The sequence below is a fragment of the Lacihabitans soyangensis genome (assembly GCF_024343775.1).
GTDB classification, from domain to species: domain Bacteria; phylum Bacteroidota; class Bacteroidia; order Cytophagales; family Spirosomataceae; genus Leadbetterella; species Leadbetterella soyangensis.
Genome location: NZ_RJUF01000012.1, coordinates 1 through 90914, shown reverse-complemented (window position 1 = coordinate 90914; position 90914 = coordinate 1). Strand labels below are relative to the sequence as shown.

Below are 90914 nucleotides of genomic sequence, written 5' to 3'. Positions count from 1 at the left end.
GGCAATTATGCCGCTTACGGTTTTAAAGCCGGAAGCAATTATTTGACACCGGGAAAAGGTTACGCCGGGAATCACTTGTTTAGTGGCATAATTCAGCAAGAAAACGAGGTAAGAGCGGATTTTTTGAACATTACGCCGTATGATCTCGTAGCTACCATAACAAGCGGCGTTGCGAACTATCAGAAGATTAATCCATTTGATCGCCCGGGCTACACAAACCCCGGAACAGATCAAGAGATAGAGGCACAATTAAACAATGCGTTCATATTTGCGGCCAATAATCCACGGGTACCATTTTTAAACAAATACGCCGGTAGTGAAAACGTAGAATGTGCAAAACCATTTATGCCGATACGCTTACCAAATGGAAGCATTGATAATAGTCAAGTATTGTTGCATCGTAAAGTAATTTTAGGGCTATGACAAAGAAAACATTAATATTCCTATCCAAAGCATTTGACAAAATCGGGAACATCAAACCCATTTTTGCAATATTGGCTTTTATTCTTTTCATGGTAGGGCGTGACATAGCCAAACAAGTATTTAGGCCAATAACCATTAACTCGGCAAACATCAGCAAGCGAGAAACCCAAAACCAAATATTAATTGAGAATGAAAACATTAAAAAAGCATTTCAGAGAATCGAGGTCTATAATTATAATCTTGATTCTTGCAAATATGAACTTGTTTCTATTCAGTACCGCAAACGGTCAAACCTCGATACCTTACAGTCGTTCTTCAATAACTATTGATAGTGCCAAAGCCGAAAGGATACAAACCGACCTTTTGCAGTTAAGAGTATATAAGGAAATCGCCCGGTTTCAGGATAGCATTATAGTAGAAACAAAAACATTATATCTTTCAGAGCGTAACAAAAACGCCACCACCACCAAACGCAATGAAACCCTAGAGCGAGAAAAGAAAGTTTTAAAGCGGCGTTTGGTTCTTCAGACATTAGAAATTTGGGCTTACCGGGTGGGCATAGTTGCGGGAACTTATTTTATTTTAAAGAATTAGGGTTTTAACATTTTTCAGAGTATCACTAAAAAGCCCCGCTATTGGCGGGGCTTTTTGTTTTAAGGTTCCTCTATAAATTCGTTTAGTTCCTCCGTTTGGGTTTGAATGTAATCTTTGTACATCAATATTTGCTCGGCGGCGGCGGGGTCGGTTTCTTTTTCGTCATCGCTGATATTTTCCAAAGTGGCACAAATATTTTCTAATTGACTATGTATTTTTTGCAGTTTTTTTAAGTTTCTAATATCCATCACTTAGGCCATTTTTTAGGTTTAAAAATTAAAGAAAGGTTTTCGAGTAACAATCTAAGAGGAAAACAGATCATCCAAAATAAAGTAAAGAACAATCTTGGTTCTTTGTTGACTTTTTGGCACCTCAGGTAATAAATATGAATAGCCAACAACGACCACCACGCACAAAGCCCCAAATAAATTATTAGGTGCCATATTATTATTTCTTGTATTGCGATCATTTTTTTAATTGTTGTTGTTTAAGTTTTTCTAACATTTGATCGAAACAGATTAAAAGCTTTTCGGATTCTGTTCTTAGTTCCGGTTCCCAACCGTGCCGCTCATTTATATGATTCACAAATTGTTCTCTAGTTTCTTTACAATATTTGATAAAATCGGGTTTTACACAACTCATGTTATTAATCTTTAGCGTTGAAAAATTCCTTTGAACTAAGTTTAAACCTTATAAATAGATCATCTTTCATGTAATCTATTTGGTAAACGAAACTAGAGCCGGGCTTTTTGATATTCCAAAATTGATATATACCATTTGCGTTATCGCCGGATTTTAAGTAGCCCGTTGTTGTATCAAGTAGAACACGGAGCGGCCAAATTTTCTTTATATCGGCAATCAAAGCCGCTTTGAGTTCCGCAATTGGGGCGGGGTGGGTGTTTGATAGTGTTTGCATTTTCTTAATCTTGTTTAGTTTTAAAATATTGATTGTCTTTAAGTTCGATTAGTCCGTGTTCTAGGTACTTTTTGAGTTGTTCCCTTACGTACTTACTTAGGGTTTTGGAATCTACACCGTCCTTTTTTATAGTATTGTCGTAGTTTTTAATTCCATCATAAACCCCAGGTTTATCTAGGTAGGTATTGACGGCAAATATTTGGTTTACGGCATCCCGCCATTTATTGATTTTATCCTCAAGGGTTTTCTGTTTTAGTGCTAATTTTTCGTCATCACCTAATACTCGAAAATCCTCTTCGAAATTATCCCATTTGTACGCTATCTCTTCAAAGTCAGAATCCTCACGGGCATAGCTACATTCTAGCGTATGTGTTCCGTCGGTTCTATCCTTTTTGTTATTGGCGGCACCCACGGCTTTTTTGTCGAAAAACGCCCCAATATGCCCCATGGACTCGCCGCCCGGTTTGGAGTGCATCACGGCCACCGTGCTAACGGTTTCGGGTATGATCTGAGAATACAAATCGTAAAATTCTTTTGCTTCGACCTCGTCATTCATAGACTTTACAAAGTCCACCAAACCGTCTAACATTATGAGATAGATTTTATTAGCTATTGGCATAATCTCCTCTTTTAGAAATTGTACCCGTTCTTTGGCGGTTAATCGCTTAAGATTGTAGAACAGTAGGTTTTTTGGCGGTTCGATTAGTTCGGCCTTTTTCATTACCCTATAAAAAAACTTTTGGGTTCTAGCCCGGCTTTGTTCGTTGTCTAGGTAGATCACATATTTATCGGGCGGGCATTTGACCGTGTTAATATGAAGAAACCGGGCGGGGTTTAGATTTACTTTATCGTCATCTACAAAAGCCGTTGCAAGTACATTGTTTAGTACAATAGACTTTCCGGTTTTCTTCATTCCGGTCATCATAAAAATTCCGTCCTCACAACACATAATAGAACCGTTAATGTACAAAGTGGGTACCATTGGCGGAATATCGGTTGTATTGTCTATTTTAAAATCAGACCATCTAACGGCGGGCTTTTCGGGCGTGGGTTCGGTCAAGGTTTGGCCGTCTAGGAGTGCATCAGTTAGATTTTTTTTGCTCATTTTTTAATCGTCTATAAACGTTTAGGAGTTTCATAAATTCAGCGAAAAGGTTTTGTTTCAATTGCTCAAACTCAAAGCCTTGTTTTTCGCTTGCGGTTAGGTTTTGAAAGCGTTCTATGTAGTAATCCATCTCTTTACATAGCCGGTCTAGTATGTTATCCCGGAAGTCCACGGGTTCGGTTAGAATCTTAAGGACGGAATCAGAATTGCGGAACGCTTCAAATTTCCTTTCTAGAGCCTTTTTGGTTTTGGTTTCAAATTCCGCTTCCATTTGGTCAATTTTGGCGTTCCAATCGCCCACCTTTTGAGCCTTTGCCGGGCTTGCATCTATGCTAAGGGCTTGATAGGTTTTGAGTTCCGAAATCAAGTAATTGAAGAATCGTATTTCTTGCATACCCTCTAGTATTTTGGTTTCTTCCCATTTCTTCAAAAAACCTTTTTCCGCCCGTGCTTTTTTCTCAAAACTTTGCAGATCAATAAATTTCAATTGCAAATGTTTATCAATAGCGGCCATTTGTTCGGCGTGGGTTTTCATACTCAGATATTAATTGTTTTATCTTTAAAAGACTTAAAGCCAAAGAACAAACCACCTATTAAGTAAAAAAAGCCCATCGTTATAATGAGGGTGACGGCAGAGATTAGGACAAACGGGGCTATTATTACGCCCACTAGGATATAAAAGGCTTTCATAATGTTACGGCAGTTTTGGCGGTTTCTTGAATGAGTTCTTTGAGTTCGGCCACCCGGTTTTTTAATAGGGTTCTTTCAATCTTGATAGCGGTCAACTCACTTTTAAAAGTGTCGTTTTCGGAGGTCAATTTTTTAATAGTGTCTTGAAATGCTTGACGTTCTGAGGTTTGCATAATTTTGTAGGGTTAGAGATTATAAGTTTCTTCAATTTGGTTAATGTAGCTTTGGGGTAATTGGAACACCCTAACGGCCTTAAGTTTGGCCGAAAATTCATGCTCATATTCTCTAATTATTTTGTCAGGGAATACAAGTTCATCGCATACGATTTGCCAAAGGACTAGATCAATTATTTGCGGTTTACGCAAACGGGCGTAAAACTGAGGGCGGGTAAGTCCGAAAAACTTAAACCATTCTACACGGAAGTGTTTTTGCTTTTCTTCGATACTTTCAAAATAGTACTTTTCGAGTGGTGAAAAAGGTAGGGCTTTAATTGGTTCGCTCATTACTTGTATTGTTTTTGTTAACACTTTGTATTAAATTTCTTTACAAATGTATGTAAGATTATTCGGACTATGCAAGCATATTGTGTAATATTTTTAAGACAATGCAAAAATTAAAAGACATCATCGACCAGCGTATTGCCGCTAAGGGCTATACTAAAGATTTAATTATCAATGCAATAGGTATGAGCCGGGCGGGTTGGTATTCGGCCTTAGAAAAAGAAAGTTTTAGTCTGAAAAATTTCAAAAAATTGTCTGATTTATTAGACATTGAACCAAACAAATACTTTGAGTATGGAAGCGAAATTGATATATATCAATTGAAAGAGCCTGAAATTCCTTACCGTAAAGTAAAAAACTATACTAATGAAGTGTTAAAAAGTGAGGGTTCAGAGAGTGAAACGGTAAAGGAGTTATTGAAACAAAACGCAGAACTGATAGCCATAATAAAGAATCTTACGAAATGAAACTAAGAACAAAATTAGTAACATCATACATAACAATCTTATTATCAATTATTTATAACATTCCCGTAGGGTCACAACATGTGAAGTGAAAAAGCGAAAGCCTTGGTAGAAATACCGAGGCTTTTTCTTTTGTGTAAAATCTAAAAATACTCTCCACTTTCACGAAACACAATTGTCTGGCTGAGCTTGTCGAAGCCACTCTTTCGCCTTGAACACCATAAATTCCTCAGAAAATATTATTGTACTTTAAAATACATTAATTACTCAAGATTCCCACAAATCACAAAAATCCTCCAAACCATTTTAAGCACCCAAGAGCCGTCTGATAATAAACTATTGATGACCCTCATTCAGAAAAAAATATCTCTTATATTTGAGCTATAAAAAATAAGTTCGCACGCTGGAATGCAATATTTTCTTGATTACATGCAAAAAAAATTAACAACTACTCTCATTTGTATTCAAATTTATTACATAACTGAAGCAAATACTATGCATATTAAGTAGGAATTCTAAGATATAACGGAAACCAGTGACAGTACCGCAGGAATCGAGAATAGCTTAATAAAAAATCTCTCAATTCGTTATTTGTACCTGGGATAAACATCTTTAATTACGTTTCCATAAGAAAAGCTTCTCTTGAAATGAAAAAAGAAATAACAATAAAAGGTCTCAGCTTGAATATTGATAGAGCGATCAAAAGGGTAAAGCTTGACCTGAAAGACGATTGGTTTCAAGACCCTTTGAAATACGATGACCTTCTAAATCTTGAGTTTGTTCTTAAAAAATTAGCAAAGTATGATGGTAAGATGGAGGATTACAAAGCAGGTAGAGCTACACATGTTGACATTCCAAAACCTGGCTTTACCATTCGTTATTCATCCGAGACTGATATTATTGACCGAGTAGTTTTCCAAGCATTAGTAGATGTGATTGCTGACGATTTAGACCAACTGCATAGCAACCATATATACTCGCACAGAGTGAATACGAAACGAGAAGATGAAAAATATTTCTTTCGCTATGCAGTAGAAGAATGGAGAAAATTCATTACCGACACTTCCTTAGAGTTAGGTTCTGAAAATAATGTTTTGTTACTTACTGACTTGACAAATTTTTATGAGAACATTGGAATAAAGGATTTAATGGATGTCCTTGACTTATTTATTCCGACAGGTGCAAAAGAAAATGATTACAAAGTTTGCATTGACATGCTCAAATCAATTCTTGAAAGTTGGAGTGAACGCAATACCAAAAGAGGTATCCCTCAAAACAGAGATGCTTCTTCTTTCATTGCAAATATATTTCTTCACCCCGTTGACGATGCAATGCAGAAAGCAGGATACAAATATTTTCGCTACATGGATGATATTCGTATTGTTTGCAAAACAAAATTTGAAGCGAAACGAGCATTAAAATGTTTGATATTAGAATTGAGAAGAAAAGGGTTGAATGTAAATTCTAAAAAGACAATAATTCTTGATTATGATAATGCAAAGGATAGAGAGGGAATAGAAAAGAGTTTCCAGAACCCAGACAAAAAAATTGAACAAATTGAAGCGTTCTTAAAATCAAGGAACGCAAGAGATATTCAAATCGCTGTTCCAATGCTAAGAACAAAGGTTCTTAGTTTAATTGATAATGACAACACATTAGATAGAGAGTTTCGCTATTGCATAAACCGACTTGAAAGAATTGCAAGAAATGAAAAGTTAGCAGAGAAAATTGACTTCAATCCAATCACCAAAAGAATCCTTAGTGAACTAGTTGACCAACCTTGGAGCACCGATACTTTCGCTAGATATCTAAACAGTGTGAAGTTATCCGATGAGGATATTCAAGTGATAAAAGGTTTGCTTTTAGACAAAGAAAAAAATATTTATGAATGGCAGAGTTTCTATTTATGGTGCTTACTCACACGGCATGAGTATAAAGAAGCCGAATTAATTAAAGCAGCGAGAAGCAACATTGAATCTCTAAACGATATTCCTACAACCGCTGCATCATGTTTATACCTTGGTGCAAACGGAGACCCGAATGACAAAAAGTTTATTGCAGAAAATTTCAAGCGTTTTGGTGACCATTTAACGCAAAGATTTGCTTTAATAGCAGTAAAAGACTTGTCTTATACCGCTATTATAAAACCTCATGTTCAAGATCATATCCTTGACAGTTATAAAGAATCCTATAAGCCCCTTTCTGAAAAATATAAAAACCAATATTTATTGCCAATTGAAAAGCTCCAAGAAGATGACATTTATGAAGATCTTCCAGACGACATATCCTAACTATGAAATATTTTCTAATCTATACGACAGACATCTCAGACAAAGGAACGCAACCAATATTTATTGGTTGTGAAGAAGGTTCGCAACCTCAAATTGTTTCTTTAGATAAAATTAATTTCAAAGTAACAGAACTAATCGTTTTTAATGCTTCACCATTAATTGACTACTTTAGACAGAATAGAATTGACTTACCTAAAGGTTTCATCGATGTTTTCCAGATCTACAAACTGATCAAAGGGAAACCAACAAGGTATCACAGACATTCTGAACCACAAGTTTTATGGAGTATTTTCAATGAGTTCATAGAAGATAAAGAAGAACTAAAAAAGGTTATTGACACCTTAAACTCTTCTTCGAAAAAAATCATTGAGACGAAAGCCGAAAATAATTTGGTTATATTCGCCTCCTACTTGATACAGGTTTACTCATTATTACTTATTGAATTAACAAGCAGTAGCGAAAGTGAAAGATACGAAAACATTGAAAAACCTTTCAACAATATTCTTGCTTCACGACAACATCAAGGAATATTTTTAAATCAAATTAAATTAAATGAAAAAATTGAAATAATCAGCAAGGAATTAAACGAATTAAATAAACGAATCCGATACGAATACAACATATTTAACCCGCAGAATACATCGGAGGTAAAATCTGCATTGCAAAGAAACAATTTTGCCTATCTATCTAAAATAATAAAAGCCGTAGATAAAAAATCGTTTTGGAATTTTATCAAGACAGGTTCAGAGCAAAATGAATTTCTTAAACTTCTTTATGATGCTTATAGAATTTCCTTTGACAAAAAGAGTTTAATTAAAATCATTGTAGAAGATGACGGAAAAGTTTATCCTGTTTTTGATTGTTGCGGAACAGTAACATCAAGAACCCAAGTAAGGATGCCACATATTCAACAATTAAAAAAAACATCAAGAGATATTTTTTCCGCAAAAGAAAATTACACTTTGCTTTACGCAGACTATTCGCAATTTGAGCCAGGAATCTTGGCTAACTTGGCAGAAGATGAAAAATTAATTGAGTGCTATAATCAAGAGGATCTTTACACTTCTCTAAGTGTTGAACTTTTTGGCAATAAGGACTTGAGACCTTTTTGCAAAATAATATTTCTCTCCTTCATGTATGGAATGTCAAGCACAGGTTTAGAAAGCTTAGTAAAAGATTTCTTTCACGAACAAGGGATCGGTAAAAAAGAGGAACTCCAAAACTTTTTTGGGAAGTTCACTAGCCTTATTCCTTATAAGACGCAACTACAAGAAATTGCTTTCAGAGAAAAAAGGATTTGTAGCAGTTTAGGAAACTTCAGAAACTTTGAAATCCCTAATTCCAAGAATCATTTACCCAACAAGGTAAAGCGATGGATTTTAAGTCAAAAAGTACAAGGTACAGCTTCCTTAATCTTGAAGACCGCAATAATGAATTGTTGTAGAGATACCGAAATTGAATTTTTAATACCAATGCACGATGCTGCCTTATTTCAAGTGCCCATCGAAGTTGTTGATCAAAAGAAAGTAATAATTAAAGATGAATTTGAAAAAGCAATGCTCCTATATTGTCCTAAACTTAAGCCAAAGGTAATATTTAAAGAATTTACTGAATAAAAGCTTGCATATAAAAAAACTATTGGATAGAATTTAGGTAATTAAAATGGAATTATATCACACCAAATCAAAAAATGAATGGCTTACTAAAAAAGCAAAAGACTATGGAAGCTTAGTAGAAAAGCGGGGAATTTACATCAATTTGGTTTTGAATTTCAAATTAACCGTTCGAATGTTTGACAGTTCTGTGTTTCGAAGTCCTATAACATACAAAACCGTGAACTATTCTTAAAACCTAACTTCTTCAAAACATGCACCCCCACCTAAAACCCCTCTTCAGCAAAATCTTTGACCTAAACTGGAAATTTGGTACATTTCTGATATTGTTGGTTTGTGTGCCGAGGTTTGTGTTGGTACTTCAGGCCAATGCTTCGGGTAATTATGGGGCTATCGGGCTTATCATGACGGTTTCGGCTTTGGCTCCGTTTATTTTTTTGAGTAAAGCGGGTCGTATGGCCATCGGTATACAAAAAGCTCAGGGTTTTAAATGGCTATTTCTGGCCTTTTTGGCTGGGCTGGCGGCCAGTGTTATGCTGTTTTTTTTGGGTAAAATCTTATATGATACTTCTTACCAAAACTGGTATCAATACATCGGCAAGTCATATAAAATTCCGGCTGAAATCACTGCAGCAGATAAGCAGGTCATGTTCGGCATTATGGCCATCACAGGCATGCTTTTTAGCCCCATCGGTGAGGAATTGTTTTTCAGGGGCATCGTACACAAGAGTTTTGAAAACTCTATAGGCGAGAAAAAAGCCTCCATCGTGGATGGCTCTGCCTTTGCCCTCACGCATATTTCTCATTTCGGCTTGGTGTTCGTGAATGAGCAATGGGCTTTTTACCCCTTTCCCACCCTACTGTGGGTATTGAGTATGTTTTTGGTGAGTATAATGTTTTTCTATTTCCGCAAAAAAACCGATAGCCTCTTGGGTGCCATCGCCTGCCATGCAGCCTTTAACTTGGGGATGATTTATTGTATTTTTTATGGGATGTGAGGCTTTTCCAAAACATTTAAGCCGACTTTCAAAACAAAAACTGGGCAGCTAAACCCATTGCTTTTTGTTTTTATATTGCCCGTTGTACTTTCGTCCATACATTCATTTCTTTTATTCTCAAATATCAGCCAAAGTGCATTTGGCTTGGCTTTTTAGGAGGGTATCAGACTAAAAAAACGAACAAATTATGAAATTAAAATTAACCGCGTTGAAATTGTTCATTGCTCTTCTGTGTGCCAAAAGCCTTAGTGCTCAAGATATTCATAACTCAAAAAAAACACTTGACAGCGTTATAATGGCGAAAATGAAAGAAAGCGGAATTGTAGGCCTCGGTGCATCGGTGATTGTTGACAAGAAATTGGTTTTGAGCACCGGCTATGGCTTTGCGGATTTCGAAAACAAAGTACCTTTTAAGTCCTCGACCATTATGAACATTGCCTCTGTAAGCAAAACTTTTACGGGGGTATGCATCATGAAAGCAGTGGAAGAAGGACTAGTTTCGCTTGATGAAGACATCAACAAGTATTTGCCGTTTAGGGTAATAAATCCAAATAGCCCAAATGGCAAAATCACCCTACGACATTTGGCTACGCATACGTCAGGGTTGATTGATCGAAGTCCGTTTTATGGTGATAGCACCTATCACTATGGCAACAGAAAACCAGAGCCTTTAGGGGAGTTTTTGAAAAATTATTTTGTAAAAGGCGGCACACATTATGACTATGGGAATTTTCTAAATGCCAAGCCTGGTGATAAAAGAGAATATTCGAATATCGGTGCCGGATTGGCCGGATACATTGTGGAAGTGCAAACAGGGAAAAGTCTGAAATCTTACGCCAAAGAGCATATTTTTAAGCCCTTAGAAATGAAGAATTCGGGCTGGGCTTTAGCCGAAATTGATACATTGCAACACGCCAAACTTTACAGAAAAGAAGATGGAAAAACTGTACCAGTTCAATGGTATGAAGTGAATACCTACCCCGATGGTGGCGTAAGGACCTCGGTAGAAGAACTGTCGCGTTTTTTCATAGCTCTGCTGAATGGTGGCCAATACAATGGAACCAGAATTTTGAAAGAAGAAACCGTGAAAGAAATGTTACGTTTTCAGTACACAGAATCAAACAAACCTGATAATGTGAACATAACAAAGACCAATCAAGGTATTTTTTGGGCAACCAAGTTGGGGGCAACCAGAATAGGACACAACGGATCGGACCCGGGTGTAAGGACTTTTATGCTTTCGGATTTAGAGAAAGAGGTTGCGATCATACTGTTTTTCAATACCTCATTGGGCGAAAATGAAGAAGGCAAGTTCTTCGATATTTATGAGGAGTTCTATGCTTTTGCCAAAAGGTTAAAAACGGAAAAGCCAAGCGGCCGCTAGAAGGCTTGGGTAGAATCCTTCTTGGCTTTCTTTGAAATTTAGATGTGACTGATTTTCGTTGAGATGGTGGGGCTTCGACAAACTAGGCTTCGACAGGCTCAGCCCGACAATTCACTGCGGTCGCTTCTTCATTCGTTTTGCAAACGAAATCAAATTGCTCGAACTGGTTCTCGAGACCTGCGGTCGCTTCTTCATTCGTTTTGCAAACGAAATCGAAGTGCTCGAACTGACAACATGGGGGTTGAACTGACAGTTTGGGCGGTCGAACTTATATAAGAGGCTCCATAAGAACTATGATAAAATGATTATTTAAGAACCAAACTTTTGCCTTATGCCTAATGCCTTTTGCCTTACCACTTTTCACTCCTTAATACCCTTTTCATAGAGTATAACACCTTTTTCGGGCTCTCTAAGGAGTAAACTGTTTTCGTCTAGCAGGGTTTTGATTTGCTCGTACGGTAGGCTTTCTAGGCTTTCATTTTTTAGTTGAAAAGACTGCTCGCTGCCATCGGGCTGGGTTAGTTTGATGATTTTGCACCTGCAAAGAGCGTTTTCTGGTTCGTTGAATATTTCTCTCACTTTCAAGTCTTTACCGAGTTTGATGTACACTTCTCTGATGCCGATAATGCGGTTACGTTCACCGATATCGAAATTCCAAGATGCTGATATCACACTAGAATGGGCTTTCCCTTTCTCTAGTTTTAATAGGGAATGTTTCGGCGAAGGGTTGGTGGTGACGTTTTTTACCCGAGAATGTATAGAAACCAGCCAAGGTGATTCAAACTGCATAAAACCGCTGTGATTGAAGTTGGAGCCATACCGCACAAAGGTAAAGTAACCGTTTTTGTATGTCACATCTACGATATTTGACACCACCATTCGGTAACGATCAGGGTCAAAACTCCGGGCCTGCGGCGAACCCGTGTAAGACAACCAAGTGCCCTCCAAGCTATCTATCTCTGCTTTTGTGGGTGAGTAAGGCAGAATATTTAAATCGGTTTTTAGGTTAACCAGCTCCTTTTTTTGCTTTTGCCATAAATAGATCATCGTCGCCAAACTGACAAGAAGTAAGGCCAGTAAAGCTTTTAGAAAATTGGCAATATGAGTGGTAGACCGGAATTCTTTGGTGGTACTTTTTTTAGAATTGGAGTCTGAAATTTGCACTTCTTCGTCTTCCAAAAGTTCGGGGTCGGTTGGATTTACTTCAAAACCTTTTCGGCCTTTCCCAAAAAGATAAATGTAAGAGGCGTCAACCAAAAAGGCTCTTGGATGGGTAACAATCTGATTATAAAAGGCATCTTTGATTTGGTTGCCGGTGATGTCATACTTACGAAACGGATACTCGGATTGTCGGTGCGTGGTTTCTGGCGGATAAGCTTCATGCTGCAACTCTGCCGATGTATAAGGAAGTCGATTGCTGATTTCGCTCAAAACCTTAGCCACCTCCTCATAGTTTTTGCGGTTTGAGTTACGGATTACTTTCTGTCCAGTTTCGTTTTCAAATTTCTCAATTACCTTACCTAATAAATAAGCTATCTCTTCTCTACCAGATTTTAATTTCATTTCTTAGGCTGAATAGTTTTCGGTTGTCAAGAATATTCCTTGGCATAACTTATTAAATAACAAACACTTAAGCGTTTCCAGAATTTACACCTAAATTTCTGGAATGCATTCCATAGGCCAAAATCAATTCTAAACTTCGATATTTTGATACTTTTGAGATAGACATGCCAAGGGCATTTTCTGAGTCTCTGAAGTGTAAGCAATCGCTTGATTTTAACCGAAAATAAAACTACTTAAAATCAAAGGAACCACAAAGAGAAAATGATGCTTTTGTCTGTTTGTTGCCAAGCATTGGTTATTTTAAAACTATTTACCTTAATAAAATGAAAAAAAACTTCCTGATCTGTTCATGCTTCGCCTTGCTGATGAGTTTACAAGCCTTGGCCAAAACCGATACCTTGGAGATAGCCTCCACCAAAATGAACAAGACCTACAAGGCGGCCGTGACCCTTCCAAAATCTTATGAAAGCAGCCAGAAGAATTTCCCAGTGTTGTATCTTTTACATGGAGGCATAGGTCATTTTGGCGATTGGCTCAACAAATCTCCCGACAAAAATCTTATCCAAAATCTGGCCGACCAATACAATTTGGTGGTGGTCATGCCTGAGGGAGAGGTTTTTAGTTATTATATTGATAGCCCAATAGATAAAAACAGTCAGTTTGAATCCTACATTGTAAAAGACGTGATTGGAAAAATTGACAAAACTTACCGAACCATAGCCTCTAAAAATGGCCGAGTGATAACGGGCCTTTCCATGGGTGGATACGGTGCCTTGTATTTATCGGGCAAGCATCCTGAGCTTTTTGTGGCAGCAGGCAGCATGAGTGGAGCCCTTAATCCTGATTTATTGGGTTGGAAATTACCCAAAGAAGCCACTGGAAACTTGAGAAAAGCTTTTGACGCCATCATCGGCTCATATAACGACAATCCGAGCGTATATGAACCTTACTCAGTTATAGCAATGGCGGATAAAATGAAAACCAATGGTGTGAGTTTGATTTTTGACTGCGGCACCGATGATTTCCTGATAGAACCCAATCGTGAACTTCACAGGAGATTGGTATTCAATAACACCCCACACGATTACTCCGAAAGACCGGGTGGACATTCATGGCCTTATTGGGAAAATTCGCTATATTACCATGTCCTTTATTTTTCAAAAGTTCTTAAATCAGCCAACCCGGGCGTCTATTAAAAAACCAAAACTATGAAAAACAGCCTATTTCTTTTTCTTGCATTCACTTCTGCAATAATCGGTCATGGAGCATCCGCAGCTGGGATAGATACCTTGGAAATCAACAGCCAAGCCATGAATAAGGTACTCAAGGCGGTGGTGATAACACCCAAAAGCTACAAAAAATCAAAAAAGAACTACCCCGTAGTCTATCTATTGCATGGTGGAAGTGGAAATTACAAGAACTGGACACAACTAACGCCAGATAAAACCTTGGTATCCAGATTGGCGGATACTTACGATGTAATTATCGTGACGCCCGACGGAGGCACGTCAAGTTATTATTTCGACAGTCCATTGCTAAAAGAAAGTCAATATGAGACCTTTATTTCCAAAGAACTAAGAGAAAAAGTAGAAGGAAACTACCGAACCATTCAGGCTCGAGAAGGCCGAGTGATAACAGGTTTGTCAATGGGTGGTCATGGAGCGGTTTATATTGCCACCAAGCATCCTGAGCTTTATTGTGCGGCTGGGAGCATGAGTGGGGTTCTGAACATGGACCCGAGTACATGGAAAGTAACACCCGACTTTGCCAAAATCAGGATAGAGAATTTCAAAAAAATGATTGGTGAGCGTGAAGAATCGGGTCCTTTTTATCCTGGATTTAATCTCATAACCATGACGGAGCAAATCAAAGCTGCCAAACTCGCACTGATAATAGACTGCGGTGTAGACGATTTTTTGATAGAACCCAACAGAGAAATGCACCGTTTGCTGACTGCAAATGGCACACCGCATGATTATACAGAAAGACCCGGAAAACATGAATGGTTATATTGGGAAAACGCCCTACCCTACCACATGATGTTTTTTCAGAAGGTATTGCAAGCACATAAACAATAGAAGACTATGCTGGCCATATTAGGATTTCTGACCATATCTCTGTTTCTCACTTTGGTGATTTCGAAAAAACTCTCAGTTTTATTGGCACTGATTATTATTCCCGTTTTTTTCGCCATCATAGGAGGATTTGAGCCGCAAGCCATTGGCGAAATGATCGTCACAGGCATCAAACAAGTAGCTCCAACGGGTATTTTGCTCATATTTGCTGTTTTGTACTTTGCATTGATGATAGACGCTGGACTTTTTGACCCCATCATTTCGGGTATCATACATTTGGCCAAAGGCGACCCTTTAAAAATAACCTTGGGTACGGCGTTTCTGACCATGATAGTACATTTGGATGGAGACGGCACAGCCACTTTTATGATTACGATTTCGGCTTTGTTGCCCATTTATAAAAGACTGGGAATAAACAAACTCATACTTCCCTGCATAGTGGCCTTGAGTGCGGGTGTGATGCATTTGGTACCTTGGTCTGGCACCATGGCTAGAGCTTTACAAGTCATGCAAACAGATGCTGCAGGCCTGCTGGTGCCGGTACTCCCCTCCATGGCGGTAGGTATTTTGTGGGTATTGGGAGTATCGTGGTGGCTAGGCAAAAACGAACGGAAAAGACTGGGCATCATTGCCTTGGATTATAAACACGCCGATGAACTGACAGACGCACAAAAACTAACAAGAAGGCCGAAGTTAATAGTTCTGAATGCCATTTTGACGATTTCGCTAATTGGTTGTTTGGTTATGGCCTTATTGCCACCGTCTGCTTTGTTCATCATCGGATTTTCGGTGGCTATGTTGATTAACTATCCGTCTCAGGCAGAGCAGAAAAAAAGATTGCAAGAGCATGCCTCCAATGTATTCTTTGTGTCGGTGATGATTTTTGCAGCTGGTGTTTTTTCGGGTATTTTGACAGGTACCAAAATGATTGACGCCATGGCTCAGGCTTTGGTGACGCTCATTCCAGCAGAGCATGCGGGTTATTTACCTGCTTTGGTGGGCGTTACAAGTATGCCACTGAGCTTTGTGTTTACGCCCGATGCCTATTATTTTGGCGTTTTACCGGTTCTCAAGGAGGCGGCTATTCATTATAGCATAAATCCAATTGAAATAGGTAGAGCGGCCATTTTGGGCCAAATGACTGTGGGTTTTCCCTTGAGTCCATTAACGGCGTCTACTTTTGTGCTGGTTGGTCTCTCTGAAGTAGAACTATCAGAGCATCAGAAGTTTACCTTTAAATGGGCCTTTATGACGACATTTTTAATGACCTTGACGGCCATCATTACAGGGGCTATCCAACTACTATGAGCAACCTAAAAAAAATAAGAATTGGAGCAGGAGCAGGTTTTTCTGGTGACAGACTTGAGCCTGCGGAGATTTTGGCCAGCCAAGGCGAAATAGACTATTTGATATTGGAATGTTTGGCCGAAAGAACGATTGCATTGGCACAAAAAAGGAAATTGTCAGACCCAAACAAAGGATATGACCCCTTGCTAGAACGGCGGATGAAAAAACTTTTACCCATTATAGCAGAAAAAGGTATTAAGGTAATCAGCAATATGGGAGCTGCAAATGCCCCAGCTGCTGCGGCAAAAATTATAGAAATAGCGATCAGAAAAAACCTGAAAATAAAAGTAGCTGCAGTTACTGGAGATGATGTACTTTCCTTAATTACAGGAGAAGAAATTACATTAGAATCCGGTAAACCCTTGAGCAGCTTTGGTAAGATTGTTTCGGCGAATGCTTACCTCGGAGCAGACAGCATTTTGCCTGCCCTAAACGCTGGTGCCGAAGTAATTATCACGGGAAGAGTGGCTGATCCGTCGTTGGTAGTTGCTCCTCTGATGCACTCCTATGGCTGGACATATTCCGATACTGAACTAATTGGAAAAGCCACGGTGATTGGGCATTTGTTGGAATGTGCGGGACAGGTGACTGGCGGATATTTTGCAGATGGCGTAAAAAAAATAGTCCCGAATTTAGAAATTTTGGGCCACCCTTATGCAGATATTTTTCCTGATGGAACAGCCGTTATTGGTAAAGTGGAAGGTACAGGCGGAATAATTAGTTTAGCTACAGTGAAAGAACAATTGCTCTACGAAGTTCTCAATCCGTTTGCTTATCTTACCCCTGATGTTTCGGCAGATTTCACGACTGTTTCACTCAAACAAATTGGTCATGAAAAGGTCCAAGTCACAGGTGGAAATGGCTCCACAAAACCTGAAAAGCTAAAGGTAAGCGTGGGTTATCAGGGTGGTTTTATGGGTGAGGGAGAAATATTATATGCAGGAGCTTTTGCTTTGGAGAGAGCAAAAATGGCGGGCGAAATCGTTGAGAAAAGGTTACAAGAACATTTCACTGAACCACTTAGAATTGACTATATAGGCTCCAACGCCGCACACGCTGGTCTGGGTGATGGAAATTCGTCTTACGAAATTCGACTCCGGGTATCGGGACTGGCCAAAACAGCAGAAATAGCCGCATGGATTGGTGAAGAAGTGGAAGCTTTGTACACCAATGGGCCTTCGGGTGGTGGTGGCGTAAGAAAGTCTGTGACCGAAATCATAGGCATACAGTCCATTCTCATAGATCGTGAAAGTATTCATTCATCTTTTTCTATTTTTGAATCATGAAAACCAAACTGCACGACCTAGCACACAGCCGAGCTGGAGATAAAGGCAATACCCTCATGCTATCGCTGATTCCTTACGAAGAAAAAGACTATGCAAGTTTGGTAGAACAAGTAAGTGCCGAAAAAGTAAAAGAACATCTCCAATCTATTGTGAAAGGAAAAGTCATTCGTTATGAATTACCCAGAATCTCCTCGTTACTTTTTGTTTGTGAGGAAGCACTTTGTGGTGGAGTAACTACCTCATTGGCATTGGACCCACACGGTAAAACCTTGAGCTTCTCACTGTTAGAAATGGAGATTGATTCATAACTAAAGAAGTTGAAATTTATCATTATTGAAAAAAGACTTTTCCCTGAATAATGTTAGAAATCAAAAAAAATATATTCGTTTCTAGTTTGCATTGGAGATTACCTAAAGGAATTAATTCAAAATTTAACTTATTGAAAATAAACAAAATATAGGATAAATAACACTAAAATACTGTATAAATGTAAAGGGGATTCGAATTTAAAAAATCAAATAGAAAGACCTATGGATGAAGCCCCATCGGGGCGATATTTTGGTAGGTAAAATAAAAATAAAAGCATAAAAGCCCCATCGGGGCGACATTACCTTTTTTGCATTCAAGAATAAATATAAGATTAATCAAATTTACTCTTAAATGCGAATTCACTGATTCAAGCGTAGTTTTAGTATTCAAAAACCACAGCCTCGTAATTGGCAAGTTTATCCACGGTAAAACTTATTTCATCTTGCCTTATCGAAAACGAAATGGGCTTTTTATTACTTAAATAAAATGCTTTTTTGGGTGTTTTCTCGGTCTTCAAGGAAACTTGAATCTGCTGAACTGGCAATGGCTCAAAAAAGGTATTTCCACTAAAACCTGTCAGGTTTATGAAGTGCAAGATTTTTCCGTCTGTAGCTTTTTTGTTGTTTTTGGTGTTGTATTTAAATTCCTTCAAAATCATTTCTACCCGAGGATGTGCATTAGTTTTGAACTCCTCAAAAACCTGACTATCTAAGCTTTGCAAAACATCTAAAAACAAATTCTTATTTTGCTCATAACCATTCAAATAATACAATTTGCCTAGATTCAATGGTAATATAACATTTTTAGAAGTTCCGAAATCTTTCACAGACATTCCAAAATACCCCATTGGATCGTGTCCTCCGATTAATTCTGGAGGTCCGGGTCTCCCTTTTGCCAATACGGGTAGATGGTTGGTATTTGTTTTTTCAAAATCATACTGAGCCAAATTAAACTTCCAATGAATCATCGACTGACCTTTGAGCCTTCCAAATAATTTCTGGTTATCGATTTTGAGATAATTGCCTGTTCCATCCCATTCCTTTTTGATGATTTCAGCTCCGAAAAGACTTTTGAGGGCTTGGGCGTTGTCAGAAAAGCTGTTGTTGGTGGCAATGAGGTTTACGCCATCTCTTGATACGTTTTGAAGTAATTTTATGGCATTTTCACTCAAATAAGTTATGTCAGGGAAAATAACAATTTTGTATTTTTTGAGACGTTCGGCATGCCGTTCAATTTGCGAATCCTCAATGATATCAAACTGCAAATGAGCCTCTTTGAGCATGAGCATTAGTCCACGGTATTCTTGCATTTTATTTCCAGAAGGCCATGCCCCTGGTGCAATGAGGGCTATTTTGGCCAGACTTTGGTATTTACCATAAAACTTCTCGTTGGCTTTATGGAAGCCATACACTTTTTTGTAAACCTCAAAATTACGCTCATCTTCATAACCCCTCATATCGCCCATCATGCTCATATCGAGTCCAGAACCGTTGGCTATGTTTTCCCAAAGTCTGATTTCGACTTCCTCAGGTTCCACAGCATTGTATCTACCTTGAAACGAAATCTGCTGAATGCTGGAATTGCTGATGATGTGGTCGGGATACGAATTTCCCGCATTTCCCACATTGTCAGAGGCGGAATATGGCCAATAAGGCAAACTATTCGACTGCGATTCGTGCCTGATGATATCCACAAACTTTTCGGCATAGGTACAGATGGCGATGTTTTTGTTTTTGGCCTTTACCAAATGATACAGTTTTTCTTGCCATGCCTCCGAGGTGTGCTTTTTAAATTCCTCGTATTTTCTGAAAACTGAATCCTCCTTGTTTTCCACCAAAGGCAAGCTCAAGCCAGAATAAGCATAAAAAGCTTTCTTATCATATTCATTTTGGTCGATTCCTTGGTACAAATTCTCATAAGGATTGCGGGTCTGATAACCTGGCATGTTCTGAAATATCCCGTCAATCGGAAACATCTCGATAACTTCCATAATGATTTTGAAAGCCTCCTCCTGCATATATGGAGCATTGATAGATACCACATATTTGTCGGTATTGATCATTCGTTCGCCCTTTGGGGAGATGTAAAACCAGTCGGGGTGCTTATCAAAAATAGTCTTATCAGCCCGACTAAAATCAAACCTCACCATTACTTTTATATTGTTTTGGTGGCACTTCTCAACAATTTCACCCAATACGCCAGGACGCATGTAAGGATTAATGAAATGGTTCTCCAATTTAGAAGGATAAAAAGCCATGATACCGCCCGCATTGATTATCAGCGTATTGGCCGAATATTTCAACAAATCCTCTACTATCTCATTAGGTTGAATGGTTTTGGCTTCATAGTCTGGCAGATTCAGTTGAATCACTCGAAGATTGTTTCGTTTCCACCATTCGTCTTGAGCAAAAGTGTTTGAAAGGAATAGAAAGCTAAATACAACCAACACGGAAATTTTGATAGGCATGAGTTTTTATTGAATAAATGATGGGTAAAAATAGGGATTTGGATTTTAGAAAAGGAGCATTTGGATCAAAGAAAATAAGATAGATTGGAAGCCCTTAGGTGATGTTTTTATTTTTTGGTGATCAAAATATAATTTTTTAGAAAATCTAAAACCAAAAATTTTCATAAAACATAATCTGACAAATATAATGCGACCCCGCTGGGGTCGAAATGCATATTTATCATAACCATCTACCATAATCTGACCTCTCTGAGGTCAAATTGTAAAAAAAATGACCGCAGGGCGGTCAAATTATGTTTACAAAATATTGTTATCTAGATTCTTAGACCTCAGAGAAGTCGAATTATGTTTGCACTATTTTCTCACAGTTTTTGATTAAAAACTTCATAAATCTACCATTCTATCTATTTGTCAAAAAATAATCTGACCTCGCTTAGGTCAGATTGTAAAAAAAATGACCGCAGAGCGGTCAAATTATGTTTGTACAATATTTTTAATTGATTTTTCGACCTTGGAGAGGTCGGATTAAGTATTAGCAGTTTTTCTTACAAAACCTTCAATGCCCTATTTATTCTTGCAACAGACTTTTCTTTGCCCAATATCTCTATGGTCAACATCAAATCAGGTCCTTTGCCCTCTCCAGTTATGGCCAAACGCAAGGCTTGCATGATTTTGCCTGGTTTTATGCCTTCAGCCTCTAAACCTGCAAAAAGTGCATCATGAATAGCAATTGAATTAAAATCAGCCACGCCTTCAAGAATTTTGGCCACGACCGGCATAGCTGTTTTTGCCATATCATCCCATTTTTTCTGAGCTATTTCTTGGTCGTATTCACTGATTTCATTGAACAAAAATGGCACTTCGGCTATCATTTCTTTGGTGAAAGTCACACGCTCTTTCATCAATTTCACGATTTTTTCTGATAGCGAAGAATCGTTTAAAGTAGTGTTCAACTCTCCCGCCAACAAAGCGTCGTCTTTCTGACGAAGGTACATTTGATTATACCATTTGGCTTTGTTTACATCAAACCTTGCTCCTCCTTTATGGATGTTATTGATATCAAAAGCTGCAATGAGTTCGTCTAAAGTCATGATTTCTTGTTCCGTTCCAGGGTTCCAGCCCAAAAATGCCAAGAAATTCACCACAGCGTCGGCATAATATCCGTCTTCTCTAAATCCTCTTGAAATATCACCCGTGGTTTTGTCTTTCCACTCCAATGGAAACACTGGAAAATCTCCCAAAACGCCATCTCTTTTACTCAATTTACCATTTCCTTCCGGCTTCAGCAACAAAGGCAAGTGTGCAAATTCTGGGGGAGTCCAACCAAATGCTTTATAAAGCAATACATGCAATGGAGCAGATGGCAACCACTCCTCGCCACGAATGACGTGCGTAATTTCCATCAAATGATCGTCCACGATGTTCGCCAAATGGTAGGTGGGCATACCGTCAGATTTCATCAAAATCTTGTCGTCAATGGTTGAAGAATGCACCACCACCCAGTCTCTCACGATGTCTTTAAACCTGATTTCTTCTTTCAAAGGCACTTTCAGACGGATGACATGAGGCTCTCCATTTTGTAATTTGGCAGCAACTTCATCCGCAGACAAGGTCAATGAATTTTTCATTTGCATCCTCGTAACGGCATTGTAGGAAATATTATCCACTTTGGCTTCTTCCAAAGTTTTTCTCAACTCATCCAATTCTTCCGAAGTATCAAAGGCATAGTAGGCTTTGCCTGAATCTACCAATTGTTGAGCATATTTACCATAAATCTCTTTTCTTTCTGATTGTTTGTAAGGTCCAAATGCTCCGCCCTGTTGAACGCCTTCATCTATGTTTATACCTACCCATGCCAAAGCCTCTTGGATATACTCTTCAGCACCTTCTACAAAACGCGTTTGGTCGGTATCTTCTATTCTCAAAATCATGGTTCCACCCATTTTTTTGGCAAAAAGATAGTTGTAAAGGGCAGTACGAACACCACCAATATGTAAAGGTCCTGTGGGACTTGGAGCAAATCTTACTCTAACACTCATAAATAAAAATTAAATTGGGATGCAAAAATAGGAAGCTATGTGCTAAAATCACCCGAAAATCGTCATTTTTCTTTTTTTATAACCAAAAATAAGGAACTTCCGAAAGGTGAATTCTTCAGGATATTACGCTCGAATTTACAGATATTGTAAAACAGATTATTAATAAACTCAGATGGCATTTCTACATCTGATTTTATGTTTTGTAAATCGACCAAATTGAGTTTCAATTGAAGTTTTTGAATTAATCGAACCACTAAAATCAATGGTGAAAGAAATAGCGACCAATAATGGTGCTTTGAAATTGAAACAGCTTCTATTTTGGACAAATAGGCCTTGAAATCTTTCAAAACAAAACGTTTTTTACTTCCAACTGCTATATCATGCGTACCTCTAAAAATCTCAAAAGCATTGTTATTGGTGATAAAAATGCCGTTAGGCTTTAAAATATCAACAATAGAAGAAATGGTTTTTTCAATAACTTCATCCTCAAATTGATAAAGCACATCATCGGAAACAACCACATCAAAGCATTCTTTTTCAAAAACTCCTTGAAGATGGGTAATATCAATTTTTTGAGCGTTCAGACCACGGCTTTTTGAAAATGCTACAGCATCGTCATTAAAATCAAAACCTTGAATGTTTAGAAAACCAGCTTTTCGGAGTTTCACCAAAAGCCCACCGGTACCGCAACCTGCGTCTAGTATTTTGATTTGTTTATTACCTTTTGAGAAGGAATTAATCTCAGCTATAACCTTTTCGTGCAGAATTATATACCACCAAAGTTTTTCCTCGACCTCAAACATTGCACGGTATTCCTCGCTATTGATGAGCATATTTATACCGCTTCGTTCTCTACAACTTTGATTTCTGGCTTGTGGTAAACCGTAGAATTGGCAGGCACGGATTTGGTTAACCAAACGTTACCACCGATAATGCTATTCTCGCCAATTATGGTATTTCCTCCTAGAATAGTCGCTCCAGAATATATCACCACATTATCGTTTACAGTTGGATGACGTTTGGTATTAGCCAGTGCTTTATCGACGCTCAAGGCCCCTAAAGTAACTCCTTGATATATTTTGACGTGGTTTCCTATTATGCAGGTCTCGCCGATTACAACACCCGTACCGTGGTCAATGAAGAAGTATTCACCAATTTCAGCACCAGGATGTATGTCAATACCAGTTCGAGAATGAGCAAATTCTGTAAGGATTCTTGGTATAAGATTTACCTCCAATTTATGAAGTAAATTTGCCAAACGATAGATTGAAATAGCATAAAAACCAGGATAAGCTCTTACTATTTCGAACTTACTTTTGGCGGCTGGGTCACCTTCCAAGATTGCATCTACATCGGTATTTAACAGCCTAAAAAGCTCGGGAATGGATTCGTTAAATACATTTACTTTTTTACTTATATCACAATCTTTGCATTGATCAGTGGTTTCCAAAAGATGCTTTAACTCGTTTCCGAGGTTCCAAAACTCACCTTCTATTTCGTCAACACTTCTAAAAAACTCCTTGGCTTGCTCGGGATATAGCAATCGAATCACTTTTATCGCCCAAGAAGAAATATCTTTGGTAGAAGGCACCGCCTCAGTGTTCTGGTGTTTCTCGTAAATGTGTTTTAAAAAAGACTGATCCATGAAAATTTGTTTTTTATGCTAACAAGCAACAGGCTTGGCTGGTTCAAATCTAATAACGCAAAAAGCTTACCATTAGGTCAATCTACGCTGAATTAATGTCTGAATCAATGAAAAAAGCTGATCTGGCTTGAGTGTTCGCCAATTTTCTATCTGTAAAGTACCTCCATAGTTGATGTAATAGTCGAGGTGAAATCTTGAGAACTCTGTCAGAATAAAATCTCGGAAATTAAGGGCCACTATCCAGCCATCTTCCACATCCTCAAACCATTCCTCATAATAATCGTCTTCGCCGCCATGAAACTGAAAAAGATTTTCTCCAATCAAGACAAAATACTTGATGCCCTGCTTCAGAAAAACATCTACAATATTCCGTTTGAGATACATCACATCGTTATGCAAAGTATCGTTCCATTCGCCAATGAGCTCAATCACCGCATATTTCAAAGAGTAATTGACCATCAAAACTTTCAAATACAGTGTTTCTGAACCTATTTCGTCCCAGTCTGGATGTAGATAATAACTGTAAACGGTGTTTCTGTATTGGTTGATTTCAGGTTTCTCAAAAAACGGACTTTTTGTATCCTCGTAAGGCAAATAATATTTTTGCCAATTATAAAAAGGTTCGATTTCGTGCATTTTAAACTTGAATCTAGATTTTTGTTTTTATTTTTGAACCAGAAAAAATTTCGATGCAAAAAATTCAATACAAATATAGAAGGGAAAACCTTAGTGAATCTGAACCGACAAAATTTAATTATGAAAATCTTGCATCGGAAGAAATGCTCATCAATCTCGGTCCACAACACCCTTCTACGCACGGTGTACTGAGAATTGAGGTAGTTACAGACGGTGAACTCATCAAAGAAGTGGTGCCGCATTTGGGCTATTTGCATCGTTGTTTTGAGAAACACGCAGAATCTTTGCCTTTCAACCAAATCATCCCATTTGTAGATAGATTGGATTATGTAGCTGCCATGAACTCCGAGCATGCTTATGTTATGGGCGTGGAGAAAATGCTTGGCATCGAAAATACCCTTCCTAAAAGAATAGAATATATCAGAGTTTTAGTGGCTGAACTCAATAGAATTGCCTCACATTTTATAGCTATTGGTACTTATGCATTAGATATTGGTGCCCAAACACCTTTTTTATGGCTGATACGCGACAGAGAATCAATCCAAAGACTTCTAGAATGGGTTTCTGGAGCACGAATGTTATACAATTATATCTGGGTGGGAGGTTTGTTCTATGATTTACCGCTTGGATTTGAAGAAAAATGCCTTGAGTTTGTGAATTATGTAAAGCCAAAACTCGAAGAACTCAAACAAATTATTATAGACAACCACATATTTATCAATCGTACCGCCAATGTAGGTGTTTTACCAATGGATTTGGCCATCAATTATGGTTGTACTGGCCCTGTTTTAAGAGGTTCGGGTTTAAAATATGACCTTAGAAGGGTGGATGCCTATTCTGTTTATCCCGAGATTGAGTTTGATATTCCGATCGGTGAAGGTAAAATGGGTAAAACGGGTGATTGTTGGGATAGAAACTATGTGCGATTGATGGAATGTTGGGAATCTATCCGAATAATAGAGCAATGTTTGGACAAACTTACCAAAGACCACAAACGCACCAGAGACTTTGATCCTCAGGCTTTTGTACCAAAAAAAATCAGGCCAGTGGAAATGGATTTCTATGCCCGAGCCGAAAATCCGAAAGGTGAATTGGGCTTTTTCTTTAGAACAAATGGAAAAACCGATGTACCAACCAGGGTAAAATGTAGGGCGTGTTCCTTCCACAACCTCTCGGTTTTACCTGAAATATCGAAAGGCTGGATGATTGCTGACCTCGTGGCGATTATCGGTTCTCTGGATTTTGTGATGGGTGAAGTAGATCGTTAAATCTCCCAAATGCTTGAGCTATTGCTTCTTCTAACTTGATTTTTAATTTCCATCCAAAAAGCCAACACCAAGTAGATAATCACTGGTGAGCCAAGGGTAAAAAACGATGCGTAAATAAAGTACATTCTTATACTTTTAGCGGAAAAATTCAACTTTTCACCTATCTTACTACAGACCCCAAAAAGATTGTTTTCCAGTATATATTTAAACTTATTCATTGGGTTTTATTTTATGTTAATGAGGCTATTGTGTCAAATATCAAAAAAAAAATTGAAACCTGCTAATTTTTTGGTCTAAAAAAGCGTTTAACCCCTTGAAATTACGGTATTCTGTGGTTCTCCACCCAAATGATACGGGTAATCGGTATTATAATGAAGTCCACGAGATTCCTTGCGTTTTTGTGCCGAATGAATCACCATTTGGGCACACAAAATTAAGTTTCGAAGCTCGCAAAGTTTCACTGAAAGTTTGGTTTTTCTATAAAATTCCTCTGTTTCCTCTTTGAGCATATTTAAGCGAGTCAGAGCACGCTCAAGCCTGAAATCAGTCCGTACAATACCCACATAATCCGACATCATTCGTTGTAATTCTCTGGTATTGTGCGTTACCAAAATCTCCTCATTGGATTGCACCGTTCCGAATTCGTTCCAGTCAGGTACTTTTTCATTATACTCTACACCATCCAACTCATTTACAGCCACTTGCGATATTCTATGCCCAAAAACAGCGGCTTCTAGCAATGAATTTGAAGCCAAGCGATTAGCACCATGCAAACCCGTAGAAGAGCACTCTCCACAGGCAAAAAGATTGCTGATGTTTGTTCTACCGTTTTCGTCAACCAATATTCCACCGCACAAATAATGTGCAGCCGGAGTTACCGGAATCATATTTTTAGAAATATCGATACCCAGACTCAAACATTTCTCATAGATATTCGGAAAATGTTCTAAAATCAACTCCTTCGGCTTGTGAGTAATGTCCAGATAAACAAATTCCTCTCCAGTTTTCTTCATTTCGGCATCAATAGACCTCGCCACAATGTCTCTAGGAGCCAAAGATCCGCGTTCGTCATATTCATACATAAACTCTTTACCCGATTTGTTCCTTAAAACGCCACCTTCTCCCCTGACAGCCTCGGTAATTAAGAAACTCGGGAAAGAACCTGGATTGTGTAGCGACGTTGGGTGAAACTGCATCATCTCCATGTCTCTCACCTTCCCTCCTGCCCTATAGACCATGGCTATGCCATCACCAGTGGCGATAACCGGATTGGTAGTAGCTGCGTATATATGACCTGCACCGCCAGTGGCCATGAGCGTATTCTTGGCTAAAATAGTTTCGACATTACCTGAGTTTACGTTTAGGGCATATACACCATAACATTCTATGTGATCACCGGTTGACTCACCCAAGTGGTGCTGGGTGATTATTTCCACCGCAAAATAGTGCGTAAGAATTTCTATATTTGGATTAGCCTTGGCCTGCTCAAGCAGAGCACGTTCGATTTCCCAACCCGTTATATCTTTATAATGAAGAATCCTTTTCTCCGAGTGCCCGCCCTCACGCGTTAAATTATACTCACCTGAATCCTCCTTGTCAAAATTGGCTCCGTACTCTATAAGTTCGTTTATTCTATCAGGCCCTTCGGTTACCACTATCTCCACGATCTTTTTATCACAAAGACCATCACCAGCTATTAAGGTGTCTGAAATATGCTTTTCAAATGAATCTGTATTTGGATCAAAAACGGTAGCGATACCTCCTTGAGCATATTTTGTATTGGTTTCATCCGCATTAACCTTAGTAAGAATCAGCACTTTACCTTTTCTCGAGGCCTTCAATGCAAAGCTCAAACCCGCTATACCCGAACCAATCACTAAAAAATCTACTTTTCTCATTCTTATTGTCAATATTTTTATAAGCCTTAAATAAGCCCTTCTTTTAATAAATCGTGTAAATGTACAAAACCTAGTACATTTTTCCCTTCCGAAACAACCAACTGCGTAATATTCAGATCCTGCATCTTCAATAAGGCATTCACCGCAAATTCGTCAGGTTGAATGGTTTTGGGTGAGGTACCCATTATGTCCCTAGCTTTTAGTTTTGAAAACTCTGCCCCATTCTTTAACATTCTTCTTAGGTCACCGTCGGTAATTATTCCCACCAACTCGTCCATTTGATTGACTACTGCTGTTGAGCCCAGTCTTTTAGTGGTCATTTCTAATATAACACTCTGAATTTCATCCATTTCGGATACCTTGGGCAAAGCGTTATTGGGGTAAATATCAGAAACCCTCAAGTAAAGTTTTTTACCCAAACTACCGCCTGGGTGAAATCTAGCAAACTCCTTTTTAGAAAAATCTCTCCCTTCTAGCAGACAAACCGCTAAAGCATCGCCCAAAGCCAAAGCCACAGTAGTGGACGTTGTTGGTGCCAAATTCAGCGGACAGGCTTCCGATTCTACATGTGCGTTGATGATAAAGTCTGCATTTTTGGCCAGATATGACTCAATATTTGAAACCAAGGCGATTATTTTATTACCCAATCGTTTCAAAAGAGGCATCAAAACCTTGATTTCTGGTGTATTGCCGCTTTTAGATAAAAAGATTATGATGTCTTCACTGTCAATTATACCCAAATCGCCATGCATGGCATCTGTGGCGTGCATAAACACGGCTTTCTGTCCAGTGGAGTTCAGAGTGGCGGATATTTTCTGGGCAATTATGGCACTTTTACCTATTCCGGTCAGTACAATTTTACCTTTTGAGGCCAAAATAGCATAAACTATTTGTTCAAAGCCAACATCTATTGTACTAATCAAAGATTTAATTGCCTCCGATTCATCAGTTAGTACTTTTTTGGCAATTTCAATTATATTTTTTTCTATTTTCGTCTCCACTTTAAAAAAAGCGTTATTTCTGCTGCAAATGTACGGCTTGTATTCCGTTTTTTTTTAGTGAAACAAAATATTTGAGTTTAACAAAATCACAAAACATTTTTTGTATATTGGCATTAAGAATTTAATTCACCACGTCAAAAAAAGCGGCGTGCTTTAATTTTTAATGCTTTATAGAACTAGCTATGATTGATGTATCAATTGAAAACAGCCTAAAGAAAAACCTAAAGGAAATATTTGGGTTTGATAATTTTAGAGGAGAGCAGGAAAAAATAATAAAAAGTATTGTTTCTGGCAAAAACACTTTTGTAATTATGCCAACTGGAGCGGGCAAATCGCTTTGCTACCAGCTTCCAGCTACCGTATTAGAAGGAACTGCCATAGTGATTTCTCCATTGATTGCTTTGATGAAGAATCAGGTAGATCAGATGATGGCTTTTGGTATAAACGCTCAGTTTCTAAACAGTACGCTGAATAAATCAGAGATGAATCGCGTCAAAAATGACGTGGTAAGCGGAGCCTGTAAATTGTTATACATTGCACCTGAGTCTCTTACCAAGGTAGACAATCTAGAATTTCTAAAGAAAGCCAAAATATCTTTTGTGGCTGTGGACGAAGCCCACTGTATATCAGAATGGGGACATGATTTCAGACCAGAATACAGGAAAATTAAAGAAATTATTGAGTCCATTGACGATAACCTTCCAATCATTGCTTTGACTGCCACTGCGACACCTAAAGTGCAACTGGACATCAAGAAGAGCTTGGATATGGATGATTCGGTGATCTATAAGACATCGTTTAACCGAGCCAACCTTTATTATGAGGTTAGACCAAAACTTAATGCAAAAAAACAACTGATTAACTTTTTGGCTCAGTACAAAGGAAAATCAGGAATAGTGTACTGCTTGAGTAGAAAAAAAGTTGAGGAAATAGCTGAGCTTTTGGTAGTTAATGGCTTCAAAGCTCTTCCATATCACGCAGGTTTAGACTCTGACGTGAGGATGAAAAACCAAGATGCGTTTTTGAACGAAAACTGTGACGTGGTGGTAGCAACTATTGCCTTCGGCATGGGAATAGATAAGCCAGACGTAAGATTTGTGGTTCATTATGACGCTCCGAAATCGCTCGAAGGTTACTATCAGGAAACTGGTAGAGGCGGACGAGACGGATTAGATGGTTCATGTTTGATGTTCTATGCATTAGACGACATCACCAAACTTGAGAAGTTCAACAAAGATAAAAACGTAACGGAAAGAGATAACGCCAAGGCCCTTTTAATGGAAATGGTGGCGTATTCATCCCTCGGGGTTTGTAGAAGAAGACAGTTGTTAAGTTATTTTGGAGAGCAGACAGAGAAAAACTGTGGTTTTTGTGACAACTGTAACAAGCCAACCAAAACCTTCAGAGGTGAGGAAGAAGTCATCTTGGCCCTTAACACGATTCTTAAAACCGAACAGCGTTTCTCAGCCAATCACATTGCGGATATCCTAACAGCCAATACCAAAGATAACCCAGCCATAGCAAGCTATGAGCACGACAAACTCGAAATGTTTGGCAAAGGCTTGAAATACTTTAACCTTTCAGAGAAGTTTGAGGAAGAAGAAGAGGAAGATGAGGATGAAATAGTTGTAAACAAAAAACCGAAAGCCGATATTAATGCAGATGGTAAAATATCAGCTGCTGACAAATGGGTGTCTATCATCAGACAATTGATGGTTTTTGGATATCTTGAAAAAGACATCGATAATTATGGCGTAGTTAAATTATCCGAAAAAGGCCAAAAATATCTACAAGATCCTTACTCTATTACTTTCTCAGAGGATCACGATTTGAACGAAACAGAAGGCAGTGGAGAAGATGAGTTGCAGCAAACTGCTGGACCTTCTGGCGGAAGCGGTGCTTCTGACCAAGCTTTGTTGGAACTCTTGAAAGCTCTTCGTAAAAAAATAGCTAAAGAGAAAAATGTTCCGCCTTATGTGGTTTTTCAAGATCCTTCTTTGGAAGAAATGGCGACCACGTACCCTTCAAATGTGCAAGAATTGGCACAAGTCAATGGTGTGGGAATGGGTAAGGTGCAGAAATTCGGTATGCCGTTCTTGGATCTAATTATAAAATATGTAAAGGACAATGAAATAGAAACTTCGGCAGATTTGATGGTAAAAACCACCGTGAACAAATCGAAAACGAAGATATTTATTATTCAGCAAATAGATAGAAAGATTGACCTTGAAGAGATAGCTGAAGCCAAAGAAATGAACAGCGAAGAACTTCTAAACGAAATAGAAAGTATTTGTTTTTCAGGCACCAAGCTAAACCTTGATTACTACATCAATCAAATAATTGACAAAGACAAACAGAGAGATATCTACGAATATTTCATGACTTCAGCCTCGGACGAAATCAAAGTAGCCATGAAGGAATTCGACGATTATGACGATGAAATAACCGAAGAGGAGCTAAGACTTATGAGAATCAAGTTTTTATCCGAAATGGCAAACTAATAAAAAAGGCTTTCAATTATTTGAAAGCCTTTTTTATAATATCTTTTTGTTCGCAAACCATTATAACACAGCTTAGTTATATCTTCTTTTCAAAATATCAAAAAACTCCTCGGCCTCCGGGCTATTCAAATCCCATTTGTATTTCGGCAAATATTTCTTAATCATTTGTTCTTTGGCTTCTGAGAAACTGTTACAACTTTCTAGCTCCTCTATGGCTCCATTAAAAACACTGGAATCAGAACCGAACAAGTTGTTAATGAATAGAAACTTTTGGTTCAATGAAATATTACCTTTTATAGAATCAATTTTTCGTTTTTGGTGAAAATCAGAGAGCGAACTATTCTCTGAAGTCATTTGCATAGACTCATGCAATGTCACTGTGGTTTCCTTCTCTATGGTTCTGGTTACAGGATTTTCTGTAATCACTGTTTCTATTTTCTCCTGCACTTGCGTCAGTCTCATTTCGGTAATTGGCTCGTCTTTCTCTTCTACCACAACTGTTGGAGTAATCACCTCAGGTTCTTTGGCTATCATTTGAGGCTTAGCCATTTTGTACTCTTCTATGCTATCAAAAAAAGACTGATAAGGATTGGTTGCCGGAGCCGCAGGTTGATTTTCACCCGCAATTTTAGAGATATCAGCCAATTCCTTACTATGATCCTCTATCCTATTATCATCAAAAAACTGATTTATAAAATCTATGGCTTCGTTGGCATAAATAAAGCTCACGCCGTTCAGTTTACTCAACAATTCACGCAAAACCCAATTGTAATCTTTGAAAAACTTACCATTTTTAGTTAACCAATCAGCCGTAAGTTTAAAATCCGTCAGATTTCTCATTTCCTCTACAAAAAAGGCTTTAGGATCAGAAAACAAACTTATGGTTTTCTTTACCGATGTTTCCAGAATACCTTTAAAATTCTCACCATTAACCTGAATATGCCTCGATAGTATATTCATAAAATCATCCAAAGCTTTTTGTACCTCGGGTTCGGCATAATTAAAATATGGACTCTTTAGTCTAGAAATTTCCATCTGCCATTTTTCAAACAGTTCTTTGAGTATAAAAAGATTGAGTTGTTTTACTTCTGTTAGGCCTATTATTTCGCTTCCGTTAATATTTTCTTTTGTCTTAAAGTACTCTTCACAAACTACTTCGGCAAATGCCTGAGAAGTATTTTTTATTTCGGCCACATTCCATTTGTTGGTCATCGGATAATTCTGTTTTTTTGTAATCTATTTGAAATGGTACAAGAAGCCTAATGCAAATGCTTTGCCATTTTAGATATAAACGTAAAATTAATGAAAATATGTTCATAGAACCCAAAAGAGGCAAGGCGAAAGATACCAAAAGTGGCTGGATTGAAGTCATAACGGGTTCTATGTTTTCTGGTAAAACAGAGGAGTTAATCAGGCGTCTAAAACGGGCTCAGATAGCAAAACTGAATGTGGAAATATTCAAACCCAAAATAGATGTGAGATATGACGAAAACGATATTGTTTCACACAATCAAAATGCTATACGCTCCACGCCAGTAAACACAGCTGAAGAAATATTGCTTTTGAGCGGAAACTGCGACGTGGTGGGTATCGATGAGGCACAGTTTCTTGATCAGTCTATTGTTGAAGTCTGTAATAAATTATCATTTCAAGGCAAAAGAGTCATCGTGGCGGGTTTGGACATGGACTCTAAAGGATTGCCGTTTGGTTCAATGCCCCAACTCCTTGCAGTGGCGGAGTATGTAACAAAAGTGCACGCTATATGTGTGAAGTGTGGCGACATTGCACATTTTTCTTACAGAAAATCAAATGCCGAAAATTTGATTCTTCTTGGAGAGCACGACATCTATGAAGCTAGATGCCGTACTTGTTTCCAAGAAAATTGATTACTTATTCTTGTAGTTTCTGTTTCTGAGAGATTGCTCTTTTGGTAACACCAACTGATACGCCTCCACAGTATCCATCTTAGCCGGCTGCTTGTAATTTCTAGCAACCCTAAGTGTAGCCTTTTTCATGGTCAAATTTAAACTTTTAACCTTTACTTTTCCAGTTTTATAGTTTCTGTCGTCTTCCAATGGACTGACACTTTGACCAAACGCCGAAACCGAGATAAACATCACGAATAATAATTCGATAAAAATCTTGATTAAAAATGGTGAATTCATATTAATACTCGTAGTTTTTTTGTTGATACAATTCGTTATCCTCGTTGAACTTATAGCCAAACAATGCTCTGTAAGTAGGTAGCATGTACAAGTACTCTTCCAGTTTCTTTTGTGCTGGCGTATATACATTGTAATTCTCAGTGGCCAGATTTCTAAACATTGAGATCAAATACTTCAATGCGTCAGAATTGGAGGCGAAATCAACAAATTTGTAGTGTAGAAATTTATTCTCTTCAGCATCTGGATTATACATCACTAAGTCTAAATCCATGCCTAACTGACTTACTACTGAAAAAGTTTTTTGAACTGGTTTAGGCAGAAGGTTATTATCTACCAAAAAATCGATTATCTCAACGGTGTCGTTGTTTACGTACAAATTAGCTCCTATGTGTCTCATTTTCTTATTATATTTTGTTGTACAGTCAAATTGACTTAGACAAAACAAGAAAAGATTTTTTACTCTACCAAATGCTCAAAATTGGGCTAATCGGTGCAAAATGAGCTAAAAAAGAGGTTATTTTTTTATTTTTTACGAAAAATAGATTTGATTTTTTGGACGATTTGAAAGAAAAATGAATTTATTCTATTTTCTACTTAAAGTATAAATTGATTTATCAAAAAAAAATATTTTCATTTTTTTGATAATTTCTTTAAATATTGGCAGAATTAACACTTCAGTAACAATTACGGGCCTGAAAAATGAAATTTTACAAAATAAACTGGACCCAAAAAGCAGTTGTATCAGACCGAAAAGAGGACATGAATCAAAATATCGAGAAGACAAAATGAAATCGAAAACTAAGAAGCGAGTGTGGAATTTAGACTTCTCAAACCTCAACAGATAACTCAAATTATACAATTACCAATACCCCTAAAACAGAAAAAACCTCCGAAAAAACGGAGGCCTTTCTCAACTTTATAGCCATGAAAACTAATTCTTACTTAGGATAGTGCCAGTTTCAATTCGTTAAGTTTCTTTTTAACAGAGGTGTCAATTTGCGTATCACCTACTCTCAAAACATAACCACCAATCAAACTCTCATCTACACTTTCTTCAATCAGCACTTGCTTGCTTATAGCATTAGAAACCAACTTGGCAAATTCTGCCTTTTGTGCTTCTGTCAATGCCACTGATGATGAAATCTGCACTATTTGAACACCAGTCTGCAAATTATACAATTTTTGAAATTCTTTCGCAATTGGATAAATGAGTTTCTCTCTGTTCTTTTTAGTTAAGACGCTAAAAATTGAGTAGGTCACATTATTTACATTATTTTCGAATATTTTTTTCAAAATACTCAATTTCTTGTCGTGCCTTACAATTGGATTGGCCATTACAGCCACGAAATTAGCGTTCTCGTCACATATCGCCTCAAAAAACGACATGTCCTTATTTACTTCATCCACTACGCCTTGCTGATTTGCCAAGTCAATTAAGGCTTTGGCATAACGATAGGCAACTATTGATTCTGACATAGTTTTATTAAAAAATTTTCAATCAAATAACTGATTGAGGTATTAATTCAATTTTGCGTCTGCTACAAGTTCACTAACAAATGATTGTTGAGTGGCTTTATCAGAAAGTTCTTTTCGGATTACTTTTTCAGCAATCTCTATCGAAAGTGTAGCCACATCTTTCTTGATTTGGCTCATCATTTTCACTCTTTCTTGGTTCATCACCTCACGAGCATCTTCCATAATCTTGTTGCCTTGTTCGATAGCTCTGTCTTTAGCTTCAGCAATCATTTTATCAGATGCTTCTTTGGCCTCTTTGATTATAAAATCTCTTTCCTTTTTAGCTTCTGCTACAAGTTTGTCATTGTCCGACTTCAACTTGGCCATTTCTGCCCTTGTTTCCTCAGCCATACGCAAAGCACCCTCAATTTCGCCTTCTCTCTCTTTCAAAGCCGAAAGGATACCTTTCCAAGCAAACTTCCATAGGATAAATACCAATGAACCAAAAACTACTAGCTGCCAAAAAATAAGACCTGGACTAGGGTTCAACAATGCGTTATCTAATAAAATCATTTTTGTACAATTATAAATAATAAATTTAAATTCAAAATATTCCCAACATTAACACCTAATGTGAATAATGCTGGGAATGTAGATTCCTAAAATAGCTTAAGCCATTTTGAAAGAAATCAAAAGACAAATTACAGCAGCAAAAAGAGCTACGGCCTCGATCAAGGCAGCGATGATGATCATCATAGACTGGATTTTACCAGCTGCCTCCGGTTGACGAGCAACACCTTCCATTGCACTTCCACCGATTCTACCGATACCCAGACCTGCACCAATAGCTGCAAGACCTGCACCAATACCTGCTCCCATTACAGCAAGACCTTTACCGTCTGCTGCTGCTTGTAAAATAATGTTCAATAAAGACATAATTTTATTTTTTTATTTTCTCCCCCCCTCCGAAGATGATTTGTAATTAACCTCTTTATAGGGGAATAAAGAGGAATGCTTTTAATATCTTAGTGATGCTCCTCGGCGTGGTGCTCTTCAATAGCACTACCGATATACATCGATGTTAGTAACGTAAATATGAACGCTTGCAAAAATGCCACAAGTAATTCAATAGCACTCATGAACAATGCAAATACGCCAATAGCCGGAGCCACTGCCCAACTTTTGAATATAAATATCAAACCAAACAAACTCAACATAATGATGTGACCTGCGGTGATGTTTGCGAAAAGACGAATCATCAACGAGAGTGGTTTCATCAAAACACCCACAACTTCTACAGGAATCATAATTACCCACATCCATTTTGGTGTATTCGGCAACAATATGTGCTTCCAATAGTATTTGTTGGCACTAAGGTTTGTAATTAAGAATGTGATCAAGGCCAGAACCAATGTAATGGCAATGTTACCTGTTAAGTTAGCTCCACCCGGCAATAATCCTAATAGGTTATTGATAAAAATAAAGAAGAACAAAGTAAGTAGATATGGGAAGTACTTTCCGTAGTTTTTGCCGATTGAAGGTTTAACTACTTCGTCTCTCATGTAAACGATCAATGGCTCAAGGAATGACTGAATGCCTTTAGGGGCTTTTCCTTTGTTTTGCACGTAGCCTTTTGAAACTGAAGTAAATATCAAAATCAATAACAACGCACCTAACATTAGAGTGGCTACGTTTTTAGTAATCGAGAAATCCATAGGATGAATAGCCTCGTTTACGGTTCCGTCAGCGTTAACTCTTACAATATGCTCATGCTCGTTTTTGTAGTCATTGTAAACTTGACCGTGGTCTAATCTGCTAGAAGAAAAAACCTCAATACCTCTGTCAGCGGTGTAAAGTATGATTGGAAGTGGGAGTTTAACACCGTGTGTAAATTCCCAACCGTGTTCATCAGCGATGTGGTGCATAATCATGCCGCCGATGTCAAATTTCTCTTCTTCGTGACCAGCAGTAGTTGCCGCGGCGTGTTCTTCAGTATGTTGAGAAAAAGAAGGTGAAATACCTAAAATAATGCAAAAAACTAAGGAATAAACGTATTTAAACATAAGTAGTACTTTTATAAACTCTTTGTTAAAAGATGCCATTTTCAAAAACGACGCAATTTACTAAGTAAAGTTGAAATTTCAAAAATTGTAAAAAATAAATATAATACAAAAACATTCAGCACGAACAGATTCTGATTTTCTTTATACATAAACAAACCGAATCCAATAAAAACCAAAAGAAGTATAAACCTCAAAACCACCGATGCAAGGTAAAATTGAACAAAATTTTCTCTTTTGTTAGTCATTCCTTGCTCCACCAACATTTTAACGAGAAAATCTAAGGCTACAAAAAATGCAAAAATCACCCAAATTTTAGAATGCAAAAAATGTTGCCAAGGAGAAAGTTTAACTAAAAATAGTACAATAAATAAAATGAAACTCAAAGCATATTTTTTTAAAACCATTTGTGCTTATTTTTAAAATTAGTAAACAGAAAAATACCCGAAGAATATCTTGTTTTTCAAAACAAATGCAAAACTAATCATGCTTTATTGCCGAATACTTTATTTTCAAATTTAATTTTTTAAAGACGCCAATTAGATTTTGAGGCAGCATTCTTCAATTGATTTGTACTAAATCAAGATACCTCCATTTTAATAAAAAAAAATCCACTTGTCGTGCTTTTTTTTTCTACATTTGTAGCCCCAAAAATAAGACGAAAATAAATTAACAAAAGAGAAATTGGAAACCAAAGTTCAAAATGATGTATCACAAGTTTGGCGTGACTGCCTTGCGGTTATCCGTGAGAATGTGACCGAACAAAGCTATAAAACATGGTTTGAACCGATCATTCCCTACAAGTTAATTAACAAACGTCTTATTATTCAGGTACCTAGTCAGTTTTTTTACGAATGGCTTGAAGACAATTACGTAAAAATCCTGAGAAAAGCTTTGGATTACGCCATCGGTAAAGATGGGCAGTTGGAATACACAATAATAATTGACAGAGGTGCTGCTAAACCGACAACGAATCCGCCTGTAGGAACTCCAAATAAAGCTCAACCCGCGGCACCAATAGTGCCTCCTACTCAAAAAAACCCGTTCGATCTTAAGGCATTTAATGAAAAACAGATAGAGTCTTTTTTAAATAAGAGCTATGGTTTTGAGAATTTTGTGGAAGGCGACTGTAATCGTTTGGCTAGAGCGGCCAGTTTTGCTGTTGCTCAAAAACCCAGCACAACCTCATTTAATCCTTTGATGATCTATGGTGGTGTAGGTTTGGGCAAAACTCACTTGGTGCAAGCTATTGGCAATTACATAGAGAAGCAGTCAGAAAACAGTAAGATTGTACTGTATGTATCTTCTGAGAAATTCACTAGCCAGTTTATTAATGCCATCAGGGAAAACAGCTTGCAGGATTTCATGGCATTCTATATGCGAGTGGACGTTTTGATATTAGACGATGTACAGTTTTTGTCAGGAAAAGAGAAAACGCAAGAGACTTTTTTCCATATATTTAATCACTTACACCAAACTGGCAAACAAATAGTAATGACCTCTGACCGCCCTCCAAGGGAATTGTCGGGTATGGAAGACCGTTTACTGTCGAGATTTAAGTGGGGATTAACTGCTGATATTCAAGCTCCTGATTTAGAAACCAGAATAGCCATTATCCAAAATAAGGTAGAAGAAGAAAAGGCTATAATGGATGAAGAAGTTATTGAGTATTTAGCTCACTGCATAGATTCCAACGTAAGGGAACTTGAAGGTGTGGTTATCTCGCTAATTGCTGATTCGGCATTGACAAGAAGAAAGATAAACTTGGATATGGCCAAGTTTAGGGTGAAAAGTATTGTGGAGGAAAATCAAAAAGTGATTTCTATAGACAAAATAATCGAAGTGGTTACGGATTATTTCAGGATAAAAGTAAGCGACATAAAAGGTAAAACCAGATTACGAGAGGTGGTTTTGCCGAGACAAATAGCCATGTATTTGGCCAAGGAATTCACAACACTTTCATTAAAAGCCATTGGTTATCATTTTGGTGGAAGAGACCACAGCACGGTCATACACGCCATTCAGACGGTTAATGATTTAATAGACTTTGACAGAGACGTAGCGGGCCATGTGAAGGAACTCAAAGATGGCTTTAAGAAATAAGTTTCTTATAAATTTCTAAAACCTGAGGAATCAAAAGCGATTTTTCATCATTATTTATTACAAAGTCGGCCATTTCCAGAAATTCCTCGGGAGATTTCTGGTTAGCAAGAATGTTTTCTATTTCTGTTAGGTTTCGATGGGTATCTCTTATCAAAAGCCGTTTTATCTTTAATTCTTTCGGGCTGTCCACCACAATTATCTTGTCGAGACCTGCATTTCGATTCATAATGGCCGCCTCCTTAATAACAAATGGAGCATTTTGAACAATTAACCAGTCTTCAAAATCCTGCCCTACTCTTGGGTGAACAATCTGATTGAGTTTTTTTAATAAATCTTTATTTTGAAATACTGCCTTGGAAACGAATTCTTTGTTGTACTTGCCTTCTTTGTTATAAGCTTCGTCACCTAGAAGTTCTTTAATTTCAGAGATAATAGTTTCGTGATGCTCAATAAGCCATTTAGCTCTTTGGTCGGACTCGTAAATAGGCACTTCTAGCAGTGAAAAAAGCTTGGCCACCAAACTTTTTCCTGAACCAATACCACCAGTCAAACCTACTTTGAGCATATTTCAGTATACGTTTTTTGTTTTTTCACAAAATATCTCCAAACCACCGAAAAATTACTGAGCTTTCGATAAGCTTGGTAAGAACCGCCACGTTTTTTGGTTAAATAAGGTATCATGGCATAAAAACCAAAATGTGCTTTGGCCACCGCAAAAAAATCTTTGACATTACCATCTTTCAAAAACTTTAAAGATGAAATACCATCTAAAATCAACCTTGTGAAAATTACTGGAAAAAGTTTATTAGTTGGCAAATTTTTGTACAGCATGGCCAAGTTATTCCTGAAATTCAAATAGGTTTTAAATGGATTGGTTTTATTCAGTGTGCCCCCACCAACGTGATAAACCACTGAGCTTGATTCATATTGAATAGTGAAACCTGCATTATGAATACGCCAACACAAGTCAATCTCTTCCATGTGTGCGAAAAAACGCTCGTCAAATCCCCCTAAGTCTTTAAAAACCTTGGCTTTAATGAAAAAACTAGCACCTGTAGCCCAGAAAATATCCGTAGGAGTTTGATATTGACCAAGATCTTTTTCTAAGGAATCAAAAATACGGCCTTTGCAAAAGGCATAACCGAATTTATCCAAAAAGCCACCAGCTGCACCAGCATATTCGAAATGGTCTCTTTTGTTAAAATCCAAGAGTTTCGGTTGAATTGCAGCGATACTCGGATTTTCGGCTGCTCTTTTTAAGATTGGAGTTAACCAATTGGGAGTGACCTCCACATCGGAATTGAGTAGAACTAAATTTTCATGTTGAATATGAGCCAACCCGTGGTTGTAACCTCCCGCAAAACCATAATTGACCTCATTACAAATGACTTGTGTTTGCGGAAAGTTTTCCTTCAAAAAGGAGAGTGAATGGTCTGTGGAACAGTTGTCTATGATTATTACATCCGCCTCGGGACTGTTTTCTATAACATTAGGCAAGAATTGTTTTAGGAATCCAAGCCCGTTATAATTCAGAATAACAACTGCGGTATCTTTCAAAACTACTTATTGAAAATATTTCCTAAATCAAATCCTGGAATCTTTGGCATCATACCTTCAGTCACTTTGCTCATTTCGTTTTTTACTTTTCCGTCAATATCGGCCAAAGCTTTATTTGCAGCGGCTACGATTAAGTCCTGTACCATTTTGGCATCTGAAGGATTGAGTAATTCCGGCTCAATTTCGATACTCAACAACTCTTTCTTTCCATTGACAGTGACTTTGACCATTCCCCCACCAGACTCGGCTTCAGTTACAATATCACCTAATTTTTCTTGGGCTTCAAGCATTTTAGCTTGCATATCCTTTACTTTGCCCATCATTCCCATCATATCTAACATCGACATACGCTTTTTCTTTTTTGCAAAATTAAGATATATACTAAATAAATTCTTGGATTTCCTTAAATTTAACCTTTCAAACAAAAAATATGTTTAACCAAACATAAGCTTCATCATTTATGAAATATTTAGTATTCCTACTTTTCGTTGCTTTTCAAATAAATGCCCAGACCAAAAATCTCAAAAAACATATCAACTATTTGGCCTCAGATCAGCTAGAGGGAAGAGGGACAGGTACCGCTGCCGAATCCAAGGCCGGAGATTATATCATCGATCAATTCAAAAAAATAGGATTGAAACCCTTGGGAGAAAACGGAAACTATAGGCAGCTTTTTGCGGCAAAAAAAGGAGTTCCGCCCAACATAAGCCAAGTAAACGCAAACAATATTTTAGGTTGGATTGACAACGGCAAAACGGAATCGATCATCATCGGAGCTCATTATGACCACCTTGGAATGGGCGATCAGGGAAGTTCTTTGCTGGCAAATTCGAATGGACAGGTGCACAATGGAGCTGACGATAATGCATCAGGTGTAGCTGGAATGATAGAATTAGCTAGATATTATGCTAAAAATAAGATTACTGAAAATTATAATTTTATATTTCTAGCCTTCTCGGGAGAAGAACTCGGCCTAATGGGTTCAAAATACCTTTTGGACAATCCGACTTTTGACCTCAAAAATATCAATTGTATGGTAAATCTGGACATGATTGGCAGATATAGAGAAGACAAAGGTGTGAGTATTGGGGGAATTGGCACAAGTAAGTTTTGGGAGGCTAACGCCTCAAAACTGGCCACGGAAATGAATATAAAACATACGCTGGACTCTGCCGGAATAGGACCTTCGGATCATACTTCTTTCTATTTGAAAGACATCCCTGTTTTATTTTTGTTTACCGGAGCTCATCAAGAATATCATAAACCAACTGATGACGCCAATTTGATCAATTACGAAGGTGAGGCCCTGCTTTTGGATTATATCAAAAACATCATTGAGAGACTGAATGCCAGTCCAAAAATTGATTTCAAAAAGACTTCTAACCCACATTCGACAGCCACTAAAAGCAGTTTCAAAGTAACCATGGGCGTAATTCCTGATTATTCTTTTGATGGAAAAGGCTTGAAAATAGACGGAGCTTCAGAAGGAAGACCTGGAGAAAAGGCGGGTTTAAAGGCAGGAGACATTATTACGAAAATTGGTGAACACGAAATAAAAGATGTATATGGCTATATGGCCGCTTTGGGCAAATTTGAAAAAGACCAAACAGTGCCAGTTATAGTAAATCGTAAAGGAGAAATATTAACTTTAAATTTAACTTTTTAAAAAAATGCACAACAAAAAAACCTTGGTGCTCGGGGCAAGCACAAAGCCAGGCAGATATGCCTTAATGGCTGCTGAAAGATTGCTACAAAAAGGTCATACAATAGAGCTTTTGGGCAAGAATATAGGTAATGTTGGCGGTGTAGATATCAAAACCAACACCGATGAGATTGAAAAAGATATAGACACCGTAACCGTTTACTTGAGTGAGCCTAATCAACAAGAATACGAAGATTTTCTACTAAAAATGAAACCTAAAAGGGTAATATTCAACCCTGGTGCTGAAAATCTCGATCTTGAAGCAAAGCTAGAAGCACAAGGTACAGAGGTGATTGAAGCTTGTACACTTGTGATGCTAGGAACTGGGCAGTATTAAAAAAACTGACTATTTTATTTTCACATCGCCGAAATTAGAGATAATCAATATCTTGGTATCGGTGTTGGTAGTTGTACCTATCTTCCCTTGGTAAGAATTTGATACTTTCGGTTTATATCCTGATTTCTTACCATCAGTTTCTGAATTCTTGAAGAAATGAACCATCAGTGCTGGATCTACCCAAAAACTTCCGTGTGAGGTTTTTATATCGAAAACACCGTTGAACTTTTCGCTAATCGGTAAATCGATGTTGGAATAGTTTGAAAAAATTTCTAATTTTTTGACTTTTTCGTCTATGTTTTCGATTCTAAAGTTCTTGGAGTAATTGACATTCAACTTTACTGCTTCTTTGATGTTTCCAAAAACACCACCTGAGTAATTCATCACCCCTTCAATGTCTTCTAAATACTTGGCCTTCAGGCTTCCATGATTATTTTTCATGTTTACATTCCGCATTTCACCCATATTTACAGCAGTGAAATTTGAGTTAATGTCGCCACCGAGCAAAGCTTTTATGTTGGCCACTCCATAATTCATGCTTATTTTGGAGTCTGGATTTGAGATTTTAGCCGCGTGTAGCGTACAATAGTTTAGATTTAGGGTCAAAGGAGCCGTAAAATCTGGCAAGGTTACTTCTCCAAAACTATTAGAAATAACCAATTCCAAGTTTTTAGGAATGTAGACACTGTAATCAATCTTGAAACTTGAATTTTTGTCTTTATTCCAAGACTTCATATTATAGTTTTCCTTTCTGATAGAGGTATAGACCTTCACCTCGTCACCATTCTTTTGGCCATTTACACTTATCGATTCTATAAATTCATCTAACTGGCCAGGTGAAGGAGCATTGGCGGTAACTTGCACGTTTACGGTAATATTTTTTTGTGTTGTAAAATATACTTTAACATCACCAAATTGATTGGCAATTTCAAGCTTTTCCACGCCTCCAGAGCTGTAATTAAAATTAAATTCCTTTCTCTTTTCGATTAGAGGACTCTCATGAGCTTGGGCCAAAGACACACCCAAAACAAAGATTATCAAATAATTAATATATGTTTTCATATTAAAGTATTTCGTGTTTGTTAACATCTACTGCTATAGCAGTTTGTTGGTTGAGAAGCTCAATTTGCCATTTAAGATTCTGTACCATAGCCTCAAACAATTGGTCATGGTTCGGATTGTGAGGCAACTGCGACTTCAGGTATTCGAAATTTTTCTGCAAGTCAGATAAATCACTCAAAAAAGCCTTTTGCAGTTCAGGATTTTTCTCAATTAAATCCTCCAAGTTTTTCTTTTTCTCACTTACAGCCTCGGTGTAGGTAACCAAAGTAGGCTCAGAGCTGATCATTTTGTCTTGTTTGGATGCAAAAACCTCCTCTTTGGAATACTTTCCAAACCAAAAACCAACACCCAAACAAATAATTATACCAGCGGCAATCCTCCAAATTTTACTATTTACCCAAATTGTTGGTTTAGGTTTTGGGGGCAATTGCTTTTCTAATTTTGTCCATAAATCAGGAGAAACTTCCTCCTCAAATTTTACTCTGTTCTTACTTATAAACTCTTCTAATTTCATTGTTTAACCCTTAAAATTTCTAATAGTTTTGATTTCCCTCGTATATATTGACTCCTTGAAGTCACCTCGCTAATTCCTAAAATGGCACCTATCTCTTGGTGGTCGTAGCCCTCGAACAAATACAGATTCAGAACCACTCTAAAGCCATTGGGCAAGCTGGTTATACCTTTTTTAATTCGCTCAATAGTCTCCATCTTCTCCTCTAGATCGTCGTCGTCATCGCTCACAAAAGTTGACTCCATTTTGTCGTCAATTTCTTCTAAAACTACTTTTCTGCTTCGAAGTTTAGCAATAGACTTATTTACAACTATTGACTTCAACCAGGCACCAAAAGTAGACTCTCCTCTAAACATTCCTATTTTCATGAATCCATCCAAAAATGACTCCTGAATCACATCCTCGGCCTCTTCCCTATCTCCAACAATCCTCAGTGCCGTGTTAAACATCGCCTTGATATACAAATTATAAATCTCTCGCTGGGCCACAGGGTTACCCACCTTGCAAAGCTCTACTAGCTCACTTGTCTTGTCTTTTGTATATTCGTAACTCAAACTAGGATTGTTTCGTTTAAAGATGAACGACAGAAAAAAAAGTTGCAAGTTTTTTCAAAAATAAAATAAAAAAGAGAGATAAGCCTGACTTACCTCTCTCTCAAAAATCTTAGAATCTTGCAAAATTAGTTTCTACCACTGCTTCCAACGCCAGCAGCATCATTCTTTTTGGCTTCCTGCATCGGGTTTAGGCCTTGTGGTCCAAACGAACGCTGCTTCATCAACTGAAACTTCGTTGGAGCTTCTGGCTCTTTTGGAAAACTATTGTTTGCGGTATCAATATCTGCTATTTCCATGTAAGGATCAAGCTTGAACTTCTCCACTTTTTTCTTAGTTGGAATAGTCTTGGTAATTTCAACGTCATTTAGTCTCCATATTTCGGCTGGATATCTAAAATCCTCAGTGGTTCCATCTTCATAAACGGCTTGAACTATTACAGGCATTACCAATCCGCCTTTATTCTTAATTTTCAAAACGTAATAGTTCATTCCAGACTCTAAAAGTTTCTGATCATCAGGAGACAACGAGGATTTATAGGCCTCATATTTTTTCTTGTCAGCTTCAGTAACAGCATATCTATCATATGAATTATAGAAATCTTTCATAGAAGGATCAGCCTCCACAACTGACTGTGGAATGTCTTTTTTATCACGCATTTTGCTCATGGTTTTGGCTTTAGCCTCATCCATTTTCTTGATTTCAGCTTTGCTTAACTCGGGATTCTGGGTATCCAGTGAATACCATTGTACCTCCGCCAGATCTTGATCTACAGGCTCCACAGTGTAGAACCATCCTTTCCAGAACCAATCCAAATCAACACCCGAAGCATCTTCCATAGTACGGAAGAAATCTGCTGGCATTGGACTCTTGAATGCCCAACGACGTGCGTATTCTTTAAATGCCGCATCGAAAAGTTCTCTACCCATGATAGTTTCACGAAGCATATTTAGTCCAGTAGCTGGTTTAGCGTAAGCATTTGGTCCAAAAGCCATGATGTTGTCAGATGAACTCATGATTGGCACCTGCTGTGTCTTGTCGGTTTTCATGTATGGCACGATGTCCTGCGGCTCTCCTCGGCGAGCTGGATAATCTTTGTCCCACTCTTTTTCGGCCAAATATTGACAGAAAGTATTCAAACCCTCGTCCATCCAACTCCATTGTCTCTCGTCCGAGTTCACAATCATCGGGAAGAAATTGTGACCTACTTCGTGGATAATTACTCCTATCATACCGTATTTGGTACCTTCAGAGTAAGTACCGTCTGGCTCTGGCCTTCCTCCGTTGAAGCTAATCATTGGATATTCCATACCACCACCGCGTGTTGCATGACAAGAGATAGCTACAGGATATGGATATTCTATGGTATGTTGGCCATAAGACCTCAACGTATGCTCTACAACACGAGTTGAGTATTTTTCCCAAAGAGGATTTCCTTCTTTAGAATAAAAAGACATACTCCATATTTTCTTTCCATTGCCATAAACATCTGTTTGCATCGCATCCCAAATGAATCTTCGAGAAGTAGCAAATGCAAAGTCTCTCACTTTTTTGGCAGTAAAGATCCAAGTTTGTTTGTTGGTACTTTTAAATTTCATTCTTTCCTCTGCCTCGGCTTGTGTGGCCAAAATCACAGGAGTTTTAGAGGTAGAAGCCTCTTTCATCCTTTGCTGCTGCACTTTAGACAACACCTTGGCGTAATTTTGACACTCACCAGTGGCACCCAAAATATGATCATCAGGAACGGTAATTTCTACTTTGTAGTCACCGAATGGAAGTGTAAACTCTCCTTGACCCAAAAACTGTTTGTTTTGCCAGCCGCTTACGTCGTCATACACGCACATACGAGGAAACCAATGGGCAATAAAATAGTTGTAGTTACCGTCTTTTTCAAAAAACTCGTAGCCAGATCTGCCATAGTATTCGGTAATGTTGTATTCCCACTCAATTTTGATAGAAGTAGCAATGGTGGGCTTCAATGAAACGGGAATGTCCACTCTCATCATGGTTCCGTTGATGGTATAAGGAATATTAGCACCTTTCAAATCTTTTACAGATTTTATCTTGTAGCCATACTCTTTTTCAGCTGTGATGGTGGTATTTACCGAACTTGGAGAATTCATACCATTTAACTGAGTACTACTCATCTGTGGATTTACACCACCAGTTTTACCAAGAGCATTAATTGAATTTTTCTGAAATAAATTTTGATCTAACTGCAACCAAAGGTATTTCAAATCATCTGTTGAGAAATTGGTGTAAGTAATTATCTCAGAGCCTATTATACGTTGATTTACATCATCCAGCTCGGCTTTGATGTCATAATCAGCTTTGTTTTGAAAATAATCCTTACCAGGAGCACCTGAGGCGGTACGAAAAGTATTAGGAGTAGGCAAGGTTCCGCCTAGTTGTTCAAACCTTGTATTGGCATTGTAGGTAGTACCAGAAGGACCTTGGGCCACAACAACTATGGTTGAAAACAAGAACGAGAAAGCCAAAAAGAGTTTTTTCATAATTGGTTTATTGATTAAGTGAATACACAATGCGAAAATATTCTTTTTAAGTTAATTTAACAATGACCTCATGAATTAAATGAGCTTTTTATAGACAAAAAATACTTTTTCTGAGAATTTTTATAAAACAAGGAATCAAAAACAAAAAAGGAGTGATAAGATTTCAAAATGCACTTTTTGGTTTAAATTTGAGTTTTGATTTAAAAGCCATTTTATGCCCGGAATATTAGACTTGATTGGAAATACACCACTTGCCGAATTGAGCAAACTTAGTCCAAACCCAAACGTAAGGATTTTCGCAAAACTTGAAGGAAACAATCCAGGCGGAAGCGTAAAAGACCGACCTGCACTGAATATGATCAAGAGTGCTTTAGAGCGAGGAGAAATAAAACCAGGCATGAAACTCATTGAAGCCACCAGTGGAAACACAGGTATAGCTTTAGCTATGATTGCATGCTTGTATAACATTGAAATAGAGCTCATTATGCCTTCAAACTCCACCAAGGAACGGGTAGATACCATGGAAGCCTACGGAGCTAAAGTAATTTTGCTTGAAAACATAGAGGCATGTAGAGACTACGCAGAGGAGAAATCCTCAACTGATGAATATTTGCAATTGAATCAGTTTGCCAATCCTGACAACTATCTGGCACATTATAAAACTACTGGCCCAGAAATCTGGCGAGATACCGAACAGAAAATCACACATTTTGTGGCTTCTATGGGTACTACAGGCACCATAATGGGCACATCGATGTATTTGAAAGAGCAAAATCCGAACATTCAAATAGTTGGATGTCAGCCCACCGAAGGTTCATCCATACCAGGCATAAGACGCTGGCCAGTAGAGTATTTACCCAAAATATTCGACCCGAGCCGTGTAGACAGAGTTTTTGATATTTCTCAAGAAGAATCTACCATTATGGCCAGAGAATTGGCTAAAAAAGAGGCCATTTTCGGTGGAATGAGTTCCGGTGGTCAGGCGGCTGCGGCCATTAAATTAGCCAAGGAATTGGATTCTGGGCTTATCGTATTTATCTGCTGCGATAGAGGAGATAGATATTTGAGCAGTGACTTGTTTGGGTGAATTTATCATTAAGCTTCATATTGGCACGCTCAAAAAACGGTTTTTTGTCCGCCACAATAAAAGCAACGCTGATTAAAATATTATTTTTGGTAGTTTATTTTGAAGAAAAACGGACATTAAATAGAAAAATCGATTGGATTTCATTAAAAAAAGCAGGCTTTTCGTCCTGCTTTTTTGATATATGCTAAACACCAAACCCTCACCACTTGGCAGGGTTTCTCCTCCACTTTTTGAGAGATTCAACATCAGAAGATTTTACGTATTCTTGTTTCAAAGCTTCATCAATCAGATAGTTGTAGTTGCTGAGAGTTACAAGTTTAAGATTTTTTTCGGCGAAATTTTCGTCTGCGGTTTTGAAACCATAGGTAAAAATAGCTATCATTCCTACTACTTCTATGCCTTGTTCTATCAATGCCTCCGCAGCTTTTATAGAGCTTCCACCCGTAGAAATAAGATCTTCTAGTACGACTACTTTCTGTCCTTTTTCTATTTTACCTTCTATTTGGTTACCCATGCCGTGTTCTTTCGGTTTAGGTCTTACATAAGCGAAAGGCAAGTTCATATAATCAGCCACTAAAGCACCTTGGGCTATGCCAGCCGTAGCCACTCCTGCAATTAGAGTAGCATCTGGAAATTCCTTTTTAATGGCTTTTGCTAAGGCTTTTTTTATAAATGTACGAGCCTCAACATCTGAAAGCGTGATGCGGTTGTCGCAATAGATGGGCGAATTCCAACCTGAACTCCATTTAAAGGGTTTCTCAGGACTTAGTTTTACGGCTTTGGTTTTTAGTAAAAAAGTAGCAATTTTTCTGGCGGTATTCATTTTAATCTTCTTTGTCCTCTATTTTCTTGGTAACCAACATCTTATCGATACGGTTTTTATCCATATCTACTATCTCAAATTCGAATTCACCCCACTCGAAAGTATCGCCAGTGGCTGGGATTTCTTGCAATATATGTAATGCAAAACCGCCCATGGTGTCGAAACCGGTGTATTCCTTTCGAGTTGGTAAGTCTATTTCAAATTCATTCAAGAAATCATCAAAAGGTAAGGAAGCATCTATCAGAAAACTACCATCCTCTCGCTCAGTTATTTCAAACTCAAACTCATTGGTTTCTGAGATATCGCCTACCAAAGCATCCAAAATATCGTTCATGGTAACAATACCTACCACGTTACCGTATTCGTCCACTATAATTCCAAAATGCTTACGCTCTTCCTGGAATTTTTCCAAAACCTGATAAGCATGATTATTTTCAGGAATATAAATTGCCGTTCGAAGATTGGTTTCTAATTTCTGAAGTTCATGATTAAGGTCTTTACCCAATAAATCTTTAATGTACAAAAGACCTCGCATGTCATTGATACCATCTTGACAAACAGGATAAACCGAGTGTTTTTTGTCGATAATTTTTTCTTTATTTACTTCAAAATCATCGTCCAAATCCAAGAAAGTCACCTCATTGATATTGGTCATCAAAGATGTAATTCTTCTATCACCCAGATGAAAGACATTCTGCACGATTTCGTGTTCTATTTCCTCTATAGTACCACCAGTTGCACCTTCTTGCATCAAAGTCTTGATCTCCTCTTCAGTTACCGAGCTATCGTTTTCTTTGAGGCCTATAAGTTTAAATATCAAATCGGAAGTTTTACTCAATAACCAAATGAAAGGCGATGTGAGCAAAGAAACGATGCTCATAGGTTTCACAGCGTACATGGCTATTTCCTCGGCTTTCGCCATACCTATGCGTTTTGGCACCAACTCGCCCAAAATCAAGGTAAAGTAAGTCAAAACTAATGTAATGAAAAACACCGCCAGAGTTTCGGCATAAGCCGCAAGACTTTCGAATTGCTGAAAAAATGGTATGAGGTAGCCCTTGAAAGTGTCGCCTGAATAAATACCTGTAAGGATGCTGATAAGAGTTATGCCGATTTGAACAGTTGAGAGAAATTTGCCTGGGGAATTGGCTAAGGCCAAGGCCGCCGCTGCTCTTCTATCACCGTTTTTAGAAGCAATTTCTAATTTCGTTTTTCGGGATGAAACCAGGGCAATTTCTGCCATCGAAAACAAACCATTAAGAACAATTAGAAAAAGAATTATTAAAATTTCCATTAAAAATTAAGATGATTATTCCAATCATCTACACTGATTTAACTGCAAAGTAACGAAATTTTTAAAATAGATAAAGTGCTTGGTATTAAAAAAAATGCTTGCGAGTCCTTTTAATAGATAAAACCATTAATTTTGTGTTTTTGAAAAACCATTATGCTCATATTTGTCAACAACAAGGCCATCACTATATCTGAAAGCACGCATTTCGTTAAAGATCATTCCAAGAATTTCGACCATGTTTTTGACATCAAAACCGAGATTGTAGAGTTTAAAGAATTGAGCGGCAATGTTCTGATAAAAAACGCCAACTTCAACAATATAATGACCTTCATTAAATTTGCCCAGTCCTCAAAGCCTGAGCGACTCGGACACTTGACTTTTGAGGTTAAAAACGAAGAACTTTTTAAACTGAAAATAAAAGACAAACTGCAGGTAATTAAAGCCGCTGGCGGTGTGGTTGAGAATCACGAGGGTAAAATACTAATGATGAAGCGTTTAGGTTTTTGGGATTTACCAAAAGGAAAGGCAGAAGCCAACGAAAAATCTAAAAAAACTGCAGAACGTGAAGTAGAAGAAGAATGTGGAGTAACTGTAATGGTGAACGACAAGATTTGTACCACCTGGCATACCTACATGATGAAGGGCAAATTGGTACTAAAGCAAACCAAATGGTACGCCATGAAACTCATATCTGATAAAAATATGAAGCCCCAAATAGAAGAAGACATAGAAGAACTCAAATGGATGAACGAAGAGGAAGTTGAACAAGCTCTCAAAAATTCTTATAACTCCATAGCCCATGTTTTAAAAAAATCAGAGCATTCTTTGCTTCTGTAATGTTAATAATTTGTAAATTTCGGCTGAAATTAAATAAACTATCATAAACCTCGTTTAGAGTACAATTTAAAACTTAAACCAATATATTTTTCATGAAAAAGATTCTTAGTATTCTTGTTGCTATCTGCATTACATTTCAGATGGTAAGTGCCCAAACCACTAAAAAAACTTCGGAGAAGAAACCAGCTAAAACAACCAAGGAGTCAAAAACTTCAAAAGAGAAATCAGCTGACAAAAAGGAAAAAACTACCAAGGAAACCAAATCTAAAGTAGACAAAGACTCAAAAACAAAAGGTGAAAAAGGTAGCAAAACCACCAAAGATGCTGACTCGAAGTCTAAAACTACCAAAGAAACAAAAGGTAAAGTAGACAAGGACAGCAAGAGTAAGACAGAAAAAGAAACGAAAACCAAGGTAGACAAAGACAGCAAAACCAAAGTTGATAAAACTACCAAAACAAACGATAAAGGTGACAGCAAGACCAAAGTAGAAAAAACTACCGTTGACAAAGGTTCAAAAACAAAAACAACTGAAACCAAAACTACACAAGCTGACAAAGGCACGCAAAAGAAAGTAGCTGGTGCAGACAAAGCTGTAGGTAAAGACGCCAAAGGTCGTACGATATATGAAGGCCCAAGAGGTGGCAGATACTACATTAACTCGAACGGAAACAAAACCTACGTTCAGGACTAATTAAAATATTTTAAAAAATATTGATAGCCCAGCGGAAACGTTGGGCTATTTTTTTTAATTTTGACTCTATAAAGGCTTTAAGTAAAACTTCAGTGGTTAAGTCACTATATACAAATAGAAATAATCATTTCTTGACGTCACTTGGACTTAGCAGTAAATTATAAATATATGAAAATACGTGTCTTGGTTGTTGGTTGTGGAAATATGGGAACTTCTCACGCTTTGGCTTACCACAATCTTCCGGAATTCGAAATTTGCGGAATAGTGTCTCCTGGCAAAAGCAAAGAAAGGCTCAATGAAAAACTGGGTGGTGGCTATCCCCTATTCGATGATTACTATACCGCATTGGCAGAAACCAAACCGGATGCAGTAAGTATAAACACCTACCCAGATACGCACGAAGCCTATGCAATAGCGGCATTAGAAGCTGACTGTCATGTATTTATAGAAAAACCACTAGCCGACACAGTGGTTGGAGCCGAAAGAGTAGCGGCAGCAGCCAAGAAACATAATAAAAAACTCGTGATTGGTTATATCCTGCGGGTGCATCCTTCTTGGGAAAAATTTGTAGAAGTAGCCCAAACCATGGGCAAGCCCTTGGTAATGCGGATGAACCTCAACCAACAAAGTCACGGTATCATGTGGGACGTACACCGCAACCTTATGAAAAGTCTAAGCCCGATAGTAGACTGTGGCGTACATTATATAGATGTGATGTGCCAAATGACGCGTTCGAAACCAGTATGGGTAAGTGCTATTGGAGCTAAAATGACGGAAGACATTCCCGCTGGAAACTACAATTATGGGCAACTCCAAATACGTTTTGAGGATGGATCGGTCGGTTGGTACGAAGCTGGCTGGGGACCCATGATGTCTGAGACTGCCTTTTTTGTTAAAGATGTAATTGGACCAAAAGGTTGCGTTTCTATAGTGGCTAAAGACGCCGGAAAAGCGGGACAGTCAGACAATGTTGACGCACACACCAAAACGGAATCCTTGAAAGTACATTATGCAGATATTGACGCAGCCAATAATTTCACCAGACCTGACGAGTGGATTGACCTCACCGACGAACCCGACCACAACGAGCTCTGCAAAAGAGAGCAAATATTCTTCTTAAATGCCATCAAAAACGATAGCGACTTAACACACCATGTTGAAGATGCCGTTAATAGTCTCAGAATAGCCTTTGCTTGTGATGAGTCTGTAAAAACAGGTGAAGTGGTAAGGTTGTAGTATTCGAAATTAATATTAAGATTTCGAGATAAAGCCCGGTCATATAGATTTCAACTCAAATATTTAGTTGATTCGGAATCGAATTAAACTTTATTCTATCAATAAAATCTTTTTTGACAGCACTAAAAACGCTATTTTAAACATATTCACATTAAGAATCTTTAAATATTGAATGGCAATTAGAATTATTTGTAGAACATAAAGCCTTAACTAAGCAATGGGTATCCCCTCACCTCTCCAAATACCCCAATATCTTTTTCATGTCGAACTCGTCTTCGCCGGAGGCTTCAAGGTAGTCGGTTTTTATGGTAGAGGGTTTACCCATTTTGAGATAAGACTTCCAGATGTGGTCAATGTACCAAGTAGGTATATATCCCCATCGAGAGTCCATGGCTTTTCTGATAATAAAAGTACGTTTGGATATTTTCACAAATATACGCTTATCATAAATCGCGTTCAGTCTGTCATCATGAAAAGCGAAAAAACCTTCGATTATAACCACATCAAAGCGTTCCTTGAAATCGCTAACTACCTCCAGTAGTAAATCATGATCAATAGAAAGCGGCGATTCCCAATCTGTTTTGTCTTTGATTTTGGGGATTTGCGTCTCTGGAAACACAAAATCGTCTTGGTGAAAGATTATAGCTTTCTTACCATTCCTTCTGAAATGTGTCACCAAAAGATTGGCCAAAGTACTTTTCCCAGACCTGCTGGGCCCACCGATTCCTATTAGCATGATAGCTTTGTATTAAAACCAGCTTGTTTTCTTTTTCCCGCTCAATCCCAAAGCACCCAAAAGTGATCTGGTAATAATACTAGCAGCCGTTCGCCCTATTTGACGTGTAACTGAGCTAGACAAAATTGTTTCTAAAGTTGACTTCTCTTGTTTGCCTTTAGGTGCAGCTTCGGCCTCCTCGGATTCATCAGCAGTACTGAGTTTTTCGTTCAAAATCTCATAAGCACTCTCTCGGTCAATCACTTCATTGTATTTCTTGGCAATCTTTGATTGCTCAATAATCTCTTCTATTTCTTCGTCTGACAGCACGTCCATTCTACTCCTTGGCGGACACATAAAAGTTACAGCGAGAGGTGTAGGAATACCTTTTTCGTTCAAACAAGTCACCAAAGCCTCCCCTATTCCCATGGCAGTTAGAATATCTTCTGTTTGATAAAAATCTGTTTCCGGGTAGTTTCCAGCAGCCTCTTTAATGGCCTTTCTATCATTGGCGGTAAAAGCTCTCAAGGCATGTTGTACCTTCAGACCCAATTGGGCCAAAACAGCAGCGGGTACATCCTGCGGGTTTTGTGTACAGAAATATATACCAACTCCTTTCGAGCGAATCAACTTGATCACGGTTTCTATTTGATTCAAAAGAGCCTTCGATGCTTCTTGGAATACCAAATGTGCCTCGTCTATAAAAATCACCAATTTAGGGCGGTCTTCATCGCCTGCCTCTGGCAAACTGGCGTACAATTCGGCCAACAAGCTGAGCATAAATGTCGAAAACAGCTTAGGTCTGTCCATCAAATCCATTACCCTCAACACCGATATCATACCACGTCCTTGGTTGTCGATACGCATCAAATCGTCAATATCAAACGAAGTCTCACCAAAAAACACATCGGCACCCTGCTGTTGAAGTTCTATAACTTTCCGCATTATTGTCCCCAAAGAGGTACTCGACATTCTACCATAATTGGTTTCAAATTCTTCTTTGCCTTCTTCGCTCAAGAACTGAATAACCCTGATAAAATCCTTTAAATCAAGCAAAGGCAGTTTATTGTCGTCGCAATATTTAAACATTACCGACACTATTCCTTCCTGCGTATCATTCAAGCCCAATATTTTCGATAGTAAAATAGGACCAAACTCCGAAACGGTGGCTCTCAAACGAGTACCTTTTTGATCACTTAAAGTGAGCATTTCTACCGGAAAACCGTTCGGATTATATTCAATACCTGCAGCGTTCGTTCTTTCTAAAATAAAATCTTTCTCCTCACCTGCCATGGCTATTCCGCTCAAGTCACCTTTGATGTCCATCAGAAGCACCGGCACACTGGCATCACTCAAACTCTCAGCCAAAACTTGCAAACTCTTGGTTTTTCCAGTTCCTGTAGCTCCAGCTATAAGCCCGTGGCGGTTCATAGTTTTAAGCGGAATCTTTACTTGCGTACCTTTTACCACTTCTCCGTCCAATTTGGCGGCACCCAATACAATAGAATCTCCTTTGAAAGTATAACCTTTAGCAATCTCGTCTTTGAACGACTGAATTTTTGACATATCTGAGTTCTGATTTATTACAAACTGCAAGTTCTAAAATCTTCGGTGGAATTGAAACAATTGAGTTTAATAAATTGTCCTAACAAAAAGAATTCTGTATGATTTAATTATTTTTGTGAAAAAACAATTTGGAAGATATACTAAACAAACTTGGCTGGGCACTGCTGATAGCATTCAGCATAATGGTACTGATTATAGGGGTTATTTTGTACCAAAATAATTTTACTGACGAACCAGAAGTAAAGATTTCAGCCTTTTACTTCATCATTTCTATAATTTTCTTGGGTTCAGGTATTTATTTCCGAAAACTATCCAAAAAAGTTTAACATCCTGCTTAAATCGAATTCATTGCATCAGCAGAACAACGGTTGCAATATCAGGCAAATTCTACCTTTTCGACTCCCGTTTGTCGTGGGGCGTACAGTGGCACGAATTTTATATTTTTTTTGAAGAAAGAAAAATTTATGAAGATATTTTTTAGTTGAACACCAAAATATGCTGATTAGAGAAACGAAAACAGAACATTTTTCAGGTTTTGTTCGTTAGTATTTTGAAATATTAATCTATATTTACTTCAAAACAAATCGGATTCAGGATGTTAAAAAGAAGTTTGATTTTATTTTTTGGCTTAGGTCTTTTGCCGCTATTGGTTTTTTCGCAAAAAAACGAAGAAGATACGGGCATTGACACCAAGACATTGTCGTATGGCCTTACTACCAACAATTACACAAGTTTGTTAGGTGGTGTCATATTGAGAAATTCGTTTCCTGTTTCGAAAAGAAAAAATAAACCTGTAAATCGCTACATTTCAGTTGAAGCTATAAATCTCAAAAACCCACGTGAAGAGAGTATTTTGAGTGCCTATGGTAGCAAGTATGTCTATGGCAAAACCAATTACTTCTTCTCTATTCGCCCTCAATATGGCAGAGAGTTTTATTTTTTCGAAAAAACAGATGAAAACAGTGTGGGCTTCAGCGTGATAGTAGCGGGTGGTCCAAGCTTGGGTTTAACAAAACCTTACTATATAAAATATACCAATCAGAAAGGAGATTCTCCGCAAACAGTAGCTTATGATCCTAATATTCACACTAATACGAGTTACATAATTGGTGCCGGTAGTTTGTTTCAAAACCTATTTACTGGCCTAAAAGTAAACCCAGGCTTACACGCCAAACTAGCAACAAATATCGACATCTCCACTTTCAACAACAACGTTACTGGTGTAGAATTGGGTACACTTTTCGAGGTCTTTGCCAAGAAACCTGAGATTTTGGCCTCCAAATTTTCAGATAATCCGCAGACCTTTGCCACGCTTTATTTAACTTTGTACTTTGGAAACAAGAAATTGGTAAAAAACAACAAGAATGGAAGTAAAGGAACTAAGTGAGAGAAAGAAGAGGCCCGATTGGCTAAGAGTGAAGCTTCCTATTGGTGAGAGTTATAGAAAAGTTAGAGAGATAGTTGATAATAATAAGCTGCACACCATTTGCCAAAGCGGCAACTGTCCGAACATGGGCGAATGTTGGGGCGAGGGTACAGCAACCTTCATGATTCTTGGAAATATTTGCACGAGAAGCTGTAATTTTTGTGCTGTTGCCACTGGACGCCCAACCGAATACGACACAGACGAGCCCCAAAGAGTGGCAGAGGCCATACAAACCATGGGTGTCAAACATGCTGTTATTACCTCTGTAAATCGTGACGAACTGAAAGACAAAGGTGCCGAAATATGGTACCAAACTGTGGTAAAAACCAAGGAATTATCGCCAAAAACTACAATAGAAACGCTTATTCCTGATACCAAAAGCGACTGGGATTCATTATATAGGATGATTTCTGCAGGCCAAGAAGTGGTCTCGCACAACATGGAAACCGTTAAAAATCTTTACAGGAGAGTGAGACCGCAGGCTCGTTACGAGAGAAGCTTGGAGCAAATCAGAAAAACCAAAGAATACGGAAAACGTACAAAAACAGGTATAATGCTTGGGCTGGGCGAAACTAAGGACGAAGTTTTTGAGGCCATGGATCATTTGGCAGAAAACGGTTGTGATATACTAACCCTTGGACAATATTTGCAGCCAACCAAAATGCACCACGAGGTGATTGAATTTATCCACCCTGACATGTTTGACCTTTATAGAGAAGAAGGCCTTAAAAGGGGAATCAAATACGTAGAATCGGGGCCATTGGTTCGTTCATCTTATCACTCTGAAAGACACGTAAACGTCTGAACAGCAAATCTTTTATGAACCAAAAGCAGTCCGAAAATAATATGTTCGATTATATTATTTGCGGCGGTGGCATGTCGGGTCTTTCATTGGCCTACCAAATTTCCCTATCCAAAGTTTCGGATAAAAAAATTCTGATCATAGACCCAGAAAGAAAAACTAAAAACGATAGAACTTGGGCTTTTTGGGAAAAAATTGACAATCCCTTTGACCAAATCCTTTTCAAAAAATGGCAGAGCGTAAAAATTGTAGATTCGCACAAGAAAGAAAAAATCTATGACCTTGGAGAATACAGTTACAAACTATTGAGAGGTATAGATTTCTATAATTTCGTCAACAACCATCTCGACAAATTCCCGAATATTATTTTTTGTCTCGACAAAGTAAATAACATTCAGGAAAATACTGATAATGTTGAAGTTGAAACTGTCAATTACGGCAAATTCTCTGCTCAATATGTTTTTGACAGTACATTTAAACTCAATCTAGAGGACAAAAAAAACCATAATCTTTTACAACATTTCAAAGGCCTGGTGATAGAAACCAAAGAAAATCTTTTTGAAAAAGATATCCCTGACATGATGAATTTCGGGGTTCCACAAAAGGATGCTGAATGCCGTTTCATGTACGTTTTGCCATTCACTAAAAACCGAGCAATAATAGAATTCACAGTTTTTTCCGAAAAACTACTTTCAGAAAAAGAATACGATGAGAGTTTATTCGAATATCTCAAAAAAGACCTTAAACTTACTGACTATAAAATACTTGAAGAAGAATTTGGTATAATTCCGATGTCCGATACAGAGACACAATACATAGTTTCAAATAGAATTATTAGAATAGGAACCGCTGGTGGAGCAACCAATCCTGCCACAGGTTATACATTTTCGAATACCCAGAAGAAACTAAAAAAGATAGTATCAACACTTGAAAAAGGTCAAAATAATTTTAAAAAAGAAAGTTTTTGGCAAAAACGTCATTTGATCTACGCCTCCACGCTACTGAATGTAATCAAAGAAAATCGCCACCCAATGGCAGAGGTTTTTGATCAATTATTTGCTAAAAACCCAATTTCTCAGGTTTTCAAATTTCTTGATGGAGAAACCACACTTTGGGAAGAAATAAAAATTATGTGGTCAACTCCTAAAGTAAAATTTGGGATGGCATTCTTAAACGTTATTTCAAAAAAGCTAAAAAACTCCTTTTTGTAGAAATTTTTATTTTTCAAAAAGCAAAAAGCACCTCGAAATAGTTAAATTTTCTACAATAAAGACATTGATTAGATTTTTTCACTAACATTTTTTAGTTTCACCAAAAATCCTGAATTTTGCAGTACATCAAGAGTTCCTGATTCGTTAGGAAACCAACCGAGTACTTAGAAACACCGCGGTGGTAAAAAAGATGTGGGTCGCCCGACCAAATAAAGTTTCGGCAAAGCACCTGACATTCAATTCTCTTGCTAATTTTTTCAAATCTTTAAAAATTTAAAAAATGGCTTATTTATTTACTTCTGAATCAGTATCAGAAGGACACCCAGACAAAGTTGCGGATCAAATTTCAGACGCACTTATCGATCACTTTTTGGCGTTTGACCCTACCTCAAAAGTAGCATGTGAAACTCTTGTAACTACGGGTTTGGTAGTTTTGGCAGGTGAAGTAAACACCAGCACTTACCTTGACGTACAAACTATTGCTCGTGACGTTATCAAGAAAATCGGCTACACAAAGGCTGAGTACATGTTTGAGGCGGATTCATGTGGAATTATTTCTGCAATTCACGAACAATCTAAAGACATTAACCAAGGTGTTGACCGTAAGTCAAGCGACGACTTCGAAGCCAAAGCAAATGCTCAAGGAGCCGGCGACCAAGGTATGATGTTTGGTTATGCTACCAAAGAGACTGAAAACTACATGCCATTGGCATTGGATTTGTCTCACAAAATACTTCAGGAATTGGCTGACGTAAGAAGAGAAAATACTGATATCAAATACCTTAGACCGGACTCAAAGTCTCAGGTAACAATTGAATATTCTGATGATAATCAACCACAGAGAATCGACACCATTGTGGTTTCGACTCAACATGATGATTTTGACGCTGACGAAGCCATGTTGGCCAAAATCAAATCTGATATCATCAATATCGTTATTCCAAGAGTAAAAGCCAAACTTAAGCCCGAACTTCAAGCGTTGTTTACTGATGATATTCTTTACCATATCAACCCAACGGGCAAATTCGTAATCGGTGGACCTCACGGTGACACTGGCCTAACAGGTAGAAAAATCATTGTGGATACATACGGTGGTAAAGGTGCCCATGGTGGTGGTGCTTTCTCTGGAAAAGATCCTTCAAAAGTTGACCGTTCAGCAGCTTATGCTACACGTCATATTGCTAAAAACCTTGTTGCAGCTGGTGTTTGTGACGAAGTTTTGGTACAAGTATCCTATGCTATTGGTGTTGCTCAGCCATGTGGTATTTTTATTGATACCAACGGAACTGCTAAAGTGTCACTCTCTGATGGAGAAATAGCCAAAATAGTAGAAAAAACCTTCGATATGCGTCCTTACGCCATAGAGCAAAGACTAAAATTACGTACACCAATTTACTCAGAAACAGCCGCTTACGGCCACATGGGTAGAGAGTCTAAAATCGTTAAAAAGACTTTTGCCAATGCTGGACAAACAGCTGAGATTGAGGTAGAATTATTTACTTGGGAAAAACTTGACTACGTAGATAAAGTTAAGGCGGCATTTGGTATCTAATTAGAACCGAAATCCATTTTAGAGAAAGTATAAGTTCTATTCATTTAGAATTTATACTTTTTTTTATGAGCAAAAATATCAAATAGTTAACTATCAATACTTTAAGTAAATTATTCGAAATTTTTTACTGAACTTTTTTGTATTTTTCTAATTTCGAAGGTACATTTGAAGAAGATTTAGTAATAATTTATATCATTTAAATATTCAGTCCGCTAGGCGGCAAAAAACCATAAAGATGAGTATTCTTGTAAACAAAAATTCGAAAGTAATCGTACAGGGCTTCACAGGATCGGAAGGTTCCTTTCATGCCGGACAAATGATTGATTATGGTACAAATGTGGTTGGAGGAGTAACTCCAGGTAAAGGCGGTCAAAAACACTTGGAAACTCCGGTTTTCAATACCGTTGAAGAAGCCGTTCAAGCCACAGGTGCTGATGTGTCTATTATTTTTGTACCACCGGGTTTTGCAGCAGATGCTATCATGGAAGCAGCGGATGCGGGTATCAAAGTGATTGTTTGTATAACTGAAGGCATTCCAACCAAAGACATGGTGAAAGCCAAGTCTTACATTGAAGGAAAAGATGTAACGCTCATCGGGCCAAACTGCCCAGGTATTATAACAGCAGAAGAATGTAAAGTGGGCATTATGCCAGGATTTATATTCAAAAAAGGCACAATCGGTGTGGTTTCTAAGTCAGGTACCTTAACTTACGAAGCGGTAGATCAATTGTCAAAAGCTGGTCTTGGCCAAACTACTGCCATAGGTATTGGTGGTGATCCGATTATCGGTACAACCACAAAGCAAGCCGTAGAAATGCTCATGAACGACCCTGAAACAGAAGGTATAGTGATGATTGGTGAAATTGGCGGCGGAATGGAAGCTGAAGCAGCCCACTACATCAAATCTACTGGAAATAAAAAACCAGTTGTTGGGTTTATAGCTGGCCAAACTGCTCCTAAAGGACGTAGAATGGGTCATGCTGGTGCAATTATTGGCGGTGCTGACGACACAGCAGCAGCCAAAATGGCCATCATGCGTGAATGTGGTATTTTCGTGGTAGATTCTCCTGCTGAAATAGGTGAAACCATGTTAAAAGCATTAGGAAAGAATTAGAATTTAAAAAATAATTGTAAAAATTATTTTTTGGTACAATATTTATAGACTCTTAATTAGTTTCAACTAGTTAAGAGTTTTTTTTTTATAAGCATTCCTAAATAATTAACCTCATGAAAAAGTTTTTTTTCATTCTTGCAACAATAGCCACATTGGCCTCCTGCACGCCTATCGAAACGGAGGTTCAACTCATGCCTATCGATTATCTCACGGCTGGTAACATCAAAAAATGGAAATTAACACTTTTCAAAAATGCTGAAGTCGACCAGCTGACAGAATGCATCAAAGACGATACTTTTACATTCAGCAAGAAAGATGGAAAGTATGGATGGAACAAAGGTGAAAATAAGTGCTACAGTGAAGACGTTGATACCTCCTTTGATTTTAAACTATCGGCTGACGGCTCCTCAATAACTATTAATGAATATGTATACAAGGTTAATAAACTCGACGTCCAAAATTTCGAAATCGAGATTATTCTAAATGGGCATAGACAAATATTGGGTTATTCTAAAGCCGAATAAAACACTTTTGATAAAATGAATTATTAAAAAAGCCCGAATCTCAAGAGATTCAGGCTTTTCTTTTATCTTAGTATTTCAATTTGCCAATTACAGAGCAGCATTCATTGCTCTCACTGCTTCAGCAGATTTCTCGAATGCTTCCTTCTCAGCATTGCTCAATCTCAAATTGATTATCTTCTCCCAGCCATTTCTTCCAATTACTACAGGAACTCCTATACAAATGTCTTTTTGACCATATTCTCCATTCAAATAAACACATGATGGAATAATTTTCTTTTCATCACGAAGGATGGACTCAACGATCTGGCCAATTGCTGCACCTGGAGCATACCAGGCTGAAGTACCCAAAAGTCCAGTCAATGTAGCTCCACCAACCATCGTTTTATCAGACACTTCTTTCAATTTTTCACCACTCAAGAACCTACTTACCGGAATACCATTCCAAGTAGCCAAGCGAGTCAAAGGAATCATTGTAGTGTCTCCATGACCACCGATAACCATACCGTGTAGGTCACTTTGAGCTACATTTAGAGCCTCACCTAATCTGTATCTGAATCTCGATGAGTCCAAAGCACCGCCCATACCGATTACTTTTCTTTTTGAAATACCCATTTCAGCGGCAATCTGATAGGTCAAATAAGTCATGGTATCCATAGGATTAGACACAATCAAGATAATCGCTTTAGGTGAAACAGCCAAGGCGTTTGTTACAACGGTTCTAACAATACCTGCGTTGATTCCAATAAGCTCCTCACGTGTCATTCCTGGTTTACGTGGCAAACCAGAGGTAACTACGATTACGTCAGACTTAGCTGTTCTTTGGTAATCGTTTGTAACACCCACCAATTTGGTATCAAAACCTTCTATAGAGGCAGTTTGAGCCAAATCCATCGCTTTTCCTTCAGCAAAACCCTCTTTAATGTCCAAAATGACAACTTCAGACGCTATTTGTTTTCTGGCGATATTGTCAGCGGCAGTAGCCCCAACAGCACCAGCACCTATTACTGTAACTTTCATGTGATTTTAACTATTTTTAGGTAAACCCTATTTGATTTAAAAATTTTAACAAAAATATTGTATAATTTTAATAATTGCCAATTATATCATTTTCATTTTTAATATTTTTTAGGCAAATATTACAAAAGAATGGTTTAATTTGTATTGGATTTAAAATGAATTCTTTCTCAAAAAAAACAATGGACACAAGTACACTTTTAGGTAAAATACTAGATTCGGTTTTCTACAATACTTCACTTAAAAAAGCATCTCGAATTTCTAAAAATACAGTAGGTATTCTTACCCTTCTCAAAGGTGTATTGGGTAAGATTCAGGCTGAAGGTAAAAGTACTGTTCTGGCTACTGTAAAAAACAAAATATTGACATTAGGTAAACTTCTAAAGTTTTATGCAACAGGTGATTACAGAAATATTGACCTTAAAAATGTTGTGATCATCATTACAGCTTTCGTTTATTTCTTATCGCCCATAGATTTAATACCCGACTTCATTCCCATGTTGGGTTTTGCTGATGATATAGCTTTGGTTACTTTTGTTTTTAACAGCGTGGCAGAAGAAATAGAGAAATTTGAAACCTGGCTACTGAACAGGGATATTTCATGATAAAAACCAAGTTTTCAGCTATACATTAACACGATTTAACGCCACTGATAAAATAAAAAGTTTTTTTATATGGTTAATTTATTAAATTTGTACATCAATTATTTACAAACATGGAATTAGCAACATTATTGTTTTTAGGAAATTTAGGCGGTACTGAAATTTTCGTTATAGTATTTGTGATTTTATTATTTTTTGGTGCGAAAAAATTACCCGAATTGGCTCGTGGACTTGGAAAAGGTATCCGTGAGTTTAAAGATGCTACCAAAGATGTAAAAGAAAACATTGAAAAAGCGGCAAACTCAGAAGACTAATAGCCCAGAGACATTTTTTATGAACAACAGATTCAATACCAATTATTGAACCTGTTGTTTTTTATTTTTTAAACGTACCAAAGACGTGACATATAAAACCTACGCTACGTATCGTCAATCACTTCAAAATAAAGAAACCACTATACCTCAAGTTGTCCAATATTTTTTAGCCAGAATTGAGAAGAACCAAGATCTCAATGTTTTTTTGGAAGTGTATGACCAAGAAGCCTTGGCTAATGCGGAGCTGATTCAAAATAAAATAGAAAATGGAACGGCAGGAAGGTTGGCAGGTATGGTTATCGGCATTAAGGATGTTTTGGCATACAAAGACCACGGCTTACAATCAGGTAGTAAGATATTGGATGGTTTCAAATCACAATTTACGGCCACAGCCATTCAAAGACTTATAGATGAGGACTGTATAATAATTGGACGCCAAAACTGTGATGAGTTTGCGATGGGGTCGTCCAACGAAAACTCGGCCTTTGGTCCAACACTCAACTATGCCGACAAAACACGTGTCCCTGGAGGCTCTTCAGGTGCATCAGCAGTAGCGGTTCAAGCCGATTTGTGTCATGCCTCAATCGGTTCTGACACTGGAGGTTCGGTACGCCAGCCAGCTGGGTTCTGCGGCGTTGTTGGTTTAAAGCCAACCTATTCAAGAATATCCCGCTGGGGCCTAGCGGCTTATGCATCTTCTTTTGACTGCATTGGTCCGGTTACCCACAGTATTGAAGACGCAGCATTACTATTAGAAATAATGGCCGGGCTAGACCAATATGACAGCACGGTTTCAAACTTACCCGTTGAAGATTATTCTTCAGTAACTTCGACTTCAAAAAAATACAAAATTGGTTATTTCGAAGATGCCATTAATTCGGAAGGCATTTCGGCAGATGTGAAAGCCAACACACTGGTAAAACTTGAAAAACTAAAACTTGCCGGCCACACGATGGTGCCTATTTCATTCCCAAAAATGAAATATCTTTTGCCTACTTACTACATCCTCACCATGGCCGAAGCGAGTTCTAACCTATCACGTTACGATGGAATACGCTATGGTTACAGAAACCAAAATGCTAAAAACCTTGAGGATCTTTACAAGAAAACTCGTGGGGAAGGTTTTGGAAAGGAAGTTAAAAAAAGAATCATGTTGGGCTCGTTTATACTCAGTGCAGATTACTACGATGCATACTATACCAAAGCACAGCGGGTTCGAAGAATAATAAAAGAAGAAACGGAAGCATTTTTTAAGGAGGTAGACTTTATTGTGTCCCCCACTACTCCTACCCCAGCCTTCAAAATTGGCGTTAAAAGCACTGATCCCATGGAGATGTTTTTAGCAGACATTTTCACCGTTCATGCCAACGTTGTAGGACTACCTTCTATTTCGATCCCCAATGGTACCAGTGCAGAAGGTCTTCCTATTGGATTTCAGGTACTTGGCACAGAATTTGGCGAAAAAAACATGTTAGAATTTGCACTAAACGTTCAAAAATTAGTTTAAACACCTTTTAATCAACTTTTTTTTACTGTTTATTAATTTTTTTTAGGAAATAATTATTAGTTTTGAAGTATTGCTTTCCTAAAAAGTCTCGTTTAGTTTATTTATTATTGTGAAAACTTATTTTATTAGTATGAAAATCTCAAAAATTCTTTTGACCTTTTCTTTTATTGCCGGATTACAAACTATAGCTCACTCTCAGGTTAATACTGTTATTCTTGAAGAACAAGAAATAGCAGACACCACCGTGATGGAAGAGCCGAAAATAATATATCCTTATGAACTGATTGTCTTTGATGAAAGAGACAAAAAAGAATATAAAGTTTTAATAGAAGACCCAAAAATAGTTGAGCAAAGACTAAAGGCGATAGAAAAAACTATGCCGATGGTTTACAACGAAAGTGTGAAGAAATACCTGGATTTCTTCTTGATTAGAAGGCCGAGTTTTTCAAAACACATGATGGAGGAAAAAGATATTTATTTCCCAGTTTTTGAGAACGCACTCAGACAAAGCGGAATGCCAGAGGAATTGAAGTATTTAGCTCTGTTAGAATCTGGTCTTAATCCAAAAGCCGTTTCGAGAAGCAAAGCGGTGGGTCTGTGGCAATTTATGTCATTTACGGGAAAAGAAATGGGCTTGACCATCAACGAGTATATAGACGAACGTATGCACATTGAGAAATCTACTGAAGCGGCTTGTAAATATTTAAAGCAACTTTACAAAAGATTTGATGACTGGGATTTAGCTCTAGCATCTTATAATACCGGCCCAGGAAGAATTGGCAGAACAATGCGTTCTACTGGTCTAACAAACTACTGGGATCTACACCCGCACATTCACCCTGACACCAGGGCTTATGTACCGCAGTTTATAGCATTGGCCTATATGATGAACTACGGTCACCTTCACGGTATAACTCCTGAAAACAAGAAACATATCATGTTATCAGAAAAAATCACGGTTGATAAATATGTAGACCTTTCTGTTCTGGCTAGCCTAGCACAAATGGACCTTCAAGACATCAAAAAATTGAACCCGCATATCAAAGGTAATATACTTCCGGCTATGCCTTATGGATATGAACTTAAATTACCTGCAAACAATATTGCGTATTTTAACGCCAACAGAGAAGCCATTTTAGATTCATCCAGCAAAAGAGGTGAATTACCAGCAATCAACAATGAACCATCAAATAACCCAACCATGTTAGCCTCAAGTGGTGGCGTTAGTACCACTGAAGATGGTACAATAGTAATAGGTAGAAAAACTTCGCATCCAGTTACTACTGATGTTACAGAAGAAGATGAACAAGAAGAAATACCTGTAAAGTACAAAAGCATAACCAAACAAGTGAAGAAAGTTCACAAGGTAAAAAGAGGTGAGTTTTTGAACAAAATAGCCATGAAGTATGATGTGAATATGAAGGACATCAAAAAATGGAATAACAAGCGTTCGTCACAAGTTAACGCTGGAGAAAGATTGGTTATTTATGTTGACGTAAAACAAAAAGTTAAAGCCAATAGTATTGCCGCTAAAAGTTCTTCTGAAACTATCAAAAAATCAGCTACCTACACTGTTAGACCTGGTGATACCCTTTGGAATATTTCACAGCGTTATGACGGAGTAACAATTTCCGACATCAAAAAATGGAATAATATATCTGGCAATACTGTAAAAGTTGGCCAAAAAATAAAAATTAAGTCTTAAGATTTCAAGAGAATAAGAATCAAAGAGGAGCCAATCGCTCCTCTTTTTTTTGCTCTGAATTTAATTATGTCAAAGGTTTTCTTTATTATTGCCGACCTGTTTCAACCTTTAATTAAAAAAAATGCCCTTAGTACTTACCCTCATTGCCATTTTGGTTCTGATACTCTTAGTTTCCGTAGTCAAGTTAGACACTTTTATATCTTTTATTTTAGTAGCCATTGGATTAGGATTGGCCAACCAGTTGGAGATTCCTGTTTTGTCTAAAGCCATACAGACCGGGGTTGGCAATACCCTCGGAGAGCTTACCTTGATTATTGGATTTGGAGCCATGCTGGGCAAATTGGTGGCCTCAAGCGGAGCCTCTGAGCAGATTACCAACAAAATCATTTCTGTCTTCAAAGACAAATACCTCACTTGGGGCTTAGCATTGGCTGGCTTTATTATAGGCCTTCCTTTATTTTACAATGCCGGTTTTGTTATCGTTATTCCTTTAATTTTTGCCATTTCGCAATCTACCAAACTACCGATACTTTATATAGGTATTCCAATGCTTTCGGCATTGTCTGTAGCACACGGATATTTACCCCCACATCCGTCACCGGCGGCTATCGCTACACAACTTAACGCCGACTTAGGTAAAACCCTTTTTTATGGCATCATGGTAGCCATTCCAGCTATCGCAGTTGCTGGACCATTATTTGGTAGCACCTTGAAGAAATACAAACCTGAGATCAACACCAGCCTTTTTGCCAGCGAAAAAGTGGAGATCAAAAATCCTCCGAGTGTTTTGGTGAGTTTTTTGGTTGCATTGTTACCAGTATTTTTGCTAACTTATTCTCTTTGGTACAACCTGATTATGGGAATTCTCCCGGAAGGAATGGAGCAAAATTTCAATAATTTTTCGCAAATGATGAAAGATAATTTCAAAATCCATTTGCTAATCGAACCCAACTTTAGTTTGTTAATTTCGGTTTTGGTGGCTATTTATTTCTTGGGCATCAAACAAGGCAAAACCATGCCTCAGGTAGCTAAACTATTGGAGGAAGCTTTCAAAAACGTTGCTCCCATTTTACTCATTATTGCTGGCTCGGGAGCTTTGAAAGAAATATTTATAGTAAGTGGAACGAGTAAATATATAGCCGGACTATTATTGGGTGTAGATATTAATCCACTTATTCTAGGCTGGGCCATAGCAGGCTTAATCAGAGTTTGTGTGGGTTCTGCAACTATTGCTGGCCTGACAGCAGTTGGTGTACTACTACCCATGATTCAGGCCCAAACCGGCCTATCGCCGGAGCTTATGGTTTTGGCCATTGGCTCAGGTAGTTTGATGTTTTCACACATTAACGACGGCGGATTTTGGCTTTTCAAAGAGTATTTTAATTTAAGTATAAAAGACACCATCAAGACTTGGAGCATTATGGAAACCATCGTTTCTATAATTGGACTTCTTGGCGTGTTGGTACTAGACCAAGTAATATGACAGCAGACATCAAATTTGAAGCTTACGCAAGCGAAACACCCGATGCTCCAGCACCAGCTGGTGTGTACAAACCCATCCTAATTGTTGACAACATGGCCTATGTTTCTGGACATGGCCCTAACCTGCCCGATGGCACCCAGTTTGTGGGCAAAGTTGGCTTGGATGTAGATCAGGAATACGGAAAATTAGCGGCCAGACAAGTCGGCTTAACAATATTAGCAACCCTTAAAAAGAATCTAGGCTCTCTGAACAGAATAAAACGTGTGGTAAAAGTATTAGGTATGGTCAATGCCCACCCTGATTTCGGCACACACCCGTATGTTATCAACGGATGCAGCGAATTGTTCGCTGAAATTTTTGGTGAAGAAAACGGTATTGGAGTTAGAAGTGCCGTAGGAATGGGCTCGCTACCCGGAAGAATTACTGTTGAAATAGAGGCAGCTTTTGAGCTGCATTGATGTTGTCAAAAAACATACCACTAAATAAGATAATTTATAAAAAGTTATCTAATGGCGACACCAAATTAGGGCAACTAAAAAAGTAAGAAAAATTATTGAAAGGCATCATAATTATTAAGCGGATACATAATGTGTCCGCTTTTTGTACTATAACAAGAATAATTTAGAGAAAAAATCTGAAAAAAAAGTCAAAAAAAAAATCATGCTTACACTTGGCATGAAATTCTCCATTATTTATATGGGACATCATAATATTCACTTCGACTTTCCCCTAACCTGACGAAGTGCTTTCCTAATAAAATATACATTTTCTTAAGGGGAAAGTTCGAAAGTGATTTCAGTAAAATGTTTCACTCAAAGCGATATAGATAATTTATAAGAAGTGTGCGGAGCGATTAATTTTTAGCTTAATGGTTTTAATTGTTCACTCAATTATGTTCCGTTAATTTTCACTCAATTCGATTCACTCAATTAAGATTTTAGTAAAGTTTTCACTCAATAGGACGGGTAAAGGGGGGTGAAATTTTTCACCCTTCTTTCTTATTTATATTAAAACTCAATTCCTCTATCGAATACGAAGCAAAATTGTTTCCCTCCGATTTTTTCCATGGTATAGCATCCCGAAAAGGTAGTCGAAATAGCAGAGTTCTGCGGTTTCGGTGTGGTATATTTTAATCCTTTAACTTCTGTTGGTCTTTCTGAGATGGTAACTTGCATTTTGTGTTTTTTTTATTTTGATTCGATTAGGAAATTCTGTAATTGATTTAAATCAATTGCAAAGTTAAGACTATCATTTCAGTAATAGTTACTAAGTCAATTCACAGAATTGACATAAATCAATTCTATAAATTTCACATAAACTATTAAAAATAAATAAATTACATTATAATTAGTACCGCTGGATAAGTATTTAGAATTACCCCATTTTCTTATTAAACGGATACATTTTCATTTGTGCACGGTGATATATTTTCTTGATTTATTTATATTTACCTTAACCTTTTTGCAAAAAACTATTCTTTTCTTATTTATGCTTTTATTTTTTTAATTTTGAATCAAATTAAAACACAAGCATGGAATTAGTAAAAGTAGGAGCTTCTGCATTAAATCAAACTCCACTCGACTGGCACGGTAATAAAGCCAATATTCTAAAAGCAATAGCGGAGGCAAAAAATCAGGAAATACAAGTTTTGTGTTTACCAGAGCTTTGTATTACGGGCTATGGATGTGAGGATGCCTTTTATTCGCCTGATGTTTTCAAACTGTCATTGGAAATTTTAGAGGATATTGTTGACCAAACTTCAGACATAGTAGCTTGCGTTGGTTTACCGATATGGTTGAATAACAAAATATACAATTCAGCTTGTGTTATAGCCAATAGACAGATACTTGGATTTGTGTGCAAACAACATTTGCCCAACTACGGTCTTTTCTATGAAGACCGCTGGTTTCACAGATGGAAACCAGGCCAGACCTCAGAGATAAGCATTAAAGGCATCAAATATCCGGTTGGAGATTTAGTTTTCAATTTTGACAATATTCGCATAGGCCTCGAAATATGTGAAGATGCCTGGGTAGCGAATAGACCGGCTACCAGACATTTCGACAAGGGTGTAGATATTATATTAAACCCAAGTGCAAGTCCGTTTGGCTTTCACAAATTCAAGATAAGAGAACAATTGGTCACTGACGCCTCTAGGGCGTTTAGCTGTGCCTATGTTTACACCAATTTGCTCGGTAATGAGTCAGGAAGGTTAATTTTCGACGGCGATGCCATGGTTTGCTCAGGTGGTGACGTATTGGCCTCTAGTCAACGTTTTAGTTATGCTGATTTTACACTTACGTCGGCCATCATTGATATTGGCAAAAACAAAATCGAGCAAGCCAAAATAAAATCGAGCTTGCCACCAGATTTGAAATTGATACAATCAAATTTTGAACTGACTTTTTCTGAAATCCCCAATACCAGTTTTGCTGAAATGGAAGCTTTTGAAAGTGGTGGATCATTAAAAGAAGAGGAGTTTTCGAGGTCAGTAAGTTTAGCACTTTTTGATTATCTCCGAAAGTCTCGCTCATTTGGTTTTACCATTTCTTTATCTGGAGGAGCTGACTCTTGTGCGTGCACAGCTTTGTGTGGATTGATGGTAAGGCTTGGAGACGAAAGCATTGGCTTTGAAGCATTTAAAGATAAACTCAGCTATATACCAGAGGTTAAAAATACCAAAACAATAGAAGAACTAACAGAAAAACTGATACTGACCATCTATCAAGGAACAGAAAACAGCTCAGATGACACTTTAAACTCTGCCAAAAATTTAGCGGAATCTATTGGTGCTCAGTTTATGAAAATCAACATCAATGGCTTGGTGGATAGCTACAGTCATTTGATTGAAGACCAAATTGGGCGAAAGCTGAGTTGGGCTACCGATGACCTACCAATGCAAAATATTCAGGCTCGCGTGCGTGCTCCAGGTGTGTGGATGCTAGCCAACCTTCACAATCATTTACTTTTGGCCACCTCAAACCGCTCAGAAGTGGCAGTAGGCTACTGCACCATGGACGGAGACACAGCAGGAAGTATCAGTCCGATTGCTGGAATTGATAAAGATTGGCTAAGAACTTGGTTAATTTGGCTTGAAAAAACTGGCTGTGAAGTAAAAGGAAAACACATAAAAATAGAAGGATTGAAATACGTCAACGCCTTACAACCAACGGCCGAATTGCGACCAAAAGACAACAAACAAACCGACGAAAAAGACCTGATGCCATATAAAGTTCTCAACCACATTGAGCAGTTGGCCATCAGAGATAAAAAATCGCCGGTGGAGTGCTTTAGGAACTTAGAGAAATTCTATGAAAACCAATATAGCCGAGAAGACCTTTACAGTTGGACGAACAGATTCTTTAAGCTTTGGAGCCGAAACCAGTGGAAAAGAGAGCGTTACGCACCGGGTTTCCACCTCGACACCCACAACCTCGATTCTCGCAGCTGGACACGCTTCCCTATTCTAAGCGGTGGTTACGTATTTGAATTGGAAAAGTTGAAAGAGCATTATGAAGGAAAGAGTGGTGGTGGTAAGAGGAGAATTGGGTTTTAGACAGGGATAAAGCATGTTGTTATGATTTATTTTTCATAATTTTAGTTTATTATTTCAACCCTTCAAATAAAGAATGAAAAACTCAAGACGTGATTTTTTAAGAAACTTGGCCGCTTCAGGTGTTTTGGTACCTTTGGCTGCTCAAAACCTACAGGCCTACCCTATTACCACTGACCGAAAACTTCGAGTAGTTCTTTGTGGATTAGGAAGTTATGCCACTAATCAGTTGGCTCCCGGTCTTTCTCAGTCTAAAAACTGTGAACTAGTAGGCATCGTTACAGGCTCGCCGGAAAAAGCCGCCAAATGGAAAGAAAAATACAATTTGGCCGACAAAAACATTTATAATTATCAAAATTTCGATACCATTGCCAACAATCCAGATATAGATGTAGTGTATGTGGTTTTACCCAATTCTATGCATGCCGAATACGTGATGCGTACCGCAAAAGCCGGCAAGCACGTCATTACAGAAAAACCGATGTCGATGGATGCCAAACAAGCACGTGAGATGATTGCCTATTGCAAAAGCAAAAACGTAAAGCTTGGTGTAGGATATAGACTTCATTATGAGCCATTTACCAATGAAGTTATGCGACTAGCCAAAGACAAAGATTTTGGAAAGCCAAAGTTTATCGAAACCAAGTTTGCTTGGAGAAACCGTGACCTCAATGCTTGGCGAATGAACAACAAATGGTCGGGTGGTGGTGCATTAATGGATGTAGGTATTTACTGTATCAATGCTAGCCGTTATGCTACAGGGGAAGAACCGATTTCGGTAACCGCTCAGGCCATAAAAACCGAACCAGAGGTTTACAGAGACATTGAAGAAACTATTTTGTGGCAATTGAAATTCCCAAGTGGAGCTATAGCAAGTGGAATGAGTTCTTATACTACAAACGCCCACGAATTATCGATTCATTATGAAAAAGGTAGTTTGAGTATGTCGCCAGCCTACGATTACGGTCCGCTAAAAGGTACGACCTCCAAAGGCCCAATGGATTTCCCGATAGTTCATCACCAAGCTTATCAAATGGATGGCTTTGCGGTTGCCATTTTGAACAATAAACCTGTTTTAACACCAGGTGAAGAAGGACTAAAAGACATGATAATTATAGACGCAATAAAAAAGGCGGCGATTACCGGAAAGGAAGTCAAGATTGTGATGAACTAGTTTTTTTAATAATTGTAAGCTAGCTAAAAAATGAGCATTCTTTAAGTAAAAGATGCTCATTTTTTATAAATACCGCAACCAAGTTTTAGACTTATTGGCCTCTTTATAAGTACCATACCATTTACACAAAGGATACATCAAAATCACTATAACAAGCCAAATTAGGTAAACGTAAGACAATGAAACACCTCCGCCCGATTCAGGCCTACCAAACTTAAACGGTCCAAAGACCAAGTCCGAGACTTTATAACCTTTGACAAAAACAATAGCAAACATGGTGAGGTGAACCACGTACCAATGAATCAAATAATAGAAAAGCGGAACTTTGCCATACACTTTCATTATTTCAATCAGTTTGTTATTCCGTCCCTCTGCCCACCACATTTTCAAGAAAATTACACCCAAAGTAACAAACACATACAATGGCGAAGGTGGGTATTTTGAAACATTTAAAAACGACAATAAAGTATACATGGTGTTCTTTTGAACAGACCAAAGGGCAGGATCACCATAAATATTGACTAGTCTCACTACCGAAAACAATCCCAGTGAAATCAGCCCATATTTCAGAAAAAGCGATTTACTACTTTTATCCAGAAACATAGGACCAAAACCAAAGCCAAGCATCATTATGGCCAACCAAGGTATGGGAGGGTAAGACATAAAAAAGGTAAATTTTGCTCCGACAGGAATTAGTGCCGGGAAAAACAATATTCCTAAGGAGTTCCGGATGCCATCAGAAAACGGAACTAAGGCCAACAAAGGATAGAGTAGCAAAAGAAAAAATCCTACTCTACCAATGCCTGAGGTTGAAAACTTGAGCAAAAAACCAATTACAATAAACCCAAAACCAATGGCTCCAATTACTTGAAACATAATGGTCTGAAAATGAACATCAAACCATATCCCAAAATTCACAACAGTCACTTCTAAAAACAGAAGCCACAAACCGCGTTTGAGCAAAAAACTTCGGACTTCAACCAAATTTTTACTTGACTCTAACGACATAAAAACCGAAACTCCCGACAAAAATACAAAAGTAGGAGCACAAAGATGGGTGATCCATCTGGTGAAAAACAAAATAGGCGTTGTGGTATTAAGATCTGTCGGATCTTGTGTAAAAGCATCAGTATGCATTAAATCTCTCACATGATCTAAGGCCATAATGACCATCACCAAACCACGAGCAAAATCTATACTTTGAATTCTTTTCATAAAAAAGGATTTTACTTCATCAAATACCAAGCTTTTATAGGATAATGATCAGAAAAAGGGACGTTTGACATGGTCAGAAAATCAATGTTTTCAATTTTCTTATCATCAAAAAACTGGTTATCTATCCTCAAAAAACTCAAGACCTTGTGATAAGTAAACCCAAAACCAAAACCAGTTTCCTCAAAGGCGTTGTTGAGCTTTTTTCTGATTCTACCATAAGCATAACCATAAGGCAACTCATTAAAGTCTCCGGCCAAAATCACTGGATATGGACTTTCTTCAATCCAATTTTCAAGCAAATTCACCTGCAAGCCCCTATCTTCAAAACCTCCCTTGAGCTTACTAAGAACATTTCGGGTCTCTTCTTTATCAATTTTGTTATCCTTTCTCAAAATCCTTTGCACTCTTATACCCATCGACTTCAATTGGGCATTAATAACCCGCACGGTATCCTTTCCGATAACAATATCGGCCGAAAGCATACCATTATTGTTCGGTGGCCAGTACAGCTCTTTTTTCGAAATTATCGGAAATCTACTAAAAATAGCCAAGCCAATGGCTCCCTGACCTTGGTTATTGTCTGTGTTGGAGTGCATGTAAACATAATAGGCATTTCGCCTTGAAATCCTCCTCAAAAGGTCAAACTCATGATACTTTTCGGTGTTATACATTTCCTGAAAACACTTAATATCAGCCGTTAGCGTGTCCATAAGATTGGAAAGACCTTTGGCCGTTTCTTGGTTTTCTTCAGACACGAACTGATGATAATTGCCATACATTAAATTATAACTTAGCAACGAAAACGAAAATGGTGGATTGGGTTTTATATCAGGTGGATTGATTTTCAAGGTTCTATCAAAAATAGAATAGGTAATCAACAACATAAACAATGAAAGCAAGGCTTTGGGTGACTTACCCAAAACCCAAATCAACATAAAGAACAAGTGTCCTACTAGTACTAATGGGAAAGTGAGCATTAAAAAACCTCCAAGCCAATGCCTAATATCCGCTGATAAAACCAACTGATATACCAAAAGCGAATACAGACCAAAGGCGATATTGATCAAAAAAAAGAATTTTTTAATGAAATTGAGTAGGCCCAATAAGCAAAATAATTAATAGTACTGCAATTATAGCCAATCTGTGTCAAAATAGGAAAGGCAGAGCTACAAAAACGCATATTTTGAGGCAGTGGCTAATCGATAATAGCCAATTTCTTGAATTAGTAACCCAAAAGAACAAAGTATTACATCCAAACAAACTATATTAAGTTGAGAATACACCTTTTCAAATAAATCAAAAGTACCTCCCCTCAAAAACCCAAAAAACACCATTTGGAATTTCATAAATACTTCAAAACAAAAGCGATATTTTAAATTGTTTTTTTTAAATAATATATGGAATTTACCAAAAAATAGACTAATTTTGCATCGAAAAGAAGAATCAGGGGGTATAAAACCTCCTTTTTTGTTGGTAATCATTATAGATTTGTAGGTTTTTAGATGGCTCTCAGAGAAGCAGTAATTAAATTTTTAGACGAAATAATATCCTCCACGGATTATTACTTGGTCGATGTTGTTGTTTCCGACTCCAAAATCAGAAAAAAAATAACTGTATATATTGATTCTGATGAGGGCATTTCTATAGATGAGTGTGGTGAGGTGAGTCGTAAACTTGGAGCTGAGTTAGAGGAAATTATTGATGTGGCGTTTGTTTTAGAAGTGTCATCACCTGGAGCGGACAGTCCACTGAAGTTTGAGAGACAATATACCAAAAACATCGGTCGAACCTTAAAGGTAACCTTAGAGGACTTAAGCGAGATCAAAGGAACCCTTGCACAAGTATCAGAAGGTAAAATTACAATAGAACCCGAAGCGAAAAAGAAAATAAAACCTGAAGCGGTAACTTTCTTGATAGAGAACATCAAAGAAGCCAAAGTTGTCATTTCATTTAAATAAAACATAGACACGTATGCATAGTGGAGATTTAATTGAATCGTTTGCTGAGTTTGCAAGAGAAAAAAACATCGACAGGCCAACCATGATAGCCATCCTTGAGGATGTGCTAAGAACCATGATACGTAAGGCTTATGGCGACGATCACAACTTTGACATCATTCTAAACGCCGAAAGTGGTGACTTGGAGATGTGGAGAACAAGAGAAATTGTTGACGATAACTCAGAAGACATTTGGGATACAGATAAAATTCCTCTTTCAGAAGCAAAGAAAATTGAGCCTGACTTCGAAATTGGCGAAGAAGTGGCTGAAGAAGTAAAAATAGAAGATTTCGGTAGAAGAATTGTTCAAACCGCCCGTCAGACTTTGATTCAAAAAGTAAAAGATCTTGAAAAAGAAATGCTTTTTGATCAGTACAAAGACCAAGTTGGCGAGTTGGTAACGGTTGACGTTTACCAGATTTTGGGTAAAGAAGTTATCTGTATGGACGAAGAAGGCAACGAGCTTTCTCTTCCGAAAGGCGAACAAATACCAAAAGACAGATTCCGTAAAGGAACCAGCATAAGAGCAATCATTCACAAAGTAGAAATAAACAACGGAAACCCTAAACTTACACTTTCAAGAACTTCTCCAGTTTTCTTGGAGCGTTTGTTCGAGTTAGAAATTCCAGAGATCCAAGACGGCGTAATCTCAATTCGTAAAATTGTTAGAGAGCCGGGCGAAAGAGCAAAAGTGGCCGTTGAATCTTTTGATGATAGAATAGATCCAGTAGGTGCTTGTGTGGGCATGAAAGGTTCGAGAATTCACTCGATAGTGAGAGAATTGGAAAACGAAAACATTGACGTCATTCAGTGGACCGATAACACTAATTTATTGATTTCAAGAGCATTAAGCCCTGCAAAAATTAGCAACATCAGAATTAACGAAAATAACGAGAGAGTTTCGGTTTTCTTAAAACCAGATCAAGTTTCGCTGGCCATTGGTAAAGGTGGATTAAACATTAAACTAGCCTCGAAATTAATTGGATTAGAAATTGACGTTTTCAGAGACATCGAAGGTGTTGTAGAAGAAGAAGATGTTGATTTGATGGAATTCACAGATGAGATAGACGAGTGGATATTGTTAGAATTCAGAAAGATTGGCCTCGATACAGCTAAGTCTGTATTGACCATTGGAAAAGCCGACCTAGTAAGAAGAACAGAACTCGAAGAAGAAACTGTTGACGAAGTATTGGATATTCTCAGAAAAGAATTCGATTGATATGTAGAAGACTAAAACACAACAAATTACAATTGTTATTATAAAATTTAAGAAAAATTTATGGCAGAAGAAAAAATGATGCGACTTAGCCAAGCGGCCAAGAAACTTAACGTAGGTACAATTACCATTATTGAGATTCTGAGCTCAAAAGGGCATCGTATTGATAATAATCCCAACGCCAAACTTTCATTTGACTTACTTGAGGTTTTATCAAAAGAACTGCATTCCCCTGAGCTTCTAGGAGATATGGGAGGCGGTTCGTCGTCAAGTTCATCCGCAGAAACTTCGTCGCCGGCTCGTTCGAATGACGAAATCCTGTATTTTAGAGAAGAACCAGCAGAGCCTGAGATCATTAAGATAGAACATAATCTGCAAGGGCCAAAAGTTCTTGGCAAAATAGACCTGAATAGCAAAGGACCAGCCAAGATTGTTCCAATAGACGCAGTTCCAGAAGTGCCGAAAGAAGCACCGAAACCTGAGCCGATTCCTGAGCCTGTGGTGGTTACGCCAGTGGTTAAAACTGAGCCAATAGTAGTTACCCCAGTAGTTGTAGAAGAGAAACCTGCTCCAGTTGTTGAGGAAAAACCTAAAGAAACTCCGAAACCTGTTGAGGCAGTTCAAGAAATTGTTGCTCCCAAAGAAGAACGGCAGGTTGAACCGGCAGTTGAACAACCTAAAGTGGAAGTAAAACTTGAGCCGAAAGAACCGGTACTCGCTGAGATCATTGCAGAGGTATTTGTGGAAGAAGAGGAAACTCCTAAAGCCAAAAAAGTAGTAGAAGAGGATGAAATAGAAGAAATACTTCCTCCAAAACTTATTAAGGCACAAGGTGATAAACTACAAGGATTGAAGGTTCTTGGAAAAATCGAACTTCCAGTTGAGCGTAAGCCGCTTACCAAAGAAGAACTGAAACAAAAACGCAAGAGAAAAAGAGTAATAGTAGGAGGTGAAAAAGTAGGTGATACGACGAAGTCGAATTTCGAAAACTTCAGAAAAGACCCCAAAGCGGTTGGTCCGAACAGACTTAATACACCAAATTCACCTCAAAACCCAAACACAGGTGGTGCGAAACCACCGTTTACGGGTGGTTCAAATACTGAGAAGCCGAGTCCTACTCCAAATCAAAATCAAGGAGGCGGCGGTAGCATAGGAGGTAAAAAAGACTTCAAAAAAGGTGGAAACAGAAAAGAGTCGGTTTCTCAAGATGATGTAAAGGACAACATCAAGAACACGATGTCTAAATTGCAAAATAAAGGCAACGAGTTCGGTTCGAAATATAGAAAAGAAAAACGCAGAAACCGTGCTGAAGCCCAGGATGCACTTGACCAACAAGAATTAGAAGAAAGCGGCACATTGAAAGTTACCGAATTCATCTCGGCATCTGAGTTGGCCTCTCTAATGAACGTTTCGGTGAACGAAGTTATAGCGAGTTGTATGAAGATGGGTATTTTTGCATCAATCAACCAAAGGTTAGATGCCGAAACTATCCAAATGATAGCCCTTGAATTCAACTTCGACGTGGAATTCATATCTGCAGAAGAAGAGGTATCGTTCGACACTGAGGTAATAGTAGACAAAGAGGAAGATTTGATACATCGTGCTCCTATCGTAACCATTATGGGACATGTTGACCACGGTAAAACATCGCTACTTGACTACATAAGAAGATCCAAAGTAGCATCAGGAGAAGCCGGAGGTATCACACAGCACATTGGAGCCTACTCCGTCACCATGAAAGAAGGAGCCAACAAAGGCAAGTCCATCACCTTCTTGGATACACCAGGTCACGAAGCATTTACGGCCATGAGGGCAAGGGGTGCTAAAGTAACTGACGTTGTAATTATAGTTATATCTGCTGATGATAGCGTGATGCCTCAAACAAAAGAGGCCATTAACCATGCTCAAAACGCCGGTGTACCTATTGTGTTTGCATTCAATAAGATAGATAAACCAAATGCCAATCCAGCTAAGATTAGAGAAGATTTGGCAAAAGAGAATATACTCGTAGAAAGTTGGGGAGGAAAATATCAAGAGCAAGAAGTTTCTGCAAAATCAGGTTTGGGTATAGACGACCTTCTTGATAAAGTTTTATTAGAGGCTGAATTGCTTGATTTGAAAGCCAATCCAAACAGAAAATCATTTGGAACAGTAATAGAAGCCTCACTTGATAAAGGACGAGGTTATGTATCAACTATTTTGGTAGAAAACGGAACACTGAAGATAGGAGATATTATGTTGGCTGGCCAATACTTCGGTAGAGTAAAAGCCTTGGTAAACTCTCTTGGTGAGAGAGTTAAAGAAGCTGGACCGTCTCAGCCAGTTCAAATATTGGGTCTTCCTGGAGCACCACAAGCTGGTGACAAGTTCAACATCATGGAATCTGACAGAGAAGCCCGTGAAATAGCCAACAAGCGTGAGCAGCTCAACAGAGAGATGAGCATCAGAGCGAAGAAACACATTACTTTGGACGAAATCGGTAGAAGAAAAGCGATAGGTACATTTAAAGAACTCAACGTTATTGTCAAAGGTGACGTGGACGGTTCAGTTGAAGCCTTGTCTGATTCACTATTGAAACTTTCTACGGACGAAGTTCAAGTAAATATTGTACACAAAGCTGTTGGACAGATTTCTGAATCTGATGTAACCCTGGCGTCAGCTGCAGATGCAATCGTAATTGGTTTCCAAGTACGTCCTTCAAACAATGCCAGAAGAATTGCAGACTCTGAACAAATCGAAATCAGACTTTATTCAATTATCTATGATGCTATCAATGAAATAAAAGCTGCCATGGAAGGTATGTTGGCACCGAAAGAAGAAGAGGTGGTAACAGGTAATATTCAGGTTCGTGAAGTGTTCAAAATCAGTAAAGTGGGTACTATTGCGGGATGTTATGTAACCGACGGTTATGTAAAACGAAACAACAAAGTAAGAATTATCCGCGAAGGTATAGTGGTTCATGAAGGTGAAATAGCTCAATTGAAACGTTTCAAAGACGACGTGGCAGAAGTTAAGAACGGATATGAGTGTGGTTTAAGTATCAAAAACTTCAACGACATTGTAGTGGATGATATCATTGAAAGCTTCGAAATTAGAGAATTGAAAAGAACACTTTAAATAAAATTAAAAAAGCCTTTCGGGGCTTTTTTAATAAATAGTAATTTTCATTTTTTTCTGAAAATATAATATTAACAATAAATTTGGAATTTACAAAATAATATTTTTATTTTTGCAATAAGAGAATATGGCAAACGACAAAATAAACGAATATTGTGAAGACCACAGCAGCCCCGAGTCTGAGGTATTAAGGCAAATAAGTAGAGATACCCATGCCAATTTACTTAAACCTCGCATGTTATCAGGGCACTTGCAAGGCAGGTTACTATCAATGATTTCGCAAATTTTGCAACCCGTAAATATCTTAGAAATAGGAGCTTATACAGGTTACTCGGCTATTTGTTTGGCAGAAGGCTTGGCAAAAGGTGGCAAATTGATTACCATTGAGGCTGACGAGGAACTGGAATCTAGAATTAGAAAAAACATAGAGTTGGCGGAGCTCTCTGATCAGATAGAGCTAAAAATGGGAAATGCACTGGATGTGATACCAACTTTAGATGCTATGTTTGATTTAGTTTTTATTGACGCCGACAAGTTAAATTATATCAAATACTACGACTTGGTAATTGAAAAACTCAATGTTGGGGGCCTGATAATTAGCGACAATGTCCTTTGGGACGGAAAGGTGGCGGATCAATATAAAAACGACGCTACCACTAAACTATTAAGAGAATTTAATGCCTACGTGCATAACGATACTAGAACTAAAAATGTGCTTTTACCCATAAGAGACGGCTTGCTTGTCTCCAGAAAAATAAAATAAAAATGAAAAAGATTTTAGCTTTCTTATTAATCTACCCTACACTATTCATTGCGAATGCTCAAAACCAATTAAGTATTCCTGAAACGCCAAAAAAAATAGAGTTCGCGAATATCCTTGTAGAACTAAATCCTGAAGCACTAAAAGCAGTAAATACGGAGGTCACCAATTTATTAACACCTCAAAATAAATTTTTAGATCAGAAGTTAGAGAGAATGCAATGGTATTTTCCGATAATTGAAAAAATATTAGAGGAAGAAGACCTTCCTGAAGATATGAAATATTTGGCTGTAATGGAGAGTTCCTTACTTCCAGAAGCCATTTCAAGCTCCAATGCAGTTGGTTTTTGGCAATTTAAAGAATCGACAGCCAAAGAAGTGGGCCTCAAAGTAGATAACAACCAAGACGATAGAAAAAACATCCACCTATCAACAAGGGCCGCAGCCTTGTATATGAAACGCAACAACCTTATTTTTAAAAATTGGATTTCGTGTTTATTGGCCTACAACTTAGGGGTTCAGGGAGCCTCTGATAAAATTCCGGTTGATTGGTCTTTTGCCAGTGAGGTGAAATTCGACGAAAACACACATCCTTATCTAATTAAAGCATTGGCACATAGAATTGCCTTCGAACATCGCTTGAATCGATTAAAAGATTCGCCAAGGAAATTCATAGAATATGCCACAAAAGGTAAATCTTTGGCTGAAATAGCCGTGGAACTCACTACTGATATTACAGAACTCAGAAAATACAATCCTTGGCTTTACGCACCTAATATTCCAGAGGATAAGTTATACAATGTATTGATCTTATCTAGAATTGAAGATGTAGAGGAAATCAATGGTAAAATTCAGAAACGATTAGACGCCAGAAAAATCGATGTTGGTTTTCCCCAGTTGAAACGAATCACCATGGTTTCCACCTCTCCTGATGATCCTATTTTTTATGAAATAAATGGCAAAAAAGGAATACTGGCCCAAAGTGGTGAGGAGGTAGCACAATTATCTAGCAAAGCGAAGATGAAAATTGGAAAGTTTTTGTCTTATAATGACATGACAGATAAGGACCTTACAAAAGAAGGTAGCATATATTATTTACAGAAAAAAAGTAAAAAAGCCAAAGTTCCGTTTCATACCGTTCATGGGGAGCAAACCATGTGGGATATTTCTCAAATGTATGGTGTGGGTCTAAAATACCTTCTGAAATACAACAGAATGAAAAACTCTCAAAAGCTACAACCCGGTAGAGTGATTTGGTTACAAAAAACTAGGCCTAAAAATCAGCCTATCGAGGTTATAAAGGAAGCCATTGAAGAAAAGGAAAGTCTCCCAGTTAAAGAGGATTATACTAAAAAAGAGGAAGTAGCCGCGAAAACCACGCCGAAAGCAAGCGAGAAATACGAGGAAATAGAAAAGCCGAAAGAGATTGTACGGAACGAGGAAGTAACAAAAGCTGAAACTCGGCCTACCGAAACAAAGCCTACCGAAGTAAAATCTGATGGCTTAAAGATAGATGATGATATATTTGAGCCAAAAAATAGTCCAAAGCCACCTGTAACTACCCCTCCTGTAAAAGTAGAGGAAACCAAAAAAACGTCGACTAAAACCGTAAGTACAAAACATATGGTGAAACAAGGTGAAACGCTCTTTTCGATTGCCAAAAAATATGGGCTAACTGTAGATGAACTTCGTAAAATGAATGTCATGAGTCCAACTGAAACCATAAAAGTAAATCAACTGTTGACAGTTGGTAAATCAACTATTGCTATTAAAGAGGAAGTTGTGACCAAAACACCACCAGTGAAGAAACCTATTGTAAATGAACCCATTGGAGAGGAAGAACTCATAAAACCAAAACCTCCTGTTAAAGAAACCACAACTACAACCAAAGCTCAAACCCATACAGTAGCAGCAGGTGAGACACTATTCAGTATTTCTAAAAAATATGGTGTTACAGTAAGTCAAATTCAAGACTGGAATGACCTCAATAACAATAGCATTAGTTTGGGCCAGAAATTAGTGGTTTCTTCCGTTAAAAGTACTAGCAGCACTTTACCAAAAACAACTACCGAAACGCCAAAGACTTCGACCAATTCAGTAGGCACAAAATATCACACTGTTGCTCAAGGCGAAACCTTATACAGTATTTCTAGGAAATACGATGCGAATGTGAGTGATATCAAAAAATGGAACAACATGACAGATAATAACATTATGGTGGGTTCTAAAATTATTATAAAAAAATAAGAATGATATTAATAGAAGACACCTGTATAAGCGATGATGTAGCCGACAAGTTTTTTGTATGCGACATAGAAAAATGCAAAGGTGCGTGTTGTGTGGAAGGTGATTTAGGAGCTCCGCTTGAAGAGGTAGAACTTCCTATACTTGAAGAAATTTACGAAAAGATAAAGCCCTATTTATCACCAGAAGGTATAAAAGCAATAGAAGAACAAGGCAAATACATAAAAGACTGGGAGGGTGATTATTCCACCACAACCATAGACGAAAAAGAATGTGCATACGCCATTTACGACAAAAAGGGTATCCTACAATGTGGTATTGAACAAGCATATAATGACGGTGTAATTGATTTCAAAAAACCGATTTCTTGCCATCTATACCCTATTAGAGTTACCAAATATGAAAGTTACCATGCCATCAACTACGACCGATGGAGTATCTGTTCGGACGCCTGTGCATTAGGTGATAAACTCGGCGTGGAAGTTTACAAATTCCTGAAGGAACCACTCATACGAGCCTACGGCGAAGATTGGTACAAGCAGCTCGTCAAAGAAATAGAAGATGCAAAGCTTTCAAGAGGTTTATGAGGTGGTAAAACTCATCCCCTCGGGTAGAGCCACTAGCTATGGTGCCATAGCCAAATACCTCAGTACTGGTGCCAGACTAGTGGGCTGGGCCATGAATGCTGCACATGGTTTGGCAGACGTCCCTGCTCATCGGGTAGTGAACCGAAATGGCCTTTTAACAGGCAAAATGCATTTCCAAACGCCTACCACCATGCAAGAACTGCTTGAATCAGAAGGTATTACCATCAAAGACGACCAAATTCAGAACTTCAAAGAAGTTTTTTGGAACCCGCAAATAGAACTTTCGCTATAACTCTCTTTTTGTAATATTTTAATTAAAAGTATTGATATTTATATAAAAAACTACTTTGATCAACCATAAAATAAAGAAGTTTATTTAAATAATTTAAAATTTTAATATAAAATACTATCTTTACGCCGAATAAAATTCTGAAATCATCAATCAAACATAAAAATGGCAGTCGGTAAATTAGATCAAATCGATCACAAACTTTTAGAAATACTTCAAAGTAACGGTAAAATAACGAATGCCCAACTTTCAAAAGAAATTGGACTTTCGCCAGCACCCACCTTAGAGAGAGTTAAAAAACTAGAGAATACTGGGATTATCGAAAGTTATCATGCACAAATAGACCGTGAAAAAGTGGGTCTTGGTGTTATGACTTTTGTACAAGTTACGCTTTCGGGACACAGAAAATCGATCACAGAGTCTTTTGTAAAGACAATAGAGGCGGTTCCTGAGATCATTGAATGTCACCACGTTACGGGCTCTTGTGATTTTTTGCTAAAAGTAATAGCAAGAGATATAGCGTCGTACCAGACCTTGATTATGGAAACAATCAATGAAATTGAAGTAGTGGCTAGTACACAAACTATGGTAATTCTTTCAACATTTAAAAACACTAAGGTACTTCCAATTCCTTGATTTTAAACTAAAAAAGAATTTATAAAAAAAAGGGGAAACTACTTTTTCCCTTTTTTTTGTGCCTTAAGTTTTTTGGTGAGATCCTCAAGAGATTTTTTGGCTTGTTGATACGAACTCGAATTCTTTTCTGAGTTTTTTAAAACCTCAGCCCAATATTCTACAGCAGCCTTATTATCATTTTCTTTCAAGGCAATATTACCCAAGGCCAAATTAGAAGCCACATAATAACCTGACTCCTTGGTATTGTTGTTCAGCGAGTAGTTGATACATTTTTGATAGTAGTATTTAGCTTGACTGTCGTTACGTTTATAATTCTGATTAACGTAGCCCAATATATAAGCCGCATATCTGCCGTCATTATCTCCGTAGCCGTACCGTTTTTCGTCCAACCTGGCCATCAGTTCGTTGGCATAAAACTCAGCTTCGTCTAACCTTCCTAGAGCAAAACTATTTCGGGCGACATATCTGTGAAAAAAGGAATTGTTGGGATAAAGAGTGTGCATCTGCCGTGCCATCATTAGCGACTTAGCAGACTGATTCTCGGCAGCGTAAATTTGAATCAAAAAATATCTGGCCTCCATTCTTGAATAAAAAGCATTGTTTGCCACATTTTCCAATTGTTTTATGCCCAAATTTTTATCTCCTTTTCTGAAAAAAGTTAACAATGGTTTGAGAGATTTATAGTTTTCATGAATCCAACGCGAGTAATAATTGTATACTCCATCTCCAAATAGCAACTCTGGATTTATGTTTTCTTCTCCCCTGCTGTAGTCCAAATATTTTATTGACTGCTTGCCTGCCCAAGCCGCCTTGACCCATTTTTCTCGCTCCGCATAAAGCCTACCTTTGATTGCATAAGCTGCCGAAAGAAAAAAAGCAGCTTCTTTGTTTTTCTTATTCCTGTCGAACATGTCATCGGCAAGGTCAATGGCATTATCCATGTAGGTATGGCACTGATCATCAAATCGCTCTTGTTTGGTATCGGGTACTATTTTCCACCACTCATTGAGGCCTAACATGAAATCACCCAACGGATGCTCTGGATACTTTACTTTCAACCATTTGTACTCTTTTTCGGCTTCAGAAAAGTTAAAATTGTACATGTTATTAACAGCAGCCGTAGTACTTATTTGCACTCCCCTATCCAAGAGGAGCATTTCTGCTTTCGGTTTTTCTTTGGTATTTAGAAAAGAAAATAATTGCCCATAAGACGTTATATGAGCCAAAAAGAATAAAATAAGAACGAGTCTTTGTTTCAATGTGTATGTTTTTGTAAAAAACGAAAATGGTCAATCAATAATTGCGTGACAAAATTATAGAAATTTGAAATTTCATCTATCAAAAAGCCGATTGTTAACAAAATATTATTTTATTTTACATGAAAAATAGAAATATGGTAGAGGTACTGGATTTGAAGTTCAAGGAACTAATAACGAGCGAGGAAATACAAGCAAGAGTTGATGATATTTCGGATAAACTTAACGAAAGGTTTGCGGACAAAAAACCCATATTTCTAGGAATCCTGAATGGTTCTTTCCTTTTTATTGCTGATATTTTTAAAAAACTCTCCATACCGTGCGAGGTAAGTTTCCTCAAAATACATTCTTATCAAAATACAGAATCTACGGGTAAAATGAAGGAATTGATTGGTCTAAACCAACCAATTGAAGGTCGTCATGTGGTTATTTTGGAAGACATTGTGGATACCGGGCGGACTTTAGACTTTCTGATGAAGACGTTGGAGATACATAATCCTGCTAGTATTTCTGTTGCGACGCTTTTGCACAAACCAGAGGCTATGCAGGTACCTATAAAGTTGGATTATGTTGGTTTCGAAATTCAGAATCAATTCGTGGTAGGTTATGGCCTAGATTATAATGGATACGGCAGAAATAGTAGCTCGATATTAATCAAAGTGGATGACTGAATGTATGTCGAATCTGATCTTCTGGCCAATCGGAAAGATATTTTTACTCAAGGCATAAATTGTATTTGAGTTATACTCAAGGATTATTTCATAAAAAGCTCCCTTAAAAATATTATTGATAACTTCTGCCTCTAACTCACCAGTTGGGTTAATGTCGATATTTTCAGCTCTTACAAAAACTTCTTTTTCAGTAGTTTTCAACATAAAACCGTCCCCAGTAAGTAAGGCTACATATTTGTTTTTCGGGAAATTATAAATATCTTCGGAGGTACCTTTTTGAACCATCCTGCCATTTTTTATGATGAAAAGTTCGTCTACCATCCCAAATGCATCATGAATGTCATGGGTTACAAAAATGCACGCTATTTGCTCTTTTCTTAAAACAGACTGCAGATTGAGCATCACTTTTTTCTTTATTATGGAATCGAGATTTGCAAAGGGTTCATCGAGTAATAATAAAAGAGGCTCATCTGCAATAGCCTTAGCGAGCATTACACGCTGAATTTCTCCACCTGAAAGTTCTCGTGGAAATTTGCCCAATAAATGACTAATATTTAAATCTTTAGCTAATTTACTAACTCTCTGATTTTGATATTTTTTTTCAAAAAACCTTACCTCATAGGCTATATTTTCTGCAATGGTGATGTTTGGAAAAAGCGTGTTTTGCTGGGTAACCATCTTGATTTGTCTGTGGCCGGCAATTAATTTTTTTGAGGGTGGTTCTAAGGGAGTTCCATTGATGTTGATTTGGCCTGAACTTGGTTCTTTCAAACCAGCCAAGAGTTTCAGCAGGGTGGTTTTTCCTGAACCACTTTGACCAATTATGCCCAGAATTTTACCTTTTTGAACCTTCAGATTGATGTTTTTGAGCGAAAAACTCTCTAAATATTCGAAGTTTACTTTTTTGGCTTCTATCATATTTAACAAAAGTAAAATGTATTGTCCAAATTTTTTTTATTAATTTGTAAAAAAACCTATGTATGCTAGACCTTTATAATAAACAATCCAAGTGTTTGGTAGCACTTGACTCTATAATTTTTGGATTTGACGGAGAAGAATTAAAAATATTACTTGTAAAAAGAGGACTTGAGGAAAATAAAGAGACATGGTCTCTAATGGGTGGTTGGTTGCAAGAAAATGAAGGCTTAAATGAGGCCGCCGATAGGATTCTTTTCGAACACACGGGTTTAAAAGACGTCTATCTTGAACAACTTGCCGCTTTCGGAAACCCTCGACGCGACCCTGTAATGCGAACAGTATCAGTTACTTACAAGGCTTTACTTAATATAGCAGACTATGACCACAAACTGACGAATAAAATCAGTGCCAAATGGTTTTCTTTAAAAAAATTACCCGAATTACTTTTTGACCACTCGGAAATGGTCGCCTTGGCTGTTGAGCGTCTGAGAGCCAATGCGTCTTTATATCCAATTGGGTTTGAATTACTTCCTGAAAAATTCACCTTACCTCAACTACAAAACTTATACGAAGCTATATTCGATACTAAGTTTGATAAAAGGAATTTTACCAGAAAATTGCTCAGCACAAACATTCTGACCAAAACAGATGAAAAACAAAAGGGTTTTTCAAAGAAAGGTGCCTTCTATTTTACTTTAAATAAAGAAAAATACAAAGACACCAGTTCTTATAATTTTTTATCTTTGACTAACCCAGATAAAATCCTTTAGTAGTTCCTATTTTACTTTCTTGATAATAAACGGAATACATATTTCAGCTGGACACTGACAGTCAATTTCGACGAAATCCACTCTATAATCTCTGAAACAGTTATTGGTATTGAATACCCTCACAGTGAACGACTGATTCGTATTTGTTACATCATTTTTAATAATTCCATCAAGTGGAATACTTTGTAAGTTCGTTGCACTCGATACGTTAAATACTGCACCAGGCGATAGTTGGTAATTGCTACCTATTGCAAATCCGCTGATTCTAATTCTTCCGTTATTCATAGAAGCAGAACCTTGGCAACCAGAATTGGTAGCTTCAACAACTACATTTGGCTTGCCTGTAACTGTCAAGTTGAAAGATTTGGTGATGGAACAAGCTCCATTTGTAATAAGAACGTTGTAAACACCCGCATTCACGATTCCAATATTTGTCAATGAAAACGTATTACTTGTTGAAGTGAATCCATTCGGTCCAGACCATTGATAGGTTTGACCTTGATCTATTGTAAAGACTAAATTTTCTCCCTCACACAAAGTGGTATCTGATAAAGTTCCCGGGAACACACAAACCAAACTTTCCTCATCTTCAGCAATGACCCCATTGAAGTTATTCACTCTACTGTCAGGATCATATTGATTACTACTAATTATTTCTGAGGTATTGGTATAATTTACAGACTGACTAAATGGAAGCACAACAGCATTAAAAGTAACTGTAAGTGAGTCTCCATTATTCACTGATAAATTGTTCCAGATAATTGTGGTATCCACGATAGTTCCAGCATTACTAATATTAGAAATAGAACCAAAACCATTTGGCAAATAATCAATCACGTCAACACCCGAAGCATTATCAGGTCCATTATTCTTGATTTTAATACTGAATGCGACCACCTCACCTACTTGTGGTGATGAATTATTAATTGATTTTTCAATAGATAAGTCGGCAATCTGAATATTTGGCGTAACACTGTCTTGATCGTTCTCAGACGGTATATTATTGTTAGGCGTACTGTTAGGGTCAAGCTGATCTGCAGCTGTTATTTGAGCAACATTTTTATATTCATCTAAACTACCTGTAGGTGCATTAACAATTACATTATAGGTAAAACTTGTGTCAGCATTAACATTCAAACTATTAATTTCCCAAGTAATTGTATCATTAAGATAAATTCCGTTTGATGTAATGTTTGAAATATTACTATATCCTTTTGGTAGTGCATCTTTTATCTGAACATTGGTAGCTACAGCAGGACCTGCATTACGGATATTTATTGTGAAGGTTAATGTATCACCTACATTTACATTTTGCATGTTAACCGATTTTGTTAAACTTAAATCAGCTCCAATATAAGTTATAATGATACTTGCTTGATCCGTTAAACCAGTAGTTTTTTCAACCAAAGTATATACAATAGGACTTGGGTTGTTTACAAAATTAGTTTCTGGTGTAAATGTTACTTGTCCAGTTAAACTATCGTATACAAACACTCCCTCACCAGTAACAATCAATGTATCTTGAATACCTGGCGTATTTACATCCAAATCCACTGTAACCTGATTTGCTGTAGGAGTAAGTCCATTTGAAAGTGTATCGTTTTCAATAATATTTATGACGATAATACTTCCATACGGATTGTTCAAACTTGAATCGTTTACGGCGATTGGCTGCTCTTCTACCACAGTTATCACTATCGTTGCAGTGCTGTCTAGACCAGTGCTCTTCTCGATCAACACATAGTCGATTGGACTTGGGTCGGTTACGAATGTAGGCTCTGGTGTAAACGTTACGTTGCCTGTTAAGCTGTCATATACATATACTCCTTCTCCAGCTACTGTCAGGGTATTTTGGATGCCCGGTAGTGACGGATTAAGGTCTACACTTACTTGTGAGGCTGTCGGATTGAAGCCTGACGAAAGCGTATCGTTGCTGATGATATTGATCACAACTGGTACTCCTATTGGATTGTTCAAAC

At 37.8% G+C, this 90914-nt stretch carries 88 protein-coding genes and 1 riboswitch; of the genes, 48 read left to right on the top strand and 40 right to left on the bottom strand.

The window, feature by feature from the left end; all coding sequences use genetic code 11:
• The 3 genes from EGI31_RS06770 to EGI31_RS06760 all read left to right on the top strand — a co-directional run.
• Window positions 1-423: hypothetical protein (locus EGI31_RS06770; protein ID WP_255036434.1), on the top strand; the 423-nt coding region annotated here is incomplete at its 5' end.
• Window positions 420-752 (top strand): hypothetical protein, encoded by a 333-nt coding sequence (locus tag EGI31_RS06765; protein ID WP_255036433.1) that lies wholly within the window; start codon window positions 420-422, stop codon window positions 750-752. The genes EGI31_RS06770 and EGI31_RS06765, both read left to right, overlap by 4 nt.
• The gene (locus tag EGI31_RS06760; RefSeq protein WP_255036432.1) at window positions 679-1017 is read left to right on the top strand and encodes a hypothetical protein; all 339 of its coding nucleotides are present in this window, start codon (window positions 679-681) and stop codon (window positions 1015-1017) included. Before EGI31_RS06765 ends, EGI31_RS06760 begins: the two co-directional genes overlap by 74 nt.
• A gap of 59 nt (window positions 1018-1076) precedes the next feature.
• On the opposite strand, the gene EGI31_RS06755 is transcribed toward EGI31_RS06760, so the two are convergent.
• The 6 genes from EGI31_RS06755 to EGI31_RS06730 all read right to left on the bottom strand — a co-directional run bounded on the left by EGI31_RS06755 (window position 1077) and on the right by EGI31_RS06730 (window position 4231).
• Window positions 1077-1265 (bottom strand): hypothetical protein, encoded by a 189-nt coding sequence (locus EGI31_RS06755; RefSeq protein ID WP_255036431.1) that lies wholly within the window; start codon window positions 1263-1265, stop codon window positions 1077-1079.
• Between the two features lie 398 nt (window positions 1266-1663).
• The gene (locus EGI31_RS06750; protein WP_255036430.1) at window positions 1664-1933 is read right to left on the bottom strand and encodes a hypothetical protein; all 270 of its coding nucleotides are present in this window, start codon (window positions 1931-1933) and stop codon (window positions 1664-1666) included.
• A 4-nt stretch (window positions 1934-1937) separates the two neighbouring features.
• Entirely contained in the window at window positions 1938-3038 is a 1101-nt protein-coding gene (locus EGI31_RS06745; RefSeq protein WP_255036429.1) for a hypothetical protein, read from the bottom strand.
• A complete protein-coding gene (locus tag EGI31_RS06740; protein ID WP_255036428.1) occupies window positions 3016-3573 on the bottom strand; it encodes a hypothetical protein in 558 nt (185 codons plus the stop codon). Before EGI31_RS06740 ends, EGI31_RS06745 begins: the two co-directional genes overlap by 23 nt.
• 151 nt (window positions 3574-3724) lie before the next feature.
• Window positions 3725-3901 carry a hypothetical protein gene (locus EGI31_RS06735; protein WP_255036427.1) on the bottom strand — a complete coding sequence of 59 codons (177 nt, stop codon included), beginning with the start codon at window positions 3899-3901 and terminating at the stop codon, window positions 3725-3727.
• 12 nt (window positions 3902-3913) lie between these two features.
• Window positions 3914-4231, bottom strand: coding sequence for a hypothetical protein (locus EGI31_RS06730; RefSeq protein ID WP_255036426.1), 318 nt, complete (start codon window positions 4229-4231; stop codon window positions 3914-3916).
• A gap of 101 nt (window positions 4232-4332) precedes the next feature.
• Between EGI31_RS06730 and EGI31_RS06725 the strand changes: the two genes are divergently transcribed.
• The 5 genes from EGI31_RS06725 to EGI31_RS06705 all read left to right on the top strand — a co-directional run bounded on the left by EGI31_RS06725 (window position 4333) and on the right by EGI31_RS06705 (window position 10978).
• Window positions 4333-4695, top strand: a complete 363-nt coding sequence (locus EGI31_RS06725; protein WP_255036425.1) for a hypothetical protein — start codon at window positions 4333-4335, stop codon at window positions 4693-4695.
• 644 nt (window positions 4696-5339) lie between these two features.
• Window positions 5340-6983 carry an RNA-directed DNA polymerase gene (locus EGI31_RS06720; RefSeq protein ID WP_255036424.1) on the top strand — a complete coding sequence of 548 codons (1644 nt, stop codon included), beginning with the start codon at window positions 5340-5342 and terminating at the stop codon, window positions 6981-6983.
• A 2-nt stretch (window positions 6984-6985) separates the two neighbouring features.
• On the top strand, window positions 6986-8599 hold the full coding sequence (locus tag EGI31_RS06715) for a DNA polymerase (protein WP_255036423.1): 1614 nt from the start codon (window positions 6986-6988) through the stop codon (window positions 8597-8599).
• A gap of 251 nt (window positions 8600-8850) precedes the next feature.
• Window positions 8851-9594 carry a CPBP family intramembrane glutamic endopeptidase gene (locus tag EGI31_RS06710; RefSeq protein ID WP_255036422.1) on the top strand — a complete coding sequence of 248 codons (744 nt, stop codon included), beginning with the start codon at window positions 8851-8853 and terminating at the stop codon, window positions 9592-9594.
• 187 nt (window positions 9595-9781) lie between these two features.
• Window positions 9782-10978: a serine hydrolase domain-containing protein gene (locus EGI31_RS06705; protein ID WP_255036421.1), complete on the top strand. Its 1197-nt coding sequence runs from the start codon at window positions 9782-9784 to the stop codon at window positions 10976-10978.
• Window positions 10979-11338: 360 nt separating this feature from the next.
• Here the strand turns inward: EGI31_RS06705 and EGI31_RS06700 are convergent, their stop codons facing one another.
• Entirely contained in the window at window positions 11339-12541 is a 1203-nt protein-coding gene (locus EGI31_RS06700) for a hypothetical protein (protein WP_255036420.1), read from the bottom strand.
• A gap of 323 nt (window positions 12542-12864) precedes the next feature.
• Between EGI31_RS06700 and EGI31_RS06695 the strand changes: the two genes are divergently transcribed.
• Genes EGI31_RS06695 through EGI31_RS06675 form a run of 5 tightly spaced genes read left to right on the top strand, consistent with a single transcriptional unit; the run spans window position 12865 to window position 17557 of the window.
• The gene (locus EGI31_RS06695; protein ID WP_255036419.1) at window positions 12865-13737 is read left to right on the top strand and encodes an alpha/beta hydrolase; all 873 of its coding nucleotides are present in this window, start codon (window positions 12865-12867) and stop codon (window positions 13735-13737) included.
• 12 nt (window positions 13738-13749) lie between these two features.
• Complete coding sequence (locus EGI31_RS06690) at window positions 13750-14619, top strand: alpha/beta hydrolase (RefSeq protein ID WP_255036418.1); 870 nt, start codon at window positions 13750-13752, stop codon at window positions 14617-14619.
• A 6-nt stretch (window positions 14620-14625) separates the two neighbouring features.
• Window positions 14626-15924, top strand: a complete 1299-nt coding sequence (locus EGI31_RS06685) for a CitMHS family transporter (RefSeq protein WP_255036417.1) — start codon at window positions 14626-14628, stop codon at window positions 15922-15924.
• On the top strand, window positions 15921-17249 hold the full coding sequence (locus EGI31_RS06680) for an acyclic terpene utilization AtuA family protein (protein ID WP_255036435.1): 1329 nt from the start codon (window positions 15921-15923) through the stop codon (window positions 17247-17249). Before EGI31_RS06685 ends, EGI31_RS06680 begins: the two co-directional genes overlap by 4 nt.
• Window positions 17246-17557, top strand: a complete 312-nt coding sequence (locus EGI31_RS06675) for an AtuA-related protein (RefSeq protein ID WP_255036416.1) — start codon at window positions 17246-17248, stop codon at window positions 17555-17557. The genes EGI31_RS06680 and EGI31_RS06675 overlap by 4 nt, the downstream gene beginning before the upstream one ends.
• A 380-nt stretch (window positions 17558-17937) precedes the next feature.
• Here EGI31_RS06675 and EGI31_RS06670 read toward each other — a convergent pair whose 3' ends face one another.
• The 5 genes from EGI31_RS06670 to EGI31_RS06650 form a co-directional block, all read right to left on the bottom strand.
• A complete protein-coding gene (locus tag EGI31_RS06670) occupies window positions 17938-20025 on the bottom strand; it encodes an alpha-amylase family protein (protein ID WP_255036415.1) in 2088 nt (695 codons plus the stop codon).
• A 545-nt stretch (window positions 20026-20570) separates the two neighbouring features.
• Window positions 20571-22064: a glutamate--tRNA ligase gene (gltX, locus tag EGI31_RS06665; protein WP_255036414.1), complete on the bottom strand. Its 1494-nt coding sequence runs from the start codon at window positions 22062-22064 to the stop codon at window positions 20571-20573.
• 62 nt (window positions 22065-22126) lie between these two features.
• Window positions 22127-22897 (bottom strand): class I SAM-dependent methyltransferase, encoded by a 771-nt coding sequence (locus tag EGI31_RS06660; RefSeq protein WP_255036413.1) that lies wholly within the window; start codon window positions 22895-22897, stop codon window positions 22127-22129.
• Window positions 22898-22899: 2 nt separating this feature from the next.
• On the bottom strand, window positions 22900-23709 hold the full coding sequence (epsC, locus tag EGI31_RS06655; RefSeq protein WP_255036411.1) for a serine O-acetyltransferase EpsC: 810 nt from the start codon (window positions 23707-23709) through the stop codon (window positions 22900-22902).
• Between the two features lie 72 nt (window positions 23710-23781).
• Window positions 23782-24345, bottom strand: coding sequence for a hypothetical protein (locus EGI31_RS06650; protein ID WP_255036410.1), 564 nt, complete (start codon window positions 24343-24345; stop codon window positions 23782-23784).
• A gap of 53 nt (window positions 24346-24398) precedes the next feature.
• Here EGI31_RS06650 and EGI31_RS06645 point away from each other — a divergent pair, with 53 nt between their 5' ends.
• Window positions 24399-25613 (top strand): NADH-quinone oxidoreductase subunit D, encoded by a 1215-nt coding sequence (locus EGI31_RS06645; RefSeq protein ID WP_255036409.1) that lies wholly within the window; start codon window positions 24399-24401, stop codon window positions 25611-25613.
• On the opposite strand, the gene EGI31_RS06640 is transcribed toward EGI31_RS06645, so the two are convergent.
• The 3 genes from EGI31_RS06640 to EGI31_RS06630 form a co-directional block, all read right to left on the bottom strand.
• Window positions 25610-25831: a PspC domain-containing protein gene (locus EGI31_RS06640; protein ID WP_255036408.1), complete on the bottom strand. Its 222-nt coding sequence runs from the start codon at window positions 25829-25831 to the stop codon at window positions 25610-25612. The two genes, EGI31_RS06645 and EGI31_RS06640, sit on opposite strands and share 4 nt — an antisense overlap.
• An 87-nt stretch (window positions 25832-25918) precedes the next feature.
• Window positions 25919-27511 (bottom strand): L-aspartate oxidase, encoded by a 1593-nt coding sequence (gene nadB, locus EGI31_RS06635; protein WP_255036407.1) that lies wholly within the window; start codon window positions 27509-27511, stop codon window positions 25919-25921.
• Window positions 27512-27537: 26 nt separating this feature from the next.
• Window positions 27538-28512 carry a KpsF/GutQ family sugar-phosphate isomerase gene (locus tag EGI31_RS06630; protein ID WP_255036406.1) on the bottom strand — a complete coding sequence of 325 codons (975 nt, stop codon included), beginning with the start codon at window positions 28510-28512 and terminating at the stop codon, window positions 27538-27540.
• 182 nt (window positions 28513-28694) lie between these two features.
• On the opposite strand from EGI31_RS06630, the gene EGI31_RS06625 reads away from it, so the two are divergent.
• Window positions 28695-31013: a RecQ family ATP-dependent DNA helicase gene (locus EGI31_RS06625; RefSeq protein WP_255036405.1), complete on the top strand. Its 2319-nt coding sequence runs from the start codon at window positions 28695-28697 to the stop codon at window positions 31011-31013.
• Between the two features lie 72 nt (window positions 31014-31085).
• Here the strand turns inward: EGI31_RS06625 and EGI31_RS06620 are convergent, their stop codons facing one another.
• Window positions 31086-32225: a DUF8457 domain-containing protein gene (locus tag EGI31_RS06620; protein WP_255036404.1), complete on the bottom strand. Its 1140-nt coding sequence runs from the start codon at window positions 32223-32225 to the stop codon at window positions 31086-31088.
• A gap of 98 nt (window positions 32226-32323) precedes the next feature.
• Between EGI31_RS06620 and EGI31_RS06615 the strand changes: the two genes are divergently transcribed.
• Window positions 32324-32899, top strand: coding sequence for a thymidine kinase (locus EGI31_RS06615; protein ID WP_255036403.1), 576 nt, complete (start codon window positions 32324-32326; stop codon window positions 32897-32899).
• Here the strand turns inward: EGI31_RS06615 and EGI31_RS06610 are convergent, their stop codons facing one another.
• The 6 genes from EGI31_RS06610 to atpB all read right to left on the bottom strand — a co-directional run bounded on the left by EGI31_RS06610 (window position 32900) and on the right by atpB (window position 36696).
• Complete coding sequence (locus EGI31_RS06610) at window positions 32900-33178, bottom strand: hypothetical protein (protein ID WP_255036402.1); 279 nt, start codon at window positions 33176-33178, stop codon at window positions 32900-32902.
• Window position 33179: 1 nt separating this feature from the next.
• Complete coding sequence (locus EGI31_RS06605) at window positions 33180-33575, bottom strand: hypothetical protein (protein ID WP_255036401.1); 396 nt, start codon at window positions 33573-33575, stop codon at window positions 33180-33182.
• A gap of 545 nt (window positions 33576-34120) precedes the next feature.
• Entirely contained in the window at window positions 34121-34654 is a 534-nt protein-coding gene (gene atpH, locus EGI31_RS06600) for an ATP synthase F1 subunit delta (RefSeq protein ID WP_255036400.1), read from the bottom strand.
• Between the two features lie 42 nt (window positions 34655-34696).
• Window positions 34697-35206, bottom strand: coding sequence for a F0F1 ATP synthase subunit B (gene atpF, locus EGI31_RS06595; protein ID WP_255036399.1), 510 nt, complete (start codon window positions 35204-35206; stop codon window positions 34697-34699).
• 96 nt (window positions 35207-35302) lie between these two features.
• Window positions 35303-35569, bottom strand: a complete 267-nt coding sequence (gene atpE / locus EGI31_RS06590; protein WP_255036398.1) for an ATP synthase F0 subunit C — start codon at window positions 35567-35569, stop codon at window positions 35303-35305.
• 89 nt (window positions 35570-35658) lie between these two features.
• Window positions 35659-36696 (bottom strand): F0F1 ATP synthase subunit A, encoded by a 1038-nt coding sequence (atpB, locus tag EGI31_RS06585; protein WP_255036397.1) that lies wholly within the window; start codon window positions 36694-36696, stop codon window positions 35659-35661.
• Between the two features lie 681 nt (window positions 36697-37377).
• Here atpB and dnaA point away from each other — a divergent pair.
• On the top strand, window positions 37378-38796 hold the full coding sequence (dnaA, locus tag EGI31_RS06580; RefSeq protein WP_255036396.1) for a chromosomal replication initiator protein DnaA: 1419 nt from the start codon (window positions 37378-37380) through the stop codon (window positions 38794-38796).
• Here dnaA and coaE read toward each other — a convergent pair.
• Genes coaE through EGI31_RS06565 form a run of 3 tightly spaced genes read right to left on the bottom strand, consistent with a single transcriptional unit; the run spans window position 38786 to window position 40700 of the window.
• A complete protein-coding gene (coaE, locus tag EGI31_RS06575; RefSeq protein ID WP_255036395.1) occupies window positions 38786-39361 on the bottom strand; it encodes a dephospho-CoA kinase in 576 nt (191 codons plus the stop codon). The genes dnaA and coaE overlap by 11 nt on opposite strands.
• A complete protein-coding gene (locus tag EGI31_RS06570) occupies window positions 39349-40353 on the bottom strand; it encodes a glycosyltransferase family 2 protein (RefSeq protein WP_255036394.1) in 1005 nt (334 codons plus the stop codon). Before EGI31_RS06570 ends, coaE begins: the two co-directional genes overlap by 13 nt.
• 2 nt (window positions 40354-40355) lie before the next feature.
• On the bottom strand, window positions 40356-40700 hold the full coding sequence (locus tag EGI31_RS06565) for a YbaB/EbfC family nucleoid-associated protein (protein WP_255036393.1): 345 nt from the start codon (window positions 40698-40700) through the stop codon (window positions 40356-40358).
• A gap of 113 nt (window positions 40701-40813) precedes the next feature.
• Between EGI31_RS06565 and EGI31_RS06560 the strand changes: the two genes are divergently transcribed.
• Together EGI31_RS06560 and EGI31_RS06555 are read left to right on the top strand one after the other, a co-directional pair.
• Entirely contained in the window at window positions 40814-42019 is a 1206-nt protein-coding gene (locus EGI31_RS06560; RefSeq protein WP_255036392.1) for a M20/M25/M40 family metallo-hydrolase, read from the top strand.
• 4 nt (window positions 42020-42023) lie between these two features.
• Window positions 42024-42392 (top strand): CoA-binding protein, encoded by a 369-nt coding sequence (locus EGI31_RS06555; RefSeq protein WP_255036391.1) that lies wholly within the window; start codon window positions 42024-42026, stop codon window positions 42390-42392.
• A 9-nt stretch (window positions 42393-42401) separates the two neighbouring features.
• On the opposite strand, the gene EGI31_RS06550 is transcribed toward EGI31_RS06555, so the two are convergent.
• From EGI31_RS06550 to EGI31_RS06535, 4 genes are all read right to left on the bottom strand, one after another.
• Window positions 42402-43454 carry a hypothetical protein gene (locus EGI31_RS06550; RefSeq protein WP_255036390.1) on the bottom strand — a complete coding sequence of 351 codons (1053 nt, stop codon included), beginning with the start codon at window positions 43452-43454 and terminating at the stop codon, window positions 42402-42404.
• A gap of 1 nt (window position 43455) precedes the next feature.
• Complete coding sequence (locus EGI31_RS06545) at window positions 43456-43968, bottom strand: hypothetical protein (RefSeq protein WP_255036389.1); 513 nt, start codon at window positions 43966-43968, stop codon at window positions 43456-43458.
• Window positions 43965-44519, bottom strand: a complete 555-nt coding sequence (locus tag EGI31_RS06540; RefSeq protein WP_255036388.1) for an RNA polymerase sigma factor — start codon at window positions 44517-44519, stop codon at window positions 43965-43967. Before EGI31_RS06540 ends, EGI31_RS06545 begins: the two co-directional genes overlap by 4 nt.
• A gap of 125 nt (window positions 44520-44644) precedes the next feature.
• Window positions 44645-47029: a M1 family metallopeptidase gene (locus EGI31_RS06535; protein ID WP_255036387.1), complete on the bottom strand. Its 2385-nt coding sequence runs from the start codon at window positions 47027-47029 to the stop codon at window positions 44645-44647.
• A gap of 214 nt (window positions 47030-47243) precedes the next feature.
• Here EGI31_RS06535 and cysM point away from each other — a divergent pair, with 214 nt between their 5' ends.
• The gene (cysM, locus tag EGI31_RS06530; protein WP_255036386.1) at window positions 47244-48116 is read left to right on the top strand and encodes a cysteine synthase CysM; all 873 of its coding nucleotides are present in this window, start codon (window positions 47244-47246) and stop codon (window positions 48114-48116) included.
• A gap of 199 nt (window positions 48117-48315) precedes the next feature.
• On the opposite strand, the gene pyrE is transcribed toward cysM, so the two are convergent.
• Together pyrE and EGI31_RS06520 are read right to left on the bottom strand one after the other, a co-directional pair.
• Entirely contained in the window at window positions 48316-48939 is a 624-nt protein-coding gene (pyrE, locus tag EGI31_RS06525; protein ID WP_255036385.1) for an orotate phosphoribosyltransferase, read from the bottom strand.
• 1 nt (window position 48940) lies between these two features.
• Window positions 48941-50233, bottom strand: a complete 1293-nt coding sequence (locus EGI31_RS06520) for a hemolysin family protein (RefSeq protein ID WP_255036384.1) — start codon at window positions 50231-50233, stop codon at window positions 48941-48943.
• Between the two features lie 153 nt (window positions 50234-50386).
• Here EGI31_RS06520 and EGI31_RS06515 point away from each other — a divergent pair, with 153 nt between their 5' ends.
• The 3 genes from EGI31_RS06515 (at window position 50387) to EGI31_RS06505 (ending at window position 52998) form a co-directional block, all read left to right on the top strand.
• Window positions 50387-51070 (top strand): NUDIX hydrolase, encoded by a 684-nt coding sequence (locus EGI31_RS06515; RefSeq protein ID WP_255036383.1) that lies wholly within the window; start codon window positions 50387-50389, stop codon window positions 51068-51070.
• 92 nt (window positions 51071-51162) lie between these two features.
• Window positions 51163-51762 carry a hypothetical protein gene (locus tag EGI31_RS06510; RefSeq protein WP_255036382.1) on the top strand — a complete coding sequence of 200 codons (600 nt, stop codon included), beginning with the start codon at window positions 51163-51165 and terminating at the stop codon, window positions 51760-51762.
• Between the two features lie 168 nt (window positions 51763-51930).
• Window positions 51931-52998, top strand: a complete 1068-nt coding sequence (locus EGI31_RS06505; protein ID WP_255036381.1) for a Gfo/Idh/MocA family protein — start codon at window positions 51931-51933, stop codon at window positions 52996-52998.
• Window positions 52999-53227: 229 nt separating this feature from the next.
• Here EGI31_RS06505 and EGI31_RS06500 read toward each other — a convergent pair whose 3' ends face one another.
• Window positions 53228-53734 carry a uridine kinase family protein gene (locus tag EGI31_RS06500; protein WP_255036380.1) on the bottom strand — a complete coding sequence of 169 codons (507 nt, stop codon included), beginning with the start codon at window positions 53732-53734 and terminating at the stop codon, window positions 53228-53230.
• A gap of 12 nt (window positions 53735-53746) precedes the next feature.
• Window positions 53747-55279: a helicase HerA-like domain-containing protein gene (locus tag EGI31_RS06495; RefSeq protein ID WP_255036379.1), complete on the bottom strand. Its 1533-nt coding sequence runs from the start codon at window positions 55277-55279 to the stop codon at window positions 53747-53749.
• Between the two features lie 128 nt (window positions 55280-55407).
• Between EGI31_RS06495 and EGI31_RS06490 the strand changes: the two genes are divergently transcribed.
• From EGI31_RS06490 to EGI31_RS06460, 7 genes are all read left to right on the top strand, one after another.
• Window positions 55408-55605, top strand: a complete 198-nt coding sequence (locus tag EGI31_RS06490) for a hypothetical protein (RefSeq protein WP_255036378.1) — start codon at window positions 55408-55410, stop codon at window positions 55603-55605.
• A 269-nt stretch (window positions 55606-55874) separates the two neighbouring features.
• The gene (locus EGI31_RS06485; RefSeq protein ID WP_255036377.1) at window positions 55875-56666 is read left to right on the top strand and encodes a hypothetical protein; all 792 of its coding nucleotides are present in this window, start codon (window positions 55875-55877) and stop codon (window positions 56664-56666) included.
• Entirely contained in the window at window positions 56644-57510 is an 867-nt protein-coding gene (lipA, locus tag EGI31_RS06480; RefSeq protein WP_255036376.1) for a lipoyl synthase, read from the top strand. The genes EGI31_RS06485 and lipA overlap by 23 nt, the downstream gene beginning before the upstream one ends.
• 14 nt (window positions 57511-57524) lie before the next feature.
• A complete protein-coding gene (locus EGI31_RS06475; RefSeq protein ID WP_255036375.1) occupies window positions 57525-58718 on the top strand; it encodes a lycopene cyclase family protein in 1194 nt (397 codons plus the stop codon).
• Between the two features lie 118 nt (window positions 58719-58836).
• A riboswitch (SAM-I-IV-variant riboswitch) is annotated at window positions 58837-58941 on the top strand.
• 57 nt (window positions 58942-58998) lie between these two features.
• A complete protein-coding gene (metK, locus tag EGI31_RS06470; protein ID WP_255036374.1) occupies window positions 58999-60270 on the top strand; it encodes a methionine adenosyltransferase in 1272 nt (423 codons plus the stop codon).
• Between the two features lie 235 nt (window positions 60271-60505).
• Window positions 60506-61384, top strand: a complete 879-nt coding sequence (gene sucD, locus EGI31_RS06465; RefSeq protein WP_255036373.1) for a succinate--CoA ligase subunit alpha — start codon at window positions 60506-60508, stop codon at window positions 61382-61384.
• A gap of 113 nt (window positions 61385-61497) precedes the next feature.
• Window positions 61498-61908 carry a lipocalin family protein gene (locus EGI31_RS06460; protein WP_255036372.1) on the top strand — a complete coding sequence of 137 codons (411 nt, stop codon included), beginning with the start codon at window positions 61498-61500 and terminating at the stop codon, window positions 61906-61908.
• An 87-nt stretch (window positions 61909-61995) separates the two neighbouring features.
• On the opposite strand, the gene EGI31_RS06455 is transcribed toward EGI31_RS06460, so the two are convergent.
• Window positions 61996-62925 carry a malate dehydrogenase gene (locus tag EGI31_RS06455; protein ID WP_255036371.1) on the bottom strand — a complete coding sequence of 310 codons (930 nt, stop codon included), beginning with the start codon at window positions 62923-62925 and terminating at the stop codon, window positions 61996-61998.
• A gap of 179 nt (window positions 62926-63104) precedes the next feature.
• Here EGI31_RS06455 and EGI31_RS06450 point away from each other — a divergent pair, with 179 nt between their 5' ends.
• The 6 genes from EGI31_RS06450 to EGI31_RS06425 all read left to right on the top strand — a co-directional run bounded on the left by EGI31_RS06450 (window position 63105) and on the right by EGI31_RS06425 (window position 68991).
• Window positions 63105-63527, top strand: coding sequence for a YkvA family protein (locus EGI31_RS06450; RefSeq protein WP_255036370.1), 423 nt, complete (start codon window positions 63105-63107; stop codon window positions 63525-63527).
• Window positions 63528-63637: 110 nt separating this feature from the next.
• Window positions 63638-63838, top strand: coding sequence for a Sec-independent protein translocase subunit TatA/TatB (locus EGI31_RS06445; RefSeq protein ID WP_255036369.1), 201 nt, complete (start codon window positions 63638-63640; stop codon window positions 63836-63838).
• Between the two features lie 85 nt (window positions 63839-63923).
• The gene (gene gatA, locus EGI31_RS06440; RefSeq protein ID WP_255036368.1) at window positions 63924-65345 is read left to right on the top strand and encodes an Asp-tRNA(Asn)/Glu-tRNA(Gln) amidotransferase subunit GatA; all 1422 of its coding nucleotides are present in this window, start codon (window positions 63924-63926) and stop codon (window positions 65343-65345) included.
• Window positions 65346-65475: 130 nt separating this feature from the next.
• Window positions 65476-67050, top strand: coding sequence for a lytic transglycosylase domain-containing protein (locus EGI31_RS06435; protein ID WP_255036366.1), 1575 nt, complete (start codon window positions 65476-65478; stop codon window positions 67048-67050).
• Window positions 67051-67171: 121 nt separating this feature from the next.
• Window positions 67172-68533 (top strand): gluconate:H+ symporter, encoded by a 1362-nt coding sequence (locus tag EGI31_RS06430; protein ID WP_255036365.1) that lies wholly within the window; start codon window positions 67172-67174, stop codon window positions 68531-68533.
• Complete coding sequence (locus EGI31_RS06425; protein ID WP_255036364.1) at window positions 68530-68991, top strand: RidA family protein; 462 nt, start codon at window positions 68530-68532, stop codon at window positions 68989-68991. The genes EGI31_RS06430 and EGI31_RS06425 overlap by 4 nt, the downstream gene beginning before the upstream one ends.
• A 549-nt stretch (window positions 68992-69540) precedes the next feature.
• On the opposite strand, the gene EGI31_RS06420 is transcribed toward EGI31_RS06425, so the two are convergent.
• On the bottom strand, window positions 69541-69708 hold the full coding sequence (locus EGI31_RS06420) for a hypothetical protein (RefSeq protein ID WP_255036363.1): 168 nt from the start codon (window positions 69706-69708) through the stop codon (window positions 69541-69543).
• Window positions 69709-70064: 356 nt separating this feature from the next.
• Between EGI31_RS06420 and nadE the strand changes: the two genes are divergently transcribed.
• Together nadE and EGI31_RS06410 are read left to right on the top strand one after the other, a co-directional pair.
• Window positions 70065-72089, top strand: a complete 2025-nt coding sequence (nadE, locus tag EGI31_RS06415) for an NAD(+) synthase (RefSeq protein ID WP_255036362.1) — start codon at window positions 70065-70067, stop codon at window positions 72087-72089.
• Between the two features lie 73 nt (window positions 72090-72162).
• Window positions 72163-73260: a Gfo/Idh/MocA family protein gene (locus EGI31_RS06410; protein ID WP_255036361.1), complete on the top strand. Its 1098-nt coding sequence runs from the start codon at window positions 72163-72165 to the stop codon at window positions 73258-73260.
• A gap of 63 nt (window positions 73261-73323) precedes the next feature.
• On the opposite strand, the gene EGI31_RS06405 is transcribed toward EGI31_RS06410, so the two are convergent.
• Window positions 73324-74475: an acetyltransferase domain-containing protein gene (locus tag EGI31_RS06405; RefSeq protein ID WP_255036360.1), complete on the bottom strand. Its 1152-nt coding sequence runs from the start codon at window positions 74473-74475 to the stop codon at window positions 73324-73326.
• 11 nt (window positions 74476-74486) lie between these two features.
• Window positions 74487-75578 (bottom strand): endonuclease/exonuclease/phosphatase family protein, encoded by a 1092-nt coding sequence (locus EGI31_RS06400; RefSeq protein WP_510186409.1) that lies wholly within the window; start codon window positions 75576-75578, stop codon window positions 74487-74489.
• A 399-nt stretch (window positions 75579-75977) separates the two neighbouring features.
• Here EGI31_RS06400 and rimP point away from each other — a divergent pair, with 399 nt between their 5' ends.
• The 8 genes from rimP (at window position 75978) to EGI31_RS06360 (ending at window position 85320) form a co-directional block, all read left to right on the top strand.
• Entirely contained in the window at window positions 75978-76433 is a 456-nt protein-coding gene (gene rimP / locus EGI31_RS06395; RefSeq protein ID WP_255036358.1) for a ribosome maturation factor RimP, read from the top strand.
• A gap of 13 nt (window positions 76434-76446) precedes the next feature.
• Window positions 76447-77691, top strand: a complete 1245-nt coding sequence (nusA, locus tag EGI31_RS06390) for a transcription termination factor NusA (protein WP_255036357.1) — start codon at window positions 76447-76449, stop codon at window positions 77689-77691.
• A gap of 60 nt (window positions 77692-77751) precedes the next feature.
• Window positions 77752-80805 carry a translation initiation factor IF-2 gene (gene infB, locus EGI31_RS06385; protein WP_255036356.1) on the top strand — a complete coding sequence of 1018 codons (3054 nt, stop codon included), beginning with the start codon at window positions 77752-77754 and terminating at the stop codon, window positions 80803-80805.
• Window positions 80806-80932: 127 nt separating this feature from the next.
• Complete coding sequence (locus EGI31_RS06380; RefSeq protein ID WP_255036355.1) at window positions 80933-81568, top strand: O-methyltransferase; 636 nt, start codon at window positions 80933-80935, stop codon at window positions 81566-81568.
• 2 nt (window positions 81569-81570) lie between these two features.
• On the top strand, window positions 81571-83811 hold the full coding sequence (locus tag EGI31_RS06375; protein WP_255036354.1) for a LysM peptidoglycan-binding domain-containing protein: 2241 nt from the start codon (window positions 81571-81573) through the stop codon (window positions 83809-83811).
• A 2-nt stretch (window positions 83812-83813) separates the two neighbouring features.
• Complete coding sequence (locus EGI31_RS06370; RefSeq protein ID WP_255036353.1) at window positions 83814-84395, top strand: DUF3109 family protein; 582 nt, start codon at window positions 83814-83816, stop codon at window positions 84393-84395.
• Window positions 84370-84687, top strand: coding sequence for an MGMT family protein (locus EGI31_RS06365; protein ID WP_255036352.1), 318 nt, complete (start codon window positions 84370-84372; stop codon window positions 84685-84687). The genes EGI31_RS06370 and EGI31_RS06365 overlap by 26 nt, the downstream gene beginning before the upstream one ends.
• 162 nt (window positions 84688-84849) lie before the next feature.
• On the top strand, window positions 84850-85320 hold the full coding sequence (locus EGI31_RS06360; RefSeq protein WP_255036351.1) for an Lrp/AsnC family transcriptional regulator: 471 nt from the start codon (window positions 84850-84852) through the stop codon (window positions 85318-85320).
• A gap of 38 nt (window positions 85321-85358) precedes the next feature.
• Here EGI31_RS06360 and EGI31_RS06355 read toward each other — a convergent pair whose 3' ends face one another.
• Window positions 85359-86579 (bottom strand): tetratricopeptide repeat protein, encoded by a 1221-nt coding sequence (locus EGI31_RS06355; protein ID WP_255036350.1) that lies wholly within the window; start codon window positions 86577-86579, stop codon window positions 85359-85361.
• 119 nt (window positions 86580-86698) lie between these two features.
• Here EGI31_RS06355 and hpt point away from each other — a divergent pair, with 119 nt between their 5' ends.
• Window positions 86699-87247: a hypoxanthine phosphoribosyltransferase gene (hpt, locus tag EGI31_RS06350; protein WP_255036349.1), complete on the top strand. Its 549-nt coding sequence runs from the start codon at window positions 86699-86701 to the stop codon at window positions 87245-87247.
• Here hpt and EGI31_RS06345 read toward each other — a convergent pair.
• Window positions 87227-88165: an ABC transporter ATP-binding protein gene (locus EGI31_RS06345; RefSeq protein ID WP_255036348.1), complete on the bottom strand. Its 939-nt coding sequence runs from the start codon at window positions 88163-88165 to the stop codon at window positions 87227-87229. The genes hpt and EGI31_RS06345 overlap by 21 nt on opposite strands.
• Before the next feature lie 62 nt (window positions 88166-88227).
• Between EGI31_RS06345 and EGI31_RS06340 the strand changes: the two genes are divergently transcribed.
• Window positions 88228-88935 carry an NUDIX hydrolase gene (locus EGI31_RS06340; protein WP_255036347.1) on the top strand — a complete coding sequence of 236 codons (708 nt, stop codon included), beginning with the start codon at window positions 88228-88230 and terminating at the stop codon, window positions 88933-88935.
• Window positions 88936-88941: 6 nt separating this feature from the next.
• Here the strand turns inward: EGI31_RS06340 and EGI31_RS06335 are convergent.
• Window positions 88942-90914 (bottom strand): CVP-CTERM putative protein-anchoring domain-containing protein (locus EGI31_RS06335; protein WP_255036346.1); only part of this gene is annotated, 1973 nt, incomplete at its 5' end.

Coding starts and splice junctions, on each gene's coding strand:
- EGI31_RS06765 (WP_255036433.1), top strand. CDS start 420: ATGACAAAGAAAACATTAATATTCCTATCCAAAGCATTTGACAAAATC.
- EGI31_RS06760 (WP_255036432.1), top strand. CDS start 679: ATGAACTTGTTTCTATTCAGTACCGCAAACGGTCAAACCTCGATACCT.
- EGI31_RS06755 (WP_255036431.1), bottom strand. CDS start 1,265: ATGGATATTAGAAACTTAAAAAAACTGCAAAAAATACATAGTCAATTA.
- EGI31_RS06750 (WP_255036430.1), bottom strand. CDS start 1,933: ATGCAAACACTATCAAACACCCACCCCGCCCCAATTGCGGAACTCAAA.
- EGI31_RS06745 (WP_255036429.1), bottom strand. CDS start 3,038: ATGAGCAAAAAAAATCTAACTGATGCACTCCTAGACGGCCAAACCTTG.
- EGI31_RS06740 (WP_255036428.1), bottom strand. CDS start 3,573: ATGAAAACCCACGCCGAACAAATGGCCGCTATTGATAAACATTTGCAA.
- EGI31_RS06735 (WP_255036427.1), bottom strand. CDS start 3,901: ATGCAAACCTCAGAACGTCAAGCATTTCAAGACACTATTAAAAAATTG.
- EGI31_RS06730 (WP_255036426.1), bottom strand. CDS start 4,231: ATGAGCGAACCAATTAAAGCCCTACCTTTTTCACCACTCGAAAAGTAC.
- EGI31_RS06725 (WP_255036425.1), top strand. CDS start 4,333: ATGCAAAAATTAAAAGACATCATCGACCAGCGTATTGCCGCTAAGGGC.
- EGI31_RS06720 (WP_255036424.1), top strand. CDS start 5,340: ATGAAAAAAGAAATAACAATAAAAGGTCTCAGCTTGAATATTGATAGA.
- EGI31_RS06715 (WP_255036423.1), top strand. CDS start 6,986: ATGAAATATTTTCTAATCTATACGACAGACATCTCAGACAAAGGAACG.
- EGI31_RS06710 (WP_255036422.1), top strand. CDS start 8,851: ATGCACCCCCACCTAAAACCCCTCTTCAGCAAAATCTTTGACCTAAAC.
- EGI31_RS06705 (WP_255036421.1), top strand. CDS start 9,782: ATGAAATTAAAATTAACCGCGTTGAAATTGTTCATTGCTCTTCTGTGT.
- EGI31_RS06700 (WP_255036420.1), bottom strand. CDS start 12,541: ATGAAATTAAAATCTGGTAGAGAAGAGATAGCTTATTTATTAGGTAAG.
- EGI31_RS06695 (WP_255036419.1), top strand. CDS start 12,865: ATGAAAAAAAACTTCCTGATCTGTTCATGCTTCGCCTTGCTGATGAGT.
- EGI31_RS06690 (WP_255036418.1), top strand. CDS start 13,750: ATGAAAAACAGCCTATTTCTTTTTCTTGCATTCACTTCTGCAATAATC.
- EGI31_RS06685 (WP_255036417.1), top strand. CDS start 14,626: ATGCTGGCCATATTAGGATTTCTGACCATATCTCTGTTTCTCACTTTG.
- EGI31_RS06680 (WP_255036435.1), top strand. CDS start 15,921: ATGAGCAACCTAAAAAAAATAAGAATTGGAGCAGGAGCAGGTTTTTCT.
- EGI31_RS06675 (WP_255036416.1), top strand. CDS start 17,246: ATGAAAACCAAACTGCACGACCTAGCACACAGCCGAGCTGGAGATAAA.
- EGI31_RS06670 (WP_255036415.1), bottom strand. CDS start 20,025: ATGCCTATCAAAATTTCCGTGTTGGTTGTATTTAGCTTTCTATTCCTT.
- gltX (WP_255036414.1), bottom strand. CDS start 22,064: ATGAGTGTTAGAGTAAGATTTGCTCCAAGTCCCACAGGACCTTTACAT.
- EGI31_RS06660 (WP_255036413.1), bottom strand. CDS start 22,897: ATGCTCATCAATAGCGAGGAATACCGTGCAATGTTTGAGGTCGAGGAA.
- epsC (WP_255036411.1), bottom strand. CDS start 23,709: ATGGATCAGTCTTTTTTAAAACACATTTACGAGAAACACCAGAACACT.
- EGI31_RS06650 (WP_255036410.1), bottom strand. CDS start 24,345: ATGCACGAAATCGAACCTTTTTATAATTGGCAAAAATATTATTTGCCT.
- EGI31_RS06645 (WP_255036409.1), top strand. CDS start 24,399: ATGCAAAAAATTCAATACAAATATAGAAGGGAAAACCTTAGTGAATCT.
- EGI31_RS06640 (WP_255036408.1), bottom strand. CDS start 25,831: ATGAATAAGTTTAAATATATACTGGAAAACAATCTTTTTGGGGTCTGT.
- nadB (WP_255036407.1), bottom strand. CDS start 27,511: ATGAGAAAAGTAGATTTTTTAGTGATTGGTTCGGGTATAGCGGGTTTG.
- EGI31_RS06625 (WP_255036405.1), top strand. CDS start 28,695: ATGATTGATGTATCAATTGAAAACAGCCTAAAGAAAAACCTAAAGGAA.
- EGI31_RS06620 (WP_255036404.1), bottom strand. CDS start 32,225: ATGACCAACAAATGGAATGTGGCCGAAATAAAAAATACTTCTCAGGCA.
- EGI31_RS06615 (WP_255036403.1), top strand. CDS start 32,324: ATGTTCATAGAACCCAAAAGAGGCAAGGCGAAAGATACCAAAAGTGGC.
- EGI31_RS06610 (WP_255036402.1), bottom strand. CDS start 33,178: ATGAATTCACCATTTTTAATCAAGATTTTTATCGAATTATTATTCGTG.
- EGI31_RS06605 (WP_255036401.1), bottom strand. CDS start 33,575: ATGAGACACATAGGAGCTAATTTGTACGTAAACAACGACACCGTTGAG.
- atpH (WP_255036400.1), bottom strand. CDS start 34,654: ATGTCAGAATCAATAGTTGCCTATCGTTATGCCAAAGCCTTAATTGAC.
- atpF (WP_255036399.1), bottom strand. CDS start 35,206: ATGATTTTATTAGATAACGCATTGTTGAACCCTAGTCCAGGTCTTATT.
- atpE (WP_255036398.1), bottom strand. CDS start 35,569: ATGTCTTTATTGAACATTATTTTACAAGCAGCAGCAGACGGTAAAGGT.
- atpB (WP_255036397.1), bottom strand. CDS start 36,696: ATGTTTAAATACGTTTATTCCTTAGTTTTTTGCATTATTTTAGGTATT.
- coaE (WP_255036395.1), bottom strand. CDS start 39,361: ATGCTCAAAGTAGGTTTGACTGGTGGTATTGGTTCAGGAAAAAGTTTG.
- EGI31_RS06565 (WP_255036393.1), bottom strand. CDS start 40,700: ATGTCGATGTTAGATATGATGGGAATGATGGGCAAAGTAAAGGATATG.
- EGI31_RS06560 (WP_255036392.1), top strand. CDS start 40,814: ATGAAATATTTAGTATTCCTACTTTTCGTTGCTTTTCAAATAAATGCC.
- EGI31_RS06555 (WP_255036391.1), top strand. CDS start 42,024: ATGCACAACAAAAAAACCTTGGTGCTCGGGGCAAGCACAAAGCCAGGC.
- EGI31_RS06550 (WP_255036390.1), bottom strand. CDS start 43,454: ATGAAAACATATATTAATTATTTGATAATCTTTGTTTTGGGTGTGTCT.
- EGI31_RS06545 (WP_255036389.1), bottom strand. CDS start 43,968: ATGAAATTAGAAGAGTTTATAAGTAAGAACAGAGTAAAATTTGAGGAG.
- EGI31_RS06535 (WP_255036387.1), bottom strand. CDS start 47,029: ATGAAAAAACTCTTTTTGGCTTTCTCGTTCTTGTTTTCAACCATAGTT.
- cysM (WP_255036386.1), top strand. CDS start 47,244: ATGCCCGGAATATTAGACTTGATTGGAAATACACCACTTGCCGAATTG.
- pyrE (WP_255036385.1), bottom strand. CDS start 48,939: ATGAATACCGCCAGAAAAATTGCTACTTTTTTACTAAAAACCAAAGCC.
- EGI31_RS06520 (WP_255036384.1), bottom strand. CDS start 50,233: ATGGAAATTTTAATAATTCTTTTTCTAATTGTTCTTAATGGTTTGTTT.
- EGI31_RS06515 (WP_255036383.1), top strand. CDS start 50,387: ATGCTCATATTTGTCAACAACAAGGCCATCACTATATCTGAAAGCACG.
- EGI31_RS06510 (WP_255036382.1), top strand. CDS start 51,163: ATGAAAAAGATTCTTAGTATTCTTGTTGCTATCTGCATTACATTTCAG.
- EGI31_RS06505 (WP_255036381.1), top strand. CDS start 51,931: ATGAAAATACGTGTCTTGGTTGTTGGTTGTGGAAATATGGGAACTTCT.
- EGI31_RS06500 (WP_255036380.1), bottom strand. CDS start 53,734: ATGCTAATAGGAATCGGTGGGCCCAGCAGGTCTGGGAAAAGTACTTTG.
- EGI31_RS06495 (WP_255036379.1), bottom strand. CDS start 55,279: ATGTCAAAAATTCAGTCGTTCAAAGACGAGATTGCTAAAGGTTATACT.
- EGI31_RS06485 (WP_255036377.1), top strand. CDS start 55,875: ATGTTAAAAAGAAGTTTGATTTTATTTTTTGGCTTAGGTCTTTTGCCG.
- lipA (WP_255036376.1), top strand. CDS start 56,644: ATGGAAGTAAAGGAACTAAGTGAGAGAAAGAAGAGGCCCGATTGGCTA.
- EGI31_RS06475 (WP_255036375.1), top strand. CDS start 57,525: ATGAACCAAAAGCAGTCCGAAAATAATATGTTCGATTATATTATTTGC.
- metK (WP_255036374.1), top strand. CDS start 58,999: ATGGCTTATTTATTTACTTCTGAATCAGTATCAGAAGGACACCCAGAC.
- sucD (WP_255036373.1), top strand. CDS start 60,506: ATGAGTATTCTTGTAAACAAAAATTCGAAAGTAATCGTACAGGGCTTC.
- EGI31_RS06460 (WP_255036372.1), top strand. CDS start 61,498: ATGAAAAAGTTTTTTTTCATTCTTGCAACAATAGCCACATTGGCCTCC.
- EGI31_RS06455 (WP_255036371.1), bottom strand. CDS start 62,925: ATGAAAGTTACAGTAATAGGTGCTGGTGCTGTTGGGGCTACTGCCGCT.
- EGI31_RS06450 (WP_255036370.1), top strand. CDS start 63,105: ATGGACACAAGTACACTTTTAGGTAAAATACTAGATTCGGTTTTCTAC.
- EGI31_RS06445 (WP_255036369.1), top strand. CDS start 63,638: ATGGAATTAGCAACATTATTGTTTTTAGGAAATTTAGGCGGTACTGAA.
- EGI31_RS06435 (WP_255036366.1), top strand. CDS start 65,476: ATGAAAATCTCAAAAATTCTTTTGACCTTTTCTTTTATTGCCGGATTA.
- EGI31_RS06430 (WP_255036365.1), top strand. CDS start 67,172: ATGCCCTTAGTACTTACCCTCATTGCCATTTTGGTTCTGATACTCTTA.
- EGI31_RS06425 (WP_255036364.1), top strand. CDS start 68,530: ATGACAGCAGACATCAAATTTGAAGCTTACGCAAGCGAAACACCCGAT.
- EGI31_RS06420 (WP_255036363.1), bottom strand. CDS start 69,708: ATGCAAGTTACCATCTCAGAAAGACCAACAGAAGTTAAAGGATTAAAA.
- nadE (WP_255036362.1), top strand. CDS start 70,065: ATGGAATTAGTAAAAGTAGGAGCTTCTGCATTAAATCAAACTCCACTC.
- EGI31_RS06410 (WP_255036361.1), top strand. CDS start 72,163: ATGAAAAACTCAAGACGTGATTTTTTAAGAAACTTGGCCGCTTCAGGT.
- EGI31_RS06405 (WP_255036360.1), bottom strand. CDS start 74,475: ATGAAAAGAATTCAAAGTATAGATTTTGCTCGTGGTTTGGTGATGGTC.
- rimP (WP_255036358.1), top strand. CDS start 75,978: ATGGCTCTCAGAGAAGCAGTAATTAAATTTTTAGACGAAATAATATCC.
- nusA (WP_255036357.1), top strand. CDS start 76,447: ATGCATAGTGGAGATTTAATTGAATCGTTTGCTGAGTTTGCAAGAGAA.
- infB (WP_255036356.1), top strand. CDS start 77,752: ATGGCAGAAGAAAAAATGATGCGACTTAGCCAAGCGGCCAAGAAACTT.
- EGI31_RS06380 (WP_255036355.1), top strand. CDS start 80,933: ATGGCAAACGACAAAATAAACGAATATTGTGAAGACCACAGCAGCCCC.
- EGI31_RS06375 (WP_255036354.1), top strand. CDS start 81,571: ATGAAAAAGATTTTAGCTTTCTTATTAATCTACCCTACACTATTCATT.
- EGI31_RS06370 (WP_255036353.1), top strand. CDS start 83,814: ATGATATTAATAGAAGACACCTGTATAAGCGATGATGTAGCCGACAAG.
- EGI31_RS06365 (WP_255036352.1), top strand. CDS start 84,370: ATGCAAAGCTTTCAAGAGGTTTATGAGGTGGTAAAACTCATCCCCTCG.
- EGI31_RS06360 (WP_255036351.1), top strand. CDS start 84,850: ATGGCAGTCGGTAAATTAGATCAAATCGATCACAAACTTTTAGAAATA.
- hpt (WP_255036349.1), top strand. CDS start 86,699: ATGAAAAATAGAAATATGGTAGAGGTACTGGATTTGAAGTTCAAGGAA.
- EGI31_RS06345 (WP_255036348.1), bottom strand. CDS start 88,165: ATGATAGAAGCCAAAAAAGTAAACTTCGAATATTTAGAGAGTTTTTCG.
- EGI31_RS06340 (WP_255036347.1), top strand. CDS start 88,228: ATGCTAGACCTTTATAATAAACAATCCAAGTGTTTGGTAGCACTTGAC.